This window comes from Acinetobacter sp. WCHAc060042 (assembly GCF_003231195.1).
GTDB lineage: Bacteria > Pseudomonadota > Gammaproteobacteria > Pseudomonadales > Moraxellaceae > Acinetobacter.
Window position 1 is genome coordinate 1 of sequence record NZ_QKVN01000005.1, and the last position, 115343, is coordinate 115343.

A 115343-nucleotide genomic window follows, 5' to 3' on the forward strand; every position below is an offset into this window, starting at 1 on the left:
GTAGCGGGTTTTTATGTTGAACGATTTAGATTAAATGTCTAAATAATCCAAAATACCTTCAGCTGCTTGACGGCCTTCCCAAATCGCTGTGACAACAAGGTCTGAACCGCGAACCATATCACCACCTGCAAAGATTTTCGGGTTTGAGGTTTGGAATTTATAGGTTTGCTGTTCAGCCGCAACTACACGACCCGAACCATCAAGGTTAATATTCACATTTGTAAACCAATCCGCAGGGCTGGTACGGAAACCAAATGCCAATAAAACTGCATCTGCAGGTAAAATTTCTTCTGAACCTGGAATTGGTTCTGGGCTGCGACGACCACGGCTATCAGGCTCGCCAAGTTGAGTCGTAACCACCTTAACACCTGTAACTTTACCGTTTTCGCCTACAACCTCAATCGGCTGGCGGTTAAACAAGAAGTTTACACCTTCTTCTTTAGCATTTTGCACTTCACGACGTGAACCTGGCATGTTTTCTTCATCACGACGGTATGCACAGCTCACCACTTCTGCACCCTGACGGATCGAAGTACGGTTACAGTCCATTGCAGTGTCACCACCACCAAGAACAATCACCTTTTTACCTTCAACACTGATGTACTCGCTTGGGTCTTTTTCCCAACCTTGAGTACGGTTGACATTGGCAATCAAGAAATCGAGTGCATCATAAACACCTTCAAGGTCCTCACCTGCGAAGCCACCTTTCATGTAGGTATAAGTACCCATACCCATGAACACCGCATCATATTCTGCAAGCAGTTGATCAATAGTGACATCTGTACCAATTTCAGTATTTAAGCGGAATTCCACGCCCATGCCTGTGAAAATTTCACGGCGACGCTTCATTACATCTTTTTCCATTTTAAATTCTGGAATACCAAAGGTTAATAGACCACCAATTTCAGGACGTTTGTCGAATACAACAGGTTTCACCCCGTTACGCACCAAAATATCAGCACAGCCTAGACCTGCGGGGCCCGCGCCAATGATCGCGACTTTTTTATCAGTCCACTTTACATTTGACATATCTGGACGCCAGCCGAGTGCAAAAGCGGTGTCATTGATGTATTTTTCAGCATTACCAATCGTTACTGCACCAAAACCATCATTTAAGGTACAAGCCCCTTCACATAAACGGTCTTGCGGGCATACGCGACCACACACTTCTGGTAACGTGTTGGTTTGGTGACACAATTCTGCAGCTTGGAAAATACGACCTTCAGCAATTAACTTTAACCAGTTTGGAATGTAGTTATGTACTGGGCATTTCCATTCACAATATGGGTTACCACACCCTAAACAACGGTGGGTTTGGTTTGCTGCCACTTCCGCTGTAAAAGGTTTATAAATTTCCACAAACTCTGCTTTGCGGACCTGAATCTCTTTTTTCTCTGGATCTTGGCGTGCTACATCCAGAAATTGAAAGTCATTGTTTAGGCGCTCTGCCATGTCTCTCTCCGTGGGTAGGTGCAGCCCGTTTATCTATCGTCTGCACCTGCCTATGTATCAGCAGTAGTGGAATTATTGTGGATCAGCTTGAGTCGTTTTCAACAACGTCTGTAAGTTGGCAGCTTTTGGTTTCACCAACCAGAATTTACGACTGTAGAAATCAAACTCGTTACGGATCTTGTACGCCCAAGCACTACCAGTCTCAGCAATGTGTTCATCTAAGATACGGCTTAAGAACTCTTTATGTTCTTCCATCGACTCAGTCGAAATACGATTCAGCTCAATCAGCTCGTGGTTGTAATGATCAACGAAGTCATTATCAAGGTCAAGAACGTAAGCAAAACCGCCTGTCATCCCTGCACCGAAGTTGTGACCCACTTTACCGAGTACAGTCACGATACCGCCCGTCATATATTCACAACAGTGATCGCCCGCACCTTCAATTACGGCAAAAGCACCCGAGTTACGTACCGCAAAACGCTCACCTGCTGTACCTGCTGCGAATAATTTACCGCCCGTTGCACCGTATAAACAAGTGTTACCAATAATCGCAGTTTCTTGGGTTTGGAAAGGCGAACCTTTTGGCGGGAAGATCGACACACGACCACCTGCCATACCTTTACCTACGTAGTCGTTCGCATCACCCTCTAAACGAATGTGCAAACCACCTGCGTTCCAAACACCGAGGGATTGACCCGCAGTACCCACCAAGTTCATCTTCACTGGGTGTGCTTCCATGCTGAGGTTGCCATAACGACGCGCAATCTCACCTGAAATACGTGCACCAATTGAACGGTCACAGTTACCAATAGTGAAGTGATATTCACCTGTAATCCCAGCTTCAATGGCTGGTAGCATTTCAGCAACCATTTTCTCAGCAAGCAAGCCTTTATCGAACGGTGCGTTACCTTCAACTTCACAGTACTGTGCCTTACCTTGCGCAGAAGGATGTGACTCCAGTAATGCGCTCAAATCAAGGTGCGCATGTTTTTCAGTTTCACCTGGAAGCATTTCAAGTAAATCTGTACGACCAATCAAGTCTTTAAGGCTTGAAACACCCAACGCTGCCAACCACTCACGTGTTTCTTCAGCAATAAACGTGAAGAAATTAATGAGCATTTGTGGCTCACCAATATAATGTTCTTGGCGTAAATGATCTTGTTGAGTTGCAACACCCGTTGCACAGTTATTCAGGTGACAAATACGCAGGTATTTACAACCTAAAGCAATCATTGGCGTTGAACCAAAACCAAAGCTTTCTGCACCTAAAATAGCTGCTTTCACCACATCCAGACCTGTTTTCAAACCACCATCAGTTTGAACACGGACTTTACCACGTAGGTCATTGACACGAAGTGCTTGATGCGCTTCAGAAAGACCCAACTCCCAAGGAGAACCCGCATGGTGAATTGAAGACAATGGCGATGCTGCTGTACCACCGTCATAACCTGAAATAGTAATGAAGTCGGCATAAGCTTTTGCCACACCTGCCGCAATAGTACCCACACCCGGCTCAGATACTAATTTCACTGAGACCATCGCTTGAGGATTGACTTGTTTTAAGTCAAAGATCAATTGCGACAAATCTTCAATTGAATAAATATCATGGTGCGGCGGAGGAGAAATTAAGGTCACACCCGGTACCGAATAACGTAAACGTGCAATTAAGCCATTCACTTTACCCCCTGGCAATTGACCACCTTCACCCGGTTTCGCCCCTTGCGCTACTTTAATCTGCAAGACTTCAGCAGAGGTTAAATACGCAGGCGTTACACCAAAACGACCTGAAGCAATCTGTTTGATTTTCGAGTTACGAATGGTGCCATAACGCGCTGGATCTTCACCGCCCTCACCAGAGTTTGAACGACCACCAATGGTATTCATCGCTATCGCTATCGCTTCGTGTGCTTCTGGAGACAATGCCCCCAAAGACATACCAGCAGAGTCAAAGCGCGGTAAAATCGCTTCTACAGACTCGACTTGATCTAGAGCAATCGAGTTGTCTGTTTTTAACTTTAACAAATCGCGAATTGTCGCCACTGGGCGATTATTCACCAATTCAGCATATTCTTTAAAATCTGCATATTGACCAGAACGCACTGATTTATGCAGAGCATTGATCACATCTGGGTTGAATGCATGGTATTCCTTGTCAAAGACAAATTTCAGCAAACCACCTTGATCAATTGGTTTACGTGTTTTCCATGCAGTTTCAGCCAATTTCTTCTGATCATTTTCCAGATCAACAAAGGTTGCACCTTTGATACGGCTCGGTACACCAGTGAAGCATTTTGAAACCACTTCTTCAGACAGACCCACCGCTTCAAATAGTTGACCACCACGGTAAGAGGCAACCGTAGAAATCCCCATTTTTGAAAGCACTTTTAACAAGCCCTTTTCAATGCCTTTACGGAAATTCACTTGTGCTTGGATTGGGTCACCCAATAGCTCACCTTTTGCAACCAAGTCATTGATCACATCATAAGCAAGGTAAGGATAAATTGCTGTCGCACCAAAGCCTAGAATAACCGCAAATTGATGCGGATCACGTGCCAATGCTGTTTCAACAATAATATTGGCATCCGTACGCAAACCGACATTAATTAAGTAGTGATGCACAGCACCTGTTGCCATTAACGCATTTGCAGGTAAGAAACCTTGGCGGATTTTCTTGTCAGACAACACCAATAAGGTTTTACCGTCACGAATTGCCTGTGCTGCTTCTTCACAGATACGCGCAATCGCTGCTTCTAGACCTTCAGATTCAGCATAATTTAAATCAATATCTGCAATTTCATAGCCTGTACGACCTAACGTACGGATTTGATGCATTTTCGAATTTGACAACACTGGACTTGAAATAATCAAACGATCTGCATGCTCAGGACCTTGTTCAAAGACGTTCTGTTCACGCCCCAAACAAGTTTCCAATGACATCACAATTGATTCACGCAATGGGTCGATTGGTGGGTTGGTGACCTGAGCAAACTGTTGACGGAAGTAGTCCGACACATGACGTACTTGGCGAGACAAAACTGCCATTGGCGTATCATCACCCATTGAACCCACTGCTTCCTGACCGCTTTCAGCGATTGGACGAAGCAATTGGTCACGCTCTTCAAAGGTCACCATAAACATTTTTTGTGATGCTTTCAGGTCATCACCTTTTAAGCCTTGATCACATAAATATTCTTCTAGCTCTGGACTACCTTGTACACGAACTGAGTTTTCACGTAACCATTCACGATATGGACGCATTTTTTTCAAATGCGTGCTGACATCTTTAGTATCGAGCATTTTACCTGTGAAGGTATCAATCACTAAGATTTGACCTGGACCAACACGACCTTTAGAAATCACATCTTCAGGCTCGTAACCCCATACACCAATTTCAGATGCCAGTGTGATGTAACCATTTTTGGTAATCACCCAACGTGCTGGACGTAAACCATTACGGTCCAACATACAAATTGCATGACGACCATCTTGAATCACGAGACCAGCAGGACCATCCCACGCTTCCATGTGCTTCGAGTTAAACTCATAGAATGCACGTAAATCGGCATCTAAAGTTTCAACGTTCTGCCATGCTGGCGGAACCAACATACGCAATGCACGGAACAAGTCCATACCGCCACCCACAAGAATTTCAAGCATGTTATCTAAGCTTGAAGAATCTGAACCAGTACGGTTCACAATTGGGTTGAGTTCAGTTAAACCTGGCAATAATGGGTTTTCAAACTTCGGCGTACGCGCCATCGCCCAGTTACGGTTCGCAGTAATGGTATTAATTTCACCATTATGCGCCAGATAACGGAATGGCTGAGCCAGAGGCCAACGCGGTAAAGTATTGGTCGAGAAACGTTGGTGGAACACCACAATATGCGACTCAAGACGTGGATCTGCCAAATCTGTATAGAAGTCAGCAATCGCTTCAGGCATCATCAAGCCTTTATAGCTAATCACTGTTGAACATAATGTAGTCACATAAAATGATGGGTCATTGCTGAGCTGCTGTTCTGCACGGCGACGAGCCAAGAAGAGTTTACGGTTAAACTCAACTTCAGAGACACCCATTGGGCAGTTCACAATAATTTGTTCAAATGCAGGAAGTGACTGCATCGCAATCGAACCCAAAGCATCGTTATTGGTCGGGACTACACGCCACGCCAAGACTCGACAGCCTTCAGATTCAATTTCTTTATTTAGAATTTGTTTCGCATGTGCTGCAATTGCTGGATCGAGGCTTAAAAACACCGTACCGACAGCAAAAACTTCACTGAGTGTAATATCACTGAGTTTTTTCGCTTCTTCGCGGAAAAACTGTTTTGGCATTGCTAAGAGTAAACCGCAACCATCCCCTGTCTTACCATCTGCAGCAATACCACCACGGTGGGTCATACAGCTCAGACTATGCATAGCAGTCTTCACAAGGTCATGGCTTGCATCACCCTGCATATGGGCAATTAAACCAAAACCACAGTTATCTTTAAACTCATCCGGTTGGTATAAACCTTGAGCGGGAGCTACAGTATTAGGCGATGGCATGTGCATAGCGTACCCTTCTTTCTACAGGCCCTGTCGGGCGTCTAACAATCTAATTACTTCTTGCCGATTCGTTCAATTGACTCATATTCAGATTCTGATTGAAGTACAGCATTTTTTCCTCATACCCAAGATAGACTGATTTTCATCTTTATGCATGTCTTAATTGAAAAAATGTATGCAACAGTCACGCACTTTTTTAAGGCGCTTGATCGCTACTATTTCGCTCATAAATCGAATCTTTTTTGCGCCAAAACAGTGACATCAACTCAATTCATGCACCATTAAAGCAAATTTTATGCCAATAATTTAATACAAGCATTAAACACCTTAGTTTTCTTAGGTTTATGTTTTTTACTGTAAATTAAGCTCAAGATTTGGCTAATTAATCGCACCAAATTAATGCAATATAAGAGTTGCGAAACTTTTTTGCTCCATAATGACCCAATTTTAATTAAATGGATCGGTCACTTCTGGCTCAATTGTTTTATTTTGCGACGCACCATCCACCGCACTTTGCGACTTCTGCACATCAACCACATTGCCTTCTGCATCTCGACGAGTAACCGTCGTTGTGGTGGTAGACTGGTTATTTTGCGTAGCAACACGTGCTGCCTGTTGACGTGCTGCTATGGTTGCTTCATCAATTACAGGTACAGCGGCTGGTTTCAATTGTACTGCATAGAGTTTATTACTCAATCCAAGCTCATCAGCCCCCATGTCATTGACATACTCTGCATAGCTTTCAATTTTTTCGACTTTGGGTTGTACCGATTTTGGTAAAATTAGCTTTAATTCGCTCAGCGCATTTTTCGCTTCGCTCACATTTTTATAAACCCCATAGAGCAGAACATATTGTTCGATCTGGTTTTCACCCGTCAACCTTAAGTAACTAAAAGCTTGACGATCAGATTGCCTTTGCAAAAAACGCTTAATAATCGCTTCTTCTGATACTCGAAACAGTTCAATTGTGCTGTTCTTTTTATTTTCCTGAATGAATTTGCTGCCACGAAATTCAGCCTCATGTTGTGCAACTACGGCTACACGGGTAGTCATATCCAAAGGCTTTACTTCATCAATGAATGAGCCTAAATGTGCGGTTGTCGCGACTTTCTCTGGTTGAATTTGCAGCTCAACTTCTGATTCTGCTTTCTTCTCCACCTCAACCACAGTTTTTTGATCTGTGATTGCCCAAAAAACCAAAGCGCCAAACAAGCACGCTCCTCCGAATGCAAGCCAAATATAATTTTGCTTTGTCTGCCACTTGGTTCGAAGGGTTGTTGCCATAGTAAGGTTATGCCTGTTCTTGGTTGGCTAAAATCGCCTGTTCCATCAATTCTACATCAAACGCTCTCGTAATGATGGCCTGTCCAACAGCTTGCATCAAGACTAAGCGAAGTTGCCCATTAAGTACTTTTTTGTCATGTGCCATATATGCCAAGAAGTCATCAAGGGGAATCTGCGGACATACTATCGGTAAATTTGCACGTTGAATGATATTTTTTGTACGTAGTACATCTTCGGCACTGATCCAACCCATACGCTGAGAGAGATCCGCCGCCATCACCATACCTGTCGCAACCGCCTCACCATGTAACCATTCACCATAGCCCAGATAAGATTCAATCGCATGACCAAAGGTGTGCCCTAGGTTCAATAAAGCTCTTTCGCCTTGCTCTTTTTCATCATTTGCAACGATACAGGCTTTATGCGCACAAGAACGATACACAGCTTCTGCCAGTGCAGCTTCTTCGCCCTGCACCAACGCATCCATATGCTGTTCTAGCCAGATGAGAAAATCAGCATCCCCTAAAAGCGCATACTTAATGACTTCAGCCAAACCCGCAGATAACTCACGTGGTGGTAATGTTTTAAGCTGAGACATATCTGCCAAAACCACTTGGGGCTGTTGGAAAGCCCCAATCATGTTTTTACCGAGTGGATGATTAATCCCTGTTTTTCCACCTACACTGGAATCGACTTGCGAAAGAAGTGTGGTTGGCACCTGAATAAAGTAAACTCCGCGCTGAAAACATGCCGACGCAAAACCAGCCATATCCCCGATCACACCGCCACCCAAAGCCAAAACCGTACAATCGCGATTAAAGCCTGACTCTAGTAATGCATCAAAAATCAGGTTCAAGTGCTCAATGTTCTTATATTTTTCACCATCAGGCAAAATACAGGTTGCTACTGTTTTTCCCAACGCTTCAATCGCTGTAACATAACGGTCTAAATATAACGGCGCAACAGTCTCATTACTCACAATCATCACTTGTCGACCGTGAATATAAGGCTCAAGCAAGGCTTTCGGATCTAGATCACTACCAATAAAAATCGGATAACGGCGTTCGCCAAGTTCAACATATAAGGTTTGCATGGATCAAATCACTTCAAAACTGAATCAAAATTACTTTACAAGAATCAAGCTTAAAATACGCTGCGCAAGATCACGTGCAGCCCCTTGATTAGTCTCTATAATATAGTGTGCAACTTCACGGTATAAAGGATCACGAACGTTCAACAAGTCACGTAACTTTTGTTCTGGATTCTCCACTTGAAGCAGTGGGCGATTTTTATCACGATAGGTTCGCTGCAGTTGAATTTCTACAGGAGTATAAAGATAAACAACAATACCACGTTGTTTTAAAAATGCGCGATTGGAAGCCTGAGTTACTGCCCCCCCCCCTGTGGCCAAGACCAAATTAGGTCGAGACGTTAACTCATCTATAACAACTGTTTCACGACTACGAAAACCCAGTTCACCTTCTTTTTCAAAGATCCATGGAATCGTTGCCCCTGTTTTGCGTTCAATCTCATGATCACTATCAAGAAACTCTCGCCCTAACAGTTCAGCTAAATGTCGTCCTACAGTTGTTTTTCCTGCCCCCATAGGCCCTACCAAATAAATATTTGGTAGGGTTTCAAACTCTTTGCTTGGCAAGGAGTCACCTTTTAGATTTGTTCAAATTGAAAATATATTAATGATTTCTTGAAACAGTGTCATTAACAATTCGTGGTGTCACAAAAATCAATAGCTCAGTTTGTATTGTGGTTTTAGTACTACTCTTGAATAAATTACCCACTACTGGCAAATCCCCAAAGAATGGCACTTTTTGATAGTCACTACGCTTTGTGTCATCAAAAATACCACCAAGCACCACAGTTTCGCCATCATCCACAAGTACGTTAGTTTGCAATTCACTGGTGTCAATTGCAAGACCATCGTTGGTAATATCACCAACCGAGTCTTTTTCCACCATAAGCGCCATTTGTACTCTACCATCAGGGGTAATACTTGGCGTAACTTCTAATTTTAAATTAGCCGCACGAAATTCTGTTTTTAAACCCTCTGTCGCACTCCACGTTTGATATGGAATTTCCGTACCTCTTAAAATATAGGCTTTTTGTTTATCCCCTGTCAGTACTTTCGGCGCAGACAAAACCTCACCATGACCATCCGCCTGTAGTGCCGTTAATTCGAGATTCAACATATAATCAGAAATTTTTAATAGGCCAAAGCTAAAAGTTCCAGCTGTTGAAGTCGTTAAATCCACACCCAAATCAAAACTTGGCTGATAGTCCCCGCCCCAAGTTGTAGTACCAAGCTTATCTGCACTCCACTTAATCCCCAACTGACGAGAAAAATCTGTAGTCGCAGTCACAATACGGGCTTCCACCATCACCTGCTTTACCGCCACATCAAGCAAATCAATCATACGGCGAATTTTATCAATATTCTGTTGCGTATCATTGATAATTAAAGTGTTGGTACGAGAATCAGAAACAGCACTACCACGAGCACTTAGCAGACTTTCCAACGCCAAAGAATCTGTGCCCGCCGTACGGTTTGCTACGCTTCCTTTGCCATCACGAGAATCTTCTAACAGTTTCAACACATCTGCTGCTTTTGCATAGCTTAGTTGAATATAATCTGTTTGAATCGGTGCAAGTTTAAGGTTCTGTGCAATGGCTTTCGCTTCATCTTCCTCAGATTTAATCAATTCGGCTACAGGCGCAATCCAAATTACATTACCATTACGTCGCTTATCCAAATTCTTGGTTTTCATAATGATATCAAGTGCCTGATCCCAAGGTACATCCTTCAGGCGTAGGGTAATATTGCCTTGTACCGTATCCGAAGCCACCATATTAATACTTGTAAAATCAGCCAATAGCTGTAGCACACGTCGCACTTCAATATCTTGAAAATCTAAAGAAATCTTTTTGCCAGTATATGCCCCAGGTGCTTTAGGCTTCAGAGGGTTCTTATCTTCAGGGCGCTTCAAACTAATCGTAAGCTTATCTTCCGCTTGATAAGCCATATATTCAAAACTGCCATTAGATTGAATCGTAATCAATCCATTTGAACCATCATTTTGAGCATCAATCGTTGATACAGGCGTTGCAAAATCGTTCACATTCAAACGACGTGATAAATGCGCAGGAATTTTATTCCCCAAAACACGCACCACAATTTTACTGCCTTGTTGCTTCACATCGACAGGAGTGTTATTACCTTTTAAATCAATAACAACTTGACCTTCACCGTCTGAACCGCGTTGGAAGCCAATATTTGAAATCCCTTGTTCATAACGTGGTGCTGCTATAGGCGTTGCGGTAGTCGGATTTGCCGAATTAATCTTTAAAATAAAAGTATTACCTTCAACTCGTGTCGTAAATGCACCCGCATCTGCCAAATTCACTGTTAAACGCGAACGCTGCGCATCTGAAGTTACATCTACTGAACTTGCCTCAGTCGTTGCAACTGCAATGCTACCTTGCTTCAAATTTTGTTGTGCTTTATCAAAGTCTAATACCAGTCGAGATGGCTGTTCTAGTTGATATGCTTGTGGTTGGGGTGGCAACCCGTTAAACATGACACGAATTTCTGTTCCTTGTCCTGGAATTTGCATCGGGACAATATTGGTAATACTCACTTGCGCATTTGCAACTTGCATGACCGCTATTGCAAATGCACCCATTGAAAACTGACGGAACATATGGTTCATCGTATTGCCATCCCCAAATATAGAATCTCTAACACTATTTTTCATTTTTATTCCTTTTCCTTTTTTAAGGCGCTGGCCCAATTAACACTAGGCTTCTTGGGCGCTCGACATAGCCCTCACGCCCATCTGGAATAATTTCAACCAAATCAATCTGCGTTGCGGTGATATTGATCACGCGACCATGATTCATCCCCAAGTAACTTCCCCGTTGCACGCGCTCAATTTCCCCATCTGGTGTTTGAATCAGCGCCAAAATTTGTCCATTTTGACCACGCATACTGCCCTTCATATTGAGCGTTTCAATCGCATAACTTTCTAAAGGCTGCGGTTGGCGAGACAAATTCGGATAAACACGTTTCCCAGCCATAATTCGCAATTCAGCTGCCAAAGAACTTGGCATAAAGGGGCTCTTTAATTGGTGCGCAGCATAACTGAATGTTGGCACTGGGGGAAAGCTTGGTGCAGGATCAATTGCTAAAGGAGGTTGATTGCGAATTTCTGCCATTTGCATATTGACTGCATCAATGCGTGAATCACAGCCCACAACGAATAACCCAATACAGAGACTTAGGAAGAGTTTTTGATATTTCATTTTTTAGCCTCCCCTGCATCGGCTTTCGTCGTATTTTCTGCGTCTGTAGTCGCTGTCGCTCCTACATAACGATAGGTTTTAGCTTTCACACTATATGAAATTTGTGGAATATCCGTTTTTTTATCATTAGCACTTGATGCCGAGATATCAAAATCATGCAAAGTTACAATACGAGGCAAAGCCGCAATCCCACTGACAAATGAACCAAAGGAATGATAATCACCCGTCGCTTCAATTGAGATTGGTTGTTCAATAAAGAATTCTTGGCGTATTTCTGGCTCTAAACGAATATTTTTAAATTTAAGACCTGAATTCACGCCGCTGACGTTAATGTCTTCAACCAAGCCTGGAATTTCGGTTTCTTTCGGCAGTTGTAATAATTGCTGTTCAAAATTCGCTTGCATTTCCTGAAGCTGCGCTTGGTATTGTTGCAAATTACGCAGTTTTGAGTCCTTTTCGCGAAACTCATTCAGTAAATTTTGCTCTTGCGCCCGGGCATTAGATATTGCATCTAGTTTAGGCTTGATCACAACAAAATAACCTAAAGCACAAATCAGTAAAATGATAAAGAGCCAGCAGGTCAACTTAACCGAAAAGGGCCAACTACCGTAATTGTTTGGATCTAAGGTATTAAACTGTTGAAAAAACTTATCAACAGTCATCTTTTTCTTTGGTGCAGCATGATTTTCTAGTGTTAATTCGTCAAATTCATCGCGACTCATTGTGCTGCCCCCGCTGTTGAATTATTCACTGCATTTGCTTGTTCTGGCGCAGCTGCATCAGATGCAACTGGCTGAGCAATTTCATCCAAATCAGCCGTAACCACAAATGTGCCATATCCCTCTTCCACTCGTGGCACAATTGAACTTGGTGCCTTATCTTTATTTTCTTCTACAGCCAAGAACGAATTCATAAATGCATTTCGATACCAAGCAGACGCCTCTAAGTTACGTAAGAACTCAGCCACCGTATTTGGGCTCTCGGCCTTGCCTTCAATAGTAAACTTATCCCCAGAACGCACAAATTTAGTAATATACATATTACTTGGGGTGACACGTACCATTTCATCGACTAAGCGAACTGCTACAGGGCGTTGCCCTTGTAAACCTTGAATCAACTTCATTCGCTCTACAATTGCATTACGCTGTTCTTGTAGACCTTCCAATGACTTTAATTGCACATCTAAGTTTTGATTAGTACTCATCACCAACTGATTGGCTTGCTCTTGGTCTTCAAGTTTTTGACCATAATAAAACCAAGCTAAGGCAACAGCTAAAACCCCAACAAATGCGGCCCCAATACAGTAAGCAATAAATTCTTTTTTTCGTTTCTCTCTTAACGCATCACGCCAAGGGAGTAAATTTATTTTTGCCATTAATCAAAACTCCTCAATGCCAATCCACATGCCACCATGAGTGATGAAGCATCATTCTCAATTTTTTTAATGTCGATTTGTGGAGAAAAGCCCATCTGTAAAAATGGGTTGGCAATGGTGACCCTATAACCTAATTTTTGTTGTAATAATTTCGCCAGTCCTGGGATATTGGCATTCCCCCCTGCCAATAAAATATGGTCGATCTCATTGAATTGAGAAGATGAAAAGAAGAACTGTAAAGAACGTGCAGCTTGCTGTACCACAGCCTCAAGAAAAGGCTCAAGTACTTCAATGTCATAATCATCAGGTAATGTACGACTTTTTTTGGCGCGCCCAGCTTCTTCAAAAGACAAACCATAACGGTTTTGAATTTCTTGGGTCAATTGTTTCCCCCCGAAGACCTGCTCACGCGTATAAATCACTTTATTGTTTTGCATGACAGAGAGTGTGGTCATGGTGTGACCAATATCTAAAATACCAACTGTATTCACACCCATCGGTAGAGTGTCAGAAAAGACCTTAAATGCATTTTCTATGGCAAAACTTTCAACATCAGCAATCTTCGGTGTCAAACCCGCAAGCTCTAATGCTTCAGCACGTGCTTCAACATTCTCAATGCGTGTTGCAACAAGGAGTACATTGACACGATTGGGATTGGCCAAACGGTCTGGAAGAACTTCAAAGTCCAAACTCGCTTCATCTAATGGGAATGGAATATATTGCTCAGCATCATCACGAATCTGAATTTCACGTTCGTCATCGTTCATATCGGCATCCATTTCAATGATTTTAGTAATCACCATGGAGGTCGGAACAGCCAACGCGACATCAGTGGATTGGACATTGGCCAAATTTACCGCACGCTCAAGGGCATCACCAACTGCTTCTGGATTCAATATATTTTTTTCGACCACACTTCCTTCTGGTAAAGGGACAAGCGCATAGCTCTCCACCCAATACCGATTGTTTTTAACAGAAAGTTCCAAAACCTTAACAGAAGTCGAACTAATATCTACTCCTATTAACCCCTTACTTGGCTTACGATATAACCTGAGCACAATATCATTCCTATTATTTTTTTATCCCCAAAAAAAGTAACCCACTAATTAGTCTACGTCTATATTTTTATACGGATACAATAACTCATCTAACATTCCGTATGTGTACAGGATATACTGACCGCTAATTAGTTTGCCATTAGCTCTTATTAAAACTTACTTGTTATGAAAAAGCTATCTTGTTCGGGCCGTGTTCATCCATTTTTTTTGATCATTATTATAATGTTGGTCTCAATTCCAATGGGTTTTTATGGCATATATCTCTATATTGCCCCATCTTTGCCGCAAATGACAACTCTAAAAAAGGCACCATTACTAAAACCTTTACAGGTTTATAGTGCGGATAACCAACTCATTTCGGAATATGGTGGCAAGCTATCTGTACCCGTTGATTACGATCAGATCCCACAAAGTTTTATTCATGCCTTTTTAGCGGCGGAAGATTCTTCCTTTTTTGAACATAGTGGCATTAGCTTTAAAGGTTTAGGCCGTGCTGTGAGTGAGAGCATTACAGGCTCAAATGTACAAACGGGTGGTTCGACCATCACCATGCAAGTAGCGAAAAACTATTATCTCAGTCCCGAGCGCACATTAAAACGTAAATTGACTGAGGTTTTTCTGGCACGAAAAATTGAACAGAATTTGACGAAAGAGGAAATCTTAACCCTCTATGTCAACAAAATTTTCTTGGGTAAAAATGCCTACGGTATCGCTGCTGCAGCTAAAATTTACTACAACAAAAACTTAGATGAGCTTAGCATCGCACAAATGGCGATGATTGCAGGTCTGCCTAAAGCACCCTCGAAATACAATCCAGTGGTCAACCCAGAACGCGCTTTAGAACGTCGTAACTGGATTTTGGGTCGCATGCTCCAACTCGGCTACATCAATCAAAGCCAATATGAAAAAGGCATTGCAGAACCGATTAACCTCGATATGCCTGATCGCGGGGTAAGTAACCGATTTCCCTACATCGGTGAAATGGTCCGTAGCGAACTGATTGAAAAGTTTGGCGAGCATGCCATTGACTCTGGTTATAAGGTTTACACCACCATCAACAGTGAACGCCAAGCCTATGCGGAACAAGCGGTGCAAGATGGTTTAGAAGCCTATGACCGTCGTCATGGCTGGCGTGGTGCAGAAGCTCATGACAAACCCTTAAGTAACTTTAGTGCGTTTGCCAACACCTTCCCTGCCGAAGTCACCCGTGTCAATCAAAATAGTTTTGATGCCTTAATGCAAGATGGCTCAACAGTAACCGTGCCATGGTCTGGTATGTCTTGGACACGCCCTTATCGCAATGCCAATGCGGTAGGTGGTGCGCCATCAAGAGCATCCCAAATTGTTCAAGTGAAAGACATTGTACGCCTGCGCCCCAATGACAACAAAACCTCATGGGCTTTGGTGCAACTACCTAAAGTTCAGGGCCAGCTGATTGCACTGAACCCAAACAATGGGGCTGTAGAAGCACTGGTTGGTGGTTATAACTTTTATCAATCTAAATTTAACCGAACCACACAAGGTTGGCGCCAACCCGGTTCGATTATTAAACCCTTTGTCTATGCTCTCGCCTTGGAGCGCGGTATGACACCCTATAGCATGGTCAATGACAGTCCGATCACGATTGGGAAATGGTCCCCGCGTAATGCCGATGGTCGTTATTTGGGGATGATTCCCCTACGTCGTGCGCTGTATTTATCACGGAATACCGTGTCTGTTCGACTCCTACAAACCGTGGGCATTGAACGTACACGTCAATTGTTTATGGACTTCGGCTTAACCGATGAACAGATTCCGCGTAACTACACCATTGCACTCGGAACACCTCAGGTTTTACCGATTCAAATGGCTACAGGTTACTCAACCTTTGCCAATGGTGGTTATCGCATTCAACCACACTTCATCAATCGTATTGAAGATGCTTATGGCAAAATCATTTATCAGAACAACCCTGAATATGCATGTATCAGTTGTATTTCTCAACAAGAATCAAACCCTCAATCTGCTGAGACCATCACACCTGATGATGAAGTGATTGAAGTCACCAACCAAGATCTAAACTCTGCTGAAAAATCAGCGAATCCAGTGGAGATCAATAGTGACTATCGCCAAGCACAACGTATTTTAAAATCCAGCTCTGCTTATGATATGGCCAATATTTTAAAAGACGTGATTCAACATGGTACAGGTCGTGCTGCTCTACGCATTGGGCGGGATGACCTAGGGGGGAAAACAGGAACCACCAATGATGCGAAAGATGCTTGGTTTGCAGGCTTTAATAGTAAATTGGTAACTGTGGCATGGGTCGGTTTCGATCAACCGACGACTTTAGGACGCCGTGAATACGGTGGTGTAGCTGCCTTGCCAATTTGGACAGATTTTATGGCTAAAGCCTTACAAGGTACACCTTCTTCTTGGGTTCAACTGGACGCCAAAGCCAAAGCACCAGTTCAGCGCCATCAAAAAGGAGCTGTTCAAAGTAATTTAGGCCCGACCCCGCCTTTAGCACAGCCCTTGTATCGACCTGCACCAGTGGTGGTGCCGCGTTCTCCTGAACGAGACTTTGATGATTTACCGGGTGAAGAGGAAACACTGGTTCCACAGAACAGTGCTCCGCCAACCATGCAAACGCCACCCAAAGAACAACCCAAACCGAAAGCCGATGCACTCGATCATTTGATTGATCAAGTCCAATAATAAAAATGCCCGCAGATTAGATTGCGGGCTTTTTTATACTCATGCTTTTTTCTGAAACAGTAAAATTTGATACTGGGCGTGTAACTCAAAAGCTGTTTGCGCCTCCAAAGCTTCACGGCGCTCTGATTTTGCCTTATAGGCATAAGGCGTCATCGCAATCAGGTTTTTTAAGTCCTGCTGATTAAGCTTAAATTCAGCATCAACCACATCATCACTCACCAAGTCAAACACATCACTCAACTGTTCTACAAATTTGCTTGGTTCATGCGGCTTGACCTCTTCAAACAAGGCCTCACGCATTGCATATAAATGCTGAGGCGCAGGCGTCACCACCAATAGATATCCTTGCGGCTTGAGCACCCTTAAAATTTCCTGTTTTGGAATCGGACTAAATAAACTGCTGCATAAATCAATTGACTGATCCAGTACAGGTAAGGTCGCCCCAGTACCCACCACCCACGTGATATTTTTATTGATTTTCGCAGCCACTTGCACTGCATTTTTTGCAATATCGACACCAACACATTGCAGCACTTCTGCCTGCATCGCGTCTGTGTAATAACCTTCACCACAACCAATATCCAGTAAGTTTTCAATCCGAAGCTCGCGTACTTTGTTCACCACGGCTTGCTGTAAAGGCGCATAATACCCTGCACTTAAAAATGCACGGCGTGCTTGTACAGACGCTGGTGTATCCCCCGGGTTCTTACTGTGCTTGTGTTGTACGACATGCAGATTGACGTAGCCTTGTTTTGCCACATCATAACTATGTGAATTCGCACAGCGCCATGTTCTTTCGTTTAAAGTTAAAGCCTCACGACACACAGGACACATGAGCAGATTCATTATTTTCTCCAAGACATTACCTCAGGCATAAAAAAAGCCGGCAAATGCCGACTGTTTTCATCCTTTTGCTTAGCGCAATTTTAAGGTCATTAGCCCTAAAACTACCAGCATAATTGTGATAATCCAGAAGCGAATCACCACTTGAGTTTCACGCCAGCCTTTTTTCTCATAATGATGGTGTAAAGGTGCCATCAGAAATACCCGCTTATTGCGCATTCTGAGTGAACCAATTTGTAAGAAGACTGAAATGGCTTCCACCAAGAACACACCAGCCATAATGGCAAAGACAATTTCCTGACGAACCATTACAGCGATTGTACCGAGCATTGCACCCAATGATAATGCCCCCACATCACCCATGAAGACCTGTGCAGGATGTGCATTAAACCAAAGGAAAGCTAAACCTGCACCAATCATCGCAGCACAAATCACTACCAACTCTGAAGCAAAGCGCACATAAGGAATATGTAAATAATTGGCAAACCGCACATCGCCAGCCAAATAAGCAAATACCCCCAGACCCGCAGCAACCAACACCACGGGCATAATTGCTAAACCGTCCAAACCATCAGTGAGGTTTACAGCATTAGAAGCACCATTAATCACCAAATAGGTGAAAATGATGAAACCAATCCCCAGTGGAATCACCGACAAAGGAATACTTAAATCTTTAAAAAACGGGATCAGCAAATCCAGCATATTTGCAGTATGCACAGGATTGGTCTGTTGCTGTGCAATCACATACAGTGCAATACCTGCCCCTAATGACGCAACTGATGTCCAAAAGAATTTTTTACGTGCAGGTAAACCCGCATTGTCTTTATAGCGAATCTTGATCCAGTCATCGGCCCAACCCACGGCACCAAAAATCACCATCACTGCCAAGACGATCCACACATACGGATTGGATAAATCTGCCCATAACAGTGTTGAAATACCAATCGACATTAAAATCAACACACCACCCATAGTTGGTGTGCCCATTTTTTTGGCATGATTTTCAGGAGCATATGAACTCACGGCTTGACCATATTTGAGTGCTTGCAACTTGCGAATCATCACAGGACCGAGCACTAGACCAATGGTCAGTGCGGTTAAAACACTGAGCAAAGAACGCAATGTCAAATAACGAACCACCTGAAACGAGCTATGGTAGCCCGCCAGTTGTTCAAATAACCATAACAACATTTAGAGTTTCTCCATCAAATCAGCCATCAACGTTTCCATATGGGTATAACGAGAACCTTTAAAGAGGAAACTCATTGACTGGGGTTGATGTGTTTCAATTAAACTATGTAAAAAAGGCAATGCCTGCTCTTGAGTTAAAAAAGCCTGCATTTTTTTACCATATTGAGTGCTGCGTGCACCTTCTTGTGCAGCAGGTGCAAACTCACCTACAGCAACGACGAAATTCAGCCCTTTCACCGAAACCAAATCACGTCCCAACATATAGTGTTGCTGTGCCGCAGCACTGCCTAGCTCACCGATATCACCCGTCACCATCACACGAATACCATCTTGCTGTGCAAGTACTTCGGCAGCAGCACGCATAGAGGTTGGATTGGCATTATAGGTATCATCAATAAACAGATGCGCACCCTGTTGAATAAAGTTTAAACGCCCCTTCGCCCCGACCGCTTGCTCTAAACCCAGTACAATATCATCTAAAGCAATACCAATTGCCAAGGCAAAAGCGGCCGCAGCAGTTGCATTTTGAACATTATGTTCCCCAGCAAACGGCAAATCCACCTGACGCACCCCTTGAGGTGTGTTTAGGCTAAAGGTTGCCGATTGTGCATGTAATTCAATCTCAGTGGCAAAAATGTCACCACCTTGACCAAAACTGAGCACCTGTTCAGTTTGTACAGCCTGGCGAATGCTATCGGCAAAGTCATCGGCCGCAGGAACAATCGCTGTACCATTTGCAGTAATATGCGCATAAATCTCAGACTTGGCACGGCAGATACCATCGCGTCCACCGAATTCACCCAAGTGTGCTGTACCAATATTGATAATGCCTGCAACCAAAGGTTGGACCAAGTTCGAAGTATAATCAATTTCACCTTGATGACTTGCCCCTAGCTCCATCACCGCATATTGATGTTCAGGGCGAAGCTCAAGCAACATGACTGGTACACCCAAGTCATTATTCAGATTGCCTCGTGTCACCAAGGTGGGTGCTATACGTGACAAAATACTGCCTAGCATTTCTTTGGTGGTGGTCTTACCACTACTGCCCGTCAGCGCAATCACTTTTAACTGTGGATACTGTGCACGGCGGTAAGCTCCTAGCTGCCCCAGTGCCAAACGCGTATCAGATACCACCAACTGGCAAATCTCTGCATCAATAGGCTGGCTCACAATGGCAACTTGGCAACCTTGTTTAGTAACTTGTGCAATAAAAGTATGCGCATCAAAACGCTCACCTTTGAGTGCCAAAAATGCATCACCCACTTCTGCATGACGTGAATCCGTCAAAATACGCTTAATCTCCGTATTGGGTGCTTTGTCGTTCAACCAATAACCTTGGGTTGCTTCGACCAATTGTGCTGCTGTCCATGGCATTAAAGGCACTGTGCTTGTTGTAGAGGTATGCATACGACTTCCTTAGTGTGCAGGGTAAGCAGAATCTGTAGTGTGGGTTTGGGTATCAATGGCTGACTGGACTTCAACGACATCATCAAACCAATGCCGAACACCCTCTATTTCTTGATAATTTTCATGACCCTTGCCTGCAATAACCACAATATCACCCGCTTTGGCATGCTGAACGGCAAATTTAATTGCCTCACGACGATCACGGATTTCATGCACCACGCGATCTGCAAAATCAATGCCTGCTTTCATATCTGAAAAAATTTGCTCAGGATCTTCGGTACGTGGATTATCTGAAGTTAACATCACCACATCTGCCCCATTTAATGCAGCTTGGGTCATGAGTGGGCGTTTACCGCGATCACGGTCTCCACCACAGCCAAATACTGCCCAAAGCTGGTGTTCTACATGACGCTTCAACGTGCTTAAAACTTGCACCAGAGCATCAGGCGTATGTGCATAATCAACCACAAACAAACGCGCATCATCTCGAATTACTTGCATACGGCCTGGTGCACCTTTGAGCTGTGCTGTTGTTTCAACAACAGTGGGCAGATCGAACCCTGCTTGTTCCACCACAATTAAACTTGCGACCAAATTTTCAATATTAAAATGACCTAATAATGGATTCTGTACCTGATATTCGGCCTGTGCCGTACACAGGCTAAAGTTCGCACCCGTCAGGCTATATTGAATATTCTTCACCTGATAATCGGCAGGCTGGGTAGTTGAGTAAGTCAATATTTTTGGTTGAGCTGGATTATTTTGTGCGGCTTGCATCATGACCCCAGCGTGCTCATCATCCAGATTGATCACAGCGACCTTCAATGATGGAAATTGAAACAAGCGAGATTTGGCTTCGGCATAAGCCTCAAGTGTGCCGTGATAGTCCAAATGGTCACGACTTAAATTGCTATAGGCTGCAATTTCAATTTCACAACCCGCTAAACGGCCTTGCTCTAAACCATGTGAAGAAGCCTCAATAGAAGCAAATTCCGCATCTTGAGTCGCATAGCTATATAGCGCATTTTGTAAATGCACAGCATCTAATGTGGTATGTGAAGAGGCTTCTAGATTCGGCAAAATACCATTGCCTGTGGTTCCCATCACCGCACATGATTTGCCTTGGAGCATCAACAGTTCTGCAACCAAACGAGAAATCGTGGTTTTACCATTGGTTCCCGTGACCGCTAAAATCCGCGCAGGCGTAAAAGAATGACACGTCAACAAATATCGTTTCTGCCACTCTCCCATGAGGTGACGCACATTCGGCACTACAATGCTGTTTTCAAGCCCGAGTTCAATTTCACTCACCACCGCCAAGGCACCTTTGTCTAAGGCCGTTTGTGCAAATTGAGCTGTCTTTTCAGGTTGTGAGAACGAGGTCAGAGCAATAAAGATTTGTCCTGCCTGTACTTTACGACTATCAAGAACAAAACCCTGAAATGGCTGTGTCATCCATTCAGCAGTTGAGTTAACGGTGTAGAGTTGTTGAAATGTAATAGACATTCATCACCTATCTCTTGATTTCGGGAGAATCTAAGGGTTTATCCAAAGGAACGTTCATTAAACGCAAGGATTCTTGCATAACACGGGCAAACACAGGTGCCGATACAGTACCACCATAGTAAGTGCCTTGTGGGTTTTCAACCACGACCACCATCGCCAAACGTGGATCACTCACAGGTGCAACGCCAGCAAAAAGCGCACGATATTCGTTGGTTGAGTAACCTTTACGGTCAGCACGTAATTTATGTGCTGTACCTGTTTTACCACCTACACGGTAGCCCGGAATGGTCGCACGAGTCGCTGTACCACCTGGCAAGGTTGCAGTTTCCATCATCAGCAAGACTTGATCCGCAATTTTTGGATCAATCATTTGCTCACCTTGAGGTGGTGCATCCAACTTATACAAACTCAAAGGCATTTTTACCCCTTTGTTTGCCAACATGGCATAAGCATCTACCATTTGCAGCACAGTGGCATTCAAGCCATAGCCATAAGCCATTGTTGCAACTTCGGAAACATTCCATTTACTTGGTGGTAAGATTAGACCACCACTTTCACCCGGAAATTTCACTGCCGAACGTTGACCAAAGCCCAAACGCTTATAAAACGTTGGCAAAGTTGAATAAGGGAGTGAAAGCGCAATTTTTGCCACACCGACGTTCGAGGACTTTTGAATAATGCCACCCAAAGTCAATGGGCCATAGTTATGCGTATCACGAATGGTATGGTTGCCGACCCGCATCGAACCTGGAGTAGTATTCACCACGGTATTAGGTTGATATTTTCCACTTTCCAAAGCCATAGAAATGGTTAAAGGTTTCATGGTTGAACCTGGTTCAAAAGAGTCAACCGCTCCACGGTTACGCATGGCATCTTTATTCGATAAACTATTTTTATCATTCGGGTTATACGATGGCCATGACGTCATCGCTAAAATTTCACCCGTTTTTACATCCACCGCGATGGCTGTTGCAGAACGGGCATTGTTCGCTACACCCGCAGCAGTCAACTCACGGTACATGATGTACTGCAAACGCGAATCTATACTGAGGGTAATATTTTCCCCTGGCTCAACTTCTTTGATTACTTCTGGATCTTTAAAGCGATTGCCCTTTTTGTCACGAACGACTTGCTGTTCACCATCAATACCTGAAAGACGTTGATTGAGCTGCATTTCCAGACCTTCAATGCCTGAACCTTCACTGTTGGTCAAACCAATAATCTGTGCATTCGGCTGGGGCTGAGGATAATAGCGCTTGTAGTTCTTTTCGGTATACACCCCTTGGAACTCACGCTTCATAATCAGCTCGGCCTGCTGTGGCGGGACTTCTTTTTGCAAAACCAAATACCGTGAACGAGGGCGCTCGTTCAACTTTTGCTTTAATTCGGCCCGATCCATGCCAACAGCATCAGCCAACTCATCTAAATTTAAATTTTTATCAGGCAATTGTCGTTTCAATTTACGATTGTGCGGGTCTTTGGCTAATTCAGCGGTGATCTCATCAAATAACTTTTTATTATCAAAATAATCACGAGGATCAATCACCACTTTCATAATTGGTGTACTGATCGCTAAAGGTACACCATGACGGTCATAAATTACGCCACGCATGGCCTTAATTTTTTCAGTTCTTAAAATATTGGCATTGGCTTTGTTTTGTAAAAATTCAGTATTAATCACCTGAACATAAAAAGCACGTCCGACCAAAGCAAAGAAGCAGGCTAAAACCACTGCCCACATCAGATAAAAACGCCACATCTCAACCTGTAACGCTGATTTTTCAGTCACGGCTTGCTGTTTTTTACGGGTGGGTTTACGCTTTTCTACCATGTTGCAGCGGCCTTATTTTTTATTTTCTGAAGTCGTGGGTAAAGAAATTACTACGGTTTGTGCCGCAGGAGGTGAATACATTCGAAGTTGTGTCACTGCGCGCGTTCCAATTTGTGCAGTTGCACCAAAGGTTTGCTGTTCAATCAACAAACGCCCCCATTCTGCATTCAGGTCATCGCGCTCTCGCATAAAAGAGCTCATTTCACGATAGTCATGTCGATATTCAAAAACTTGTAAGACCACCATCATGGCACTGATAAACACCAGCACCAATAAAATGGCATAAGCAATGAACTTCTTAAACTTTAACTTTGTTGGAGTTTTTTCAACGACTTCAGTTTTCATTATTCGCCTTTTGCTACTAAGCGTTCTGCAACTCTAAGCCATGCACTACGTGAACGTGGGTTGGCTTTCACTTCGGCATCACTTGCTTTCACACGTGATACTTTCTTTAAACGACGCGTATCTGCGCGTTGTTGTGGCATGCCCCAGCCCAAATCTTCTTCAAGTGTCGACTCTTTTTGAATAAATTGTTTAATTAAGCGATCTTCTAGTGAATGGAAGCTAATGACCGCCAAACGACCATTCGGCTTTAAAACATCTACCGCCTGCGGTAGAAAAACTTCAATATCTTCTAATTCTTTATTAATGGCAATACGAATGGCCTGAAAAGTTCGGGTTGCAGCATGTTTATTTTTTTCCCATTTCGGGTGCGCCACTTTCACAATCTCGGCCAGTTGAGCTGTGGTTTCAATCAGCCCTGCAGCCTTGATAGCTTTCGCAATACGTCGGCTATAACGCTCTTCGCCATATTGGAAAATAACATTGGCTAAGGCTTCTTCTTCAATATTCACTAACCACTGCGCTGCCGTTGGACCTTGCGAGTTGTCCATACGCATATCAAGCGGACCATCTTTCATAAAACTAAAGCCACGCTCCGCCTGATCGAGCTGCGGTGAAGACACACCCAAATCTGCCATGACTCCATCAACCAAGCCAATCCCACGGGCTTCCAGCTCATATTTCAGGTCAGCAAAGCTGGCATGAATAATTTTAAAACGTGGATCTTCTTGTTCTAAAATAGCCGCTGTTTCCAGTGCTTGTGGGTCTTTATCAAAGCCATAGACACGGGCATTTTCATCCAGTTTAGATAACAATAAACGGGTATGTCCGCCACGACCAAACGTACCATCAATGAAAATTCCTGTATTGCGATCTGCTACCAAAGCATCAACAGTTTCGTGAAGTAATACAGAAATATGCGACATAAAGACTCAATACGATCGGAAGGAAAAATGTAACTGCACATTATTACCTTGTTTTAACAAAGCTCCAAACGACTTTTTGTACGGAAATATTACTTTTCATAGACAAAACCGTTTTAAAACAGCCACCGTCATAAAAAAAACCTCCCGTAGGAGACTTTTTAAACATCATCGGCAAAGCGAGCCTAACTCATTTACGGTTATTTGAGATCTGATCGTAAATTGCCCCATTCACAAAGTGAGTCTGTTGCGCTTTCGCCCAGCCCCCAAAAACCTCATCAATGGTGAAAGTTTGTAAGGGTGGGAATTGCGCTTTATATTTTTCTAAAATCGCAGCATTACGCGGACGGTAAAAATATTTCGCAGCCATTTCCTGACCGATCGGTGAATATAAATAGTTAATATAACCTTTGGCTAACCACTTATTGCCATTTTTCTCAACGGTCTTATCTACGATTGCGACAGAAGGCTCAGTTAAAATCGAGATCGAAGGATAAATAATCTCGAATTGGTCTTTACCTAATGTTTTTTGTGTCACTAAGGCTTCATTTTCCCACGTCAATAACACATCACCTATGCGACGTTCCGCAAATGTCGTCATTGAAGCACGTGCTGCAGAATCCATGACTTTTACATTACGGTACATTTTACTGACAAACTCTTTCGCTTTGGTGTCATTACCACCAGGTTGTTTCAATGCATAACCCCAAGCGGACAAATACACCCACCGTGGCAATCCGCCTGTTTTTGGATTTGGCGTAATAATTTGTACACCAGGCTTGGTTAAATCCGACCAGTCTTTAATTTTTTTCGGGTTACCTTTACGCACCATAAATACAATGGTCGATGTATAAGGTGCCGAGTTATTTGGAAACTCTTTTTGCCAGCCTGGTTGAATTTGACCAGACTTCACGATTTCATCAATATCATTGGCCAAAGCCAAAGTCACTACATCGCCTTTTAAACCATCCACCACCGAACGTGCTTGCTTACCTGAACCACCATGTGACTGTTTAAACTCGACCGTTTGTCCTGTACGACTTTGCCAGTAAGCAGCAAAAGACTGATTAAATTCATCATAAAACTCACGTGTTGCATCATAAGATACATTGAGCATAGTACGATCCGCAGCTTGTGCTGAAGTAACACTCAATGTCAGGCCTGATGCAAATAAAGCAGCAGTCAGAATAAATTTTAAATGGGTTTTCATAGCAGCATTAAATTAAATATCTAAAATTATGCTAAATATATGAAACAAAATCACAAACCACAATTCGTGTTTCATGATTAAATTGTTGCGACCTTTAATTTAAACAGGATTAATCCACTGTTTTTATTAAAAATAATAATCCGCTCTTTATTTCTTCCAATTAAATAGATTTTTATGCTTTAAATATGCAGAAAGTGAATATATAACTATTCACTTTCACTGATCAAACATTCATTTATTAAGCTAAGCTACTTATTTTTCAGTATAAATTTGATCAAAAATCGCACCATTCACAAAATGAGTCTTTTGCGCTTTAGCCCATCCACCAAAGACATCATTAATATTAAATGTTTTTTGTTTTGGAAATTGTGCAATATATTTATTCGCGACCTGTTTATTCCGCGGGCGGAAGAAATGCTTTGCAGCCAACTCTTGCCCTTTAGGCGAATACAAATAATTTAAATAGCCTTTAGCCAAATTCCGATTGCCATTTTTGTCGACGGTTTTGTCCACAATCGCAACTGATGGCTCAGCAAGAATCGAAATAGACGGATAAACAATATCGTATTTGTCTTTACCCAAACCTTGCGTTGCCAGTAAAGCCTCATTTTCCCAAGACAAAAGCACATCGCCAATCCCCCGCTCAGCGAATGTGGTTAATGAACCGCGTGCGCCTGAATCCAGTACTTTGACATTTTGATACAGTTTTTTGACCAACTCTTTGGCTTTGGCATCATTTCCACCAGGCTGTTTCAATGCATAACCCCAAGCTGATAAATAAATCCAGCGTGGAGCCCCTCCTGTTTTGGGATTAGGGGTAATAATTTCAACATCTGGCTTGGTTAAATCATTCCAATCTTTAATGTGCTTTGGATTACCTTTACGTACCAAAAACACAATGGTTGAAGTATAAGGAGCAGAGTTATTTGGAAATTCTTTTTGCCAGTTTTTATCAATTTGTCCCGTATTGACGATTTCATCAATATCATTGGCCAATGCTAAAGTCACTACATCAGCTTGTAGCCCGGTTGCAACCGCCCGTGCTTGCTTGCCAGAACCACCATGCGACTGCTTAAAGTTTACCTCCTGACCTGTTCGGGTTTTCCAATATTGCCCAAAAGCTTGGTTATATTCTTGATAAAACTCACGAGTCGGATCATAAGACACATTTAAGAAATCTTTTGCTGCATACGTCGTTGCAGCCCAGCCCCCCAGTAACACAAAAACAGATGTCGCTAATATTTTTTTCATTGCTTTATACTCTTAGTGAATTTTCCCACTATATAAACAACAAAAAATCAGCACAATCATCTAGTTATAATTAATTATGACTTCAAAATCGAATAAAAAGATATCTTTTGAATGACTAAGCTCTATACTTTTTCTCATAATCATCGCGGACAAACACTGATTTACGCACTTAAAATTTTGAAATCTTCATGTTATCTCCACACTTGTTTGGTACAAAAAGCCAAACGATTTGTATTTTCTATTTAGAAATGTCAATTTAACCAAACTTTCTTTATATTTTTGTAAATTTTGTGACACAGTTACACTTTTTTATTGGTAAAACTGGTTAAATTGAAACTAGATTGAAAAAGACTTTTAATAAAAATCTGTTCTAATACCATGTTGAGAGGGGGAATAAGGACATGAAAGCAACATTTTTACACAGCGTTACTTTAAGTATCGGCCTGGCATGTATGAGCCAAATAGGACACAGTGCCGCAATTCAAAACAACGATAAAATTGCAATGCCTGCTGAAAAAACATCGTTGATTGAGAAAGCGCTCAGCCAACAAAAAAGTGGTGAAAAAAACACATTGACGGATACTGATTTAAAAATCATGACCTCAATTAAAGTTGCACCGACACAAAATTTCTTTGCTACACAAAACCAACGCTTCAGTCGTTTTGTGCAATCGCTCTTCCTCTAAATAAAAAAGCATCACATCAGCGCCTCTCTCAAGCGATGATCTTGCCGATTAAAAGTCTGATCACGGAATGTTGAATTAAGCATTAAGTGGTCGGGCTTTTTCGTTATAATAGACCTCAATTTACATTCTGAATCATTATTGGCCATGACTGTTCGTACTCGTATTGCTCCCTCTCCAACAGGCTTCCCACATGTGGGCACAGCGTATATCGCATTATTTAACTTATGCTATGCCAAGCAACACGGTGGTGAATTTATTCTACGTATCGAAGATACCGACCAACTGCGTTCAACACCTGAATCTGAAAAAATGATTTTAGACTCTCTTCGTTGGTTAGGCCTAAATTGGTCAGAAGGTCCAGACATCGGTGGTCCACATGCACCATATCGCCAGTCTGAGCGAATGCATATCTATAAACAGTATGCGATTGATTTAGTTGAGAAAGGTCATGCATTTTACTGCTTTGCAACAAGCGAAGAACTTGATCAAATGCGTGCTGAACAGCAAGCCCGTGGTGAAACACCAAAGTATGATGGTCGTGGTTTAAAACTATCTGCCGAAGAAGTTCAAAGCAGACTTGCTGCAGGTGAGCCACATGTGATTCGAATGAAAGTACCTGAAGAAGGGATTTGTACAGTCAATGACTTGCTACGTGGTGAAGTAGAAATTCCTTGGGCACAAGTGGACATGCAAGTTTTATTGAAAACAGATGGCTTGCCAACCTATCACCTTGCCAATGTGGTCGATGACCATCTCATGCAAATTACTCACGTGTTCCGCGGTGAAGAATGGTTGCCTTCTGCACCGAAACACCAGCTCCTTTACCAATATTTTGGCTGGGAAATGCCTGTACTGGGTCATATGCCTTTGCTACGTAACCCAGACAAGTCAAAATTGTCAAAACGTAAAAATCCAACATCAATCACGTACTATAAAAACATTGGTGTCTTGCCAGAAGCCCTATTGAACTATTTAGGTCGTATGGGCTGGTCAATGCCAGATGAACGTGAAAAGTTCAATCTGGCTGAGATGATTGAGCATTTTGATATTCACCGTGTTTCTTTAGGTGGCCCAATTTTTGATGTAGAAAAACTCAATTGGCTCAATGGTCAATGGATCAAAGGCTTAAGCCCAGCTGAACTATTAGATACACTACTGGCATGGAAATCTGACCGCAAGATGCTCGAAGACATCGCAGCAGCGATTCAACCGCGGATCAACTTACTTTCAGAAGCCGTAAACTGGTCTGCGCACTACTTTAATCAGTTCCCCGCACTGAGCAAAGAACAGTTTGAAAGCAAAAAGTTGACCGAAGAGCAAGTTCGTCAGAGCCTTCAATTTGCGATTTGGCGCTTAGAAAGCATGTTTACGTGGAACAATGATACAGTAAGCCAAACATTGATGGACTTAGCCACCCAGATGGAGATTAAGCTGCGTGACTTTATGCCAGCGTTCTTTATTGCGATTGCAGGTTCAACTGCTTCAACCCCTGTGATGCAAACCATGGTTACCATCGGCCCTGACTTAACCTTCGCGCGCTTACGTCATGCACTTGAAATTGTAGGCGGTCCAAGCAAAAAAGAAGCAAAAGTATGGGAAAAACTAAATGAAAGCTTAAAATTGCCGAAAAATGATGCAGTTGATAACGCTTAATTGATTTTTTAGTTGACGCATGAACGTTATATCCCTAATATAGCGCTCACACAGAGAGACGGTGTTAACCACTCAACGTGATGCCTCAATAAGTCCCTATCGTCTAGAGGCCTAGGACATCGCCCTTTCACGGCGGTAACCGGGGTTCGAATCCCCGTAGGGACGCCATATTTAAGATGGCAACATCTGATAAAAAACCCAAGCATAATGACTTGGGTTTTTTATTGCCTGAAATTTCTTAGCCATCCATTCCAACGCTTTTTTTGGCTTTCTGCACTAATCCGATTAGAATACAACATAGATTAGAATTTCGGAGTCGTCATGCAATACCGCTGTCCTCAATGCCAAAGTCCAAAAATTATGCCTGTTGCTCAAGCAGGCGCTCCAGTAGCACGTCCAGTTGTACCTAAAAGTTTAGTTTTTCTAATCCCTGCTATCTTTGTGTTATTACTTCTGGTGTTAATTAGCATTGCAATGTGGATCTTTGGGGATGGTGCAGGCTCAACACTTCAAATTGCAACGGTTGTCGTGTTTATCGTATGTGTAGTTGCGGGTTTCTTGTTTTACCGAGATCTTCCAGATTTTAAAATTTCGATGCAAGGCTTTATGCAATCCCAAAAAAAATGGAAATGCCGCGAATGCGACCATGAGTGGGAAATTTAAATCCCCTCTTAATATCAGCAGATCAAGGAGAGGCCAAGCTCTCCTTTTTCTTCAGGCAAATTATAAATAATAATAATTATCAAATGGTATTTTTTCTCGATATAATCAATCCACTTTTTGATTATATTCGGAACTTTATTGCCATGAGAAATATGCTCTTTTGTACGCTTGCTCTAAGCACTGCGACTCAAGCCCATGAACCCTATGTCGCACCCTTAGCCTATCTCACAGAGAATACCCAAGTTCCTGTTCTCAGTGCTTATGCGGAACAAGCTTTTCATCCTGAATACGCTTTAAAAGATACATCCTTCACTGTTTTTCAGCCCAACCAAACTCAAAGTACCGTTCAACCCGTAAAAAATTTAGACTCAGCAGCAACGTTTGATCTCAAACTTCCTGAAAAAGGTACCTATACCATTTTCGCAAAGACTTCGTATCCAATTGATTACGTACAACACAATCATCAGTGGAAAATTTTTGCCGATGTAGCAGCAGACAAAGTTCCTGCTCTGAGTGAGCGTGACTATGTCATTCCAAGTGACTTTAAAGGTAAAGTGCCAAGCAAGGTCTCTACGGTTCGTGAATGGAGCATTCAAAGCTATGTCAGCAAGGACAGCACCTCACCTGTCGCTGTAACACCAGCCCCAATTCAAGTCAGCTTTAAAATCCATCCCAACCAAATCAATGTACAGCAACCTGTACAACTGCAAATTACGCAAGCAGGCAAAGCTCTTGCGCATGCAGAGCTTATGGTTCGCGCTCAAGGTGAGCTTGAACAGCAAGCAAAAAGCACACCTGTTGATGCACAAGGCAATGCCACGCTCACTTTTGAACAGGCTGGACAATACTTGATTGAAGTGAGCGAAAAGGTCGATGCCAAAGCAAAACCTAAAAATCAGTATTACAGCATTATCAGCTTACAAGTGAATGCCTCTAAAACACCTTAGAAAACAATTAACAAACATAAAAAAACCAGCCCGAAGGCTGGTTTTTTTATTGGCTAACGACAGTATTAACCGCCAATTTTCTTGTATTTAGTACGTTTTTGTACAGCATCTTCACCTAAACGAGCCAAGCGGTATGCTTCATACTCGGCATAGTTGCCTTCATAAAACTCAGGCTGTTCGTTCTCAAACGACAAGATATGTGTTGCAATACGGTCAAGGAACCAACGGTCATGCGATACCACCATTACCGTGCCTGGGAATACAAGAATTGCATCCTCAAGTGCACGTAAAGTTTCGATATCCAAATCGTTCGATGGCTCATCCAGTAAGATGACATTAGCGCCCATTTGCAGGATTTTCGCCAGTTGTAAACGGTTACGCTCACCACCTGACAATTCACCTACACGTTTTTGCTGATCTTGGCCTTTAAAGTTAAAACGGCCAATATAAGCACGTGATGCAATTTCGTATTCGCCAATTCTTAGGATATCCAAACCGCCAGAAACTTCTTCCCAAACGGTTTTGTTGTTATCCAAAGTATCACGGATCTGACCCACATAAGCGACTTTAACCGACTCACCTAGTGTCACCGTACCTGTATCAGGCTGTTGTTCACCCGTCATCATACGGAATAGTGTGGTTTTACCTGCACCGTTTGGTCCCACAATACCCACAATTGCTGTAGGTGGTACGGTAAAGCTTAAGTTTTCGTAGAGTACGCGACCATCAAATGATTTACTGATGCCTTCTACTTCAACCACTTTATTGCCTAGACGCGGACCAGGTGGAATATAGATTTCAGACGTTTCATTACGCTGTTGGAACTCACGTGAGTTAAGTTCTTCAAAACGCTCCATACGTGCTTTGTTTTTCTTTTGTTGACCTTTAGCATTTGAACGAACCCATTCCAGTTCTTTTTTCAATGCTTTAGCAAAAGATTCTTCTTGCTTCTGTTCTTGCTCTAAACGTGCATTCTTTTGCTCTAACCAAGCAGAATAGTTGCCTTGATATGGAATGCCCATACCGCGGTCAAGCTCAAGAATCCATTCAGCGACGTTATCCAAGAAATAACGGTCGTGCGTAATCGCCACAATCGTGCCCGCGAAGTCTTTCAAGAAACGCTCTAACCAAGATACAGACTCTGCATCCAAGTGGTTCGTCGGTTCGTCTAGAAGCAACATGTCTGGCTTAGATAAAAGCAAACGACATAATGCAACACGACGACGCTCACCACCTGATAGTAAAGTTACGTCTGCATCCCAAGCTGGAAGGTTCAATGCTGCAGCAGCTTGATCCATTTGGTTACTCAGGTTATGTGCATCCCATGAGTGAATAATCGCTTCTAATTTTTCTTGCTCTTTTGCCAATTTGTCAAAGTCTGCGTCTTCAGCCGCATATTCAGCAAATACTTCATCCAAGCGTGCCAAAGCATCTAATGGTTCACGTAAACCATCTTCAACGTTACCGCGAACATCTTTATTTGGATCGAGTGGTGGTTCTTGCTCTAAATAGCCGATTTTGATACCCGGTTGCGCACGAGCTTCACCAGAGAAATCTTTGTCTACGCCAGCCATAATACGAAGCAAGGTCGATTTACCTGCACCGTTTAAACCAAGCACACCAATTTTTGCACCCGGGAAAAATGACAAAGAGATGTCTTTCAAGATTTCGCGCTTAGGCGGAACCATCTTAGACACTCGGTTCATCGTATAAATATATTGGGCCACGCAGGACTCCTCAATAGAAAACCAAAAAATCGCAAAACAGCGAAAAATATTTTGGGGCATTATACGATGAATGCGCTGAAAAAATAAGGCATTAAACCGATCTTCAATGCAATGTTACAACTTTCAGTTCGAGTGTTTTTTAAACGCTTGTTTTCAGCAGTTTTTATATGCTTACCAAGTTAAAACCTACACTTCATTATGAAAATTTTAGATAAACATTCATATTTTTTTGCAATTTCACTTATATTCATTAATGGTAGACTGTGTAATATTTAACTCACGCAGATGAAGTCACATGACCTATAAAGACGAAACTTTGGCTATCCATGCTGGTTATAACCCTGAGGCCACCACTAAAGCTGTGGCTGTGCCGATTTACCAAACGACCTCGTATGCCTTTGATAATACGCAACACGGCGCTGACCTATTTGACCTGAAAGTCCAAGGCAATATTTATACCCGTATTATGAATCCAACCACTGCGGTGCTCGAACAGCGTTTAGCTGCACTCGAGGGAGGTATTGGGGCTTTGGCTTTGGCTTCGGGCATGGCTGCCATTACTTATGCTATTCAAACCATTGCTGAAGCAGGTGACAACATTGCTTCAGTGTCGACCTTGTACGGTGGCACTTATAACCTGTTTGCCCATACTCTGCCGAAACAAGGCATTGAGGTACGCTTCTTTGATTATCAAGATCCAGAAGCCCTACGTGGTTTAATTGATGAAAAAACCAAGTTGGTTTTTGTTGAATCCATTGGCAATCCACTGGGCAATATTATCGACCTAGAAGCAATTGCCAAAATCGCCCACGAATATGGAGTACCTGTAGTGGTCGATAATACGGTTGCAACCCCTGCTTTGCTTAAACCGTTTGAATATGGTGCTGACATCGTGATTCACTCGCTCACTAAATATATTGGTGGACATGGCAATTCGATTGGCGGTGCGATTGTTGATAGTGGCAAGTTTCCTTGGGGCAAATATCCTGAGCGCTTTAAAGTGCTGAATACACCCGACCCAAGTTATCACGGCGTGAACTATGTTGAAGCTTTGGGCGAAGCAGCCTATATTGCTCGCGCTCGTGTCGTTCCATTGCGCAATACTGGCGCTGCGATTAGCCCACTCAGTGTGTTCCTGATTCTGCAAGGCTTAGAAACACTCAACTTGCGTATGGAACGTCACATCTTCAATGCGCAGAAAGTCGCAGAATATTTACAAGCCCATCCCAAAGTAAAATGGGTTAACTATGCTGGATTGAAAAATCACCCTCAGCATGGCTTGGCACAAAAATATGTCAAAGGGCAGCCTTCCGCAATTTTATCTTTTGGGGTACAAGATGGCCTTGAAGGTGGGACACGTTTTATTGATGCCCTACAACTGTTTACACGCTTAGTTAATATTGGGGATGCCAAAAGTTTAGCATGCCACCCTGCAACGACCACACATCGTCAGTTGAATGAAGCGGAACTGCTATCAGCAGGCGTGAGTACCGATATGGTGCGCCTATCCATAGGGATTGAACATATTGATGATTTAATTGCGGATTTGGAGCAAGCCTTAGCTCAAGTCTGAAATACATCCTACAAAATAAAAGCTTCAATCACATGATTGAGGTTTTTTATACAGCTGTCTTTTATATTTATAGCCCTTTAATTTCATTTTGATTCGTGATAAAAGTTAATTATTAGAATAAGCAAAATAGAGTTTTTACTCTAAAATTATTTATTAATTCAATAACTTATGCCGTGATATTTTGAAGCAGTTTAGGTATCATATTGTTAAGGAAAGCAGCTGCATTGGTCCAAAAATCCAGCATAAATAATCGAATACAAAAACAGCCATAACCCTCAAATATTCTATTTAGATCAGGAAAGATAAAGTGAATTCAAGAATTGATAGACTTTTTAAAGAACGTGTAAACGGAAAAACCGTCTTAATTACAGGTGCTTCAAGTGGTATTGGTTTAACAGTTGCACATAAACTGGCTGATGCAGGCGCACATGTACTATTAGTTTCACGCACCAAAGAAACCTTAGAAGAAGTCAAAGCAGATATCGAAGCCAAAGGTGGTTCAGCTACGGTTTTCCCTTGTGACTTAAATGATTTAGATTCCATTGATGAAGTTTCTAAACAAATTTTAGCTTCAGTAGATCATATTGATATTTTGATTAACAACGCAGGACGCTCAATTCGCCGCGCGGTACATGAGTCAACAGAGCGCTTTCATGATTTTGAACGCACCATGCAGCTCAACTACTTTGGTGCTGTGCGTTTAGTGATGAACATCTTGCCACAAATGATGATTCGTCGTGATGGTCATATTATTAACATTAGCTCAATTGGTGTATTGGCAAATGCTACCCGTTTCTCAGCGTATGTAGCATCTAAAGCTGCTTTGGATGCGTTCAGCCGTTGTCTCTCAGCCGAAGTACATTCACATAAAATTGCGATTACGTCAGTGTATATGCCTTTAGTCCGCACACCGATGATTGCACCAACAAAAATTTATAAGTACGTACCCACGCTTTCACCTGAACAAGCAGCAGATTTAGTCGCGTACGCGATTGTGAAGCGTCCGAAGAAAGTCGCAACCAACCTCGGTCGTTTGGCATCTATCACTTATTCAATTGCACCAGACATCAACAACAAACTCATGTCGATTGGCTATAACTTATTCCCAAGCTCTAGCGCATCGGTAGGTGAGCCACAAAAACTCAACTGGGTACAAAAAGCGTATGCACGCTTATTCCCAGGTGAACACTGGTAAGTTTCCTGATCATGACCCAGCTTTTCATTGAAAGGCTGGGTTTGCACATTTTGCAAGTTTTAACAGATCGTTAAGAAATAAAATAAAATATAAAAATAAGAAGAAAAGGAGATAAAAATGCAGGCACTTTATATTTTCAAACTCTTTTGTTTCATTTTTGCCTCACTTATGGCTTTTAATCTATATATAGAACTTCGCCTTCCTGATCATTCAATTTGGCAAGTTATGGTTTATGGCGGGCTAATGATGATTTTGATCGAATTTGCTTTCAGTAGCCGACTCGCTGCCCAATGCTCAAGCTCTCATTTAAACAATAAAAATCACACAGACTCTACACCAGCAAAAACTCCCCCACCGTCTCGTTTATATAGCAATATTTTATTAAAAATAGGGCTGATATCGACGCTTTCAGGGCTACTTGCTCAAAGTGTAATAAACTAGAGACCCACTATTTTTTATAGACAAAAATAAAGATGACGATGCAATCTCACATTTTGTGTTATAAACAGCCGTCATTTTTTGTTTTGTGAGTCTATGCGCACTTTTTCTTTCGTCCTGCAATACGTATGTATCGCCTTTGCGATTTACCTCAGCTACCGCGTAGGCAGCAGCCTGTATTTACAAGATTATGTGATGATGGATGTCGTGGCCAATGTCGGCACAATTCTGATCTGTATCGACCTTGCTGTTTTCCTTTGGCATAGTCGTAGCACGCAAGCTATGAGCCTGAAAGATTATGCGACGAGACTAGAACAACCTGCACCGACTTTTGTCAAAGTATGTCGAAAGCTAGGGCATTTTGGCATTATGCTAATCATCACCAGTTGGATCGTGCCAATCATCAACGGATAAAAGAAACCATAAAAAAACCTCCCACTTGGGAGGTTTTTTTATTTAAACATTAAAGATTATTTAGAACCTTTAATCCCCGCTTGAAGCAACAATGCACCTAAACCACCAATTTTATTTTCTTGAGGTTTAGTCGCTTGTGGCTTCTTGTTTGTTTGAGTGCGCTCGCCTTGCGGACGTGCTTGTTGTGGACGTTTACCTTGTGGTTTACGTTCACTACGCTCTGCATTTTCACGGCGTGGTTGACGTGGAGCTTTAGGCGCATCAGCACCTTCAGGGCGCATCGACAAATTCACACGATTACGCTCCGCATCTACACTGAGTACACGCACTTGCACAATTTGACCTGGTTTCGCCACTTTATGCGGATCTGCAACAAATTCATTCGCCAATTCTGAAATATGGACCAAACCGTCTTGGTGTACACCCACATCCACAAAAGCACCGAAGTTCGTCACATTGGTCACAACACCTTCAAGCTGCATGCCTTCTGCTAGCTGCGCTACTTCCGTAATGTCTTCACGGAATTTTGCGGTACGGAACTCTGGACGCGGATCACGACCTGGTTTTTCCAGTTCAGACAGTACATCTTGAATGGTTGGTAGACCAAATTTCTCATCTGTAAATTCTTCTGCATTCACTTGGCGAATAATTTCAGAGTTACCAATGATGTCTTTCACTGTTGTCGCTTTCGCTTCAACAATTTTAGCAACCAATGCATAAGACTCTGGGTGAACTGCAGAAGCATCCAATGGCTCTGAACCATCTTGAATACGTAAGAAACCTGCCGCTTGTTCAAAAGTACGCTCGCCTAAACGTGGCACTTTCTTCAAATCTTGGCGGTTGTCAAAACGACCATTTTCTTTGCGGAAATCGACAATTTGCTGTGCAATCGACTTATTCAAACCTGCGATATAACCCAAAATAGCAGATGATGCAGTATTAACATCCACCCCCACCGAGTTCACACAGTCTTCAACCACCGCTTCAAGCGTTTTTGCCAAACCAGTTTGGTTCACATCATGTTGGTACTGACCTACACCAATCGACTTTGGATCAATTTTTACTAGCTCAGCCAATGGGTCTTGTAAACGACGTGCAATCGACACAGCACCACGAATCGACACATCTAGCTCTGGTAGCTCCGCAGATGCCAATTCAGATGCTGAATAAACTGATGCACCCGCTTCTGATACTGAAACACGGGTCAGTTTTAAATCACTGTTTGCAGCCATCATTTCAGCCACAACGCTTTCTGTTTCACGGCTTGCTGTACCATTGCCAATGGCAATCAGGTCAACATTGAACTCGCGACATAAACGCGCCAGTTCTGCAATTGAACCCGCTTTATCTTCTTTAGGTGCAAATGGATAAACCGTGCTATGTGCAAGTACATCACCTGATGCATTCACCACAGCCAATTTCACCCCTGTACGGATGCCAGGGTCTACACCTAAGGTTGTACGTGCACCCGCTGGTGCAGACAACAATAAATGACGTAAATTTTCAGCGAAAACATCCATTGCTTCAGATTCAGCTGCGAGACGTTTTTCGGTGAGCAACGAGTGTTCGATGCTTGGACGAACCTTGCCTAACCAGAACAATTTTGCCGTTTGCTTTAAGTAATCTTGACGCGCTTGTGGCTGTGCAGTTTCAAGGCTGTATTCTGTTTCAATACGCGCCAATGCTGCATCATCTTCGCCATCAACTTTTAAACCTAAAACGTTTTCTTGACGACCACGTAACATCGCCAATAAACGGTGTGATGGGACTTTGTTTAAATTTTCAGAAAAATCGAAGTAATCGCGGAATTTTTTGCCAACTTCTTTCTTCTCATCACTTGCCACTAAACTTTTTAAAGTGGCTGTTTTTGCAAACATTGCTTTAAGTTCAGTTGTCAGTGCAATATTCTGCGCCCAGTCATCAATTAAAATATGTTGAATCGCATCCAACTGACTTTCTAGATCTGGATAATCTTCATGGCTAAAGCCTGCCAATGCTTCAGCAGGATCAACCGCTTCTGCAAAGATTTTTTCTGCAATCGGGCCCAAGCCTGCTTCTTTAGCTTTAAATGATTTACTGGTCCGTTTTGGACGGTACGGTGCGTAAATTTCTTCTAAGGCATTTTTAGTTTCAGCAGCATTTACACGTGCCAACAAATCATCAGACAATTTATCTTGTTCTTTTAATGATTCGATTACCTTTTCGCGACGTTCAAATAAATCACGCAAATAAGCCAAACGTGTATCGAGCTGACGTAACTGCGCATCGTCCAAGCCTTGCGTGACTTCTTTACGGTAACGCGCAATAAATGGAACGCTAGCACCTTCATCAATCAACTTGATGGCAGCCTCGATTTGATTTGGACGTACGGCAATTTCTTTTGCCAACTGCTGAACTAAGTCAGTCATCGTATGTGATCCCACAAGGATATGTACTAAAAGCCATGATTATAAAGACCAAGACTATAAAATCCACAACTGTTTTATGAATTTCACCGCTTAAATGTGACATATTTCGGGCAAATTTCATAAATCCATATTATTTTCAGTGTTAAATCTTATTTTTAGTCATTCTTTGCCATGTTTTTCTATGGGCTAAGATGTATACATTTGGTATCTATGTCTTGATTTTACCTGCAATATTTGTTGCTTTAGAGCATAGTAAAGACATACAAATGAGTCGTATACTCAAGACTACCCCGACTTTTGTTTACGATGACAATAAAGAATAAAGGAGCACTTCAATGAGTTTAGTTGTACCTGCTGAAAAAACAGATGCCGTACATAACGACGCCGATCGCGTTGAACGCATTTTAGTGGTAGATGACGATGTACGTTTACGTACGCTACTCCAACGCTTTTTAGAAGATAAAGGCTTTGTGGTAAAAACAGCGCATGACGCAACCCAAATGGATCGTCTCTTACAGCGCGAACTGTTTTCACTGATTGTGCTCGACTTCATGCTCCCTGTAGAAGATGGCTTAAGTATCTGCCGTCGTCTACGCCAATCCAATATTGACACACCTATCATCATGCTGACCGCACGTGGCAGTGATTCAGACCGTATTGCAGGCCTAGAAGCAGGTGCAGATGACTATTTACCGAAACCATTTAATCCAAATGAGTTGTTAGCACGTATTCGCGCCGTATTACGCCGCCAAGTCCGTGAAGTTCCAGGTGCACCAAGCCAACAAATGGAAGTGGTCAGCTTTGGTCCATGGTCACTTGATTTATCAACACGTACCCTAACGCGTGAAGGTCAAGTCGTGACTTTAACTACAGGTGAGTTTGCGGTACTGAAAGCCTTGGTACAACACCCACGTGAGCCTTTGACTCGCGACAAATTGATGAACCTTGCGCGTGGCCGTGAATGGGGTGCAATGGAACGTTCGATTGATGTCCAAGTATCTCGCCTACGTCGTCTAGTAGAAGAAAACCCTGCTCGTGCGCGTTATATCCAAACCGTTTGGGGTGTGGGTTATGTCTTTGTTCCAGATGGCGCGGAATAATTCAAAACTGAAAAATACGGCTTTGGTCTTTTAAAGCTGAGTAGCAATAATAGGCACGACGGAGTCCTAAAATTAAGCTCAACTTTATCGATTAACCTGCGGTTCGCCTTACTTTTGTTTCGACAAAAGTAAGCAAAACCATTGCCATCTGCAAAACTCGGCATATTTCTGCATTTCAACATCATACTCGCAGAAACTTTATAACATTCAGAGCTCCTGCCTCGAACAATTGCAGATGACTTTTCGCGTATCGCATACCTGTCACCATTGAACTATGTTACTTACATAGAAACAGGAAATCACGTGAAACTCGAACCCATCGACCCTCAAAAATTTACAGATTACGAAGCTTACTCAGAGAGAAAGCGCACGCGTTGGGAACGGTTTCTCGACAAAATTAAGCCACGCTCTGCTGCCATGCGCACCACTGTGCTGGTGTTGTTTGTGGTGTTCTTTAGTTTATTTATGTCCTTGTGGTTCTTTTGGCGAACCTTATATCTACCTGAAATTCAACAACACGCCCGCTATCTTGCGGTTGAATTAGAAATACTCAACAACCCTGATTTGCGTATTTATCATAAAGATGCGGAAGTTGATGTCGATGACTGGCTAAGAAGTCGGGTGGGCATTGAATACGTTACCAACCCCAAAGAATATCCAAATGTCAAAGACAAGGTCATTGCTGAATTCTTTACCAACCAAATTGAAGCCAAGCTCGCCAAAGAGCTGAATGTAGAACATGCTACAGTTTATTTTCAATTTAAACCGAGTCCACGTATTTGGATTCAAACCCCAGAAATGAATGGTAACTGGGTACGTGAACCACTCAAAACCTATGCCAACTATAGTCCAGAGCTGATTTTTGGCTGGTTACTTGGTGTTCCCCTGATTGCAGCGGCCATTATTTTAACCCTTGTTCGCCAACTTAACCGCCCGCTACGTCGACTGCAAAATGCTGCCAATAATTACAGTAAGACAGGAAAAGCCCCTTATCTCGAGACCAACCATGGGCCACAAGAAATCCGTGAGGTCAATCAGGCTTTTAACCACATGATCTATACCTTAGATCAAACTGAACGTGACCGTCGAATTATGTTGGCAGGGATTTCCCACGACTTACGTACACCATTGACCCGTATCCGACTCAGTGCAGAAATGATGCCTGATGATGATTTTTTAAAAGAAGGTCTGATTTATGATGTCGAGGACATGGATGCGATCTTAAATCAGTTCATTTCCTATATGCGCGACGGTTCAGATGAGGAAATCCAAGACACCGATTTAAATATGTTGTTACAAGAATTGGTGGTGCAGTTCAAACCTCTAGATATTCGTTTTGACGCAACAGAACTTCCCATTATTCAAGCACGCAGTTTATCTCTCAAACGCCTAATCGGTAATCTCATCAATAATTCAAAACGTTATGGTGCTGAACCTATTGAACTCTCCGCAACACTTGAAAATGAACACATTTTAATTAGCGTAGCGGATCATGGCGAAGGGATCCCAGAAGACCAAATTGAAGAGCTCATGCAACCTTTTGTCCGTGGTAATGAAGCCCGAACCGTACAAGGTAGTGGCTTAGGTCTCGCGATTGTGAAGCGAATTGTGGATATTCATCAAGGCGAATTGATTATTCATAATCGTGCACAAGGTGGACTCGAAGCAATTATTTCTCTCCCCTTAAATACTCAGCAAGATGTTGAAATTTCAAACAACAATCCGCTCGAAAAACTCAAGCAAACACTAGTAGAGCATTTTTAATATTGAACAATAGTTGAGCAAATGATTTTGTTCAACTATTCAACAATTTAATTTTACCAAATATATTTCAAATACTTACAAATCATCAGAAAAGCTTATACCCACATTTTTTCAAAAAATTAGACCTTAGCCTAACAGGTATGCACAATGTCGTTCTTGATCGGTACAATCGGTGCCAGATCCAGAATATTAACGAGAGTAAACCATGTCTTTAGATCGTATCCGTTTAGCTTCACTTCACGATAAAGTCATCAGTGCAGAAGAAGCGTCTGCTTTTATTGAAGATGGCATGACTGTAGGGATGAGTGGCTTCACTCGTGCAGGCGAAGCGAAAGCTGTACCTTTGGCATTGGTTAAACGTGCGCACACAAATCCTTTAAAAATCACACTAATTACAGGCGCTTCTTTAGGCAATGACCTAGACAAGCAATTGACTGAAGCAGGTGTATTGGCACGTCGTTTACCGTTCCAAGTAGACAACACTTTACGTAAAGCAATCAACAAAGGCGAAGTGATGTTCATTGACCAACACTTGTCTGAAACTGTTGAACAAATGCGTAACCTTCAGTTGAAAAAACCTGATATTGCTGTGATTGAAGCAGTCGCAATTACTGAAGATGGAGGCATCATTCCTACAACGTCTGTCGGCAACTCTGCAAGCTTCGCCATTTTTGCTGAAAAAGTCATTGTTGAAATCAACACCAACTTAAGCCCTGCTTTTGAAGGCTTACACGATATTTATATTCCAACTTACCGTCCAACACGCCAACCGATTCCACTAACTCAAGTCGATGAGCGTATTGGTACACATGCAATCAATATCGACCCTGCAAAAATTGTCGGTATCGTCATCAACAACGACTTACACGACTCTCCATCTACCGTAACGGCACCAGATGATGAAACTCAAGGTATTGCAGATCACCTCATTGCTTTCTTTGAAAAAGAAGTAGCTGAAAATCGCTTACCTAAAAACTTAGGCCCATTACAAGCAGGGATTGGCTCAATTGCCAATGCTGTACTTACAGGCCTTAAAGATTCAAACTTCGAAGACTTGGTCATGTACTCAGAAGTACTCCAAGACTGTACCTTTGAATTGATTGATGCGGGTAAAATGAAATTTGCATCAGGTTCTTCAATTACCCTTTCTGCTAAATATGGCGAGAAAGTATTTAATAACCTTGAAGCATACAAAGATAAGTTAGTACTGCGCCCACAAGAGATTTCAAACCACCCTGAATTGGTTCGTCGTCTTGGCATTATCGGCATCAATACTGCACTTGAGTTCGACATTTACGGTAACGTAAACTCAACTCACGTTTGCGGTACGAAAATGATGAATGGTATTGGTGGTTCAGGTGACTTCGCCCGTAATGCACACTTGGCAATTTTCGTGACCAAATCAATTGCAAAAGGCGGTGATATTTCATCAATCGTTCCATTCGCCTCTCACGTAGACCATGCTGAACATGACGTTGACATCCTAGTCACTGAACAAGGTTTGGCTGACCTTCGTGGTTTAGCACCACGTGAGCGTGCACGTGCGATTATCGACAACTGTGCTCACCCACTTTACCGTGATGCATTAAATGACTACTTCACACGTTCATGTGAGAAAGGCGGTCATACCCCTCATATCCTTCGTGAAGCATTGTCTTGGCATTCTAACTTTGAAGAAACAGGTCACATGCTTCCTGTACAAGCAGAAGCAAAATCGGCTTAATTCAAAGCTTTAAAAAACGCCCAGTTGGGCGTTTTTTTATATCTGATGAAAAGTGTAATAAAACACTTATCAAAATAAAAAAACTCAATTAATCTAAAGGCATCCAAAAAATAAAAATGCCAAGCTCATGTTCATTATTCGCCCCTATTTCGAAACCGATTTAGAAGACGTCATTGCCCTCTGGGAGGTGTGTGACCTCACTCGCCCGTGGAACAACCCTGAAATTGATATTTTTAGAAAGACTGCACAAAAAGATGGTCTGTTTTTATTGGCTGTCAAAGATGAGCAACTGATCGCAACCTTGATGGGGGGTTATGACGGTCACCGTGGTTGGATTAATTATTTGGCGGTACATCCACACTTCCAACGTAATGGGGTCGCAACCGCACTCATACAGCAGCTAGAGAAGCGCCTGATTGCTTTGGGCTGCCCCAAACTACAGTTGCTTGTACGTAAAGAAAATATCGACGTGCAGAGCTTCTATGAACAACTGGGCTATGAAGAAATTGATGTGGTCTGTTTTGGGAAACGCTTGATTACCGATTAAGCATAGACATTTAATGCACCAATACCGCTAGACGTCCCAATCTTACAAAAATTGGAAATGTAAGTTCAAAGATTTGGCTCACATGATCATCAAGCGCAAAAAATACTTTTAACTCGTATAAAGGGTCATCGGCATTTTTCACTCGATAATGCTTCAACGCAGACCAAGTATTGAAGTAATCCAACAATTGGTCAGCAGACCACTGAAACGACATCGACAATTCAGGCGTCGTTATTTCTTCAAAAGGAAAAGGAATGGTTTGATAGGCCTCGTCGACATATCGTCGTTCGGCATCCCAATAGCCCTTCAAAGTCTTAAAATAAAGTCGCTCAATACAGCCCTGTAGCTCAGGATGTTGCAGTTGAATAAGGCCATAGCCGATGACAGCGAGAACTCCATCTGATTTTAATGTGCGATTCACCTCTGCATAAAACCGATCAAAGTTAAACCAATGAATCGCTTGTGCCACTGTAATTAAATCAAAACTCTGCTCAGCAAAGCTGGTGTGCTCTGCGGACTGAACTTGATAACTGACATTTTCAAAATATGGCGCATGCTGTAACTGCTGGGTACTGATATCTGTCGCCACCACGGCATCAAAATAAGGTGCCAACAGTTGAGTCAGCTGTCCCGACCCCGCACCACAATCCCATGCAAATTGCGGAGTAACTACATACTTGAGTATTTCTTGAATCAAACTCGCTGGATAACTCGGACGTGCCAATTGATAAAGCGAACTTCCTGATGAAAATAAATCTTTCATAAGCCACCCTCAATCTTATTTTTGATTCGAAATTAACACACCCTCCAGCACGAAAAGCATAATTTTGTCCAACATCCAATCAGATGGAATTTTTATTCAAACAAAAAAAAGCCCCAAACAATGTTTGAGGCTTTTTTGAATATGGTGGCGAGACCCAGGATCGAACTGGGGACACACGGATTTTCAATCCGTTGCTCTACCTACTGAGCTATCACGCCGATGCCGTGTATTAAGCCGTATCTCGGATGAATAGTCAATAAAAATCATCACTTTTTTATTTGATCGAATAAATTTCAGGCAAAAAAAATCCCTGATGGGATCAGGGATTGAAATCTTTAAATTAGATTTAAAATATGGTGGCGAGACCCAGGATCGAACTGGGGACACACGGATTTTCAATCCGTTGCTCTACCTACTGAGCTATCACGCCGATGTCGCGTATTAAACAGTTTAAGCCGTGTAGCGTCAAGTGTGTTTTCACAAAAATCTTTTGAATGCTTACTTTTACAGCAATATTCAACACCCTTTGCACATTTTTTGATTCACCCTGTGTACTTAAACTAAGGCTCAATCACTTTCCATGAAGAAAAGCAGCTTAAAATGACCTCAAAAAACTTAAATTTTGCCAATGTGCTCTAAGCAACGATGAATCGCGCCACAGCCTGGCTCAAACACTTTCACACCTTTACTTTCTTCCATGCGACACGTTTCTTCAACCAGTCGCTCCGCAACCCCTCGCCCACGATTTGCTGGATGTACCACGATATATTCAAGCGTTTTATTTTCACCCTGCCCGCTACACCAAAGTGCGCCAATGACTTTAGTATTAAATTCTGCGGTATAAAGTAAGGTATACTGAGCCAGATTCTGCTCAAGTTGTTCTACGGCATCATGCCCATCGCCAAATTCAGGACTGGTGTCGTACAGTCGCTCTAGCTGGCTGCGCAACTCTTCTTTTTCTAGTGAAGTATAAGCGTGTACGGTAATAGGCATTGATAAACCCTCCTGAGCAATCTAATATGCGGTGACTTCGTTACGGCGAAACATTTTACATCAATTATTTGACGTCTTTGAGGAACGTGTCTATGACAGAACGTATCAGTGAAGTGGTAAGAAATACCAACGAAACCAAAATTCGAGTTCGTGTAAACCTCGATGGTACGGGTCAAGGCACGCTCAACACAGGTATTCCCTTTTTAGATCATATGATTGATCAAATCAAGCGACATGGCTTATTTGATATTGATATTGAATGTGATGGCGACTTGGAAATTGATGATCACCACACGGTTGAAGACTGTGGTATCACGCTTGGACAGGCTTTTGCCAAAGCTTTAGGTGACAAAAAAGGGTTACGCCGTTATGGTCATTTTTATGCACCGTTGGATGAATCCTTGAGCCGTGCTGTGGTGGACTTATCGGGCCGTCCGGGTTTGTTTATGGATATTCCATTTACCCGCGCCATGATTGGTCGTTTTGATGTGGATTTATTCTCTGAGTTTTTCCAAGGCTTTGTGAACCATGCTTTAATGACAGTGCACATTGATAATCTCAAAGGGAAAAATAGCCACCACCAAATTGAAAGTGTGTTCAAGGCTTTTGCCCGTGCGCTTCGTATGGCATGTGAAATTGACCCACGTGCAACCAACACCATTGCTTCAACCAAAGGTAGCTTGTAATGACCCGTATTGCCCTTCTTGACTATGGTATGGGTAACCTACACTCAGCAGCAAAAGCGCTTGAACATGTCGGTGCAACAGTCGATGTGACCAATGATCCTAAACTGATTGCTCAGGCCGATAAAATTGTCTTCCCTGGCGTAGGCGCCATGCGTGACTGTATGCAAGGCATGCATGAAGCAGGGATTGATGAAGTCGTTCGTCATGCGGCATTTAATAAGCCAGTCTTGGCGATCTGTGTCGGCATGCAAGCGCTGATGCAACGCTCTGAAGAAAACGGCGGTGTCGATGCTCTCGGTATTTTTGAAGGAACGGTAAGACGTTTTCCAGATGTAGATGGCTTAAAAGTGCCACACATGGGCTGGAACCAAGTTCATCAAGCTGACCCAAGCCACCCAATGTGGAAAGACATTGAACAAGATGCACGTTTTTACTTTGTTCACAGCTTCTATGTTGAACCGAAGAATAGCAACATTGTGGCTGCAACTTGTGACTATGGTTTAGAGTTCTGTACCGCGATTCATCAAGAAAATTTATTTGCAACACAGTTCCACCCTGAAAAAAGCCATACCGCAGGTTTGCAACTGCTAAAAAACTTTGTGGAATGGAAAATTTAATTTATCTCTACATCTGTTGTAGTAAAAAGCTCAACTTCGGTTGGGCTTTTTTATTCACGATTCACTCAACTTCGGTAATACCCCAAAAATGCTGTGCATAAGCTTTCATCTTTTTTTTGCTATCCCCTTAGCCTGTAAATTTTTGATTTAAAACACACTAACATATTCAGCATTGTCGTAATGACTTTCCATTGTCACCAAATTTGATTATGATTTGCCTGCTTTTTAGACATTTTTATTTATAAAAAATTTAATTTACAACGATAAGGTAAGTCACTATGACTCAATATGTACAAGAATCTGCGCTGAACGCCGCAGGTCGCTTCGGACGTTTTTCATATCTCGCATGGAACTGCCTCCTTGCCATCGTCGCTGTGATTATCATTGGTATTTTTGCCGTGATTTTTCCAACGACTTTCATCAACATGGAAACAGGCAACTTTGGTGGTGGCATGATTTTTCTTGCTGTGATTTATATAGCAATTTTCTATTTCACCTTCGTATTTACCATTCGTCGCCTACATGACCGCAACCATACGGGCTGGTTATCGCTGTTAATGCTGGTACCTCTTGCTAACGTGATCTTAATGCTTTACCTGATTTTTGCACCAGGTGATGATCGTAGCAATAGCTATGGTTCGCCACGCCCAACCGCAGGTTGGGAAACAATTCTAGCGTGGATTTATATCCTGCTATTTGTCGTTGGTATTTTAGCAGCAATTGCTTTGCCTTCTTATCAAAGCTATATACTGCGTGCCAATCAATCACAGATCGAAATGCAACAGCAATAAAAATGCATTCTGTTATCTTGGATTGTACTTAAAACCTGCTTCTTGCAGGTTTTATTTTGCCTTTAAAATCAAAAACCACTAGTCTGAGATAAAAGCATGCCTCAGATATAACATGAATAATTCCCTACCCAGTCTCCCTATCCCCAACAAAGAACACATTCGAATTTTGCCTCGTTTTCAAAATTTGCCAATGCAAGCGATTCATGTCATTCAGAACGTAGAACAGTGTGAAGCCATTCGCACTGAACTGGAACAGATTGCCATCTTCGGTTTTGATAGCGAGTCCAAACCGACCTTTCAAGTGGGAGAAGTCTCCACTGGGCCACATCTCATTCAACTGGCCAGCGTCGAGCGTGCTTATTTGTTTCAAATGAGCCCTCCCATTTGGAGCTTCCTTGCGCCATTTTTGGCGAATCCAGACCAGCTCAAAGTGGGTTTTGGTTTAAAAAATGATGCTCATCTGTTCCGCAAAAAAGGTTTTGAGCTCAAGGGCGTGGTTGAGCTGTCAAAATGCTTTGTAAGCTTTGGTTTGTCCAACCCTGTCGGCATTAAAAATGTCATCGCCCTGCTGTTTCAACTCAACTTCCCGAAAAGCAAAAAAGTCAGCACGTCAAATTGGGCAAGGAAAGTCCTTACGCCTGAACAAATTAACTATGCTGCCGCCGATGCCTACGCCGCCCTGTTGGTTTTTGAAGAATTGCGGCATTTGGAACAACTACCGAAAGAGATTTTGCAAAAACTGGAAAATATCATAAAACCTCCTCGTCATGAAAAGCTGTAACAGGTGCTTAGAAAATTGCCAATACTTTGCTAAGATGACTGACATTGATTTTATTTAAGATTTGGCTAGGAGCGAAAGCATGCTGATCATCCCTGCAATTGACCTGAAAGATGGCAAATGTGTTCGTTTAAAACAAGGTCGTATGGAAGACGATACGGTTTTCTCTGATGATCCTGTTGCAACTGCACAGCACTGGGTAAATGAAGGCGCGCGTCGCTTACATTTGGTCGATTTAAATGGTGCTTTCGCGGGTACGCCAATTCATAAACCTGTGGTTGAAGCGATTGCTCGCGCACAACCTGAACTGCCCATTCAAATCGGCGGCGGTATTCGCTCACTAGAAACCATCGAACACTACCTAGAAGCGGGTGTATCTTTTGTCATTATTGGCACCAAAGCAGTTCAAGAACCTGAGTTTGTTGAAGAAGCTTGTAAGAAATTTGCAGGTCATATCATTGTCGGGATTGATGCCATGAATGGCATGGTGGCCACCGATGGTTGGGCCAATGTGACCGATGTGAAGGCAACTGATTTGGCCAAACGTTTTGCCGATGCAGGCGTATCAAGCATTGTCTATACCGACATTGCACGTGACGGCATGATGCAAGGGGTCAATGTTGAACAAACTGTTCAACTGGCACAATACTCTGGCCTACCTGTGATTGCATCAGGTGGTGTGACCAACCTTGATGACGTACGTAACCTCAAAGGTCAACCTGGTATTTTAGGTGCAATTACTGGTCGTGCGATTTACGAAGGCAGTTTAAACCTACGTGAAGCACAATTGCTATTAGATGAACAATCGCTCTAACTGTAGAATTTAAAAAAGAGGTCTATTGACCTCTTTTTTATGCATTAAATATCAGTTTGAAGATCTGCTTCTTAATAAATTGCATTACGAATAAACTTTAACGATACATTGCCACGGTTGATATATTGGTATTCAATGGCACTCGAAAAAACGATCGACTCTCCTACACCCAAGACTTTCATGTCGCCTGCCAAATCCAAAGTTAGTTCACCCTCCATCACATAGAGCATCTCACGCCAGCCTTCTGGGTCAGGTTCAGCACTATAGTGTTCATTCGGTGCCAGTACCCATGTCCATAGCTCTACTTTTTGTGTCGCTGCCGCTGAAGCCATTAATTTTGCTTCACTGTGTGCTTGTGTGCCCTGCCAAGCCAAAACGTTCACCACCGCTTGCCCTTGCTGTTCAGGCGCAGCAATAATTTGTACAAAATCGACCTCAAGCACATCGGCTATCAAGCTGAGCTTTGCCAGACTAATATTGTCCTGCCCAGATTCAACCCCAGCTACCATACGACGGCTTAACCCAGCTAAATCAGCGAGTTGCTGCTGACTCAGGCCTTTTAAACTTCGATAATGACGCACATTTTGACTGACGTGTTGTAGCACCGCAGGAGAGTTCATACAGATAAATCAAAAAAAATATTGAGCAATATATTGCACACAAAAACAAAGCATGACAAGCTATGTGCAATATATTGCACACCAGTCTTTTTATGTTGAATACTCAGCTCGGTTCTAAAGCGCCTGTGATTGCGCTGATTCTCATTACTTTTATTTGGGGCGGCACCTTCTTGGCCGTGAAATATGCCTTAAATTTTAGCTCCCCCATGTTCTTTGTCGGTTGTCGTTTCGCCTGTGCCGCGACCATTATTGGCTTATTTTCCTATCAACATTTAAAACACATCACCCGGCAGGACCTGTGGGCAGGTGCACTCATTGGCTGTATGGTCACGATTGGCTATGGCACACAAACGGTCGGACTACAAACAGTCAGTAGCAGTGAATCTGCCTTTTTAACGGCACTGTATGTCCCCCTAGTCCCCCTACTATTGTGGTTGATCTTTCGTAAAGTGCCCCATTTTATGATTTGGATTGGTGCACTCTGTGCGTTTATAGGCTTAGTCCTGCTCACAGGCAATAGTCTGAACTCAATCTCATTGAATTTTGGCCAGACCTTAACCCTGCTCGGTGCAATTGCTATAGCAATGGAAATTATTCTGATTGGTTATTTTGCCCCAAAAGTTGATATTGGTCGGGTGACGGTCATTCAACTGGCGGTTGCCTCTGTGCTCGCTTTTGCATCCATGCCACTGGCTGGTGAGCAACAACTACCTGCTTTTTCATGGCCATTATTAGGCATTGCATTTGGATTGGGGCTTGCCAGTGCTGTGATTCAATATGTCATGAATTGGGCACAGCGCTCAGTCAACCCATCACAAGCAGCGATTATTTACGCAGGAGAGCCCGTGTGGGCAGCGCTTTTTGGGCGCCTTGCAGGAGAACGTTTAGCACCACTGGCTTTGTTGGGCGGTCTCTTGGTGGTGTTTGGCATTATGATGAGTGAATGGAAACCCAAACTGTTGAAATCAAAAAAAGAAGCTGAACAGCGCTAATTTAACGTTCAAATGCGGTGTCTGCTGAGTCTAAACATAAATTGTATAGATTCAGCAGCACAAGTTCATGTTTAGAACGATACCATCTTACCCGGATTAATCATTGCTCCTAAACCATACATACTTTTGGCAATTGGAATCACTAACGGTGCCAATGCCCGACCAAAAGGAATGTTCTGATGTTGAATTCGGGTCAACATATTAAAATCATCACATTGACCACAGAAATCATCGGCAATGGCTTTACCAATACGCACCGTTTGCGCAACACCATGCCCACTCCAGCCCTGTACAGCATAAATGGGATATTGATGACCAAATTTCCGACTGTCTGCCGCACCATTAACGGTTAAATCTGTCGTTCCACTCCACACAAAGTCAAGTGCCACCTGCTCTAGCTGAGGAAATACATGCTGAATACGTCCCAGCAAATAGTCATGGGTTTGTTCAGGACTCCAACACGAGCCAGTGCCTTCGCCCCCAAATAACAATCGGTTTTTTGAAACGCCACGGTAGTAGTCAATTTGAAATTGCGTATCGTATACAGGCAGATCCGTCGGCAATAGCTCTTTCAAATCTAATGCTAAAGGTGCTGTGGTACAGACGTAAGTATAAAAAGGAATCGTAGTTTGATTACGTTCTTCTAATAGTTTAAATGAAGCATGGTGTACAGCCATCACCACGCTTTTACGTGCTTTAATCACCCCTTGCGCTGTGGTCACATAAATACCATCGGCACGTTCCTGAATCGACTGCACTTCTGTTTGCTCATAGATGCTACCGCCCTTTTGGCAAAAGCCATACGCCAAACCACGTGTCAATGCTAAAGGATGAATATGTCCACCTAGATGATCCAATAAGCCGCCAAAATAGTTATCCGATTGCACATGCTCTCGTAATTCCTCTTGGGTCAGCATTGAGGTATTTTTTTCATCTAAGTACTGACGTGCTTGCATGCCTTCACGCAAGGCATCTAAATGCCCTGGGTGTACTGCGGCCGTTAGATGTCCACGTTTACGTTGTAAATCTAAATCATATTTTTCAGTAATGTCATCAATCAAAGTCATGGCTTCAGTTGAGGTAAAGTGCCATAACTTTTTTGCCTCTTCAAAGCTGAAGTGCTCGATCATGGTTTCGGCTTCCCAACGTGCCAATCCCGGTGTGAGTTGCCCACCATTGCGCCCTGAGGCAGCACTGCCCACTCGGTTCTTTTCAACCAAGACCGTATCTACACCCTGCTCCGACAAATGCAGTGCTGCCGAGGTTCCCAGTAAGCCACCACCTATCACTACGACATCACATTCGATATCTGCATTTAAAGCATCAAACTCATGCCATACATGCATTGAACTTTCATAGTAATTGGCAGGATGATCAAACGCACCATGTTGCGGGTTTAACCAATTCCACTCTTTGCCGCTTTGTACAGCAAAACTGGCTTTGTATTCAACGTCATCTACAAATGTCGGTTTATTCATATTCATTTCATTTACACTCAATATTACTTTCATTTTCATGCAGGGTTTAGTATGCATTTCCAATTACAATGTTTTGCTTTTTCAATTTCTTATAAATAAATAGCCCAATACCAATTGCTAGCCAAGAGCACCCAAAAATCAGGGCATTTCGTTCTAAGTTAACCCACAGGCAAAGCATCACCAATACGGATAACAGAGGCAGGATCAAATTGAGACATTTGTTTTTGACGCCTTGAGTTTGTTTTTCCAACAGATAAAACTTCACAAAAACCGAGAAGTTCACCGCCGTAAAGGCAATCAATGCACCAAAGCTAATCATACTGACCACAGTCGCAAGATCTAAGAAAATGGCAGACAATGAGATCAAGCCAATGCTCAATACCGCGTACAAGGGGGTACCCAGTCTTGCATGTAATTGCCCAAAGGTTGCTTTGGGGAAAATGCCATCTTTCGCCATAATATGAATTAGGCGTGAAGCACTCGCATGAGTCGCCAGACCTGAAGCAAAGGTATTCATGATTTGAGCACACAGAAATACAGCTTGGAACAATGCCCCTCCGACATAGAGAACAATCTCAGGTAAAGCTTCATCAGGTTTGTTAAAACGCACATTCGTTGGGAAGTACAACTGAATAAACCATGATGCTGTGATAAAGATGGCCCCCCCGCCAATGTGGTAAGTAAAACCGCACGCGGAATGTTCTTTTGCGGATCTTTGGTCTCATGCGACATGGTTGTAACTGCATCAAAACCCAAAAATGAAAAACATAAAATGGAGGCGCCCGCAATCAAAGGTAAAACAGAGCTGTCCCCATTAAACAATGGTGCTAAAGTCAGCACATGATCATAGCCTTGCGCTGACCCCACCCCTTGAATAACCAAATAAATAAACAGAACCATCAACAGTAAGGGCAAAAGCACAAACACCAAACTCAAGTTCGCTAAAATATTGATTCGGAAGCAGTTGATTAGGGTGACTAAACCTGTAAATAAAACCACCCAGACCCAATAGGGCACGCTCGGAATGACCGCTTCCAAATAAATACCCGCCAGTAAAGCATTAACTAAAGGCAGTAAAATATAATCGAGCAGTGAACACCAACCAACAAAAAAGCCCGCTTTAGCTCCACAGGACTGTGCGGTGTAGTTATAAGCAGAACCTGAGTCACCGCTGACCCGACTAAAACGTGCATAACTAAATGCCGTTAATAGCATCGCAAACAACGCCAGAATATACGCCAATGGCACACGACCATCGGTGATCCCAGACACGATACCAAAAGTATCGAACACCACCATTGGGGTCATGTAGGCCACACCAATAATGACCACTTGCCATAGTGACATTTTCTTTAAAGAAAAATCTGCATTTTTCACCGAAATCACCATCTTTCATTTTTCAATCTAGTGATTTTGGTTTTTGCAACAACTATGCCATATAATAGCATCTTCTGTATTTTAAGAATATTGAATAAAATGCCTAAATACGATTTAGAAACTCGAAAAGCAGCAATTCAACGCTATAAACTCACTGATTATAAGGTTGCTGTTTGCAAAGAATTCAACATCTCACGTGTGACCCTCGATGCATGGATTAAGCTAGAGGAAGAAACTGGAGATTTATCTCCAAAAGCGGCTAGTAATCGTGGAGCACCTAGCCACATTAAAGACTGGAATGAATTCCAAGTATTTGTTAAAAATATAAAATTTCAAAATATTAGCGATTTAGTTCCACTTTTTGAACAGCACTTTGGCTATTCGGTTTCTTATGCCGTACTGGTTCGTGCCATTCATGTTTTAGGCTTGCGTCGTCGTCGTGGAAGATTCTATGCCTAGCCAGAATCATGCTATTTTTTATAATCAATATCGAACATATTTTTATATAAATAACTGTACATTAATGTATAGTTATTTTATTAAAAAAGTAAATTTAAATTATTAAATATGTAAAATATATTAAATAAAAATGTAAATTATAAATATTAAAAATGTAAGATCTATTGAACAAAAATGTAAAACATAAAATTTAATTTGGTACAGTGCTTTTTTAAAGCCTGCGCAAAAATAGTGAAACTGCTGCATTATATGGTTTCATCTCAGTGCATAAATCCCATCTCAAAAGATACAGACCTAAAAAAAGGGCAAACTGCCCTTTTAAAGTCATCTGGTCTTATTGATACATCGGCTCATTATCATTTAAACGAATGATGCCTTTAATCGCACGATATACAATCCACACCCATGACAGTACAATCACGGCGACGCAGAAGGTTGAAGCGCCTAGTGCTACACCTGCAAATGCCGTGGCATTTTCACCTGTAAAGAATAAGAAAAGAAACGGCACAAAGGCAATCACGTTCCAAATTAAATACCACCAAAACGTGCGAATCTGCCATGTAAAATGGCTCTCAAAAATAGAACCACGGACTGCATCGCGCTTGATGTAATTAATGACTAAAGCGATCACTGCTAAAATTCCTGCGGAAAAAATCGCAACAATATACAAAATATAAAGAATAAAGGTCAGGCTACGATTCGGATCTTGATCGACTGAATAATTCATATTGTCCCTCATAAAGTGGGCTTTTGACTTTAAATAGGCAAACTATTGAAAGGAGAAATAAGCCATAAAATTAAAAGAATATTGAAAAAGATTGTACAAAAGTAAATCTTTCTAAAGGGTTGTTTTTGTGTTTTATGACGTAGCTTTTGCTGTGCCAGCCATGCGGCAGGCCATCCGCCTAAAAATGAAAGCAGATGCAACGTATTTTCAGGTACGCGGTGCTGCCCATTTTGCGCCGCTTCTTTGTCTTGTGCATAGAACCAATAACTGGCTGCATTCATTAAACTAATAAAGAGCAACACCAACCCACTTAAACGCCCCAGCAGCATCAACAACGCTAAAACAACAATGTACGCCACCGAAGCGATTTGCATTGGACGCAAATTTTGGCCTTGTACGGTCTTTTTCAGGGGCTTCTTTTGAGTCCGATTATTTTGGGTTTGTGATGCTTTTAAATAGCTGACTTGCTGTGCACGATAACGCCCTTGCGCATCTAAAATTGCATTATATTCCAATGCACATCCTACTATGGGGCGAGGACCTTGCCGCGCAAAGTCCTTGATATGTAAAAACACGCGATCTTTGCTGTCATCGTTAGGCTGAATAAAGCCGTAGCCCTTATCATCAAACCATTCAATGAGTCGTCCTTGGTCACGCATTTTTCTTTCCTATTTAAGTAGTTACAAACTTTAAGCGGTCAATCACCATATTACGCATTTCGACAGGATTTTTCTGCAAAATATCCTCCCCAGTACGGCCTTGTTCTGCATTTTTTTGTGCCACTTGTAAACGCATCATCCAAAAACGTGCAGCAGCCATTGCGAGATACAACTCTAGGCAAGATTTTTCATCAGCAGTCAAAGGACGAATGCTTTCATAGGCGTTTAAAAATGCGATGGCCTTGGCTTCATTTAAATGTACACTTGGGTATTCGGTGCAGAAGTCATTCAGCGTAATCGCAATATCGAACAAGAACTCATCTTTATTCAGTTCATAAAAGTCTAAAATGCCCTTGAGCTGATTGCCCTCAAACAAAGTGTTGTCTCGAAATAAGTCCGAATGAATAAAACCTTTTGGACGATTCGGATAAACTGCCGACAATGCATCGTATAGACCCAATAATTTGCTCAATAATGCTTGATCCGCTTCAGTTAAAGTCGGTTTCATGTCTAATGCCACCGCCAGCCAGTAATCATGGTCACGGTATTCTGCACGTTCCAGTGGAAAATCTTGCAATGCGACATGCATTTTCGCTTGTGCAACGGCAATTGCCTCAGTTTGCTCAAGGGTCGCAGGCATGGGATGTTTGCCCATCATCCGTGGGGCAATTTGTGCGGGCTTCTCTTTTAAGCTATGAATGGCTTTGCCTGAATGACTTAATGGCACGGGTACCGTTAAACCTGCTTGACCCAAATGCTCAAGTACAGGAACCAACTCGCCTGCGCCTTGTTCATCCATCTCTTCAAATACAGTTAACACGTACTGCACAGCATTTTCACACACAATAAAATAGTTCGTATTTTGAATACCGCCTTGAATCGGGATCAGATCCATCACCTCTAGTCCATAAGGTGCTGCAAACGCCTGAACTTCCTGTAAAGTCAAAGTGGTATAAACCGACATATAAAACCTGCGAAAAAACTTACATAAGTTTGATAGAATACCTGCTCCGACTATTAAGGTGTAGCATCTAAGTCGCGAAGTTTCATAATCGGCTGTTATTTTTGGAAAAAATTATGCTAGCTAAACGTATTATTCCTTGCCTCGACGTAGACAACGGTCGTGTAGTGAAAGGTGTTCAATTCCTTGATATTCGTGATGCAGGTGACCCAGTAGAAGTAGCACGCCGATATAACGAGCAAGGTGCTGATGAAATTACCTTCTTAGATATTACAGCAACCTCAAATGGCCGCGACACAACCTACCGTACCGTTGAACGTATGGCTGAAACAGTTTTTGTTCCCTTAACCGTCGGTGGTGGGGTACGTAAAGTTGAAGACATTCGTCTCTTACTCAATGCTGGTGCAGACAAAGTGAGCATTAACTCAGCAGCGGTATTTAATCCTGAATTTGTCCAAGAAGCATCGCAACGCTTTGGCGCACAGTGTATTGTGGTTGCTATAGATGCGAAAAAAACGGGTGAAAATAAATGGGAAATTTTCACTCATGGTGGCCGTAAACCAACAGGCATTGATGCCATTGAGTGGTCAGTGAAAATGGCTAACTTTGGCGCAGGTGAACTATTGATTACCTCGATGGATGCCGATGGCACCAAAGCAGGATATGACCTCGGGCTGATGCGCCAAATCAATGACCGTGTCACTATTCCAACCATTGCTTCGGGTGGTGTTGGCAACTTACAGCACTTGGCAGATGGTATTTTAAAAGGTGGAGCCGACGCCGTACTGGCTGCTTCAATTTTCCACTTTGGGCAACACACCATTCCTGAAGCGAAGAAATACCTTGCGGAACAAGGCATTGAAATGCGTTTATAATTGACAGCATCATTCTGAAATGATTAAAAGAGTATCGAAAGATGCTCTTTTTTTTATGACTTCAGTTTTTTATAACTATTTAGAACAACAATTAGAGATCAAACAGTGCAAGACTTACAGGTTATTTTTCTTATCTTTGGCATCGCTTTCTTATTTCTATTACTGTACCTATTAAGAAAATACACAGATCATCCTTTTACCATGTTCGCCATTATTCCCTTCTTAGGCTTGTGCATGTTTAGTTATGTAATGTTCTCAGAATACCAACTCACACAGTATTATAAAAAAGCCTTTGCCGCCCCTGAGCAAATTCGTTATTGCGGAACTTTTCATCAATGGGTAGAAATCAGACAGCAAAACCGACACAACGTCAGCATTGAAAAAGCCTTTTATTTTCAAAATGATCGACAAGGGTTCATATTTACCAACAGTCTACAAGCCAGACAACGCTTTCCAGAGCTGAACACATTAAAAGTGAATGACCCCATTTGCTTCCAGTTTTCTCCACAGTATAAGGACGAAATGGATCGCTATATTTTAACGGGCTTTAAAAAACAGATGAATTAAAAAGCTCAATTCCACTGTACTCATTCACAGCTAGTGCCATTGCCTCAATTATGCAGCAGATGTTAAAGCTTAGAATGCTCTCTGGATCTTGTTCGAACCTACACTCTCAATTTTTGAGATAAAAAAAGGGAGTCTTGCGACTCCCTATAAACCTAGAATAACGACTATATTGCTCTGTTAAACTGGAAAATGAAAAATGACGTACTAAGCTCATGAAGTGAAATCACCTCATCAACAACTTTACTATAAGATGTTCAAATGATGAAATATTGACAATACATACCAATTTTATTGACAAATCACGACAACTCTCACATTAACCCTATTATCCAGCGATAGTTTCTGTCATCTGCCTAGGCTTACTCTCAACAGCTTCTGGTGCCTTAACCCATTTTGCAGGAAAGACCTGATTTACCCATTGAGTTAAACGCTCAGACACGCTTTGAGGCAAGGTAATGCCCAATGGATTTTGTTCTTGCAAGTCCAATGATGAAATCACGCGAGTCCCTAAAATATAGTCAAACCACGGCTTAGTCACACACCAGTTGGCATCCTGATTAGAGTTCATGTGGTGGTCATAGTGCCACGGAATTTTACGCATTGCCCAGTCAGGTTCTAAGTGCGCACGGCGGTGAATATAATAATAGTTTCCAGCAGAATACAGCACAGATAAAGTCATCCCTTTGGACACTGGATAAAATAATGTTCCAAATACACCCGCGACTACAGCCAGTGAAATGATCTCATTTTTAGTACGCCAGTTACTCCAGCCTTCAACATACCCGTGGTCGTGAAACGCCGTTTTACGTACTTCTCGGTGATGCTCCCAATGTGACTTCATGCTGTCAGGCACAGGGCTGTAGCGTGGCTTACCCGCACGGTGTGTACCATGCAAAATATATTTATGTGCCACCCACTCAAAGGCATTGGCCACCACCAATCCCGCGACAAAACCCTTCCACATGTCAAATCCCTCCTGTTTTCAGATTGAATATAATGTGGAAACTATGCTAAATATTGACCCTAGCATTCCAATTCATTGACAAATCACGACAAGAACAATAGAGCGAATAAATGCAACATTTCAAAGACTACACAGGTTCAGTCTACGGCGGGCTAGGTCATTTACTCTATGCCTATTGCCAAGCGGTGGGCTATCCAATTTCTGAAAAACTTGAGAAAGTTCAGAATCTAGAACGTTTTGATTATGCTCTGTGGTTAGCGTTGTTGAATGATCTCGACAGCCATCTACAAACGCCGGCTCTCGGACTCGACATTGCTCAATATGTACAACCTAAGCATTTAGGTATCTTGGCCTATATTGCGCTATCCTGTGAGACGCTTGGTGAAGCACTGACCCGTTACCATGACTTTCATCGGCTGATTTATGATGGTAGCTCATTATATGTTGCCGTTGAAGGTGAAAACCTATGTTTTGGTTGGGTGGAAATGCCGATTGAACTCACCACACAACTGAGTAATGAAGTGGCAATGGCACTGATGATTCAATTTATGAAACACTTTGTCGCCCATGAAGATATTCAGCTTTATGAAGTGCACTTCACGCATCCTACCCCTAAAAATACCCTACAGTATGAACAGTATTTTAATTGTCGCGTTCGCTTTTCCCAAAGTCGACCGATGATGATGATTCCACTGCGTGAATTATCTATGCCTTTTCAACAAGGCGATCAAACATTACAAAAACTACTGTTACAGCAAGCCGAAGCCCTACTTGAAAAATTGCCCAATTCCACTCACATTGACCAACGGCTACAACATGCTATTTTGACAGGACTCCAAAAAAACCAATATCAAATTGAGCATATTGCGAAGCAATTGAGCTTTTCAGTACGACAACTACAGCGCCACTTACAACAACAAGGCACGACTTATCAACACAGAATGCAAGAAGTAAGACGTGTCTTGGCAGAACAATATTTAAAAGATCCACACTTGAGCTTACAGGAAATTGCCCTCTTGCTCAGTTATTCTGAACAAAGTGCTTTTCAGCGTGCCTTTAAACAATGGACTGAGCTCACCCCGCAACAATGGCGACTACAACACGTTGACTAACAATCCTCAAATTTTCTAAGGTCATCAAGATGTCACGCTTTTTTTGTTAAAATTGATTGAAAAACGATCGCTTTCTCGTTAAATATACGTTGTAAACAAATAAAACATCAATAACTACAAAAGGCACATTATGAATAAATATCTTGCTGAGTTCATCGGAACATTTTGGTTGGTCTTCGGAGGTTGTGGCAGTGCTATTTTTGCTGCAGCTTTCCCTGAATTGGGCATCGGCTTTCTAGGCGTTGCTCTTGCCTTTGGTTTAACCGTTTTAACGGGTGCTTTTGCACTCGGACACATCTCAGGTGGACACTTTAACCCTGCCGTCAGTATCGGTTTATGGGTCGGTGGTCGCTTTGAGAGCAAAGATCTGATTCCCTATATTATTTCTCAAGTTATTGGTGCAATTTTAGCAGCTTGGGTTTTGTATTTGATTGTACAAGGGCAAGCTGGATTTGTTGGCACAGGAGGATTTGCAAGCAATGGTTATGCCGAGCTCTCTCCTGGTCAGTATTCTTTAATCTCAGCTTTAATTATTGAAATTGTCCTAACAGCAATGTTTTTAATTATCATTATGGGTGCGACCGATAAACTTGCACCTTCTGGTTTTGCCCCAATCGCGATTGGTCTGGCTCTGACACTTATTCACTTGATTAGTATTCCTGTCACCAACACTTCGGTCAATCCAGCCCGTAGTACAGGTGTTGCCCTCTTTGCCGAAACCGCTGCTTTAAGCCAACTTTGGTTATTTTGGGTGGCACCTATTATTGGCGCAATTATCGGTGCCATCATTTATAAAATTTTGGAAAGAAAGGCTTAGACGCTGTTCCCATTCCCTACCAGCATAACGCCCACGAATGTGGGCTTTTTAAATGTTCCACATGGAACATGCTTAGAACTTATAAAAAAGGGTTATCAATTTCCCCTGTCTCTGAACGCTGAATTTTTTCAGGAAGTTGAACCTCGCTTTCTAGCTGTTGCACGATGGCATTGATATAGCTCTGTAGTGCCTTGGCTGCTGCTAAACCCACTTGGTCTTTGGTGAGTTGTAAGTTGCCATAAATACTGACACAGTCCACGTCATTATCAAGAGTCAAGTCATGAATGGCATGTGACTCCGCTCCCTGTATAAAAGGTTTAAACATATTATTTTTACTCTTATTTATGCTTCGGTCATCGAATAAAACAGCCGAACCCATACACATCCAGCTGCTTAGAACTTTAACGTAACAGCTGCAAAATATATTGCAACAATACGTCAATCAATTGCTTCACAATAGCATCCTGTGTAGCCGAATCAATGCCTGTACTGTTGGTCTGATCTGTGCTTTTTGCACTCGACTGACTCGACCCCGACTTAAAGTCTTTTTGTAACGCTTTGAGCTGCTCTGATGAAACATCTTCCGCACACTGGCTTTCTGCATCCCAATGCGAATATTGAATAGCCTGTTGAGCTTTGACAGCATTGGCTGTCAGCGGGAGTTTGTAGGTATTGCGCTTTTGTTCTTCTGTCAGTTGCGGAAACAGATTCATTCCCAACTGCTCTTCCAAATAGCAAACACTGACAACTTTTACCTGCTGTGAATTATCATTCGGTGCATAATACGCCCCAATCGCCCCTGTTTTTGGCATATACACAGCCTTATAAACCGCACTCGGAACAATCACTCCCTGTCCAATGGTTTTAAGCTTCTTGCCCTGAAATACAGGTCCTGTCACTACAAAAACATCAAGCTTTTGTTTGGTCACAATTGCGCGCGTCGCCTCTTCAAGTTCACGCCAGACCTGCTGATTATTTTTAGGGGCTTGCGGTACCATATTGGCCAAAGAAAAACTGTCGAATTGTGCATCTTTATTCGGCATATCGGCATTAGGCGCCATGTGTCCACGGTCATAGCCTGAGCCTCGATAGTCGGATAATGTCGCGCGATGGGTTACCGCAACATTTGATTCCTCATGGAAATTATCCTCGCGCGGGATTTTCTGACTCAGACGTTGTGGCGTCAACGCTTCTGCTACCCACAGTGGTGTTTTTGAAACACCCGAATACATGACATTAAAACCATTAAAGCACAGTGCATAACTGTGTTTGCTCAAACTATCTTTCAACAAATAGGGCGGAGTTTCTCGGTAAAACTGCTCTAAACAGGCTGCATTGGAACTTGGACTTAAAGAGACGTATTGCTGAATTTTTTCCTGACCAAAGGCAATTGCAAAACTTCCTGTTGCCACTAATCCCAAGATAAATTTCAGCCCATTTTGATTAAACATTTTAGATACAGACTGACCTGAACCGCTTTTCTTCTTCGCCATCACAACTACATAAACATCTATTTTTCACGAGCTTAACAATCAGCGTATACGAAGTATATCGCTCTAAAGCTATTCGCATAACAATTAAACAAAACTGCAAATTTAGATGATTTTGCATGTAACAAAATGTCTTTTTTGTAGAGTTTTTCTACGGCAACGTGATGCGATTGCGTATCTTTCATTGCTGTCACTTCAAATTATATGCCAAGGTAAAAAGGAATCGAACAAATAATACATGCCTTTTACGGAGTTCTTATGCATTCTAAAATTTTAATGTCAATTGGTTTAATCGGTACAGTGGTCAGTGCTTCTGCTTTTGCTGAACCACCTATTCAACCCGGCGATACTTTGGAAAGTCTATCTCAAGCCAAAATAACCACAACAGTGAACGGTCAACCAGGCTCAATTCAAGAACTCGTAAATTCAGGGCAAATTAAATTACTTAAACCGAATGTTGCAAATGTTCCCGCTCCTGTGAATCAAGCTACTCAGGGTACGCCAAATGACCAAGCTATGATGCCAACTACAACTCAGACTGAGGCGCCCGTACAACAAGTGATGCCTGATGCATCAGCTCCACAAGAAATCGCCGCCACGCCTACTGAACAACACCCTCTAGCACCGAATGCCGAACTCTCAGCACAACAAGCTGAAGCAGCACTTAATGATGCTGTCGCACCAACGGCAAATGTAGATATGAACACTGCACCAGCGGCTACACCTCAGCTCGATTCTTCGGCTGAAGCACCTGTAAATGCAGTTGAATCTGACTCATTGCCGTCACCTGATGCACCCGCTCAAGCTTTGCCAGATGCTTCAATGGAACAACCCATGCAAGCGATGCCTGAAGCACCAGTCAATGATCCAATGAACTAAGATCACAATTCATTTATCCTCCAAAAAAAACCAGCGTAAACGCTGGTTTTTTTAAAGTTTAAATCTCGATTTGACTACCTAACTCAACCACACGGTTCGGCGGGATTTGGTAGAAGTCACTCACCGGACTGGTATTTCTTTGCATCGAAATAAATAATTTCTCACGCCACGGCATCATGCCCTCACCCACCGTACTGATGATCCGCTCACGTGAAACGAAGAAACTGATTTGCATCAGGTTATATTCAAGCTCAATCGCTTGATAAACGGCTTCAAGTGCATAAGGAATGTTCATTTCGTCTTTAAAACCATAATACAATTCAACGCGATAGAAATGTGGATTCATGGTTTCAACATGGAAACGATTTTGTTCCTCTACATACGGCACATCCTGAATTTTGACTGTCAAAATGATGTTCTTTTGATGTAACACTTTATTGTGCTTCATATTGTGTAGCATCGCATGCGGTACAACAGTCGGTGTTCCAGTTAGGAAAACAGCCTCACCTTCAACCCAGTTGGCCTGTTCACCAATACTTTGTACAAATAAATCCAGCGGTAGAGTATCTTGCTGAAGTTTAGCAAAAGTTAATTCTCGACCTTGCTTCCACGTCATTAATAATAAGAAAGCAATACCACCAATCAGCAAAGGGACCCAACCACCTGAAAGCACTTTAAGTGAGGTTGCACTGACCAAGACCAAATCTAAAGTTAAGAATGGAATAATCAGCAGTACCAATTTTGGCATGCTCCATTTCCATGTATAACGAATAAATACAGCAATCAGCAAAGTGTCACACAACATAGTCATCGTCACGGCTAAACCATAGGCATGAGAAAGCTGCGAGCTGGTTTGGAAAATCAGAATCAGAATAATAATTGACGCTAACAAGACCCAATTCAGCAAAGGAACATAAATCTGCCCCTGCTCTAAATCTGACGTATGTTTAATATTCAAACGTGGCAAATAACCCAATTGAATCGCTTGACGAGCCAAAGAGAATACCCCTGAAATCACCGCCTGAGAAGCAATGACCGCAGCCATAGTAGCCAAGAAGATCATAGGGTACAAAGCCCACTCTGGCACTAAAAGATAGAACGGGTTTTCAATGGCTGCTGGATCGCGAAGTAATAAAGCCCCTTGCCCTGCATAATTGAGCAATAAACAAGGTAAAACCACAATAAACCATGCCAAGCGAATCGGTACTGGTCCAAAATGTCCCATATCTGCATACAGTGCTTCACCACCCGTTACTGTCAGTACCACGGCTCCCATAATAAAAAACGTCATTAAAGGATGGGTCACAATAAATTGAATGGCCCAATGCGGACTGAGCATGCCTAAAACCAAAGGCGTTTGAATAATGCTCGAAATTCCAAGTATGCCGAGGGAAAAAAACCATAATAAAGTGATAGGCCCAAAGAATTTACCGACAAAAGCGGTTCCATATTTTTGCATCACAAACAAAGCTGTGACCACACTAATTGCAATCGGCACAATATAAGGGTCTAGAGCATCTGTTGCGATGGATAAGCCTTCTACAGCAGATAAGACTGAAATAGCTGGGGTGATAATACCATCCCCAAAGAATAGTGAAGCCCCAATAAAACCAATCGAAATTAAAAGCAATTTTCTACGATCACTAAAATTCGTATTGCGTAAATTGAGTGCAAGCAATGCCATGATGCCACCCTCACCATTGTTGTCTGCACGCATCACAATCGCAGCATATTTAATGGTAATGACCATCGTCATAGTCCAAAAAATAATCGACAGAATACCCAAAACATTCTCTGGGTTAATTCCTAGACCATGTGCAGCATGAAATGATTCTTTCAATGCATAGAGTGGGCTGGTTCCAATATCCCCAAACACAACCCCTAAAGCTGCCAAGGTAATCGCAGGCAGTGCGGCTTTTTTTGCAGTACTTTGCATAATCTTGTCTTCAATTATCGACACTATTTTTGCGAATCATATCATTGAGCTAAAACTTTTGCTCGAATTCAATTGTTTCACCTTGTCGATAGCCATGTTTTTCGATATTATCCTCCGCCATGGTGAAGTGTCCGAGTGGCTGAAGGAGCACGCCTGGAAAGTGTGTAAACGTTTATAGCGTTTCGAGGGTTCGAATCCCTCTTTCACCGCCAAATTCAACTCTTATGAAGTCCCATAAGGTCTAAAAAAGCTTAAATCTAAAAGGTTTAAGCTTTTTTTACGTCTTATACAATCTACTTGATCTATTGCAAGCTTGATGCAGTTGGGGGTATAACTAGGGGTATAATATTTTACCCCTAAAATTATACCCCCAATTCTGTGGAATTATTGCCATGCTTACAGATGCTCAAGTCAGAAAAATAAAACCTTCAGAAAAGAAAACCAAATACTCTGATGAAAAAGGGATGTATCTAGAGGTCACTCCTTCTGGAGGAATGCATTGGCGAATGAAGTTCCGTTTGAATGGAAAAGAGAATATCTTCAGTATTGGTACATACCCTGAAACTACGCTTGCACAAGCTCGTCGTGCTAGAGATGAAGCACGATTAAAGCTTAAAGATGGGATTAATCCCAATAAAGAGAAAAAGCAAAAGAAACAACAAGCCGATGAAAGCACTCTTTTCAAAGCGCTTGCTATGGAGTGGATGGAGGATCGTAAGGCTGTCATTAAAGAAGGTACATATTTACGTGACCTATCTGTATTTGAAAAAGACCTTTTCCCTGCTTTAGGTAATATACCTATTGATCAGATTAAAGGAAAAGATGTCCTTGCTTGTGCTAAGCAAATTGAAGCACGTGGTGCTCAGGAGATGGCTAAACGCTCTATTCCTTTAGCTGGGCGTATTTTTCGTTATGCAATCCGTAAAGGACTTATTGAGAACGACCCTACACCCCACCTTCAAGAAGCTCTCAAGCCACGTAAGGTAAAACATATGGCTCGCCTAGATATTTCTGAGTTTCCGCCTTTCTTAGAACGGATGGATCGTTATCATGGCAATATCTTGGTTAAGACAGCTTTACAGTTTATGACTCTAACATTTGTAAGAACTGCCGAGCTCATTAACATGGAATGGAATGAGATTGATTTTGATAATCGTTTATGGAGAATTCCAGCTTATAAGATGAAAATGGCTTTACCACATATTGTTCCTTTATCTAGGCAGGCTATTGAATTACTCAAAGGGTTACAGCCCATTACTGGTAATAAGCAATTTGTTTTTTATAACCACAGTACCGCTAAGCCTTTGAGCAACAATGCTCTGTTAAGTGCGATTCGCACCATGGGATATACGGGAAAAATGACGGGGCATGGCTTCCGTGGACTTGCATCTACTACACTACATGAGCAAGGCTATATGCATGATGCAATTGAAATACAGTTAGCACATACTGTCGGAAATGCCGTCTCTCAAGCCTACAACCATGCACAACATTTAGAATATAGAACTAAGATGATGCAGGAATGGTCAGACTTTATTGATAGTTTGAGAAACAAAATAGTGCCTTTTCCGAAGCAAAAGATAGGGTAAATAGTCTATGCAATAGGCTAAATTTTTGGGCTATTTTGCAACGATGATATTTTTTCTCTTCAAAACTTCTAAAAGTTTCTATAGTAGGCTTTTTATTCCAGTAGCCACCGAAGTGGCTACTGGAATAAAGTTAAATATCATTTTAATAAATAATTAAACAATATATTGAATATGTAGAATGATCTAAGATTACCTTGACTTACAGTTTCCTTATAATACAGCTGTAACAACTTGATCTATGTTTGTACGTTGCTCATTTTCATCAGCAAATTTATATTGGTCTATTCTTTGCCCATTAATTGTCCAAGCCAAAAGAGCTAAATTCAATAAAACTTGCTGACGCTGTAGAATCTGCTCCTTTTTCCATTCAGTAAAAGCATACTTATAATCATGGATAAATTGATTGGTTGAGGTATTTTTACCAATACTAAACTCATTATCTAGCATTTTACTCAGTACTAATGCTGAATTTTTATACTCAGATTGCTTTTGTTTAAACCAATCTGCACTTAGGTTATTAAAATTATTAACCGCCTGATTAATCTGACTTTCTAATAATGTCACATTACCTAACATATAAACTTGGCCACTATATTCTAAATAGTCAGCCCCATACTCTTCAGGAATTACATCAGCCTTAGGTGTCTGAGGTAAAATATGTTCAACTTGCAGACTTTGGATAAATCCATGGTCCTTGAGTGGCATATTACAAAGCTCAGCCGCTTTATTTTCCAATGTACCTAGAATATAACGCAGACGATAAAGCGGATTAAAAGCATCATGACGTTTCGTTAAGAAGGTTTGTTTAAATTCTGCCGCCTTTTTAGTTATATATTTTGCAATAGTTTTTTCAACAGCAACTTTTACCTGTTCAATGGTTTTTAAGCCACGGAAATATTGCACCCATATACTAAAATTGTTCTCGTTATATTTTGCCTGTATACCTAATGTATTACTCACAAAAAACAAAGTTTCTAATTGTTTTGCAAGATAATTGATCACTTCATCTTCACAATTAACATCTAAGGCCAACAACAGTAATAAGTGCTGTCTGGACATATATTTATTAATGTAGCCTATATTAACTACAGCAGGGTAAGCTTGATGATGATCAGCTAAACTTGTCGCATTAACTAATTTTGAATAGCGTTCTGAAGCACTCAATAATGCATTTACAAATTCGATTGGTTTATTTTTATAGTTGATTAATGGCTCACCCTCAGAAATGATCCATTTATAAATATCTTCCTCACGTAGAATTCCATTATTACAGTAACGTGCCATTAAGAAATATCGTAGGAAGCGTAATGGGTTCTCCCCTTCCTTACATGCATGGATATTTCCAACAACCATTTTCCATTTAGATTTGATATCCGGAAAATCTTTTTCATTAGCTTCACTAAAAATAAGATTTTTAACCAAATCCATAGCATCCAGGCTTGCCCCACGCTGATTACTGGTTTCAAATATTTTCAATGCGCCATGAAGGTCCGCAGAAACAATAAAAACTAGGACAATTTTATTAAAAAAGAAAGTAATAAAATCAACTAGATGCTCTTGTCCTTCATTCTTTAAACTTGCAATATATTCATACATCGCATCATAGGCAGCCTGCATTTTTTGAATAGATGGCGTAACTTTACCTTTGTATTCTTTTTTATGAATAAGATAGCCTAAATAATTTTGGCTTTCTTCGTATTGCAACTCTACACGGTTTTGATGGGTTGCCGTTTTCATATTGAAAGTCGATAACCATGATTTAATCGCGTTATAAAAGTTTTCAGCAGATTCAGTACGGGTAATACTTTCTAAAAAATCTTTTAATGCACAGAGAGTTAGTACAATTGTAGTAAGACGTTGCTGACCATCTATGACATCATAATTATCCTGTTTTTTAACAATAATTACAGACCCTAGATAGTAGCTCGAATCATTATTTGAAGTTTCAAAAGCATTATCTATATCTGTGATGAATTGTTTTACTTGATCATTAGCTTTCCATACATATTCCCTTTGATAATCAGGAACAATAAAGAATTGATTAATATCTGAAATACTTTTTACTTGGGCATCAATTTGCATTCTCTTTCCCCCTCTCTCTAAAATTACCCACCACTCAACATATCAAAGATCACTCTCGCAAATATGCTGGCTTTCGCCGGATCAGACAGCAACTGCATCATCTGTTCCTGATGTGCCGCACTACTGCCAAGAATGGCATCATCCATGGCTTTCGGGAAATCCCCCAGCATGGCCTGTTCGCGGGTATTGTTAGCGATCTGCTTCATGACAATTTCATTCTCAGCCAGTTTGTCACGTACCGTATAGGCATAGTTGAGCATATCTTTATCAGTCAGGTTATCGGTGATAAAGACATCATTCAGACGCTCTATAATCTGTGACAGGAATTCTTCTTTCTTATCACGTGGCTTGGCTGCACCGAGGTCATTGCCCGGTTCCAGCTTAAAATCTTCGGCATCTTCTTTCAGCTTGATGTCCTGCTGACGGATCTTGGACAAGCGGTAATGGCTCATGCTGACATTACTTAAGTCCACCTCATCATCTTTCGTTACGGTTTCACGCAGCAATGGACGCAGGTTACGCGCATACAGACTGAGCTTCTCCAGTTCTTTGTCATCGTAGTCCACGATCTGCGACATAAACTCGTAAAAACGAGTAAAGCTTCCCAAGTCTTTTTTAAAGATTTCCAGCTTGTCTTTTTCAAGCTTAGCCTCTTTAAAGGCATTGTCGGCATTGGCAATCAGCACCGCATCATTGGTTTTCTTGCAGCGTTCCAGCATGTCACGGGTGGTGTTATAGGCTTCGATGGCCTGACTATAACGTTTCTGCCAGCGTTCAACCGCGGGTTTGCAGATATTACTGATCGCAGCATTGGATTTGTTCTTGGTAAAAAAGGCTTCTACAAACTGTTCAACTTCCGTCCACAGAAAAATCTTGGTAGCTTTCAGCTTTTCCAACAAGTCAAAGATCTGATCCGGATTCGATACATCAGCCAGTTCTGCCGTTTGATAGTAAGGCTGGAAGGCCCCAAGAATGTCTTCAGGATCGTTAAAGAAATCCAAGACAAAGGTGCCAGATTCCGCTTTGCCCGGATAGGTACGGTTCAAGCGTGACAAGGTTTGTACGCACTCAACACCACCCAGCTTTTTGTCTACGTACATGGCACACAGTTTCGGTTGGTCAAACCCAGTCTGGAACTTGTTAGCCACCAGCATCACCTGATAGTCATCGCTATCAAAGGCCTTGCGCATTTCCCGTCCTTTCAGCCCCGGGTTCATGTTGCGTTCGTTAAAGGTCTGCCCGACTAAACCACTGCTGTCGGTATCCTTGTCATTAAACTCAACCTCACCCGAAAAAGCGACCATAGCCTGAATAGACTTGTAACCCTGATCCGTCACGTATTTGTCAAAGGCCAACTTATAACGCACCGCTTCTTTACGTGAACTGGTCACCACCATGGCTTTAGCCTGCCCACCCAATAAGCCCATCACGTTATTTTTGAAATGCTCGACAATAACTTTCACTTTCTGAGAAATGTTGTGGTCATGCAGGCGCACCCACTGATTCAGTCTGATCTTAGCTTTTTTGGCATCGACCTGTTTGTCGGCTTCTTCAATTTTCTGTTTGAGCTTATACACCACTTTATAGTTGGTGTAGTTTTTTAGCACATCCAGAATAAAGCCCTCTTCAATGGCTTGGCGCATGGAGTAAACATGGAAGGCTTCCGGCTTGTTTTGCTTGGATGCTGGTAGCTCAGGATTGGGTACACGGCCAAACAGTTGCAGGGTTTTGTCTTTCGGTGTCGCGGTAAAGGCATAGTAGCTGAGGTTATTACTGCCCTTACGTGCAGCCACCACCGCATCCAGAATATCTTCCGAAGACAGTTCAGCATCCTCTTCGCGCTCTTCCAGCATCAACACTTCTTTCAGTTGTCGTGCCGTAGAGCCGCTTTGTGAAGAATGCGCTTCATCGGCAATCACCGCATAACGTCGCTGTTTCAGATTGGTACTGTTTTCAATCGCACGCAGCACAAAGGGGAAAGTCTGGATGGTCACAATGATAATCGGCTGTGAGGTTTCGAGTGCCTTGGCCAGTTTTTCCGATTTGGAGCCATCGCCTTCTTTATTGTTGATGCGTCCGACCACGCCATCGGCATGTTCAAACTGGTAGATGGTGTCCTGTAGCTGGGCATCCAGAATGGTACGGTCAGTGACCACAATCACTGAATCAAATAGTTTCTGATTATTGTGATCGTACAAGGTAGACAGCTGATGCGCTGTCCAGGCAATCGAGTTGGACTTACCTGAACCTGCACTGTGCTGAATCAGATATTTCTGTCCAGTGCCCTCCTCTAATGCGGCATTGATCAGTTTGGTGACCACATTCCACTGGTGGTAACGTGGGAAGATCAGCAGTTCTTTTTTGTACTTGCGGCCTTCCCAGTCTTCTTTTTCTTCAATTTGCAGATGGACAAAACGTCCAATGATATTCAGCAAATTGTCCGGTGTGAGGACTTCATTCCACAGATAGGCCGTAGCGTACTGATTCTGGTCTTCTGGCACATCATTGCCTGCGCCACCGTCATGCGTGCCTTTATTGAATGGCAGGAAGAAGGTATCTTCTCCGGCCAATTGGGTCGCCATATAGACTTCGTATTGACTCACGGCAAAGTGTACCAATGCGCCACGCTTAAACATCAGTAAGGGTTCAGGCTTGTTGGTTTCTGGATCTTTGGGCAAGCGGGTGCGTTTGTACTGCAACATGGCATTCTGTACCGCCTGTTTAAACTCGGACTTGAGTTCCAGAGTAGCAACAGGAAAGCCGTTAATAAACAATACCAAGTCAATACGCCATTTTTTGGCCTGTTTGCCCATGTCCTGTAACTCGGCAGCCGTAGCATACGGGCTATAGACCAACTCTGGCACAATGCGGCAGATGTTCTTTTTGTAATTGGCTAAGGTATCGGGATTTAGCGCATGTTCTGGTTTAAACTGACAGAGGAAAAAACGTGCGCTGCGGGTTTTCACTCCGTGACGCAGTACACCCAAAGTGCCATAGCTACGGGATTGTTCATCAGTGGCATTGATGTCGGCTTTCTTCAGCTGGGCAACCACGGCTTCTAGAAAATGCCGTTCGGTATCATTTGGAAAGATGCGCTGGAATTTCTGCCAGTCCTGGCTTTGTGTCTGCTGCACAAAGTCTAGTACGTCCTGCTCATACAAGGCGGTTTCACGGTTGTAGCCTTGTGGCGTACCGAGTTGCCAGCCCTGAGCCAGCATCTGCTGAATGATGTCGTTCTGGAAAATACTTTCACGGGTGGCGTCTAGACTCATGCACTTAACTCCGTGTCTGCCTCAGCAAGCGTTGGAGCTTGCCAGTTGTGAACGTCAATTTTACCAGTGACAGCGGCTGAGATTAAGGCAGTTCGGCGTTCTTTTAATAAATTAATTGTTTTGTTGGCATTAATAATTAACTGTTCGAAGTTTCCATCTTTTTTAGTGAGAAACTCCGCAATATTTTTTTGTTCTTCATAACTTGGAAGTACGACTGGTAATTTCTTTAACAATTCCTGACTTAAAGAAGCTCTTGTTACCAAATTCATTTCTTTCACAAAAAATGCTCTGAGCAATTGATTTCGGAATAAAAACTGTGAGTACTCTGGATAAAAGATATTTTCATTTGGCCTGAATCTAATAAGAAAACCAGCAAAAGTTGCATGCTTGACATCACGCAGGCACGTCGAAGAAAAACCAATTTCCTCAATAGTTTCTGATGTTCTAGTAAATAAAACATCTCCACGAATAACTGAATATATCTTTTTGTCGTTTTCTGTAGACTGTACTAAGCCTTCAAAGTTTTTAGGTAATGCAGTGTTTCGATACACATCACCATAACTAATAAACGGTGAACCCGATCCAAAATACTCTGCACCAATATTAATTCCATTTTGACAGCTACCTAAATACCGTAATTGCCTTACATCCCAATGCTCCGGCACGTTCCCTAACCATTCCACACCCGAATCTTTCATCAGGACATTCGGATCGAGTCCTTTGGTTACGGCATGACTAATCACCGCTTGGCGTTTTTCTTTCAGCAGTTCAATCAGTTGTTGTTGTTTTTCAATTAAGTGATCGATTTTGGTGGTTTCATGGTCGAGGAAATCTAAAATATTTTTTTGTTCATCTAACGTAGGTAAAGGAACATATTTATTTTTTATATCTTCCCAATTAATAGCTGCTCGATGCTCTAGTATTCCATTTCCAAAAGTTGCTAAATATTTTTGGAATGGGGTATTTTCAAAAATTCTTAAAGCAAACCTTTCTAAAAAAACATCTTTTTTGGCTTGTAAAACAATATATACAGGACTACAAATACCGTCGTAAGGTGACATTCCATAAGAGCCAATAGCATAATTCATACTATTGATTACTAATTGACCTTTCCTAACAATTTTACATTTAGATAAATCATCCGGCTTCTTATTTCCAACATCACCTTTATCTTCATATTTGATCACTCCAATATTCGCCATTAATGACAAATAATTGTCCAATGCATTATTAGAATTTTTTTCAACAATATGATCTACGACTGCTCTACATGGTACTAATGCCCAATGCTGTGGCACATTACCCAACCACTCTACCCCTGAATCCTTATATTCAGCATAGGTCTGATACTTTGCCATTATGAATGCACCTCTTGTAGCAGCTGCATAATCTCGGCACTCACCGCATCCAGATCCGCATCAATCTCAGCTAAATCACGTGGTGGCTGGTACACGTAGAAATGACGGTTAAATGGAATTTCATAACCGACAATACCAATCTCGCCATCTTTTTCATCACGCTTGTCGGCATTGATCCAGGCATCCGGCACGTGTGGCTGTACTTCACGTTTGAAGTAATCTTCAATCAGCTCTGTAGTGCTGACTTTTGGATTCAGTGCAATGTTCTCCGCATCACGCAAGTCACCATCCTGCACAAACTCCACCACTTTGCCTTGGTAGCTAAACTGGCCATACAGTGGGTTTTCCGCCTGTTTCAGCACCTTGTTAATCACCGGTTCTGCTTCAGGATTCTTCCAGGTAATGGCATCTAACAACTGTTTCTTCTCTTTAGCATCCAACTTGATGTCGGTTTGCTTGAGGGCTTTTTTCAGCACTTCATCAAACTGGTTAAAATCATCAAACTGCTCAGTGCCAATCACGTCCTGTAAGGCTTGGGCTTTTTCCATCAAGGCTTTCTGGAATAGCCAAATTTTGCTGTCCAGTACCTCTTTAATGTCTTTTTCTTTTAGCTCAGGGAACTCGGCTTTAATCAAGGCACGGACTTCAAGCGCCACATCCTGCAACTGACCATAAGTTTCTGCTGTCCACGCTGTACCAAAGGCTGTGCCCAATTGCGCATCGATACTTTGCATCACGGCATTAAACGGTTTTGGCGCAAAACGTAATGCAGCAATCGCAATATCCGTGATCTGTGCCGATAAACGTAATGGACGTTCAATGGTCACGCGACGGTAACCAAATTCGTGACTGTCAAAGATTTTGCTGGCAAATGGTTTTTGCTGTTCGGTTTCGCCATCGTTTGCCAAAGTATCTACCGCGACAAAGTCACCGTAATTTTGGGTAATGGTGGCAATTTCAGCTTCAGTCAGATAGTTACGTTTTGAACCTAGCGACTTACGCATTTTGGTACTGAGGTTTGAGGCATTAATCAGCTGTACCTTGCCTTTACGTTCAGCGGCTTTTTTATTGCTGAGTACCCAGATATAGGTGGCAATCCCGGTGTTGTAGAACATGTCGTTCGGTAAGGCAATAATGGCTTCCAGCAAATCGGCTTCTAAAATATAGCGACGGATCTCACTTTCGCCACTGCCTGCACTGCCAGTAAACAATGGTGAACCATTCAGGATAATCCCGATGCGGCTGCCGCTCTCGCTACTACTGGCATCACGCATCTTGCTGATCAGGTGCATCAGGAATAATAGTGAACCATCCGATACCCGTGGCAAGCCAGCACCGAAACGTCCATCAAAGCCCTTGTGTTCATGCTCGTCCTTGATGTCCTGTTCGATCTTTTTCCAGTCCACGCCAAAGGGTGGATTCGACAGCATGTAGTCAAACTGATCCACAGCAAGCTGGTCATTCGACAGGGTGTTACCCAGTTTAATCCGGCTCACGTCCTGGCCTTTGATCAGCATGTCGGCTTTACAGATGGCGTAGGATTCTGGATTGAGTTCCTGACCAAAGGCACGCATCACCGCATTCGGGTTCAGCTCATGCAGATATTCCATCCCTGAAGACAGGAAGCCGCCTGTTCCCGCAGTCGGGTCATAAATGGTACGGATAATGCCGTCTTTGGTCAGCACATCATCATCTTCCATAAACACCAGTGCCGTGGTCAGACGCACGATGTCACGCGGGGTAAAGTGTTCCCCTGCGGTTTCATTAGAACCTTCGGCAAAACGACGGATCAGTTCTTCAAACACCAAACCCATGTCATGGTTGGATACGCTCTTTGGACTCAGATCCGTGGTGGCAAACTTTTGCACGACTTTATACAAAAGGTTGGCATCATCGAGGAGGCCCGCAAATTCGATGAAGTTAAAGTATTCAAAAATCTCACGGGCATCTTTAGAGAAACTTTGCACATAGGTGCTTAAGTTGGCCTTGATATCACTCTGCCCCATTTTGCTGAGATCCATTGGGGAGGTGTTAAAGAAGGCTAGACCGTTGGTGGCACGCAGCAATAACTTTTCTTGTGCTTCTTCTGGCAGATTCAGCTTGGAGACTTTTTCATGTTCTGCCAGTACCGCAGCCTTGCTTTCTTCCAGTACACATTCCAGACGACGCAACAAGGTGAATGGCAGAATGATGCGGCCATATTGCGATTGTTTGAAGTCACCACGCAGCAGGTCGGCAACCGACCAGATGAAAGAAGCGATTTGTGAAAAGTTATTGTTGGTCATAGTGTTCTGAAAAATCCTGGTTCTTATTTGACGCAGTAGCATCAACTGAAAACTTGCTTACCTTTATCTTACTGAAATTTTGTTGAACTTTTGGAAAAAAATAGTGATTAATCACTGAATTGATTTCACTCAGCGACAGAAAATGTCGTTTAAAGCATCTTTTGATTGTAGTAGTGAATGGCTTGATTCATTTTATTCTTTAGATTTTTAACATTTCCATAGTTTACTGAAAACCAAAAAATAAGGGAGCCGAAGCTCCCCACTTTTATTCACGATTTTCCAGCTTATCTTCAATCCATTGATTTATTTCCCAAGCTGACCAGCCAATACGAGATTCACTTAGTCGCACAGGCTTTGGAAAAGTAGGATCGTAGTATTTTGATTTCTCATTGATCATTTCATAGATTTTAGCTCGACTAATACTTGTAAATTGAACCACCTCTTTAATATTAACGATTTGATTCATCGGGAAAGTTTGACCTACAAATGCATTCATGATGTTTACTCCTATCTCATGATTTCGAGCAACTCGCTCATGAGATACGGCAATCTCGTAAGGTTTTACCTTGTCTGATTTAATTCAAAGCCGTCACAGACCCTTTCAATCCCTGCTGAATATTAAATTCAGGCTGCGTTTCCTCAATCTGCTGGCCTTCAACAGGCTGATAAAACTCTTCAATTACATCCAAACCTTCCTCCATGTCTACGTCCATCCTTCCATTCCCAAAACCCTTCCTTGCGGTAAAGTCTAAAGCTTCCTGATAAAACCCAGCCTGCTTGCTCTGTTCATCAATTTGCTTCGCCTGAATAATCGCTTCATTCAAGCTAATCCCTTCCCTTAACGTTAGATCCACGTAATACACCGGCTGACGATAACTCTGTGTCGTACTCTTGCCCCGCAATATCAATTGCAAGGGTAGACATGACAACAAGCCTCCTGAAGCTGCATGGTAATAACTTAAGCGTGCTGCCAAAGTCCGAATACTATTAAAGCCTGTAGTTCTAAAGATGAAGGTACCAAACTCATCCGATTCATCTAAGTTCACATGCAAACGCCCGTAGGGCTTGCAGTTCCCTCCTTGAGCCAATGGACATAAATCGGGGGATGGACAGGGATGTTGCTCCACGCCTTGGTTGGTTAAACGTTGGCAGGTTTCTCCATTACCGACACAGACAGGTCTTCCAGTCTGTCGGTCAAACAGGCTGTATTCTGCACGCAGGTTTAAATCTGGATCATTAAAGATCATTCTGACAGGGATTGAACGTAGCTTTTGATTCGGAGCATTCGCTCGCAGCTGATCATCCAGTGGATGTTTGATCCAGCCTTCTTTGCTTTGAATCTGGGAAGTAATGGTGAACTGGTCATCCTTTTCCGGTAGGCGTTTACCATTCTTCTCGATCATCCGACCGATACTGATCCGTCCGAGTATTGGAGGAGTAATTGCTAAACCTTTAATCATGTTGATATTCCTTAATGTATTACCTTACAAATTTGGGTCTATGTATGTAGGTCAGAACAAGGACCAAATAAGTTACCCAAAGAATGTAGAGCCAGATAAAGTGCTACAGAGATCGCGACCGATTTGCTCTCTACCGAAGGGTAGAGAGCGGGGAGCGATTTTTGTGAATTTTTGATTTGGTGCTGTGTAAATAGGACTTAGTCGGTATAGATGTTGAATCGACGACTACCCTGCTTTTCAAGTGGATAAAGCTCGATGAGTTCAGGCTGGTGCTGAAGCAATGCCTTGGTGTTGAGGCTGATAGAATCCTTAGCTTTCTTCCAGACTACTGAGCCATGTGCAAAGACAGCCCTTTCTTTGTCTTGCATCATCATCTGAATTTCATGTTTAAGTTGGTCAAAGCGTTCCTGCTGATGCTGAATCTCTTCTTTCATTTTGATGAGCTGGTCGAACATCAAATTGGCATTTTCATTTTGCGAAAGATCCTCTACCGTTAAAGGTACATGCGCTGGATAGAGTTGTTGAATCGCTTTAGCTGCGGATTCACTTGCATCCACGGATGGTGGTGTATCCTTTTCCACGCATTCCCAGAAATATCGTTCTGCTTGCACAATATGTTCAATCACGGATTCTGATCGTGTCACTTTGAAGATCTTGGTTTCATGCCCACAGATCAAGACACAAACATGCGCTGCCTGTTTACCTGTTACCGCAAGTTGGTGTTGCACCTGACACAGCACGTATAAAGGCACACCATCTCGCCACAATTTTGCTCCATGCTCACCTGCGGTTTTGCATTCCAGGATCTGAACGTCCTCACTACCGACCACGCTGTAATCCAGATTGGCTAACATAAAGTGTTTATCGGGATCAGGATGCTGAAGTACCGCATTGATCCGTCGCACCTTATTATGGGTGTGCATGCTATAGAACTCTGCCACCAAAGGTTCCAGCTGCTTACCCCAATACAACGGCGCTACACCTGAACTTTCATCTTCTATGGATTGAGCCTGTCGTCCGGTTTTGATTAGCCAGAGTTCCAGCATCGACATATAGGGATTAAGACCACAGGCAGTCGCGGCATCACTGCTACCAATACCTTGTTTACGCACTTCGAGCCAGTCCTGATATTCCATCCCTTTGGTATTAACCAATCGCTTGGCTGCTGTTGAGCGTTTGGTCGTGATAGTTGGATTGACTACAATTTTTGATCCTAGAGTCGTAGGCTGATGGGAAATATGTACAATTTGATTCATGGAATTATCCTTATAAATTCTGATCTATGTAAAAGAAATGCATAAAAAAGCCATACCCGACACAAGGTCGGGTATGGCGATATGCATGCTTATTAATTGAAAGGGGTTACATGAGTGCTCTGATGAGCATTTGTTTGGGGTGACTTGATTTCGACATAAGTAAGTCAGTTCATTTCAGGCGATCAAAGCAAGCGCTTGCTCCAATCCTCTTTGTTTCACACCCGCACCTGCACCGAACCAAGCTGAGTCAAGACGGTGATCTGTACTCATGGCACGTCGTTCATGATCCACAAATTCCGTGATCGAACACAGTAAGCCATAAGCCGTGTCTTTGGCTGATAACAGGTCAGCACCGCGACCTTGACCATTAAACATCTCCAAAGCTTTATTCATGGCACGACCATTCGGTTCAGGCTTTTTCTCCTGAGCTTGCTGCGCGACATTGCGATAGAACTGAATGATGTTTTCTTCAGGATCAGAAATTGACATGGTGCTGTTATTGAACACGGCATCAAAGTAGGCCTTGGCTTCCTGCTGACTCACCTTACGCTGTGTGAGCTGTTTCATCTCATACATGTGCTCATCCCAAGCACGAACTGAAACACCCAATTGCTGTTTCACTTTCTCTGCATCGAACTTGGTGCTATGTGGCACTTTTACTACACCTGCACTACTGCTCTGCCCACGTAAGGCAATCGCCAAAGTGTTGTTACAGACCACCCGGATACTGGTGAACTGTGCTGTCGTTGCCAAGGTGCCATCACACGCAGTAGCCAGCAGGATATAACCATTACTGACATCCTTAGACTTTAACGCGGTACTTTGACCTGTACGCGCTAATGCCCAGAACTTCTTCCCACCTTTCAGCACCCCTGCGGTTTCTAGCTCAAAGCCTGATTGTTCAGTCAGATCCCGATAAAACTCCAGAATCTCTTTAGGCTGAACTTCCTGATAACGCTGACTGACCACAGATAAAGGTGCATGGGTATCTGAACGATACAAGACACGCTGCTCTTCAAATGGCATGATGATGCTTTGGCCACGTTCATTCTGTGCCATATAGCTGACATTCGAGGATTCAATCCGCCAATCCATTCCAGCTTGCTGTGCCCAGACTTCCAGTGGTTGATTCGGACTCAGCTGATTACCGAGACCATGCCAAGGGGTTTCGCCAACATAGGCGATTTGTTCGATTTGATGTGCCATCGTTCTTATCTCCTATGCTAATTCAACGAAAATTCTGCTGACAGTGATTGCAGTGATAATAGGTCAGCGTGATCGGCTTTTTAGGCTCATCAAACACACTACTGAATAGGCCACCAATGACTGCACCTGCAAGCCCGCCAAGCAGTGGTGATACAGGCAAAGGTAAACCCTTTGAAAGGGTTGCACCGATAGTTGCGAACGATGCAGATGCGGCTAGACCTGTAGAATCAGATCCACTCACCTGCTGATTAACCACTTGAATAACCTGATCCGAAAAACAATAAGGACAATTTAAACTCATAATATATACCTCTAGAAATGACAAAGGCTCACCGATTGGCAAGCCTTGCAAAGTATTTAAAACCTCGTTTTCATCTAGATAATGTATATCTAAAATACTTTTCAATTCGCTGAAATTATATTGCTTTAACAAATTTGAATTAATATTATATAAGAAATTTTTATCTTAAAAATCAATATACTTAACCAATAAAAACTGAGAGCACCATGAAGTTAAACTTAACATTATTATTAATAAGTAGTCTTCTACTCACTACAGCATGTAGTAAAAGCAATAAGGGGATTGAGTCCGAAAAACCCAATGTAGAAGATGTTGCTGCGACAGATCAGGATAGCCGCCTCAACGATATGAAAGCTGATATTGAATCTAAGGGGCCCATTGCACTACAAGATTGGATTAATCAACAAGTTCAAGAAATGTATGGAACACCAAATCCCTATACTATTGAAATTAAGAATTTAAAACATGTTGATTCTATTAAAGACAACAATACTGAAATTTTTAATTGGGATGTAACTCTTTCAAACTTAAGTACAGGTCATAGCTTTAATTGTGAAAGTGAAGAAGTTACTTTGTCTCCTGATGCTATAGAACCAGGTGTCACACTCTCAAATAGCTGTATAGGCGAATTAACTACTAATCTTGAACAATTACCTCAATTTCAAACACAGCAAATTCCGACCGAATCACCTATCAAAATCAACTTCCTCCCGAATGAAAGCTGGGATCACATGTCTAATTTAAAAGTCCAAGCTACTGTTGATGCTGTGACAATTACAGGTGTGAAAGTAAACAGAGGTAATTGTAGAGTTAATAAAATAGAGCCAAATCAGGTCTTAAATTTACCACTTAGTTTTTCTGGTGCAAGAACCTTTACACTGTATTGCAACCCTAGAGATATTTTAGAAGTTGAAATTAATACAGATCAAGGTGTATGGACTTTCAAACCTTAACCTGCTTTAAAAGGCCCAAACAATATGATTTGAGCCTTTTCTTTTAAACTTCCCTTTATTGAAATGTACGCATCTTTGAACTGATCTTCACACGTAAGTGCTGAGCTTCTTTATTTGGGCGCGTTAAATAATCTACGGTATCCAACATATTTGACACTTCAGTTTCGTTATCACGATGTATGCGTCCAATACCTAACGTCCCCCTTTCTTCATAGCTCTGCAATGTCTCAGGATCATGACCATTATGGAAGCACCCCTTCTCACCAGTGATACTTTTCCAAACCTCACCAACATCCTTAGCTATTCCCCAACCACTTTGTCTCTTGTGACCATTAAAGAACAAAGCAACATGAATGTGATAACCCTTATCAGCACCTTGCTCTATAGCCAATGAATAAATGATTAAGTCATGAAATGGCTTTTTACGTGTACTAATCGCTTTTCTAAATTGAGCAACATCATCGTACACAGATTGTATATTCACCAAGTGATGATACATTTTGATATATCCAAGATTTACACGTATCACTTCCGTTTTGGAATACTTTTGTACAGCGTTAAGTGCTCTTTTCCTAAATGAAATCCTGTTACGAGTCTCATTCTCTTTGTGCCGTTTAAGTGCTTCTAAATGTTTGGATGTATATGACTTAAAATATTCCTGATAACATAAAAATGATTTGCGCTGAATATTTTTAAGTACTCTATCCACATTCATTTTAGATCGTACAAAACGACTCAATAGATCACACCATGCATTGATATAACCAAAGTACTCATAATCACGGTTATAAATTTGGTTAAAATCAATTAACAGTTCTGCCATCTCCTCATAGAAATCTTGTGGTTCATTCTCTGCTCTAATCCACAATTGAGTTGTTACTTCTAATTGCATTGTCAGTTTAGATTCATTAATTGATTTACTCATGTTTAATACTCAATCTGGAAATAGCTCCATATGAGAGGGTTAAACTGTATGAATATAATTCTTAGATAGAATCTACTTAGGTATTCAACCCTATGAGTACTCTAGTGTTTAGCTTATATATCTAGTTAGGTTATATGGGTATATTAAATATATTTAATAATATTAATAACCTGCAAACCGTTAGCTATAGTTTGCAAGTTCTCATTGTGATACTCACCTAATTGAGTAGGCTTCAATGATCAAATTTACTAAATCTATTAATTATTAATCCACTACTGATATCTTTGGATAAAAAAAGTTATGCGGTGAGTATTTAGGAAGACAAACGCAGAAATTTACCTGAATAGTATTTCGCAGAGATATTCCTAGTTCGTATACAGGTTTTCTCATCAGACTGTGAAACGATGACTTTTTTGCCTAAAAGCAGGCGTGATATCAGGAATTTATCAGATTAAATTACTATAGAGGTAGTATTAACCGTGCTAATCTTTCTGCTCTTCTCTCATAAAAATCAGCCTGCTTATCCGCCCCCTCTTGAGATGAATTTTCATTGATTGCATTTACGCTTTTTTCATTTTCAGGCGCACTCACTTCATCTTGTGGAGTATTCTTTTCATCCGTTTTTTTAGGTATAGCTTCTTTAATTCTACCCCTCAAAAATAGCTCTGGTCTTTTTTGATTGCGATGGCTTGTACTTTTATATTTATTGAAATATTCATACGCAGTATAGAAATACACAAGATCATTTATCAGCTGTGGAATAAGCTTGTCTCTTTTATTTACAACAAAATACTGAGATCCGCCTTCCTTAAACCACAAACTAGGAATTACTCTCAAGTCCGGGAGTTCTGGGGTATCTTTTTGCTTAGCAGTATACCTCTTAGTAAATTTCCCCCAATAATCCTTAAATTTTAAATTTACCTCATCAGGAACAACGTCCGAACGAAGGTAACAAATAGCTGTACAGTCAATAGAATAGCTGCCATGTTTAAAGACAAAATATCCGATATAAGCGTCTAAATATGCCCCTATACTCTTGGGTGCACGTTTCGCTTTCTTAAAAAATTGAGTAACAATTGTCTTCAAGGTATTGATATCTAATCGACTCTGGCTATTATCAATTTTAAAGCGTAATAAAATCGTGTTCTCTTTGAAACTTGTCTCTAAATAACACTGCGCTGATCTCGTGTTTTTTTGCACTAGCATTTCCATATAAGCTAATCTGCTTCGGGGAATTGAGATATGGCGCTGTTTGATTACCTTTAGCTCTGGCGCTATTAGATTTGTTACTTCCGCCAGATTTATATCATGTAAGTCATACGTTAATGATGAATTATTTAAACTTACCGGAAGCGAAAAAGTATTGTAGAGAGTCCAATTAGATGCCCATTCAGAAAAATTAATATCAATTCCGTTATCTAATAAGGCTAAATACATCCTAGCTGCACAGGGCCATTTAGAGGGATTTTGGTTGATCGATAGAGAAGTTGATAAACTGTCAATATATGTATGCTCCAAATAAGCCAGGAACAAATTAACCCTTTGCAATAGTTTTATTTTCTGTGCATCTAACTCATCAAAATATTTCAGCATCTCGTAAAATTTGTGGATAGACTTCGCATATTCTGGAGCACGTTTAACTAAACTGGCATCATCCCAGATTGAATTAAAATCATATAGTTTTTTCTCTAGATCATCTTTTTCTTGTCTTTTTGACTTTCTCTTATCATTTCGATCTTTTAAACGACCATCAGCTTTTCTTGTAATTAGACGTATAGGCGTATCAACTAATTGACTCTCGGCAGTGTGATTATCAGGACTAATAATCTTTCCCATTCCATAAAACAATCCCACAAACCACTTCAACATGAGAGCTAATTTTTTTCGATTAGGGAGTTTGAATTCTTTTATTTCTTTTACACCTAAGTGATCGAGAATTTGATCAATAGCAATAATTTCCGACCGAACAAAAGCAGCAATCTTACTACCATAAAAAAATTTATCTAACTCACGATGTAATGACTCCTTGATTTGGTTGGTGTCTATTTGATGTGTTGAACTGTCTAGAATAAATCCAAACATTAATCGAACTTCACCATTCAGCTCTATCTCACCTTTTTTAAGGATAGATAACCAAGGTAAATGGGTTCCTAGCTCAAGATCATTTAACTCATCTACTAACAAGTGTGTTTTTCTTTCGACCGAAGTTGTAGCTAATCTATGATCTACTTGACTAGTTTGAGTTAGATTTTTAATCTCCTTATCAGAGAAATCTTGTACATGAAATTTTACCAACACAAGCGCTTGTCTAATTTTCTTAGCGCCATGTAGTACATCCAAAATTTCACGCGCAATTTCATCGCCTTTATCTTGATCGAAATTAAATTTGTAGTTTTTTTGCTCTCTTAAATACTGCTTATATTGATCAATCGCTTCAAAGGCATCCTCATGCGGAAAGTCTTCAATCTTCCACTTTTCAGATTGAATTTCACTTCTGAAGATACACAATCTTTCTTTATCTAAAAAATTAATGAAGGCATGAATTTTTTCTGGCAACTTGTAATATCGAGTTGCTAGCTTCATAAGTTCAACGTCTACTACTAAACCATTATAAAACTCAACTATCTGCTTTTTTTTCGTCTCGGTTTCTGAAAAGCAAGCATCCTCCCAATCTACTTTGTCATAACCAATGAATTCTTCAACTAACTCCAAACGCTCATACAGTCTTTCTAAAGTTTCGATAGATTCCCGAAATATGCCTTTATGAATTTTCCTATTTTGAGTAATTGAACGCCGATAGCTATCCGTATAGTAACGTTTCAAAAATCCAAAAATTTCTTTATCGCTCAGTTTTTCTAATTGCCCAATTTCAGGAAGCTCCTTAAAAAATTGAAAATTTGATTCATTCATGACTAAAATATTCTAGTATTTTTAGATAATAGTTAAAAATTAACACTTATAACCCTTATTTTTCAAGCTTCCCTTCCCCCATCTAATTAAAATAAAAACTGTTATACCCTATTTACATACTTTTAAACCCTAGATTATAAAATTTTACCCCCCTATTTAAGAACTATTAGGACATTTTACGTACTCAGGTTTCAGCTATAACGATGAAAAAAAACCACGCTTTTTAGCGTGGTTTTTGTGATTTTTCTAGTCATTTAATTCAGCCAATCTTTCACTCCCCTCATACCACTCCATCAATCTCCCCCGCTCATCCCAATATTGCGCTCGGTTATATGCCGAGCGAATTCTATTTTGAGGCACATGAGCAAGCTGCCTTTCAATGGCATCGGGATTAAATAAATTTGATTCGTTTACGACTGTACTGAATAGAGATCTAAAACCATGTGTGATCATCCGACCGACATAGCCCGAACGTTTGATCACAGCCAAAATAGACTCGCTACGCATCGGTTCTCTATTGTTTAAACGATGTGGAAATAGCAGTTCCTGATTATGAGTAAGTCTCAAAGCCTTTAACTCAGTAATCATCATGTCCGTCAACGGTACACGATACGGAAGACGGTTCTTCATCCATTCTTCAGCGAATATCCCACTTACGTCCTTCCAGATCATTTTTTCCCAGTGTGTTTGTAGTAACTCACTAAACACCTATCAGTATAACGACACAGTACATCTGAGAATCATTTAGTGGACTACTATTAACATGTCATTTTGAAAAATGTATGTGAAAATAACCTTATAATTGTTCTATGGTTCCATGGACTTAAAAGAACACCACCACCTCGATCTAACTGGGGGTAAAATTGGGGGTAAAATAAAAATATAATTTTTTATTTCAATTAATTATCATATGCTTAATATAAAAAGATGACTCCCTCTTTCGCCAAATTCAATTCTTATGTAGTCCCATAAGATCTTAAAAGGCTTAAACTGCAATAGTTTAAGCCTTTTTTATGTCTAATCATATCTAACAACATCTATTGAAATCCTGTAGCTATTGAGGAATATGAATAAGAAAACCCAATTTAAACTAAAATACAAAATATCTTTTTATGACAAGAAATAGCGAATAAGACAATAACTCAATGAAGTATAAGAACAACTATTTTCAAATACAGACTGTTAGAATAAAAACAGCTTTAAGTCGTATATCACCCATCGCTAAAAATAGCTGATCAATTGAACAAAAACACCCTAAAGCAATGAATTGATGATGATTATCTCATCACATCCAAAGTACAAATAAATCAAATCATGCATTAGAGTCAAAACTGACTTATACGCAATAGTCATCTCGCTGATGTTCAATCAGCGACAGAGCTGCATTCCATGCTTTCAGCATCACCATTTCAATCATTTCACTTTCAAACTGTTGGGCCGTGTGCTGACACACGGTTTCAGAAGGAAGATGCAGTTCCACACCACCCACCATCGCCTTAATCTGAGCTTGGCAAGCACGTTCAAGAAAGTAAATTTCATGGAAAGCACGTTGAACCGAATCACCAGTCGATAACAAACCATGATTTCTTAAAATCATGACTCGATTTTGCCCTAAGTCTTTAACCAGACGTTCACGTTCTTCGGTTAATAACGCCACACCTTCATATTCGTGATAGCTTACTTTTTTATAAAACTTTAACGCATGCTGTGATAGAGGCAATAAGCCCTGCTTTTGTGCAGACACAGCTATACCATCTGCAGTGTGAGTATGAATCACACAGTGCACATCTTGTCGCGCATCATGAATAGCAGAGTGAATTACAAAGCCTGCTGTATTGACTAATTTTCCCTGATCATAATCAGCAACAGTATGGCCTGCATAATCAATTTTCACCAAATGTGAAGCTGTCATTTTCTCAAAAGGAATACCATATTGATTAATCAGAAAATGTCCGTCTGCATCGGGTACGCGTAAACTAATATGAGTATCAATTAAATCGGTCATACGAAAATGTGCAATTAAGCGGTACAGCGCTGCAAGCTGACAACGCGCATCCCACTCTTTTTCAGATACAACATCTTTTATACTTTTTATCGCATTTAAATTTGTCATTTTTATATCTCTATGTTGATCTATCCATGATGTTGGTATGACGCTCTCAAAGAAAAGTTTAGCCGTGCCAAACTGTTAATCCCTCCAGACCATCAACGCCAAACAAAAGCATTGTTTCTAATACACACTTATAAGTCTTGAATGATTCTGCTATTTCAAGGGGTGATAAAATGCTTGCTCAAGTTTGTTTTTCCCTCATTTGAAATTGCATCACTCACAAGAATGGTCTTTGCTTTTAGCATAGACGGGGCAAAATCGACCATGCTACGCAGGGTTCGCGTATAATGCGCCTGATCGGAAAAACCCGCTCCCAATGCAATCTCAATTAAGCTCTTTCCTGCCGCCCAAAACTTTATGGCATAGCGAATACGTAGCCATAGAATGTAGCGTCGCATCGAAATTCCCAACTGCTGGCTAAATAAATGCATCAACCTCGATTCAGATAACCCTACATGAGCAGCGACTTCAGCCACTGTGGGGTGCTGCTGTGGAACACATTGTTGAATATAGCGGCAGCTCTGTAACACTCGAACATCCCAAGGCAAACTCAGTAACGTGTTTGGATTTAAGCAAGACAATATATCCAAAACCAACTGTTTGGCCTGATCGAAACTGAACTGACCTGCGATGAGTTGCTGAAACTGAGGATGGAAAGACGCAAGACTTGATGCAGGCAAAGAGCGAAAAGATTCCCCATTTAACAAGGGATGTAAGTAACGATACAACGCATGATCTGGGTCAATCAGAAGAGCAAGATAAGGCTGGTTTTCTGAGTCGGTGCTGTGATTTACATTCGGCGCCATAACGACAATATCGTGATAACTTCTAACGTGTTGACCCAAAGTAATCGCAAACGGTGTGCCTAGACCAATTTGCAATAACGCAGGAAAATGGGCATGGGCATTATTTAAGTGTTCGCGGGTCACATACAAAATACACCCGTCCCAAGCATAAACTTGACTTTGGTTTTGCGACACTACACTCGACTCCTTCCTTAGAAATAGCATATTCATTCAAGACCATGCGCACTAAGCTATTTAAAAATACATCTTGTAAATACTAAAGGAAGAGCAAATGTTACATAATACCCAAACCCAAGTTAAAAATAATACACAAGATCTCGTGAACAGCGCCGAGCTTTCTGCAACTCGGGTTCAGAGCCCTACTGTACAAATGATTGGAAGTGATGGGAGTTATAAAACCCTCAAAGAATTCTATCCTTTCTACCTTTCACAGCATGCAGATTCCACTTGCCGACGTTTACACTTTGTTGGAACAACGTGCGTGATTGGAGTTGTTGCCATCGCAACGATGACTAAAAATCCAAAAGTCCTGTGGGCTCTGCCTGTTGTCGGCTATGGTTTTGCGTGGATCGGCCATTTCTTTTTTGAACATAATAAACCAGCCACGTTTAAACAGCCATTCTTTAGCTTAGTCTGTGACTTTAAAATGTATAAAGACATATTACTCAAACGCGTAGATTGGTAAGTCAAATCGCAACGGTCCCCTATCTTAATCAGGCCGTTGCATCAATGCTACAACAGCCAAACTTGTTGGGTAAGTTGTTTAATTTCGCCCATGTCATGGCTAACATAGAGCATTGGAATTGCAGTTTCCTGCTGAGCTTTCTGAAAAAAAGGAATAATTTCTTGTTTATGGGCTGCATCCAGTGCAGATAAAGGCTCATCTAATAACAATAAATTAGGTGAATATAATAGTGCTCGACCTAAGGCTACCCGTTGCTTTTCCCCTCCCGATAACTTGGTTGGCATACGACTCAGCAAATGATTGAGTTTAAGTAATTCAACAATATAATCTGGGTCAAAGCGTCGACTGTCAGGCTGTATACGTTTATAACCAAACAATAAATTCTGCATGACGTTCATATGCGGAAATAATTGCGCATCCTGAAACACCAAACCGACACGGCGTTGCTGTGGCTTCAAGTTGATCTTACATTCTGCATCAAACCATGTCTGATTTTTGATTTTAATCCAACCACTTACTGGTGTATTTAAACCTGCAATTGCATGCAAAATACTGGTTTTGCCTGAACCTGAAGCTCCAAATAAACCCACTACATTCTGTTCGGACTTAAAGCTTTGCTCGAGTTCAAATTTGCCTAAATTGAGCCGAATATGACAATCAATCATGGCCTTAATGCCCTCGCTTATTTTTCTGATAACGATGAAACCATTGGGCAAACCACAAAGCAAGAAAAGCCACAGTTAATGACAATATAATCAGCCGCCACACCGCAGGTTCGGTATCAGGTTGTTGCATTAAACTATACATGGCTAAAGGTAAAGTTCGCGTTTCTCCAGCAATATTGCCCACAAAGGTAATGGTTGCACCAAACTCACCCAGACTGCGACAAAAACACAAAATAGCCCCCACCAATATCCCACTACTGGCCAGAGGCAACGTAACATAAAAGAATGTGCCGAAGGATGAAGCGCCTAACGTTTTGGCCGCCATTTCCAAACGTTGATCCACCAGTTCAATGGCCAAACGAATCGACTGAACCAAGAGTGGAAAGCCCATCACGGCTGAAGCCAAAACTGCGCCTTTCCAGTTAAATGCAAAATTCAATCCAAGCGGTTCCAGATACCTCCCCAAAATACCATTACTTCCAAAGACTTGTAGAAGTAAATAGCCTGGAACAACAGGTGGTAAAACCAGTGGCAAAAAAATCAAGGTTTCAAATAAAGATTTACCAAAAAATTCTTTACGTGCCAACACCCAACCCACCGCTAATGCAGGGATCAGGCTAAAGGCCAGACAGGTGGCAGCAACCTGACAGGAAAGTTTGAGTACTTCAATTTCTTCAGTGGATAAGGCAAGCATCATCACTTCGCTGGCGATAAAACAGTAAAGCCATACTTTTTAAACACTACATTTGCCTGCTTCGTTTGTAAGAATTGATAAAAAGCTACAGCGTTTGGGTTGTTTTTGACTAAGCCTAAAGGATAGATAATTGGAGTATGGGTATTGATCGGAAATACGCCAACGACCGTCACATCTTTACTGATCGCGGCATCTGTCGCATAAACAATCCCAAGCTGACATTCACCCCGTGCCACAAAGTTAAGTGCGGCTCTGACATCTTCAGTTTCAACCAAACGAGGTTCCAGTTTCGACCACCAGCCCAGCGATGTCAGTGCTTGTTTGCCATATTTTCCCACAGGGACGCTTTTGGTATCGCCTGTACAGAGTTTGCCTTGAAATGCGGTAGATGGATCAAAACTTTTATCCATTTTAATTTTTACAGGTTTCGATTTAGGTGAAATCAAAACCAGTCGATTACCCAGTAAATTCACTCGTTTATTTGGCTCAATGAGCTTTTTATTTTGTAAATAATTCATCCATTGTTCATCAGCAGAAACAAATACATCTGCTGGTGCACCCGCCTCAATTTGTTTTGCTAAAGTCGACGATCCTGCATAAGAAGTTTTGACTTGGATGTTCTTCTGTTTTTCAAATAATGCATCTAAATCTGTCATTGCATTGGTTAAGCTGGCTGCAGCATAAACAGTAATGGCTTGCTCTGCGTGTGCTTGCACACCAACAATAAGCCCACAACATAATAGCATTTGAATACTTTTCTTCTTAAAGTTTAGCAGCACCATCTTCCCCTTTTACATTACAAAATGACCGATATGTTTTTAAAAATATATGGATATATATGCAACGTCAATTCCAGACAACGATTATTTATCATTCAAACGAGATGGTTAGGGTTCTAATCACGTGATAAGTATTACGCTTATAAGCGGATAGATCAGACAAAGGGTCTTGTATTCAATCTGACCTTCATAATCTTTAGACGGCTGCATGTTAAAAGCATTCAGCTGTCTAAAGATTATTGTTGGATGTTATCCACTATTGTTTAAGAAATTGGGCAATCGCTTGAAAGTCATACTCAATGACATGACGTGCGTTTTGTTCCATCTGTCTGTATTGGCTTAAAATAGCTTCACCAAAATTGGTAACATGAGCTCCACCACCATGTGTTCCTCCTTTTTGAGTTTCCACTAAGACTTGTTGAAAACTATGATTCATGGTTTCAACCAACTGCCATGCACGGCGATAGCTCATATTCATACTTTTTGCGGCTTGTGAAATTGAACCTGTACGTTGAATTGCTTCTAAAAGTTGAGCCTTGCCTGGGCCTATGGCAATTTCTTCATCCCATAAAATTCTAAGCTGTAATTTTAATTTGGCATCATGCATCACTGTCACTCAAATAAAAATAAGTCATTGAAACAAATAGCTATGATTTAAAAAATAAATCTAACTTAAAGACAAACCATTTTGTTTTCTATAAAAGTTAACTTTACAACATAAAGTTAAGGTCTGTTCGAAATAAATCTTGATATAAGGCTAACTTACGTCATCTTGCCCTGGGTTTGAAATAAATTTCAATCACGTTTCAATTCGACCTGTGTGATTTTTAGCACACGAGGCTTTCGGGATAAGTTAGAGATCATCCAAGCGCAAAAATACTGAGCAACCACCAACTCGACAAATACCAATAAGCCTTTAATATTATTTAAAAAAATATATACAATATGACTCAACCTCAAACAGTGTAGCGAATGCCTCCGCATAGCCTCTGTAAGGTATTTTCTCTCAGATTCAGCTTAAGTATATAAAACAAAACCATCCCCACGACAAAAACTTGCCAACTGCAACCCAGATCTTTTAGCCATTTCTATGGCCATTGAGGTCGGTGCTGAAATACACGCCAATAAACCAATATTGAGTTGAGCACATTTACGAATGAGTTCATAACTTGCCCGACTGGTCATGACCACAAAACCCTGACGCACGTCATGATGATTTTGCGCCATATATCCCAGTAACTTATCTAAAGCATTGTGCCGTCCGACATCCTCAAATAGCGCCACAATTTCCCCCGCCTCAACCCATGCCGCCGCATGTGCCCCACCCGTCATTTGGGTAATTTTTTGGCGAATATTCAGTTGTGAAATTGCATAAGGAATTTGCGTCAGCCATACATCTGAAACGACAGTGGTAATTTTTGGCAGATTCAAATGTAGCTGTTGCAAACTTTCAATACCGCAGAGTCCACAGCCTGTTCGCCCCACCATCATGCGTCGATGTTGTTTCAGCATCATAAAGGCGCGAGTAGAAATATCCATCTCGACCTGAATCCCAAACTGGGTATCTTGAACATCCAGTGTATATAATTCTTTTAAACTACTCAAAATACCTTCTGACAAACTAAATCCTTTCGCAAACACTTCAACATCTGCTGGTGTTGCCATCATCACCGCATGAGAAATACCGTTATAAACCAATGCAATAGGATACTCTTGCACCACAAAATCCGACTGTTCTACTGCTTTATTTTCATTTAAACGCTGGATCTCAACGGTTTCATACCCTTGTGAATTCAACATTTTTGTCTCAATATCCATGCTGTTTTTTATCTTCCATATTGCAAAGCACTTCATTTAAAAGATTGAAATGACAGCATATAAAATAAGTGCCATTCCATTGGCTATGGTCTAACCCACTCGATTCATAATTTCATTAGCGTGCTCAGGATCAACCTCTTGTGCCAAATTAAAATGCTCAGGTGCATGGCCAGCATGTAAAATCACAGGCACACTTTTCGAGGCAGGAATCTTGGCATACTTATCATGGCTACTGAGTGCCACCAGTGGGTTTGTTTCTGGGTAATAGGCCGCCAAACTGCCTCGTGGAATGTTATATGGCACGATGCGAAAGCTCTGTACCACACGTTTAATCCCATCGGAGTAGATACTTTCAATATCCACCCATTGGTCGGCCATAAAACCTGCTTCTGCAATATCATCAGTATTCATAAACAATACACGACGCTGACCAAATACCCCACGATAACGGTCATCGAGTCCATACAAGGTGGTGTTGTATTGGTCATGAGAACGCGTGGTCATCAAGGTATAGACTTTAGCTCCTGTATATTGTTCAGCGTATTTATTCTCTTTATCGGCATACACTTCAGCCAGTGGCGTAATTAAAAACTGTGCCTTACCAACAGGCGTATTCCACACATGCTGATTGGCAGGATGCTCTAAGTGAAAACCACCCGGCTGATAGACCCGAGCATTAAAATCGTGGAATTCATCAAAGACATCTTCAATCGAATCTCGAATACGGTCATAACTTTCTACATACCATTGCCACTTGATATCACTCTCTGGCAAGACGGCTGCTGCCATACGCGCCACAATGTCAGGCTCTGAAAGAAGATTCTCGGACGCAGGTTCATTACGCCCTGCAGATAGATGCACATTACTCATTGAATCTTCCACACTCACGGCCTGCGCGCCATGCAGTTGCATATCAATTTCGGTACGACCCAGACAAGGTAGAAGTAATGCCTCTTTACCACAGACCAAATGACTACGATTGAGCTTGGTAGCAATCTGTACCGTTAAATTACAACGGCGCAAACCTGCTTCGGTATAGGGTGTATCTGGTGTTGCAACAGCAAAATTTCCCCCTAAACCAATAAAAACTTTGACCGCCCCTTCATACATGGCCTTAATCGTATCCACCACACCAAAACCATGATGACGTGGGGATTTAATCCCAAAAACACGATCAATATTGTCGAGTAATTTTGTGCTGGGTAATTCATTAATCCCCATAGTTCGGTCACCTTGCACATTACTGTGACCACGAATCGGTGCTAGACCTGCGCCAGATCGACCAATATGCCCTCTTGCTAACATTAGGTTTGCAAGCATGTGAACATTGGCCGTTCCATGTCGATGCTGGGTAATCCCCATACCCCAACAGAAAATGGCCGTTTTCGCATCCAAATACATTTTAGCTAAAGATTCTAAATGTTCAGGACTAAGTCCCGTGTGTGCATGAATATCGGCCCATGGCGTTCGATCTACTTCTGCCATCATGGCATCAAAACCGACCGTATTCATTTCGATAAAAGATCGGTCAAAAACACTCTTCTTGCCAACTGCCAGTGCTTGAATGTCCCACTCACGTAAATGTTTCAACATCCCGAACATGAGCGCATAATCACCTCCCACTTTAGGTTGGAAATAATAACGACTAATGGGTGTACTGCCATTGGTCATCATTTCAACAGGCGCTTGAGGGTCTTGGAAACGTTCTAAACCGCGTTCTTTTAAGGGGTTAATGGCCACAATATTGCCACCACGTCGCGACACTTCACGTAAAGTCCCGAGCATACGCGGATGGTTGGTGCCCGGATTATGTCCAAAGCTAAAAATCGCATCGGCGATATCAAAGTCTTCCAATGTGACAGTGCCCTTACCGAGTCCGATCGAGTGCAATAAGCCAACACTGGTGGTTTCATGGCACATGTTCGAACAGTCGGGGAAATTATTGGTTCCATAAGCACGAACAAAGAGCTGATACAGGAACGCGGCTTCATTACTGGCACGACCCGAAGTATAAAACGCTGCTTGATCTGGGTTGTCTAAAGCATGTAGATGTTTTGCAATCAGGGCAAAAGCTTCATCCCAAGAAATTGGAATATATTTGTCAGAAACAGGGTCATAACGCATTGGGTCAGTTAGACGACCTGAATCTTCAAGGAAAAAATCACTTTGTTCTGAAAGCCAACTGACCGTATGCGTGGCAAAAAAATCAGGCGTAACACGCTTGGATGTGGCTTCAAAAGCAACCGCCTTCGCCCCATTTTCACAAAAGTTAAAGGCATGTGCATCTTTCTTTTCAGGCCACGCACAGCCGGGACAGTCAAAGCCTGTCGGTTGGTTAATATTGAGAAGTGTAATGGCGCCTTTTTTGAAGACCTCTTGTCGTTTTAAATTTCTGGCTACACTTAATAGCGCTCCCCAGCCACCCGCAGGATTGTTATACGGCTCTATTCGTGCATAATTCGTCTGCTCATCGTCATGCTTTTTGTTTTGAACATTTTCCATCTGACCGTCCTCTATCCATTTTCTAAACTATAAAAATGACTTGCTCATATCATTTGCGAATTGCTTGGACGTGTTATCTATTGATGCCGTTTTCCTGCACTTTTAAAAACTCTTTGACTTGTGTGGCACAACCCTGAACAACACTTTTGATAAAAAATATCCCCCTTTTAGGATTAAATTTCAACACTCTATTTATTACAAACACCCTCTCTCACATGTAGCTCCATTTAAATCAAACCACTCAAGCTATTGAAAATAAGGATAAATTTAATTCACTCTATCGTTTGTTTGATATTTAAAATAAAACATTTCATACTCTTCTGATCACAACCCAAAGGTGTGTTTATACCCGTGGAGTAACTATGGATGGTTCGACTACAACAACAGTAACACCCGCTCTTGGCATGAGCAGACTGTCACAGTTGGTCGATCAGTTCGGCCGTCATAAACATAAACTCAGAATTTCACTGACCGATCGTTGTAATTTTCGTTGTAGTTATTGCATGCCAGACACCCCAGAGTGGTTGGCTAAAAAAGATATCTTGAATTTTGAAGAGCTTTTACAATTTTGTGCGGTTATGGTGCGTCTGGGTATTCGACACATTCGCCTTACAGGTGGCGAACCGTTAATGCGCCAAGGTATTGTCAATTTTGTTCATGATTTAAATCACCTCAAAGCCCATGGTCTACAACGTATTTCTATGACTACCAATGCTTTTTATCTTCAAAAATATGCTCAAGGGCTAAAACAAGCTGGTTTAGATGATCTCAACATCAGCCTCGACAGCATCCATCCAGATACGTTTAAAGACATGACCCAGCGCCCACTTGAGCCTGTGTTAAGGGGAATTTCTGCGGCGCAACAAGCAGGTATCCCAATCAAACTCAACTGTGTCTTGGTGGCAGGAAAGAATGATCATGAGATTGTCGAACTCACCCAATGGGCCTACCAACAAAAATTTGAATTACGTTTTATTGAATATATGCCTTTAGACCAACCCGATCACTGGCGTGCAGAAAAGGTGATTACTGAAGATGAAATTATTCAAAAACTTAGATCTCATTTTCAAGTTGAAATACAAGCCAGACAACATGACCCTGCAACGCTTTATTTACTCAATGGGCATTATAAACTAGGCATCATTTCCACCATCAGCAAACCTTTTTGTCAGAGTTGTGATCGTTTGAGATTGACTGCGACAGGTGAACTTTTTAGCTGTTTATTTGCCAATACAGGCACTCCGCTACGGCATTTACTTCAACAACCAGATCTTTCTTTATTGCAAACTCATATTTTGAATGCGGTATGGCATAAAAAAGCCGGCTTTATCGAACATCAACAGGCTCCAACACGCAAAATCAGTATGCATGCCATAGGTGGTTAAATAAGTTGATTAATTTTGAGTTCGACAGTCATTCGACTATATCCGCATTTATTTTTGTGTTATCTAAATACGTCATAAACGTTGTCTACTGATCAAACTGCTGAACTGCCTGTCGGTTCCTTAATGTTTCGGAATATTTTATGAAAAATGTTGGCATGAAGCCAGAAAGCTACCGAGTGGCAACAGCAAGTGCTGAGTTACTTGCTCCAGCACATTGTTTACAACTTCTTGCCGATGGCAATACTGAAAAAGGCGATGCGCTGAAAACTGCACGCATTGCTGGCATTTTAGCGGCAAAACGCACCGATGAACTGATTCCACTATGTCACCCCCTACCCATTTACCGTGCTGATGTCGACTTTGAGCTTTTGACCGATCGTGTCGTGATTCGAGCAACAGTTGAAACCATTGGACCCACAGGTGTAGAAATGGAAGCACTCACTGCTGCCAGTCTTGCTGGATTGACCATTTATGACATGCTTAAACCGCATTGTGAACCACATGAGTTGATTATCCAACAGTGCAAATTAGACCTGAAAAAAGGTGGAAAATCACACTTCAAACGCCATTTACGCCAGCCAGTCTCGGCAGCAGTTTTGGTACTATCAGATACAGTTGCAGCAGGCCGTAAACCTGATACAGCAGGTCGTTCAGTCGTAGATACATTAACCGAAGCAGGTTTCGATCCTATTCATTATCAAGTTTTACCTGACGAAGCAGCTCAGCTAAAAGATTTGGTCTTAGAGCTGACCCAATCCTATGCCTGCGTGATTACTGTAGGTGGAACTGGAATTGGCAAAAGAGATATTACGGTCGATACCTTACAACCTTTGCTAGAACGTGAGCTCAATGGACTCATGGAAGCTGCAAGGGCTTTTGGTCAAAAACGCACTCCTTATGCAGCAATGTCTCGAGGTGTTGCAGGTTTTATTGACCGCTCATTGGTCATCACATTGCCGGGAAGTCGTGGTGGTGCCAGTGAATCCATGGCTGCGATTCTACCTGCATTGGTTCATATTTTTGATGTTTGCCGTGATCTACCTCATCCGGGAGGTTATGAATGAGTTGTTCAGGTGTCGGTTTAATTACCCTTGATCAAGCCCTTGCGCATTATCGTTCAGTCAAAACACTACCTTGCGTGACTTTACCTTTAGCACAGGCGCATCGGCATGTTTTAGCCGCAGATGTAGAATCAACGGTTGCCCTGCCACTCTTTACCCAAAGCGCAGTCGATGGTTACGCTCTTCGCTCTGAGGACTTGCTTGTAGGGAGCACAAGTTTTGAGGTCATTGGAGAAATTCGGGCAGGTGTTGCAGAGCACATTGAAATACAATCAGGACAAACTGTTCGTATTTTTACTGGAGGCAAACTCCCCCATTCAGCAGATACCGTAGCACGACAAGAAATTATCACCCGTAGCCATAATCTCGCTGTTTTAAATCAAGCTTTAGAAAAAGGTGCAGATATTCGTTACCAAGGCGAAGAACTGAGTATTGGAACTCAGCTTGCACAAAAAGGGCAACGCTTAGGCAATGGCCTAATTGCTGCACTCAGTATGGCGGGTGTTCAGGATGTACAGGTTTACTGCCAACCCAAAATTGCCGTTCTGATTACAGGGGATGAAGTCAGTAGCCAATTGGATAATGAATCTAAAGTTTTTGATGCCAATGCCCCAATGATCTTGGCATGGCTTAACGAGCAAGGTTTAACAGATGTGCATTTAGAACATGTGATTGATGATGAGAGTCTACTCTCTCAATCGCTTTCCAATGCAATGAATGGTTATGATCTGGTTATTACCACAGGTGGCGTTTCTGTTGGGGATTATGACCTGATTCGTCCTGTTTCTATGGCCTTAGGGGCAAAAGAAATCTTTTGGCAGGTGGCACAAAAACCAGGAAAACCATTATATTTTGCTGAATATCAAGCAGATAACCATATCTCTTACTTAATTGGTTTACCAGGCAATCCTGCGGCGGTACTGACCTGCCTTGCCGTACATGTTTCTACAGTATTGGCGGCACTGCAAGGGATAAACTCCCCTGCTCCTGTATGGAAAAAAGCACGTTTCACTGATAGCGTTAAACAAGACAGTCGCGAGCAGTTGTTACGTATGGTGTTAAATGTGAACGAACATGGACAATTGACGGTTGCCAAACTCGGAAAGCAACAATCACACATGTTGAGCAATTTGAATCAGGCCAATGTGATTGTTCGAATTCCTGCCCAGACCAATGCTCCCGTTTCAATGGACTATGTTGATTTTATTTCGATATGAGGTCGATTGATGGTCTTTATCTCTAACCAACAATAACAATGCTGCCGATGCATAATGACAATCAAAGCTTTAACTTTGATTGCACATCATCGCAGCACAAAAGATTTCAAAATGAGAGAGACTCTCTCATTTTGAAAATCAGGTACATGCAATGCAACCTTACCCAGCGACAGCTTTGATCATCTTAGCTGGTGGACAAGCCACACGTATGAATGGCGTCAACAAGCTCCTGCAATGCTTTGATCACGACATTCAACTGTTAAAAATATATAAAGCTTTTCAGGACAAAGTTCAGGAAGTTTGGATCAATAGCCATTGTGACTATGCCAACTATCTGGCGTTAATTCCTGATATTCGCTATTTCAAAGATGATACAGATGGTTTCTTAGGCCCCTTAGTCGGCATGAAAAGTGCATGGTCATATGTTCAATCTGATTATATTTTATGTGTTCCATGCGACATTACCGAAATTCCACAAGACATCCTGCTTCAGCTGCATCAAGCACTCAAACACCATCCTTTATCTTCCGTTGCTTACGTCGCGTTCAATGGGCAAGCACTTTATCCTTTTTGTTTATTGAAACGCAGCAGTCTCGACACATTCAATCAGCATTTAGAGCGCCAACAGCTTAGCTTAAAACAATGTTTTGCAAATCTATGCCCTCAAAGAGTAAATATTCAAAATCAACATTCAACTTTTCATAGCTTAAATTCGTTTGAAGAAGTGCAGGCCTACCAGAAAGCTGGCATAAAATGACGCTGAGTGACTCAATTCAGGCGGTCATTCTGAAATAGCAAATTTGAAGCAAAAAGTCGAATATGAATCCATCTGAAGACAATGACCTTTGAGATTTTGAGGAGCGAATTGAATAGTGCTAAAGTGCATCCAGACCTATTGAAAACGACTGAATCACAAATTGTTTTGAACCCATTAAACGGAACTCATCATGCAGGACATTCATATTAAAATCGAAGCTTACGGTGCCATCGAAAAACACCTGCCTGCTGATCTAAACTTGAACTGTGCATCAAACAGTTTAGTTACGGATGTATTAAACCAAATTAAAACACACTATCCATCTGCGGCTGACATGGTAGAACGCTGTGCCTGTGCTATAGGTGAAGACATTATTCCTCGTCAAACAGTCTTGACTCAAGACTGTACTTTGGTTTTACTTTCGCCAGTCGCAGGAGGCTAATATGCTTGTGTTTCCACGTATTCAAGACACAGCTCTTGATTTAAATCATTTTGATACAATTCAGGCTTTTCCTGAATGTGGTGGAACTGGGATTTTTATCGGAACCGTCCGCAATCATCATGAAGGGCGAGCGGTTCAGGCTTTAAAATATACCGCCTATGCTCCTGTTGCAGAGAAGATGATTCGAGCCATTGAACAGGAAATACAAGAAAAATATGGTCTGCACTATGTTCGCGTTGTGCACCGTATTGGCAAGTTAGATATTGGAGATAAAGCAATTATTGCGATTGCTTATGCTCCCCATCGCAGAGAAGCATTTCAAGCCTGTGAAGAAGCCGTTGAACGTGTTAAACACGAAGTGCCCGTGTGGAAAGAAGAATTCTATACAGATGGAAGCAGCCAATATGTTGCAGGCTGCTGTATACGACAAGATTATGATGAGCATGAACATAAGCACGGACACCATCATCACCATCATTAATCCTGCATAGGATGAACGCGACACTGAGTATCACATCATAAAACACTGAGCACTACACAACATTCAAAAAATGGTGCTCAGCCCCTATCCATAGAGATTTAAAACCCTAATCCACATACAAAGAATAAACTGAATTCCAACTCATCCCTTTCAATCTATACATTCCTTTTGCATTTCTGCTCATTTCACTCCTCGTCTTTTAGCACAAGTGTGACGCTCTTCATTCAGGTTAAGGCTCTTTTTATGCAGATATAAGTTGCACATTCAACTTGGCATAAAGTCTGCTTTATGAAACACAAGCTTTAGCCATTAGGAGAAATTTCACCACAAAAATAAAGATTCATTAAAGAATAAATGCTTGAACCTAACTGAAAGTTGGGCTAAAACAAATAAGCAGGGAGGTTAAAAATAAATCATCACTTATCATCTAGATGCAATGTTCATCAAGCACAATGAATTTGCGGTATAAAACTAGCGAAACACGAAATTGACCAATAAAACTGCTATTCGGGAGTCGGAATGAATAACAGCACCAATTATGTCAAACAAATTAAAAACGCTAAACGAGGCGGTTATACCCCAACCCTTGCAAAGGATGTCAACAAACACAAAATTCAAAAAGCAATTCGTCTGATTGAACAATGGAGAACGCTGGCCAATGAACTCAAACCTCAAATGCAACTCGATATGGCTTTTACGTTGGAAGAATGTGCCCAAGACCTCGATCAAATTTTAAGGAGCAAATAAGTTCCATGTACTCACTTAACGCTTTTTAAAAAAACAGTTTCATTCTAGCTTACTGCTTTATTCTGAACGTTCACCCACCCGATGGTGGGTGAAGTTTGTACAAAAGATGATGTGTATTTCAATCGCTCACTTTTTGGCTTGCGTTTTCAACAAAATCCGCTATTATTCTTTCCACGTTGCCGGCATAGCTCAGTTGGTAGAGCAACTGACTTGTAATCAGTAGGTCCACAGTTCGAATCCGTGTGCCGGCACCATTTTATACTTAGCCTCGCTTTTTAGTGAGGCTTTGTTGTTTCTAGCCTTTAGGTTTTTATTTCGTTTTAAATATCTTTAATTGCTGTAATTTGAGCATAGCGCACGATGCCCTGTTCAAATAATTTTTGGCAAAGTTTAGCTGTCATTTGAATTTTCAAATCATCCAAGTTTTTAACTACATTTTGCACCAAGTGCTCATGATAATAATTTGAAAAACCTGAGAATACTGCACCAGATATATCCTCAATTTCAATCTGCTGATAACCCTGTGCTTGAATGCTGTGCATCAAGTCTGCTTCTAATTGAAGATGACCTAAATGAACGTCCGCAGCGTTTAACAGCATTTTCAGTTGAAGCCTCTCAAAACGATTTAAATTCAAAAATGCATCGCTTAGCATCAGATAATGAAATCCAATCCGACCGTTTGAATTTAAAATAGAATGGGTGGATCGCAGGAATAAATTTAAATCACAGTGATAAGCAGCATCCAGACACAGCACCACATCAAAAGGTCTAGAGAATGTCTTTGAATTTAAATTTAAAAAAGAATTTTGGATGATCTGTATATTTGAATTTAAAGTGTGTCGTATGCGCTGCACACATTCGACTTGTAATTCAACCGCGCAAAGTTGCTGAACATGGTAATGCTGTCGCCACAGCAGTAGGCTCGCCCCCTGCCCACAGCCCAAATCCAAAACCCGATCATTGGCATCTAGCTGTAACCGATCTGCAAGGCGCATGGCCAAAGCTTGGCCAGCCTCAGGGTAAGATGATTGACCATCCTCCCAATAGCCGAGATTGCTCCAAGCCAGTACAGCGTGATCTCCCAATTGTTTGGCATCAATTGCATACTTATGCTTTGGAAAATATTGCTGTAAAGTTTGGAGCCATTTCATGCTTTAGTAGCCGAGTTGTGGGGCAACCTCAACTTTAGGTTTTAATCCTACAAACGGCAATGGTGCACCAAAAATTTCTGCAATATGCATTGCAGAGGTCACTGCTGATTCTAAAATTGGTAAACCATCACACGACCATGAACCACAGAAAAAGACTTTTCGGTTTGCCATTTTATGACGCTGTTGTAATTCTTTATTCAGCGCGACGGTTTTTGAATCCACCACGGCGCGAGTTAAGGTTACGGTTGAAATCACTTTTTTCTGATCAATCTCCGTCACGGGCTGCCACGTTTGGAACACCGCATTTTTACCGACCAGACTTGGTTCTACTGAGTTAAGCCAGACTGTGAACTGTTGACGGGTAAACTTACGATCCATCATATAACTGAGCACTGACCAATCTTTACGCTTTGGCGGCATCACAGAAGAATCGGTATGAATGACCAGTTGACCTTGCTCAAAACGGAATTGTCTTAACAACGCAATATCATCGACAAATTGTGCAGAATCTAAAAATTCTTCAATTTTGGTCGTTGGGGTTGCAACCACCACACGATCAAATAATTGCTGTTCGCCCTTGTTATTTTCTACCAAAACCTTTTCAGCTTGTTCTGTAACTTTGGTAATGGCCGAGCCACTTTGAATATTGATATTTTCAATCAACTTATCCACCAAAGCTGGGGTTCCGCCTTGTAGACGTAGTAAAGCATCGCCATCGGTCAATTGACGTAAAAAGATCAACAATGGTTTGGCAGGCCATTCACCAATGGTTTTTGGATTGCAGGTACAAATGGTATAAAGCACTGGCATAACTGCACCATGCCAAAATACTTCTTCAATCTCATGCTGATTAATAAACTCAGCCAAAGTCATGTCTTGATCTTTAGATTTGAAGAACTTAGCAATCGCAGTTTTAAGTTGCAACATGCCTTTAACCAAACGCCATCCATACTGTTGGAGACCTTTGCGATTATTAATAATTGGAAAATTGCCGATGCGACTTCGCGTCGTGGTTAACCACGTTTCAGTACGATCTTCAAACAGCCAACTACATGCCATATAGGTACGCACAGGATAGGTTTTAATGCCCAAATAAGTCGCAAGACTCAAGGTATTTTTCCATAAGTGCGGGTTCATGACACGTAAGGGAGCATCAATCAAACCACCTTCAAACTCTGTACTGTGGCTATCCATACCACGCCCAGTCAGCGCTTCGAAAATAGTAATATTATGCCCTGCATCCTTCAGAATTCTTGCGGTAGCAAGACCAGCCATGCCGCTACCAATAACTGCAATATCCAAAATTATGATCCGTCAATCTGACTTATATTGACTGAAATTATGACCCAATGTCGAAAAAATAGGGCTATTAAAAAATACCAGAATCACATCTTTTCATGCACCTTGTCTAAAATACACAATCAGCTGAAATTACATTTCATTACACTAAAAAGAAGCATGTAAACAAATTTATGCTTTTCTGAATCTTGTTCCAAATTAAAATTTAAGTTGTTTAAAAACAATAGATATAAATTAACTATTTTTAAAATAGATGTTTTACAACATCCGCAAAAGACGCTAAGATACGCCCCACATAAAAATGATAACTACATCACATAATATTGCATAGGTAACTATGCAAAACGAGCTAAAACTAGAAAGATACAGCGCATAAAAAATCCCTACTCTTGACCGAGTAGGGATTTCTTCTTTTAGACAGTCAGTGCTTAGTCCACCACAGCAACTGGAATTTCACCAAACTTTCCACGATTAAAATCATCAAAAGCCTGTACTATTTCCTCTTTGCTATTCATCACAAACGGACCATAACCTTGGATAGGCTCGTTGAGTGGCTCACCCGTCAACACCAAAAATTTAGTGTCTGTGAGTGCTTGAAACTGGATTGCAGCTTCGCCATCTTGAGCGAACATCACAATTGAACTATCCACCACTTTTTGTGTGCCATTAATCAGCACTTCGCCACTGAGCACAACCACAATGGTGTTATGAGTCACAGGAACATGCACAAAAGTTTCGTAGTCTGCTTTGAGTTCTCCATCCCATACATTGACTGGGCTGAAAGTTTGCGCTGGACCATGATGACCGCCAAACTCACCTGCAATAACACGGATATGTCCTGCATTATCATCCATTTCAATCCGTGGAATTTCCGCAACAGTCAAAGCTTGGTAACGTGGCGTAGTCATTTTATCTTTGGCTGGCAAATTCACCCAAAGTTGCACCATTTCAAACAGACCACCATGTTCAGCAAAGGCAGGTGAATGAAACTCTTCATGCACCACACCTGCACCTGCGGTCATCCACTGTACATCACCTGTGTTAATCGTACCGCCACCACCACTCGAGTCTTTATGTGTGACTTCGCCACTATATGCAATAGTAACGGTTTCAAAACCACGGTGTGGATGTGAACCCACACCACGTTGAGTCGTAGTCGGATCAAATTTGTATGGTGCAGCATAGTCCAACAGTAAGAACGGACTAATGGCTTGGCCTAAACGGTCGTATGAAAACAGGTTTTTAACTGGAAAACCGTCACCGACCCAATGCATGTTTTGATTGCGATATACACCTATTACTTTTTTCATCTTGGAACTCCTATATGGATAGGATGAATATGCAATCTATACTACCCCTTTCCTCAGTTCACTTATAGCTCTGTGCCAATACACACAATCACACCAGTAGGACAATATCATTAGAACCATCCTGCTTTTATAAAAACCATTTGAAAAACAAAGCCATCTTTTATTGTGATGGCATATTTTTGCTCAAATTTTCCTATTTTTAAGATTAAGCATCTCGTTTGGCTTATTTTATTGTCCCATTTTCATCACTAGGATGGTGCTAAATCGAAAAGCGAAAATAAACAGATCTTTGGCTTTTCGGTTTTATAGATAATCACACAGAGGATAGAAAAATGACTCAGCCATATATTCGTTTAGACAAAGATAATGCAGCCGTGCTGTTAGTTGACCATCAAGCAGGTTTGCTGTCATTGGTCCGTGATATTGACCCTGATAAATTTAAAAACAATGTGCTTGCCCTTGCCGCAGCAGCAAAATATTTTAATCTTCCCACCATTTTAACCACCAGCTTTGAAGATGGTCCAAACGGCCCTTTAGTCCCAGAATTGGTCGATATGTTTCCAGATGCTCCTTATATTGCACGTCCAGGACAAATCAACGCATGGGACAATGAAGACTTTGTCAAAGCAGTCAAAGCAACAGGTAAAAAACAGTTAATCATTGCAGGTGTGGTGACAGAGGTTTGTGTGGCATTCCCTGCACTTTCAGCACTTGAAGAAGAATTTGAAGTATTTATCATCACTGATGCTTCAGGAACATTTAACCCCATCACGCGTGATGCCGCATGGGATCGTATGTCACAAGCTGGTGCTCAACTAATGTCTTGGTTTGGTGCAGCTTGTGAATTACACCGTGACTGGCGTAATGATATTGAAGGCTTAGGCGCTCTTTTTGCAGCACACATCCCAGACTATAAAAACCTGATTCAAAGTTATAGCAAAAATACAGCGAGCAAATAATCTGCTGAGCGAAGAAGCGATCTTTGGATTAATGCCAATCAGTTCAGAAATTGATTGGCATTTTATTTTTAAATTCATCATGTTATTTGATAGGTAGAACTTTTATCTGGCACAATTCAAGGCAAAACCATTTTAAACAAGTCAACGTCCTGCGATCTATTTCCGCATCAAAGGAATCTGGCAAGTTCTGCAGTGAAACACTGCTATGTTGCAAGATACTTTTTTACGGACTCAAAAATTAAGGGGCTCATGACAAGAAAACTGAACAGGCCAGCATTAGATCTTCAGATCACTTTTTCGTCGTGCTTACCCATCTGCAATGATACAGTGTAAGACATTCATAACAGACTGCGATATGTCGTAAATCTATACAGGCTTAAACACATCATGCATTCATTTGACGACTATTATTATTTCTATCTTGTGGTCAAACACGGGGGGTTTAGTGCTGCAAGTGAGGCCTCAAATATCACCAAATCGAAGCTCAGTCGCCGCATTTTAGACCTTGAAGCTAAATATAATGTGAATCTCATTCAACGCTCAACCCGTCACTTTAAAGTGACACCTTTGGGGCAGGAATTATTTGAAGAATGCCAACAAATTATTCAGCAAGTTGAAACTGCCAACAACGTTTTACTGAAACAGAAAAGCGAACCTCAGGGTTTAATCAAACTGAGTTGCCCTTCGGTCATGATGCGCTATCAAATTCGCAGTTTGCTCAATCAGTTTCTAAAACAATATCCCAAAGTTCAAGTTGAAATGGAGCTCACCAGTCGTCGTGTGGATGTCCTACATGATGATATTGATCTGGCGATTCGTACCAATTTCACAGCCAATGAAGACTCCAGCATTGTAGTACGTGATGTCGTAAGAACTACACATTGCCTAGTTGCCAGCCCTGAACTTCTACAAGGACGCAACATTCAATTTGCGACAGAATTGAATGATTTCCCAACCCTCGCGCTTGGGGTACAAAAGAACCAATATCAGTGGCTATTACATCATATTGAGACCCAAGAACAGATCGTCATTCCTTTGACGCCACGGATAAAAAGTAATGACGTAGCAGGCATTTATTATTCAGCCTTAGATGGTTTAGGCATTGCCAATCTGCCCTACTTAACCGTAGAAGATGACATTACAACTGGTCGCTTGGTTCATATTTTACCTGACTGGTGTTCCAATATTGGCACCGTGCAACTGGTCTATGCTTCACGCAAAGGACAGCGCTTGGTCATGGAAAAACTGATTGAACATTTGGTTCAAGGCATACGCGACTTTGCCACCAACAGTAAAGGCTATCACCTTTAAAAAAATAACCGTACTCAACATAAAAAAATCAGCCACTGGGCTGATTTTTTTATGCGCATCGTTCCAATAGATTGGAACGATGCGCGACCTTGTATCATTCGATTTACTTAAATTTTACCGACCAAATCAATTGAAGGAGCCAGCGTCGCTTCACCTTCTTTCCATTTTGCTGGACATACTTCACCTGGATGCGCATGTACATATTGTGCAGCTTTTACTTTGCGTAACAGTTCAGAAGCATCACGGCCAATACCGCCTGCATTAATTTCAATAATTTGGATTTTTCCTTCGGGATCAATCACAAATGTACCACGATCAGCCAAACCATCAGATTCAATCAGTACTTGAAAGTTTTTAGACAATGTCCAAGTCGGATCCCCAATCAATGGATATTGAATTTTACCAATCACATCTGAAGTGTCATGCCATGCTTTATGGGTAAAATGAGTATCTGTAGATACACCATAAATTTCCACACCCAATTTTTGGAATTCAGCATAATGATCAGCTAAATCGCCTAATTCGGTTGGACAAACAAAGGTAAAGTCAGCAGGATAGAAAAATACAACAGACCATTTGCCTTTAAGGTTTTGTTCAGACAACTCAATAAATTCACCATTTTGGTACGCTGTTGCATTAAACGCTTTAACTTCAGTATTGATTAAACTCATGTATTTTTCCTCAAAAATGAATGAATGTGCTTAAGTAATGAAGCTAGAATACGTGCAAATTAAAAATTGGTGAAACAGTAAGTTTTCATGAAATTTATCGGTTTTTTAGATTAGAAAGCCCTCGTTAAGTTTTACCCTTTTCACAGTTGTCACTATCAAGTTTTACATCTGAAATGCATTTAAAGACTGCCATGCTGCTTGAGCTAAAATGTTTGCATAATCTGTAGGTAAAGGGCTTACTCGACCAGATAACCAAGCACGGCAGTAGCTTTCTGTTGGTCCAATCATCAGAGAAAGGCGAAGTTCAACTGGCACAGCAGTCATGTACTCGGCATCAGGCTGAAGCGCCAGCCACTGACCTAATTGCAAATTACGCTGTAAGTTTTCCTGCTTTAACGTTTCGGCATGTATCCCTTGCTGCACACTGTAACTGGCTGCATATAAAAATCGTGCAAAATCAGGATACTGCTCTACCCAGTCCAGATAACTATGAATAACGGCATACAGTCCATGTTTAAGGTTTTGACTCTGTTGCAAAGCGTGCATACGTTGAGTCGCTTGATCCTTTAAAGCCGAAATATATAAAGCCGAAACGATGCCTTCTTTATGTTTAAAATGATGATAAATCGCCCCAACACTGGTCTCAGCAGCATCTCGAATCATCTCTATGGTCGTGCTTTCGATACCCTGCTGAATAAACTGTTGTAAAGCACAATTTAAAATCTGACGTTTAAGCTCCGCACGTCGACCAGGATAAATTCGTTCAAGTAAGGCTATGTTTTGCATCATCATTCCTTTTTTACTGTGCTCATCATAAATCAAGACTCGCTCTTTTGTGTAGCAGAGTCGTCAAATCAGCCAAATACAGAATAATATTCTGTATGAGAATATTATTCTTCAAATAATGCATGAAGGACATCACCATGAGTCAAGCCTTAAAAATATGGAAAACCCTAGAAGCCAAACCTGCTGGGAAATGGACATTTTCAAAACTGCTGTGTTTAAAGGCGCCTTATTTCAGCAGTATCTCCCCATTATTCGAACAACTGCGCCCAGACTACTGCGAAGTGAGCATAAAAAAACACCGTGCTGTGTTGAATCATATTGGTACTGTGCATGCCATTGCGATGTGTAATATGGCAGAACTCGCTGGAGGCACCATGACCGATGTGACTGTACCCAATACGCACCGCTGGATTCCAAAAGGCATGCAAGTCGAATATATACAGAAAGCATCGACTGATTTAGTCGCAGTGGCAACACCAGCACAGTCCAATTTTGTTTGGAATGAAGGCAGTGATTATGTGGTCAATGTTGAAGTTAAAAACACTGCTCAAGAACTGGTTTTTCGTGCCACAATTACAATGTGGGTTTCACTGAAAAAATAAAATTTGCGACCAAAACCCACTATTCGATGGTGGGTTTTCAATCCGTTCATCTTAAATGCGTACAAACTAACAATGATCTTTTTCAAATGAATTTGCATACACTCTGTTAAGATGAATGATGATCTATCCCCATTAATTTCATTTTAAAAAATAGAGAAAGTCATGGCCCAAATTAAAATCTATGCTTTAAATAAAACCATAAAAAAACATCGAGATCATCTAAGTATTGCCATTCACCAAGCGTTAACCAAAACACTGAAATATCCCATAGAAAAAAAGTTTCAACGTTTCATTTCATTAGAATCAGAACATTTTATTTACCCATCAGACCGTACAGAATCTTACATCATTATCGAAATCTCTATGTTTGAGGGCAGGACAAAAGAAGCAAAAAAAGCCCTTATTAACACACTATTTCAAAACATTAATGATTTATGTGGAATTGATTTCAATGATATTGAAATCACAATATTTGAAACCCCTAAAGAAAACTGGGGAATTAGAGGTAAAAATGCTGATGAATTACAATTAAATTATCAGATCAATATTTAGAAAATAAAATACAGTATAAAAAACCACTATTTAACTGTGAGTTTCCAATGAAGACACTTTAATGCAGGCACAGCCACAACAGAAAAGCCCTTGAAAATGCGACTGTATAAATTCATTGATACAATATCTACGATATTAAATGATCACTTTAACTTATTTAATTATCAGAATAAAAAACATCGCAGGGAATATGACACCTAATAAAAAAAATACAAATGGGGCAACATACCTATCCACCCATACGGGGCTATTTCCATGCCCATCTGTAAATAGACGCTTTTTCCCTATAGATAACGTAACTAAGAGAAAGGCCAAAAAATACAGTATATTTTGATTAAATAAAGCAAGATTTTCAGAATAATGGATGCCATGTGTTCTTTCTGAGAGCAAAAAGAATATAAAAACGGTATAGCCGATAAAGCCTGTTCCACAACACATCCATCCAGAGGCTTCGCTTTTTGATTGTTTTAATTTCAATTTTTAAGCCCTTTAAAATAAACAATGTGCCTTATCCAAAATATCTAAGTTTCTCTGCACATAAAAAAAGAACTTGATATCAATCAAGTTCTTTTTGATCACTTTGTACAAGGTTTATACCTGATACCAGTTAGAACGGAAGGTCATCATCCATATCCGCTGGTGCTGTTGCAGGCGCAGACTGAGGTGCTGCTTTTGGTGCAAAACCACTTGGGTTATTGTTCGCATAACCACCTTGTTGGTTGGTACCACCTTGATTGCCACCATAACCGCCTTGGTTGTTATTGTTATAACCTCCACCTTGGTTATTGTTGAAACGTGGTTGTGCATAACCATCATTTCCGCCTTGCATTTGCTCACCTTGCTGACGGTTGTTGTCTAGCATCTGCATTTGCTCACCACGGATTTCTGTGGTGTAACGCTCTTGACCATTTTGGTCTGTCCACTGACGCGTACGCAATGAACCTTCAATATACACTTTTGAGCCTTTGCGCAGGTATTGTTGCGCAATTTCACCTAGACGGTTGTGTAACACAATACGATGCCATTCAGTTTGCTCTTTACGCTCACCTGTACTTTTATCTGTCCAAGAGTCGCTGGTTGCAATTGAAAACTGAGTCAACGAACCACCATTTGGAAAAGTTTTCGTCTCTGGATCTCGGCCTAATGTGCCCACTAAAATAACTTTATTTACACCGCGCATCTGATGTTTACTTCCTATCTATTTCTATTATTTACTTTATAAGAGTTATGCTTAAATGGCTACCTCTTTCCCTAACAACTGCGTTAAATCTTGTCGCGTCGCATCATCTATTTGCTGCTTATCGACCTTGACATACGCCACTTGCTGATCAGACATCACCACGACCTCTTCAATACCACGAATCGCTAAAAGTTGGGAAGTCCATTCATCTGTTTGTTTATGTTCAGGTAAACGTAGCACCATCGAAGATAAATAGCGTGGCTGCGCCAAACCAAAACTAATCAATAACCAAATAATGGCAAGTCCAGTCAGAATACTCCAGCCCAAAGCAGTATTGTTTAATAACAATAATTGTCCACCTGTAACGCCACCAAAAAAAGCGCCTAAAAACTGGCTGCTGGCATTTACGCCCATCGCGGTGGCTTTAGACTGAATTGGTGCGGCTTTCGATAACCATGAGGGCAACAACGCCTCCATAACATTAAAAGCAATAAAGAATAAGCCCAAACCCGTGAGCAAAATATACTTTGACTCAAAACCAAAAATTAGAATGCCTAGGCCTAAAATAATACCGCCAATCGCAGTTAAAAAGATGCCGCGCATCTTGCGGTATTTTTCAGCCAATACAATACTTGGGAAAGCAAAAAACAGGCTAATTACCAACAATGGCAAGTACACCCAACCATGCGAATTGAGTGGAATTTTGGCAAAATCAATCAACTGTGATGGGACATAAATAAACATTGCTGTCAGCAATAAATGTAAGCTAAACACTGATACATGCAGGCGGTTCAGATCACCCATTTTTAAAACTTGTTTGAGCTGAGCCAAATAACCTTGATCAAAATTTCGATGGTGGCGGGTAACTTTTGGAACCAACAGCAACATTGAAATGGCGGCCAAGCCCATGATCGTCGTTACCCAAAACAAACCTGAAATCCCCACCAAACCGGTAAGCCACGGCCCCAAACTAAAGGCTACAGCAAAAGAAACCCCGATACTCATCCCCATGGTTGCCATGGCTTTCATGCGGTTTTCTTCACGGGTCACATCGGCGAGGAGCGCCATCACCACAGCAGAAACAGCACCACCACCAGCAATAGCACGACCAATAATCACCCCATAAATAGTGTCTGACATTGCCGCAATTGCACCGCCCAATGCAAACAGAAGCAGCCCAAAAACCACCAAAGGCTTCCGACTATAACGGTCAGCAATCAGACTAAATGGAATCTGTAGAATAGCTTGGGTTAAACCATAAATCCCCACAGCTAAACCGAGCAGTGCAGGTGTTGCATATTCATAAGTCTGCCCTGCTACAGAAAAGACAGGGATGATCATGAACAAACCCAACATGCGTAAGGCAAAAATACTGCTTAAGGCAAAAGTTGAACGACGTTCTAAAGCATTCATCATAAACGAAGACAGACTGTATTGAATTAATCTTGGATCAAGATTATAGGCTATTCAATCCGACTAGCGACATGAATTTTATATTTAATAAAAGCGTTCCTGATCTGAAAAACAAAAAGCGCAGCCTGAGCTGCGCTTTTCTTCGGTTCAAAACAAGCTGCTTTAAACGGCTTGATGTTTTTGATATTGGATAGACGCAATCACGGCCCAAACAATAAAGGCTACACCAATTAAACCTGTAACAATTTCAGGAACATGAAGACCTGTACCACTTGCCAGCATAATAAATGCCAAAGCACCAATTGCATAGTGCGCACCATGTTCAAGGAAGACATAAGCATCCAAGGTGCCTTTTTCGACCAAGTAAATGGTCATCGAACGCACAAAGATCGCACCAATGGCAAGGCCCAACATGATAATCACGACATCGGAAGTAATGGCAAAGGCACCAATCACACCATCGAAACTGAACGATGCGTCGAGAACTTCGAGGTATAAGAAACCACCGATACCCGCTTTAACGACACCTGTCGTTGCGCCATTGGCATCATGCACAATTGCATTACCATCTTCATCAATTTCAGGCTCGCCACCGAGTAAATGGCTCAGTACCTGTACACCAATATAAACCACGATGCCCCAGATTCCTGCCATAGTCACGACTAGACGTTTGGCTTCATCAACATTCGCCGCCATCACCAAGAGTGCAATCAAGGCCAAGAATACAGACATTGCAGGGACATTGGCCAAGTTTGCCAAACGACGCTCCAACCAACGGAACCAGTGCGTATCTTTACCTTCATCCAAAAAGAAGTTAAGAAACACTAACAATAAGAACGCGCCACCAAATGCAGCAATTTCAGGATGATGATCCATCAAACGTTGTGAATAAGTCTTCGGATCATTTAAAGCCAATTGAACGACTTCAACGAAGCCCATATCTGCAGTTACCGCCACAATTGCGACAGGGAAGATTAAGCGCATACCAAATACAGCGACTAAAATACCCACGGTAAGGAATAACATTTTCCAAAAATGATCCCAACCACGTAACACGGACGCATTGACCACAGCATTATCAAAAGATAAAGAGACTTCCATCACCGCTAAAATGGCAGTAATAGTCAGTGCAGTAAACATGGTCTTTAAGCCCGCTTCTGGTCCATGGGTAAAACCCCAGTACGCAGACAACGCAAGACACACGATCGTAAAAATGATAGAGAAACCAAAATGTTTCATCATGACAGATCGACCTTTAAAAAATTTGGAAATTAACTAAAACTTAAAAATCAGGTTGAGTTTTATGGTCGCAATTATGACCGTTTTTGTAGATGAAACCAAAACATCTTCGTTAATTTTTACTTATTTCCTCACCACACAGTGTTGGATTGTTCTTCCGAGTCAACAGTTGTTATAGTCTTGCCCATATTTCGGCTTTTCTCAGGATAAATTAATGGCTTTTTCTCAAGATGTTTGGCAACGTAATGTCGACTTATATCAAAAAACATTGGCTTTGCCTTTTAACCAAGAATTGGCTTCAGGTAGCTTGAATAAAGAAGCGTTTTGTCATTATGTCATCCAAGATGCACATTACTTGGTGGCTTATGGTCGCGCGCTCGCCGTATGTGGCGCCAAAGCTTATGATGCTGATGACATTATTCAGTTTAGCCAAGGGGCCAAAGAAGCAATTGTAGTCGAACGCAGCTTGCACGATGGTTTTATGAAAAACTTTGGGATTTCAAAACAACAATTTGAAGAAACTCCTTTGACTTTAGCTTGTCATCATTACACTTCTTTTTTAACCGCAACAGCATGGTCTGAAAGCTATCCTGTGGTGTTAGCGGCACTCTTACCTTGTTTTTGGATTTATGCTGAAGTCGGTAAAGACATTGTGGGCAACTCTATCGCTAACAACCCATACCAAGCCTGGATTGATACTTATGCAGGAGAAGAATTCAATCAAGCTGTGCGCAATGTGATTGCAACCATTGATAAAGTAGCTGCACGTTGTGATGCTGACACCATTGAGAAAATGCATAAAGCCTACCGTAAAGGGGCTGAACTGGAATGGTTATTCTGGGACAGCGCTTATAAACAACAGCAATGGCTCGGTTTAGACCACGCTTAAAAGCTCAAATGATCCCAAAAGCCCTGAACCCTTCAGGGCTTTTTTATTGCCCAAACATCGTATTTTTTCAGATGACGCGATTGCTATTTTAAGGATTTAAAACTAAACTTCACCAATGATAATAATTATCATTTGCATAATTAACTCTCGAGGGCCATTCCCATGCATCCTGATACTCTAGGTACTGAAGCCATTCGTGCATTTTTTACCGTACAATGCTGCTGGCTAAATAACGAAGAAATTTATCTTGAAAAAGGCTGTTTACACTGCGGTTCTGCCGCGACCTATCTGATTTATTATACCAATCCACACATTCAAAAACTGATGTTAGCTTTTATTAAAAAATATCATTGTCTTTTAAGTCGGCAACAAGATTTACTCGACTTACCTGACTTTGAAGATGACTACGACACTTTCTTGCAAACCCTTGAGCATGAGGTTAATTTTTATGCGCGAATTCATCATGACATCGCGCGTCCTTTTGCTTTTGAAACAGTCGATTCAATCTTTGAACGTAGCTATGCCATCGCATGTTAGTCGCAGCATAAGAGCATAACTATTACGATCTCATTCAGGCGTATGACAAACGATACAAATGACAACAGCATTTTAGCTTTGCCATACACCTGACATTTTTAATGTTTCTTCTATTCCTATATTTATATCAAATTTTTCATCTCCAACTCTCAGTCTGTCACTCTACTTTGAGACTTGTCTCGACCATCAAATCTAGCTACAGTCTATCAGCAGCATTTTTTCTTCTAGCCGACATAATTTGTCGCTATAAAATCATCTGTAACACTT

General features: G+C 41.6%; 101 protein-coding genes, 5 tRNA genes and 2 pseudogenes. 44 read left to right on the plus strand and 64 right to left on the minus strand.

Annotated elements, in window-relative coordinates:
- Positions 1-30: 30 nt before the first annotated feature.
- The 10 genes from DPG01_RS03255 to DPG01_RS03300 form a co-directional block, all read right to left on the minus strand.
- Positions 31-1452, minus strand: a complete 1422-nt coding sequence (locus DPG01_RS03255) for an FAD-dependent oxidoreductase (protein ID WP_110974169.1) — start codon at positions 1450-1452, stop codon at positions 31-33.
- Between the two features lie 72 nt (positions 1453-1524).
- Entirely contained in the window at positions 1525-6000 is a 4476-nt protein-coding gene (gltB, locus tag DPG01_RS03260; protein ID WP_171327339.1) for a glutamate synthase large subunit, read from the minus strand.
- Between the two features lie 447 nt (positions 6001-6447).
- Positions 6448-7284 (minus strand): hypothetical protein, encoded by an 837-nt coding sequence (locus tag DPG01_RS03265; protein WP_110974171.1) that lies wholly within the window; start codon positions 7282-7284, stop codon positions 6448-6450.
- Between the two features lie 7 nt (positions 7285-7291).
- Entirely contained in the window at positions 7292-8377 is a 1086-nt protein-coding gene (aroB, locus tag DPG01_RS03270; RefSeq protein WP_110974172.1) for a 3-dehydroquinate synthase, read from the minus strand.
- A gap of 30 nt (positions 8378-8407) precedes the next feature.
- Entirely contained in the window at positions 8408-8941 is a 534-nt protein-coding gene (gene aroK / locus DPG01_RS18875) for a shikimate kinase AroK (protein ID WP_086209042.1), read from the minus strand.
- Between the two features lie 37 nt (positions 8942-8978).
- Positions 8979-11054 (minus strand): type IV pilus secretin PilQ, encoded by a 2076-nt coding sequence (gene pilQ, locus DPG01_RS03280; protein WP_110974173.1) that lies wholly within the window; start codon positions 11052-11054, stop codon positions 8979-8981.
- A gap of 19 nt (positions 11055-11073) precedes the next feature.
- Positions 11074-11601, minus strand: coding sequence for a pilus assembly protein PilP (locus tag DPG01_RS03285; protein WP_110974174.1), 528 nt, complete (start codon positions 11599-11601; stop codon positions 11074-11076).
- The gene (locus DPG01_RS03290; protein ID WP_110974175.1) at positions 11598-12323 is read right to left on the minus strand and encodes a type 4a pilus biogenesis protein PilO; all 726 of its coding nucleotides are present in this window, start codon (positions 12321-12323) and stop codon (positions 11598-11600) included. Before DPG01_RS03290 ends, DPG01_RS03285 begins: the two co-directional genes overlap by 4 nt.
- Positions 12320-12976: a PilN domain-containing protein gene (locus DPG01_RS03295; RefSeq protein WP_110974176.1), complete on the minus strand. Its 657-nt coding sequence runs from the start codon at positions 12974-12976 to the stop codon at positions 12320-12322. Before DPG01_RS03295 ends, DPG01_RS03290 begins: the two co-directional genes overlap by 4 nt.
- Positions 12976-14034, minus strand: a complete 1059-nt coding sequence (locus DPG01_RS03300) for a pilus assembly protein PilM (protein WP_110974177.1) — start codon at positions 14032-14034, stop codon at positions 12976-12978. The genes DPG01_RS03295 and DPG01_RS03300 overlap by 1 nt, the downstream gene beginning before the upstream one ends.
- A gap of 165 nt (positions 14035-14199) precedes the next feature.
- Here DPG01_RS03300 and ponA point away from each other — a divergent pair, with 165 nt between their 5' ends.
- The gene (gene ponA / locus DPG01_RS03305; protein WP_110974178.1) at positions 14200-16731 is read left to right on the plus strand and encodes a penicillin-binding protein PBP1a; all 2532 of its coding nucleotides are present in this window, start codon (positions 14200-14202) and stop codon (positions 16729-16731) included.
- A gap of 39 nt (positions 16732-16770) precedes the next feature.
- Here ponA and DPG01_RS03310 read toward each other — a convergent pair whose 3' ends face one another.
- The 9 genes from DPG01_RS03310 to DPG01_RS03350 all read right to left on the minus strand — a co-directional run bounded on the left by DPG01_RS03310 (position 16771) and on the right by DPG01_RS03350 (position 27238).
- A complete protein-coding gene (locus DPG01_RS03310; RefSeq protein WP_110974179.1) occupies positions 16771-17577 on the minus strand; it encodes a putative RNA methyltransferase in 807 nt (268 codons plus the stop codon).
- A 69-nt stretch (positions 17578-17646) separates the two neighbouring features.
- Positions 17647-18765, minus strand: coding sequence for a phospho-N-acetylmuramoyl-pentapeptide-transferase (gene mraY, locus DPG01_RS03315; RefSeq protein WP_058870423.1), 1119 nt, complete (start codon positions 18763-18765; stop codon positions 17647-17649).
- Positions 18766-20175 carry a UDP-N-acetylmuramoyl-tripeptide--D-alanyl-D-alanine ligase gene (locus DPG01_RS03320; protein ID WP_110974180.1) on the minus strand — a complete coding sequence of 470 codons (1410 nt, stop codon included), beginning with the start codon at positions 20173-20175 and terminating at the stop codon, positions 18766-18768. It abuts the gene before it with no gap.
- 9 nt (positions 20176-20184) lie between these two features.
- The gene (locus DPG01_RS03325; protein ID WP_110974181.1) at positions 20185-21681 is read right to left on the minus strand and encodes a UDP-N-acetylmuramoyl-L-alanyl-D-glutamate--2,6-diaminopimelate ligase; all 1497 of its coding nucleotides are present in this window, start codon (positions 21679-21681) and stop codon (positions 20185-20187) included.
- Positions 21682-21688: 7 nt separating this feature from the next.
- Entirely contained in the window at positions 21689-23512 is a 1824-nt protein-coding gene (gene ftsI / locus DPG01_RS03330; RefSeq protein ID WP_110974182.1) for a penicillin-binding protein PBP3, read from the minus strand.
- Between the two features lie 12 nt (positions 23513-23524).
- Entirely contained in the window at positions 23525-23857 is a 333-nt protein-coding gene (gene ftsL / locus DPG01_RS03335; protein WP_086209053.1) for a cell division protein FtsL, read from the minus strand.
- Positions 23857-24780, minus strand: coding sequence for a 16S rRNA (cytosine(1402)-N(4))-methyltransferase RsmH (rsmH, locus tag DPG01_RS03340; RefSeq protein ID WP_110974183.1), 924 nt, complete (start codon positions 24778-24780; stop codon positions 23857-23859). Before rsmH ends, ftsL begins: the two co-directional genes overlap by 1 nt.
- Positions 24781-24967: 187 nt before the next feature.
- On the minus strand, positions 24968-25987 hold the full coding sequence (locus DPG01_RS03345; protein ID WP_086209055.1) for a sulfate ABC transporter substrate-binding protein: 1020 nt from the start codon (positions 25985-25987) through the stop codon (positions 24968-24970).
- Positions 25988-26239: 252 nt separating this feature from the next.
- Positions 26240-27238 carry a sulfate ABC transporter substrate-binding protein gene (locus tag DPG01_RS03350; protein WP_086209056.1) on the minus strand — a complete coding sequence of 333 codons (999 nt, stop codon included), beginning with the start codon at positions 27236-27238 and terminating at the stop codon, positions 26240-26242.
- Between the two features lie 401 nt (positions 27239-27639).
- Here DPG01_RS03350 and DPG01_RS03355 point away from each other — a divergent pair, with 401 nt between their 5' ends.
- The 5 genes from DPG01_RS03355 to DPG01_RS03375 all read left to right on the plus strand — a co-directional run bounded on the left by DPG01_RS03355 (position 27640) and on the right by DPG01_RS03375 (position 31187).
- Positions 27640-27924, plus strand: a complete 285-nt coding sequence (locus DPG01_RS03355; protein ID WP_110974184.1) for a hypothetical protein — start codon at positions 27640-27642, stop codon at positions 27922-27924.
- 144 nt (positions 27925-28068) lie between these two features.
- Positions 28069-29577, plus strand: coding sequence for a glutamate--tRNA ligase (gene gltX / locus DPG01_RS03360; protein ID WP_110974185.1), 1509 nt, complete (start codon positions 28069-28071; stop codon positions 29575-29577).
- Positions 29578-29669: 92 nt separating this feature from the next.
- Positions 29670-29745, plus strand: a tRNA-Glu gene (locus DPG01_RS03365).
- Between the two features lie 153 nt (positions 29746-29898).
- Positions 29899-30240 (plus strand): hypothetical protein, encoded by a 342-nt coding sequence (locus DPG01_RS03370; RefSeq protein ID WP_110974186.1) that lies wholly within the window; start codon positions 29899-29901, stop codon positions 30238-30240.
- Positions 30241-30383: 143 nt separating this feature from the next.
- Complete coding sequence (locus DPG01_RS03375; RefSeq protein ID WP_110974236.1) at positions 30384-31187, plus strand: DUF4198 domain-containing protein; 804 nt, start codon at positions 30384-30386, stop codon at positions 31185-31187.
- Between the two features lie 65 nt (positions 31188-31252).
- Here DPG01_RS03375 and ettA read toward each other — a convergent pair whose 3' ends face one another.
- Complete coding sequence (gene ettA / locus DPG01_RS03380; protein ID WP_086209193.1) at positions 31253-32914, minus strand: energy-dependent translational throttle protein EttA; 1662 nt, start codon at positions 32912-32914, stop codon at positions 31253-31255.
- A gap of 295 nt (positions 32915-33209) precedes the next feature.
- Between ettA and DPG01_RS03385 the strand changes: the two genes are divergently transcribed.
- The 4 genes from DPG01_RS03385 to DPG01_RS03400 all read left to right on the plus strand — a co-directional run bounded on the left by DPG01_RS03385 (position 33210) and on the right by DPG01_RS03400 (position 36534).
- Positions 33210-34487: an O-acetylhomoserine aminocarboxypropyltransferase/cysteine synthase family protein gene (locus DPG01_RS03385; RefSeq protein WP_110974187.1), complete on the plus strand. Its 1278-nt coding sequence runs from the start codon at positions 33210-33212 to the stop codon at positions 34485-34487.
- Between the two features lie 307 nt (positions 34488-34794).
- The gene (locus DPG01_RS03390; protein WP_086209061.1) at positions 34795-35682 is read left to right on the plus strand and encodes an SDR family NAD(P)-dependent oxidoreductase; all 888 of its coding nucleotides are present in this window, start codon (positions 34795-34797) and stop codon (positions 35680-35682) included.
- Positions 35683-35799: 117 nt separating this feature from the next.
- Complete coding sequence (locus tag DPG01_RS03395) at positions 35800-36123, plus strand: hypothetical protein (protein WP_110974188.1); 324 nt, start codon at positions 35800-35802, stop codon at positions 36121-36123.
- Positions 36124-36216: 93 nt separating this feature from the next.
- The gene (locus DPG01_RS03400; RefSeq protein ID WP_086209063.1) at positions 36217-36534 is read left to right on the plus strand and encodes a hypothetical protein; all 318 of its coding nucleotides are present in this window, start codon (positions 36217-36219) and stop codon (positions 36532-36534) included.
- Positions 36535-36590: 56 nt separating this feature from the next.
- On the opposite strand, the gene DPG01_RS03405 is transcribed toward DPG01_RS03400, so the two are convergent.
- Complete coding sequence (locus tag DPG01_RS03405) at positions 36591-38942, minus strand: Tex family protein (protein ID WP_110974189.1); 2352 nt, start codon at positions 38940-38942, stop codon at positions 36591-36593.
- Positions 38943-39277: 335 nt separating this feature from the next.
- Between DPG01_RS03405 and ompR the strand changes: the two genes are divergently transcribed.
- From ompR to DPG01_RS03425, 4 genes are all read left to right on the plus strand, one after another.
- Positions 39278-40042 (plus strand): two-component system response regulator OmpR, encoded by a 765-nt coding sequence (gene ompR, locus DPG01_RS03410; protein WP_086209065.1) that lies wholly within the window; start codon positions 39278-39280, stop codon positions 40040-40042.
- A gap of 303 nt (positions 40043-40345) precedes the next feature.
- Positions 40346-41806, plus strand: a complete 1461-nt coding sequence (locus DPG01_RS03415) for an ATP-binding protein (protein WP_110974190.1) — start codon at positions 40346-40348, stop codon at positions 41804-41806.
- A 205-nt stretch (positions 41807-42011) separates the two neighbouring features.
- The gene (locus DPG01_RS03420; protein ID WP_086209067.1) at positions 42012-43529 is read left to right on the plus strand and encodes an acetyl-CoA hydrolase/transferase family protein; all 1518 of its coding nucleotides are present in this window, start codon (positions 42012-42014) and stop codon (positions 43527-43529) included.
- A 127-nt stretch (positions 43530-43656) separates the two neighbouring features.
- A complete protein-coding gene (locus DPG01_RS03425) occupies positions 43657-44076 on the plus strand; it encodes a GNAT family acetyltransferase (protein ID WP_086209068.1) in 420 nt (139 codons plus the stop codon).
- A 10-nt stretch (positions 44077-44086) separates the two neighbouring features.
- Here DPG01_RS03425 and DPG01_RS03430 read toward each other — a convergent pair whose 3' ends face one another.
- The 4 genes from DPG01_RS03430 to DPG01_RS03445 form a co-directional block, all read right to left on the minus strand.
- Positions 44087-44839, minus strand: a complete 753-nt coding sequence (locus DPG01_RS03430) for a class I SAM-dependent methyltransferase (RefSeq protein WP_110974191.1) — start codon at positions 44837-44839, stop codon at positions 44087-44089.
- Positions 44840-44981: 142 nt separating this feature from the next.
- Positions 44982-45057: transfer RNA gene (locus DPG01_RS03435), tRNA-Phe, on the minus strand.
- Positions 45058-45193: 136 nt separating this feature from the next.
- Positions 45194-45269: transfer RNA gene (locus DPG01_RS03440), tRNA-Phe, on the minus strand.
- 185 nt (positions 45270-45454) lie between these two features.
- Entirely contained in the window at positions 45455-45832 is a 378-nt protein-coding gene (locus tag DPG01_RS03445; protein ID WP_086209070.1) for a GNAT family N-acetyltransferase, read from the minus strand.
- A 92-nt stretch (positions 45833-45924) separates the two neighbouring features.
- Here DPG01_RS03445 and hisB point away from each other — a divergent pair, with 92 nt between their 5' ends.
- The 5 genes from hisB (at position 45925) to hisA (ending at position 49518) form a co-directional block, all read left to right on the plus strand.
- Complete coding sequence (gene hisB / locus DPG01_RS03450; protein WP_004691554.1) at positions 45925-46518, plus strand: imidazoleglycerol-phosphate dehydratase HisB; 594 nt, start codon at positions 45925-45927, stop codon at positions 46516-46518.
- Entirely contained in the window at positions 46518-47135 is a 618-nt protein-coding gene (gene hisH, locus DPG01_RS03455; protein WP_110974192.1) for an imidazole glycerol phosphate synthase subunit HisH, read from the plus strand. Before hisB ends, hisH begins: the two co-directional genes overlap by 1 nt.
- A gap of 278 nt (positions 47136-47413) precedes the next feature.
- Positions 47414-47926, plus strand: coding sequence for a DUF805 domain-containing protein (locus DPG01_RS03460; protein WP_086209073.1), 513 nt, complete (start codon positions 47414-47416; stop codon positions 47924-47926).
- A gap of 112 nt (positions 47927-48038) precedes the next feature.
- Positions 48039-48707, plus strand: coding sequence for a 3'-5' exonuclease (locus DPG01_RS03465; RefSeq protein WP_110974193.1), 669 nt, complete (start codon positions 48039-48041; stop codon positions 48705-48707).
- 79 nt (positions 48708-48786) lie between these two features.
- Positions 48787-49518, plus strand: coding sequence for a 1-(5-phosphoribosyl)-5-[(5-phosphoribosylamino)methylideneamino]imidazole-4-carboxamide isomerase (hisA, locus tag DPG01_RS03470; RefSeq protein ID WP_086209075.1), 732 nt, complete (start codon positions 48787-48789; stop codon positions 49516-49518).
- 71 nt (positions 49519-49589) lie between these two features.
- Here the strand turns inward: hisA and DPG01_RS03475 are convergent, their stop codons facing one another.
- Positions 49590-50138, minus strand: a complete 549-nt coding sequence (locus tag DPG01_RS03475) for a helix-turn-helix domain-containing protein (protein ID WP_110974194.1) — start codon at positions 50136-50138, stop codon at positions 49590-49592.
- Positions 50139-50230: 92 nt separating this feature from the next.
- On the opposite strand from DPG01_RS03475, the gene DPG01_RS03480 reads away from it, so the two are divergent.
- A complete protein-coding gene (locus DPG01_RS03480; RefSeq protein ID WP_086209077.1) occupies positions 50231-51130 on the plus strand; it encodes a DMT family transporter in 900 nt (299 codons plus the stop codon).
- A 71-nt stretch (positions 51131-51201) separates the two neighbouring features.
- Here the strand turns inward: DPG01_RS03480 and DPG01_RS03485 are convergent, their stop codons facing one another.
- Both DPG01_RS03485 and DPG01_RS03490 read right to left on the minus strand, forming a co-directional pair.
- Entirely contained in the window at positions 51202-52641 is a 1440-nt protein-coding gene (locus DPG01_RS03485; protein ID WP_404814595.1) for an NAD(P)/FAD-dependent oxidoreductase, read from the minus strand.
- 13 nt (positions 52642-52654) lie between these two features.
- Positions 52655-53997 (minus strand): annotated as a pseudogene (locus DPG01_RS03490) (APC family permease).
- A gap of 87 nt (positions 53998-54084) precedes the next feature.
- Here DPG01_RS03490 and DPG01_RS03495 point away from each other — a divergent pair.
- Positions 54085-54444 carry a helix-turn-helix domain-containing protein gene (locus DPG01_RS03495; protein ID WP_110974196.1) on the plus strand — a complete coding sequence of 120 codons (360 nt, stop codon included), beginning with the start codon at positions 54085-54087 and terminating at the stop codon, positions 54442-54444.
- A gap of 334 nt (positions 54445-54778) precedes the next feature.
- Here DPG01_RS03495 and DPG01_RS03500 read toward each other — a convergent pair whose 3' ends face one another.
- From DPG01_RS03500 to DPG01_RS03510, 3 genes are read right to left on the minus strand one after another with little or no spacing between them, the layout of a single operon-like run.
- On the minus strand, positions 54779-55171 hold the full coding sequence (locus DPG01_RS03500) for a DUF4870 family protein (protein ID WP_086209081.1): 393 nt from the start codon (positions 55169-55171) through the stop codon (positions 54779-54781).
- Between the two features lie 29 nt (positions 55172-55200).
- Positions 55201-55830, minus strand: coding sequence for a DUF1294 domain-containing protein (locus DPG01_RS03505; protein WP_110974197.1), 630 nt, complete (start codon positions 55828-55830; stop codon positions 55201-55203).
- A 13-nt stretch (positions 55831-55843) separates the two neighbouring features.
- The gene (locus DPG01_RS03510; protein ID WP_086209083.1) at positions 55844-56794 is read right to left on the minus strand and encodes a homoserine kinase; all 951 of its coding nucleotides are present in this window, start codon (positions 56792-56794) and stop codon (positions 55844-55846) included.
- A gap of 110 nt (positions 56795-56904) precedes the next feature.
- Between DPG01_RS03510 and hisF the strand changes: the two genes are divergently transcribed.
- Positions 56905-57666, plus strand: coding sequence for an imidazole glycerol phosphate synthase subunit HisF (gene hisF, locus DPG01_RS03515; protein ID WP_322873878.1), 762 nt, complete (start codon positions 56905-56907; stop codon positions 57664-57666).
- 234 nt (positions 57667-57900) lie between these two features.
- Positions 57901-58233 (plus strand): hypothetical protein, encoded by a 333-nt coding sequence (locus tag DPG01_RS03520; RefSeq protein ID WP_228146988.1) that lies wholly within the window; start codon positions 57901-57903, stop codon positions 58231-58233.
- Between the two features lie 325 nt (positions 58234-58558).
- On the opposite strand, the gene DPG01_RS03525 is transcribed toward DPG01_RS03520, so the two are convergent.
- Positions 58559-59197 carry a hypothetical protein gene (locus DPG01_RS03525; protein WP_110974199.1) on the minus strand — a complete coding sequence of 213 codons (639 nt, stop codon included), beginning with the start codon at positions 59195-59197 and terminating at the stop codon, positions 58559-58561.
- A 110-nt stretch (positions 59198-59307) separates the two neighbouring features.
- Between DPG01_RS03525 and DPG01_RS03530 the strand changes: the two genes are divergently transcribed.
- Both DPG01_RS03530 and aqpZ read left to right on the plus strand, forming a co-directional pair.
- A complete protein-coding gene (locus tag DPG01_RS03530) occupies positions 59308-60309 on the plus strand; it encodes an AraC family transcriptional regulator (protein WP_086209087.1) in 1002 nt (333 codons plus the stop codon).
- A 130-nt stretch (positions 60310-60439) separates the two neighbouring features.
- Positions 60440-61126: an aquaporin Z gene (gene aqpZ / locus DPG01_RS03535; protein ID WP_086209088.1), complete on the plus strand. Its 687-nt coding sequence runs from the start codon at positions 60440-60442 to the stop codon at positions 61124-61126.
- 79 nt (positions 61127-61205) lie between these two features.
- Here the strand turns inward: aqpZ and DPG01_RS03540 are convergent, their stop codons facing one another.
- Positions 61206-61451, minus strand: a complete 246-nt coding sequence (locus tag DPG01_RS03540; RefSeq protein ID WP_086209089.1) for a hypothetical protein — start codon at positions 61449-61451, stop codon at positions 61206-61208.
- A 76-nt stretch (positions 61452-61527) separates the two neighbouring features.
- On the minus strand, positions 61528-62619 hold the full coding sequence (locus DPG01_RS03545; RefSeq protein WP_110974200.1) for a DNA/RNA non-specific endonuclease: 1092 nt from the start codon (positions 62617-62619) through the stop codon (positions 61528-61530).
- A gap of 255 nt (positions 62620-62874) precedes the next feature.
- On the opposite strand from DPG01_RS03545, the gene DPG01_RS03550 reads away from it, so the two are divergent.
- On the plus strand, positions 62875-63495 hold the full coding sequence (locus DPG01_RS03550; protein ID WP_110974201.1) for a hypothetical protein: 621 nt from the start codon (positions 62875-62877) through the stop codon (positions 63493-63495).
- 58 nt (positions 63496-63553) lie between these two features.
- Here the strand turns inward: DPG01_RS03550 and DPG01_RS03555 are convergent, their stop codons facing one another.
- Positions 63554-65431, minus strand: coding sequence for a potassium transporter Kup (locus DPG01_RS03555; protein ID WP_110974202.1), 1878 nt, complete (start codon positions 65429-65431; stop codon positions 63554-63556).
- Positions 65432-65552: 121 nt separating this feature from the next.
- On the opposite strand from DPG01_RS03555, the gene DPG01_RS03560 reads away from it, so the two are divergent.
- Positions 65553-65643, plus strand: a tRNA-Ser gene (locus DPG01_RS03560).
- A 180-nt stretch (positions 65644-65823) separates the two neighbouring features.
- Positions 65824-67020, plus strand: a complete 1197-nt coding sequence (locus DPG01_RS03565; RefSeq protein ID WP_110974237.1) for a tyrosine-type recombinase/integrase — start codon at positions 65824-65826, stop codon at positions 67018-67020.
- A 210-nt stretch (positions 67021-67230) separates the two neighbouring features.
- Here the strand turns inward: DPG01_RS03565 and DPG01_RS03570 are convergent, their stop codons facing one another.
- The 9 genes from DPG01_RS03570 to DPG01_RS03610 form a co-directional block, all read right to left on the minus strand.
- Positions 67231-69102, minus strand: coding sequence for a DUF262 domain-containing protein (locus DPG01_RS03570; protein WP_110974203.1), 1872 nt, complete (start codon positions 69100-69102; stop codon positions 67231-67233).
- Positions 69103-69125: 23 nt separating this feature from the next.
- Positions 69126-72374, minus strand: a complete 3249-nt coding sequence (locus tag DPG01_RS03575) for a type I restriction endonuclease subunit R (RefSeq protein WP_110974204.1) — start codon at positions 72372-72374, stop codon at positions 69126-69128.
- Positions 72371-73732, minus strand: a complete 1362-nt coding sequence (locus DPG01_RS03580) for a restriction endonuclease subunit S (protein WP_110974205.1) — start codon at positions 73730-73732, stop codon at positions 72371-72373. Before DPG01_RS03580 ends, DPG01_RS03575 begins: the two co-directional genes overlap by 4 nt.
- Positions 73732-76017, minus strand: coding sequence for a type I restriction-modification system subunit M (locus DPG01_RS03585; protein ID WP_110974206.1), 2286 nt, complete (start codon positions 76015-76017; stop codon positions 73732-73734). Before DPG01_RS03585 ends, DPG01_RS03580 begins: the two co-directional genes overlap by 1 nt.
- A 265-nt stretch (positions 76018-76282) precedes the next feature.
- Positions 76283-76513 carry a helix-turn-helix transcriptional regulator gene (locus DPG01_RS03590; protein WP_004884796.1) on the minus strand — a complete coding sequence of 77 codons (231 nt, stop codon included), beginning with the start codon at positions 76511-76513 and terminating at the stop codon, positions 76283-76285.
- 79 nt (positions 76514-76592) lie between these two features.
- Positions 76593-77477 (minus strand): hydrolase or metal-binding protein, encoded by an 885-nt coding sequence (locus DPG01_RS03595; RefSeq protein WP_110974207.1) that lies wholly within the window; start codon positions 77475-77477, stop codon positions 76593-76595.
- 197 nt (positions 77478-77674) lie between these two features.
- Complete coding sequence (locus DPG01_RS03600) at positions 77675-78733, minus strand: YqaJ viral recombinase family protein (protein ID WP_110974208.1); 1059 nt, start codon at positions 78731-78733, stop codon at positions 77675-77677.
- Positions 78734-78907: 174 nt separating this feature from the next.
- Positions 78908-79939: a DUF932 domain-containing protein gene (locus DPG01_RS03605; protein WP_110974209.1), complete on the minus strand. Its 1032-nt coding sequence runs from the start codon at positions 79937-79939 to the stop codon at positions 78908-78910.
- Between the two features lie 22 nt (positions 79940-79961).
- Entirely contained in the window at positions 79962-80240 is a 279-nt protein-coding gene (locus DPG01_RS03610) for a hypothetical protein (RefSeq protein WP_110974238.1), read from the minus strand.
- A gap of 206 nt (positions 80241-80446) precedes the next feature.
- Between DPG01_RS03610 and DPG01_RS03615 the strand changes: the two genes are divergently transcribed.
- A complete protein-coding gene (locus DPG01_RS03615) occupies positions 80447-81193 on the plus strand; it encodes a hypothetical protein (protein WP_110974210.1) in 747 nt (248 codons plus the stop codon).
- Positions 81194-81248: 55 nt separating this feature from the next.
- On the opposite strand, the gene DPG01_RS03620 is transcribed toward DPG01_RS03615, so the two are convergent.
- The 5 genes and pseudogenes from DPG01_RS03620 to DPG01_RS03640 all read right to left on the minus strand — a co-directional run bounded on the left by DPG01_RS03620 (position 81249) and on the right by DPG01_RS03640 (position 88148).
- Positions 81249-82118, minus strand: coding sequence for a YagK/YfjJ domain-containing protein (locus DPG01_RS03620; RefSeq protein WP_110974211.1), 870 nt, complete (start codon positions 82116-82118; stop codon positions 81249-81251).
- A 459-nt stretch (positions 82119-82577) separates the two neighbouring features.
- Positions 82578-85028 carry a hypothetical protein gene (locus tag DPG01_RS03625; RefSeq protein WP_110974212.1) on the minus strand — a complete coding sequence of 817 codons (2451 nt, stop codon included), beginning with the start codon at positions 85026-85028 and terminating at the stop codon, positions 82578-82580.
- Between the two features lie 254 nt (positions 85029-85282).
- Positions 85283-85730, minus strand: a pseudogene (locus DPG01_RS03630) (tyrosine-type recombinase/integrase); the annotation flags it as partial.
- A 634-nt stretch (positions 85731-86364) separates the two neighbouring features.
- Positions 86365-87141: a class II aldolase/adducin family protein gene (locus DPG01_RS03635; protein WP_086209111.1), complete on the minus strand. Its 777-nt coding sequence runs from the start codon at positions 87139-87141 to the stop codon at positions 86365-86367.
- Positions 87142-87296: 155 nt separating this feature from the next.
- Entirely contained in the window at positions 87297-88148 is an 852-nt protein-coding gene (locus tag DPG01_RS03640; RefSeq protein WP_110974213.1) for a helix-turn-helix transcriptional regulator, read from the minus strand.
- 67 nt (positions 88149-88215) lie between these two features.
- Between DPG01_RS03640 and DPG01_RS03645 the strand changes: the two genes are divergently transcribed.
- A complete protein-coding gene (locus tag DPG01_RS03645; RefSeq protein ID WP_110974214.1) occupies positions 88216-88629 on the plus strand; it encodes a DUF962 domain-containing protein in 414 nt (137 codons plus the stop codon).
- Positions 88630-88676: 47 nt separating this feature from the next.
- On the opposite strand, the gene DPG01_RS03650 is transcribed toward DPG01_RS03645, so the two are convergent.
- The 6 genes from DPG01_RS03650 to DPG01_RS03675 form a co-directional block, all read right to left on the minus strand.
- A complete protein-coding gene (locus DPG01_RS03650; protein WP_110974215.1) occupies positions 88677-89294 on the minus strand; it encodes an ATP-binding cassette domain-containing protein in 618 nt (205 codons plus the stop codon).
- Positions 89295-89298: 4 nt separating this feature from the next.
- The gene (modB, locus tag DPG01_RS03655; RefSeq protein WP_110974216.1) at positions 89299-89991 is read right to left on the minus strand and encodes a molybdate ABC transporter permease subunit; all 693 of its coding nucleotides are present in this window, start codon (positions 89989-89991) and stop codon (positions 89299-89301) included.
- Positions 89991-90734 carry a molybdate ABC transporter substrate-binding protein gene (gene modA / locus DPG01_RS03660; RefSeq protein WP_414632453.1) on the minus strand — a complete coding sequence of 248 codons (744 nt, stop codon included), beginning with the start codon at positions 90732-90734 and terminating at the stop codon, positions 89991-89993. Before modA ends, modB begins: the two co-directional genes overlap by 1 nt.
- 289 nt (positions 90735-91023) lie before the next feature.
- On the minus strand, positions 91024-91374 hold the full coding sequence (locus tag DPG01_RS03665) for a winged helix-turn-helix domain-containing protein (protein WP_110974218.1): 351 nt from the start codon (positions 91372-91374) through the stop codon (positions 91024-91026).
- A 410-nt stretch (positions 91375-91784) separates the two neighbouring features.
- On the minus strand, positions 91785-92585 hold the full coding sequence (fdhD, locus tag DPG01_RS03670; protein WP_110974219.1) for a formate dehydrogenase accessory sulfurtransferase FdhD: 801 nt from the start codon (positions 92583-92585) through the stop codon (positions 91785-91787).
- A 90-nt stretch (positions 92586-92675) separates the two neighbouring features.
- Entirely contained in the window at positions 92676-95087 is a 2412-nt protein-coding gene (locus tag DPG01_RS03675; RefSeq protein ID WP_110974220.1) for an FdhF/YdeP family oxidoreductase, read from the minus strand.
- Positions 95088-95449: 362 nt separating this feature from the next.
- Here DPG01_RS03675 and moaA point away from each other — a divergent pair, with 362 nt between their 5' ends.
- The 8 genes from moaA (at position 95450) to DPG01_RS03715 (ending at position 101431) form a co-directional block, all read left to right on the plus strand.
- Positions 95450-96472 (plus strand): GTP 3',8-cyclase MoaA, encoded by a 1023-nt coding sequence (gene moaA / locus DPG01_RS03680; protein ID WP_110974221.1) that lies wholly within the window; start codon positions 95450-95452, stop codon positions 96470-96472.
- A 140-nt stretch (positions 96473-96612) separates the two neighbouring features.
- On the plus strand, positions 96613-97536 hold the full coding sequence (gene moaCB, locus DPG01_RS03685; RefSeq protein WP_110974222.1) for a bifunctional molybdenum cofactor biosynthesis protein MoaC/MoaB: 924 nt from the start codon (positions 96613-96615) through the stop codon (positions 97534-97536).
- Positions 97533-98750: a molybdopterin molybdotransferase MoeA gene (locus DPG01_RS03690; protein ID WP_110974223.1), complete on the plus strand. Its 1218-nt coding sequence runs from the start codon at positions 97533-97535 to the stop codon at positions 98748-98750. Before moaCB ends, DPG01_RS03690 begins: the two co-directional genes overlap by 4 nt.
- A 151-nt stretch (positions 98751-98901) precedes the next feature.
- A complete protein-coding gene (gene mobA, locus DPG01_RS03695) occupies positions 98902-99507 on the plus strand; it encodes a molybdenum cofactor guanylyltransferase (RefSeq protein ID WP_110974224.1) in 606 nt (201 codons plus the stop codon).
- A gap of 190 nt (positions 99508-99697) precedes the next feature.
- Positions 99698-99949, plus strand: coding sequence for a MoaD/ThiS family protein (locus DPG01_RS03700; protein ID WP_110974225.1), 252 nt, complete (start codon positions 99698-99700; stop codon positions 99947-99949).
- A 1-nt stretch (position 99950) separates the two neighbouring features.
- Positions 99951-100430: a molybdenum cofactor biosynthesis protein MoaE gene (locus DPG01_RS03705; protein WP_110974226.1), complete on the plus strand. Its 480-nt coding sequence runs from the start codon at positions 99951-99953 to the stop codon at positions 100428-100430.
- 519 nt (positions 100431-100949) lie between these two features.
- A complete protein-coding gene (locus tag DPG01_RS03710; protein ID WP_004691623.1) occupies positions 100950-101177 on the plus strand; it encodes a hypothetical protein in 228 nt (75 codons plus the stop codon).
- Between the two features lie 178 nt (positions 101178-101355).
- Positions 101356-101431, plus strand: a tRNA-Thr gene (locus DPG01_RS03715).
- Positions 101432-101497: 66 nt separating this feature from the next.
- Here the strand turns inward: DPG01_RS03715 and DPG01_RS03720 are convergent.
- From DPG01_RS03720 to DPG01_RS03730, 3 genes are all read right to left on the minus strand, one after another.
- Positions 101498-102328: an SAM-dependent methyltransferase gene (locus DPG01_RS03720; RefSeq protein ID WP_110974227.1), complete on the minus strand. Its 831-nt coding sequence runs from the start codon at positions 102326-102328 to the stop codon at positions 101498-101500.
- A 3-nt stretch (positions 102329-102331) separates the two neighbouring features.
- Positions 102332-103630: an FAD-dependent oxidoreductase gene (locus DPG01_RS03725; RefSeq protein WP_213065990.1), complete on the minus strand. Its 1299-nt coding sequence runs from the start codon at positions 103628-103630 to the stop codon at positions 102332-102334.
- A 425-nt stretch (positions 103631-104055) separates the two neighbouring features.
- The gene (locus DPG01_RS03730) at positions 104056-104937 is read right to left on the minus strand and encodes a pirin family protein (RefSeq protein ID WP_110974229.1); all 882 of its coding nucleotides are present in this window, start codon (positions 104935-104937) and stop codon (positions 104056-104058) included.
- Between the two features lie 332 nt (positions 104938-105269).
- On the opposite strand from DPG01_RS03730, the gene ycaC reads away from it, so the two are divergent.
- Both ycaC and DPG01_RS03740 read left to right on the plus strand, forming a co-directional pair.
- On the plus strand, positions 105270-105896 hold the full coding sequence (ycaC, locus tag DPG01_RS03735) for an isochorismate family cysteine hydrolase YcaC (RefSeq protein WP_086209128.1): 627 nt from the start codon (positions 105270-105272) through the stop codon (positions 105894-105896).
- A gap of 387 nt (positions 105897-106283) precedes the next feature.
- Positions 106284-107207 carry a LysR substrate-binding domain-containing protein gene (locus tag DPG01_RS03740; RefSeq protein WP_110974230.1) on the plus strand — a complete coding sequence of 308 codons (924 nt, stop codon included), beginning with the start codon at positions 106284-106286 and terminating at the stop codon, positions 107205-107207.
- Between the two features lie 107 nt (positions 107208-107314).
- Here the strand turns inward: DPG01_RS03740 and ahpC are convergent, their stop codons facing one another.
- Together ahpC and DPG01_RS03750 are read right to left on the minus strand one after the other, a co-directional pair.
- Positions 107315-107878, minus strand: coding sequence for an alkyl hydroperoxide reductase subunit C (gene ahpC / locus DPG01_RS03745; RefSeq protein WP_086209130.1), 564 nt, complete (start codon positions 107876-107878; stop codon positions 107315-107317).
- Between the two features lie 162 nt (positions 107879-108040).
- Complete coding sequence (locus DPG01_RS03750) at positions 108041-108664, minus strand: TetR/AcrR family transcriptional regulator (RefSeq protein WP_171327341.1); 624 nt, start codon at positions 108662-108664, stop codon at positions 108041-108043.
- Between the two features lie 137 nt (positions 108665-108801).
- On the opposite strand from DPG01_RS03750, the gene DPG01_RS03755 reads away from it, so the two are divergent.
- Positions 108802-109266 carry a hotdog fold domain-containing protein gene (locus DPG01_RS03755; RefSeq protein ID WP_086209131.1) on the plus strand — a complete coding sequence of 155 codons (465 nt, stop codon included), beginning with the start codon at positions 108802-108804 and terminating at the stop codon, positions 109264-109266.
- 162 nt (positions 109267-109428) lie between these two features.
- Positions 109429-109818, plus strand: coding sequence for a tautomerase family protein (locus DPG01_RS03760; protein WP_110974231.1), 390 nt, complete (start codon positions 109429-109431; stop codon positions 109816-109818).
- A gap of 153 nt (positions 109819-109971) precedes the next feature.
- Here the strand turns inward: DPG01_RS03760 and DPG01_RS03765 are convergent, their stop codons facing one another.
- The 4 genes from DPG01_RS03765 to DPG01_RS03780 all read right to left on the minus strand — a co-directional run bounded on the left by DPG01_RS03765 (position 109972) and on the right by DPG01_RS03780 (position 113653).
- Positions 109972-110295 (minus strand): hypothetical protein, encoded by a 324-nt coding sequence (locus DPG01_RS03765; RefSeq protein WP_162622320.1) that lies wholly within the window; start codon positions 110293-110295, stop codon positions 109972-109974.
- 130 nt (positions 110296-110425) lie between these two features.
- Complete coding sequence (ssb, locus tag DPG01_RS03770) at positions 110426-110998, minus strand: single-stranded DNA-binding protein (RefSeq protein ID WP_110974233.1); 573 nt, start codon at positions 110996-110998, stop codon at positions 110426-110428.
- 51 nt (positions 110999-111049) lie between these two features.
- Entirely contained in the window at positions 111050-112414 is a 1365-nt protein-coding gene (locus DPG01_RS03775) for an MFS transporter (RefSeq protein WP_086209135.1), read from the minus strand.
- Between the two features lie 159 nt (positions 112415-112573).
- Positions 112574-113653 carry a DUF475 domain-containing protein gene (locus DPG01_RS03780; protein WP_086209136.1) on the minus strand — a complete coding sequence of 360 codons (1080 nt, stop codon included), beginning with the start codon at positions 113651-113653 and terminating at the stop codon, positions 112574-112576.
- Between the two features lie 211 nt (positions 113654-113864).
- Between DPG01_RS03780 and tenA the strand changes: the two genes are divergently transcribed.
- Both tenA and DPG01_RS03790 read left to right on the plus strand, forming a co-directional pair.
- Positions 113865-114539 carry a thiaminase II gene (tenA, locus tag DPG01_RS03785; RefSeq protein ID WP_086209137.1) on the plus strand — a complete coding sequence of 225 codons (675 nt, stop codon included), beginning with the start codon at positions 113865-113867 and terminating at the stop codon, positions 114537-114539.
- Between the two features lie 162 nt (positions 114540-114701).
- Positions 114702-115076 (plus strand): hypothetical protein, encoded by a 375-nt coding sequence (locus tag DPG01_RS03790; protein ID WP_086209138.1) that lies wholly within the window; start codon positions 114702-114704, stop codon positions 115074-115076.
- The last annotated feature ends 267 nt before the right edge of the window (positions 115077-115343 follow it).

Coding starts and splice junctions, on each gene's coding strand:
- moaA (WP_110974221.1), top strand. CDS start 95,450: ATGGATGGTTCGACTACAACAACAGTAACACCCGCTCTTGGCATGAGC.
- DPG01_RS03575 (WP_110974204.1), bottom strand. CDS start 72,374: ATGAGTCTAGACGCCACCCGTGAAAGTATTTTCCAGAACGACATCATT.
- DPG01_RS03290 (WP_110974175.1), bottom strand. CDS start 12,323: ATGAGTCGCGATGAATTTGACGAATTAACACTAGAAAATCATGCTGCA.
- DPG01_RS03740 (WP_110974230.1), top strand. CDS start 106,284: ATGCATTCATTTGACGACTATTATTATTTCTATCTTGTGGTCAAACAC.
- DPG01_RS03650 (WP_110974215.1), bottom strand. CDS start 89,294: ATGATTGATTGTCATATTCGGCTCAATTTAGGCAAATTTGAACTCGAG.
- moaCB (WP_110974222.1), top strand. CDS start 96,613: ATGAAAAATGTTGGCATGAAGCCAGAAAGCTACCGAGTGGCAACAGCA.
- DPG01_RS03665 (WP_110974218.1), bottom strand. CDS start 91,374: ATGCATGATGCCAAATTAAAATTACAGCTTAGAATTTTATGGGATGAA.
- DPG01_RS03375 (WP_110974236.1), top strand. CDS start 30,384: ATGAGAAATATGCTCTTTTGTACGCTTGCTCTAAGCACTGCGACTCAA.
- hisA (WP_086209075.1), top strand. CDS start 48,787: ATGCTGATCATCCCTGCAATTGACCTGAAAGATGGCAAATGTGTTCGT.
- DPG01_RS03755 (WP_086209131.1), top strand. CDS start 108,802: ATGAGTCAAGCCTTAAAAATATGGAAAACCCTAGAAGCCAAACCTGCT.
- DPG01_RS03445 (WP_086209070.1), bottom strand. CDS start 45,832: ATGCCTATTACCGTACACGCTTATACTTCACTAGAAAAAGAAGAGTTG.
- modA (WP_414632453.1), bottom strand. CDS start 90,734: ATGCTATTATGTTGTGGGCTTATTGTTGGTGTGCAAGCACACGCAGAG.
- pilQ (WP_110974173.1), bottom strand. CDS start 11,054: ATGAAAAATAGTGTTAGAGATTCTATATTTGGGGATGGCAATACGATG.
- DPG01_RS03775 (WP_086209135.1), bottom strand. CDS start 112,414: ATGATGAATGCTTTAGAACGTCGTTCAACTTTTGCCTTAAGCAGTATT.
- DPG01_RS03760 (WP_110974231.1), top strand. CDS start 109,429: ATGGCCCAAATTAAAATCTATGCTTTAAATAAAACCATAAAAAAACAT.
- DPG01_RS03570 (WP_110974203.1), bottom strand. CDS start 69,102: ATGCAAATTGATGCCCAAGTAAAAAGTATTTCAGATATTAATCAATTC.
- rsmH (WP_110974183.1), bottom strand. CDS start 24,780: ATGTCGCATATTTCTGTATTACTTCACGAAACTGTTGATGCTTTGGTA.
- ycaC (WP_086209128.1), top strand. CDS start 105,270: ATGACTCAGCCATATATTCGTTTAGACAAAGATAATGCAGCCGTGCTG.
- DPG01_RS03310 (WP_110974179.1), bottom strand. CDS start 17,577: ATGAATCTGCTCATGTGTCCTGTGTGTCGTGAGGCTTTAACTTTAAAC.
- DPG01_RS03595 (WP_110974207.1), bottom strand. CDS start 77,477: ATGATTAAAGGTTTAGCAATTACTCCTCCAATACTCGGACGGATCAGT.
- DPG01_RS03520 (WP_228146988.1), top strand. CDS start 57,901: ATGTTTAGTTATGTAATGTTCTCAGAATACCAACTCACACAGTATTAT.
- DPG01_RS03620 (WP_110974211.1), bottom strand. CDS start 82,118: ATGAGTAAATCAATTAATGAATCTAAACTGACAATGCAATTAGAAGTA.
- DPG01_RS03750 (WP_171327341.1), bottom strand. CDS start 108,664: ATGCAAAACATAGCCTTACTTGAACGAATTTATCCTGGTCGACGTGCG.
- DPG01_RS03720 (WP_110974227.1), bottom strand. CDS start 102,328: ATGAAATGGCTCCAAACTTTACAGCAATATTTTCCAAAGCATAAGTAT.
- DPG01_RS03565 (WP_110974237.1), top strand. CDS start 65,824: ATGCTTACAGATGCTCAAGTCAGAAAAATAAAACCTTCAGAAAAGAAA.
- DPG01_RS03550 (WP_110974201.1), top strand. CDS start 62,875: ATGCATTCTAAAATTTTAATGTCAATTGGTTTAATCGGTACAGTGGTC.
- ssb (WP_110974233.1), bottom strand. CDS start 110,998: ATGCGCGGTGTAAATAAAGTTATTTTAGTGGGCACATTAGGCCGAGAT.
- DPG01_RS03370 (WP_110974186.1), top strand. CDS start 29,899: ATGCAATACCGCTGTCCTCAATGCCAAAGTCCAAAAATTATGCCTGTT.
- DPG01_RS03505 (WP_110974197.1), bottom strand. CDS start 55,830: ATGCGTGACCAAGGACGACTCATTGAATGGTTTGATGATAAGGGCTAC.
- DPG01_RS03605 (WP_110974209.1), bottom strand. CDS start 79,939: ATGGCACATCAAATCGAACAAATCGCCTATGTTGGCGAAACCCCTTGG.
- DPG01_RS03465 (WP_110974193.1), top strand. CDS start 48,039: ATGAATAATTCCCTACCCAGTCTCCCTATCCCCAACAAAGAACACATT.
- modB (WP_110974216.1), bottom strand. CDS start 89,991: ATGATGCTTGCCTTATCCACTGAAGAAATTGAAGTACTCAAACTTTCC.
- DPG01_RS03530 (WP_086209087.1), top strand. CDS start 59,308: ATGCAACATTTCAAAGACTACACAGGTTCAGTCTACGGCGGGCTAGGT.
- hisH (WP_110974192.1), top strand. CDS start 46,518: ATGACCCGTATTGCCCTTCTTGACTATGGTATGGGTAACCTACACTCA.
- DPG01_RS03590 (WP_004884796.1), bottom strand. CDS start 76,513: ATGAATGCATTTGTAGGTCAAACTTTCCCGATGAATCAAATCGTTAAT.
- mraY (WP_058870423.1), bottom strand. CDS start 18,765: ATGTTGTTATGGTTATTTGAACAACTGGCGGGCTACCATAGCTCGTTT.
- hisB (WP_004691554.1), top strand. CDS start 45,925: ATGACAGAACGTATCAGTGAAGTGGTAAGAAATACCAACGAAACCAAA.
- DPG01_RS03690 (WP_110974223.1), top strand. CDS start 97,533: ATGAGTTGTTCAGGTGTCGGTTTAATTACCCTTGATCAAGCCCTTGCG.
- ahpC (WP_086209130.1), bottom strand. CDS start 107,878: ATGAGTTTAATCAATACTGAAGTTAAAGCGTTTAATGCAACAGCGTAC.
- DPG01_RS03640 (WP_110974213.1), bottom strand. CDS start 88,148: ATGCTATTTCTAAGGAAGGAGTCGAGTGTAGTGTCGCAAAACCAAAGT.
- DPG01_RS03700 (WP_110974225.1), top strand. CDS start 99,698: ATGCAGGACATTCATATTAAAATCGAAGCTTACGGTGCCATCGAAAAA.
- DPG01_RS03255 (WP_110974169.1), bottom strand. CDS start 1,452: ATGGCAGAGCGCCTAAACAATGACTTTCAATTTCTGGATGTAGCACGC.
- ponA (WP_110974178.1), top strand. CDS start 14,200: ATGAAAAAGCTATCTTGTTCGGGCCGTGTTCATCCATTTTTTTTGATC.
- DPG01_RS03610 (WP_110974238.1), bottom strand. CDS start 80,240: ATGAGTTTAAATTGTCCTTATTGTTTTTCGGATCAGGTTATTCAAGTG.
- DPG01_RS03460 (WP_086209073.1), top strand. CDS start 47,414: ATGACTCAATATGTACAAGAATCTGCGCTGAACGCCGCAGGTCGCTTC.
- DPG01_RS03345 (WP_086209055.1), bottom strand. CDS start 25,987: ATGAAAACCCATTTAAAATTTATTCTGACTGCTGCTTTATTTGCATCA.
- ftsL (WP_086209053.1), bottom strand. CDS start 23,857: ATGAAAACTGAAGTCGTTGAAAAAACTCCAACAAAGTTAAAGTTTAAG.
- DPG01_RS03265 (WP_110974171.1), bottom strand. CDS start 7,284: ATGGCAACAACCCTTCGAACCAAGTGGCAGACAAAGCAAAATTATATT.
- DPG01_RS03430 (WP_110974191.1), bottom strand. CDS start 44,839: ATGAAAGATTTATTTTCATCAGGAAGTTCGCTTTATCAATTGGCACGT.
- DPG01_RS03325 (WP_110974181.1), bottom strand. CDS start 21,681: ATGTCTATTACATTTCAACAACTCTACACCGTTAACTCAACTGCTGAA.
- tenA (WP_086209137.1), top strand. CDS start 113,865: ATGGCTTTTTCTCAAGATGTTTGGCAACGTAATGTCGACTTATATCAA.
- aqpZ (WP_086209088.1), top strand. CDS start 60,440: ATGAATAAATATCTTGCTGAGTTCATCGGAACATTTTGGTTGGTCTTC.
- DPG01_RS03420 (WP_086209067.1), top strand. CDS start 42,012: ATGTCTTTAGATCGTATCCGTTTAGCTTCACTTCACGATAAAGTCATC.
- DPG01_RS03730 (WP_110974229.1), bottom strand. CDS start 104,937: ATGAAAAAAGTAATAGGTGTATATCGCAATCAAAACATGCATTGGGTC.
- DPG01_RS03635 (WP_086209111.1), bottom strand. CDS start 87,141: ATGACAAATTTAAATGCGATAAAAAGTATAAAAGATGTTGTATCTGAA.
- gltX (WP_110974185.1), top strand. CDS start 28,069: ATGACTGTTCGTACTCGTATTGCTCCCTCTCCAACAGGCTTCCCACAT.
- DPG01_RS03625 (WP_110974212.1), bottom strand. CDS start 85,028: ATGAATGAATCAAATTTTCAATTTTTTAAGGAGCTTCCTGAAATTGGG.
- DPG01_RS03355 (WP_110974184.1), top strand. CDS start 27,640: ATGAAAGCAACATTTTTACACAGCGTTACTTTAAGTATCGGCCTGGCA.
- DPG01_RS03540 (WP_086209089.1), bottom strand. CDS start 61,451: ATGTTTAAACCTTTTATACAGGGAGCGGAGTCACATGCCATTCATGAC.
- DPG01_RS03780 (WP_086209136.1), bottom strand. CDS start 113,653: ATGATGAAACATTTTGGTTTCTCTATCATTTTTACGATCGTGTGTCTT.
- DPG01_RS03645 (WP_110974214.1), top strand. CDS start 88,216: ATGTTACATAATACCCAAACCCAAGTTAAAAATAATACACAAGATCTC.
- DPG01_RS03495 (WP_110974196.1), top strand. CDS start 54,085: ATGCCTAAATACGATTTAGAAACTCGAAAAGCAGCAATTCAACGCTAT.
- DPG01_RS03545 (WP_110974200.1), bottom strand. CDS start 62,619: ATGGCGAAGAAGAAAAGCGGTTCAGGTCAGTCTGTATCTAAAATGTTT.
- gltB (WP_171327339.1), bottom strand. CDS start 6,000: ATGCCATCGCCTAATACTGTAGCTCCCGCTCAAGGTTTATACCAACCG.
- DPG01_RS03295 (WP_110974176.1), bottom strand. CDS start 12,976: ATGGCAAAAATAAATTTACTCCCTTGGCGTGATGCGTTAAGAGAGAAA.
- DPG01_RS03285 (WP_110974174.1), bottom strand. CDS start 11,601: ATGAAATATCAAAAACTCTTCCTAAGTCTCTGTATTGGGTTATTCGTT.
- fdhD (WP_110974219.1), bottom strand. CDS start 92,585: ATGGATATTGAGACAAAAATGTTGAATTCACAAGGGTATGAAACCGTT.
- DPG01_RS03425 (WP_086209068.1), top strand. CDS start 43,657: ATGTTCATTATTCGCCCCTATTTCGAAACCGATTTAGAAGACGTCATT.
- ompR (WP_086209065.1), top strand. CDS start 39,278: ATGAGTTTAGTTGTACCTGCTGAAAAAACAGATGCCGTACATAACGAC.
- DPG01_RS03600 (WP_110974208.1), bottom strand. CDS start 78,733: ATGAATCAAATTGTACATATTTCCCATCAGCCTACGACTCTAGGATCA.
- DPG01_RS03525 (WP_110974199.1), bottom strand. CDS start 59,197: ATGTGGAAGGGTTTTGTCGCGGGATTGGTGGTGGCCAATGCCTTTGAG.
- DPG01_RS03485 (WP_404814595.1), bottom strand. CDS start 52,641: ATGAAAGTAATATTGAGTGTAAATGAAATGAATATGAATAAACCGACA.
- ftsI (WP_110974182.1), bottom strand. CDS start 23,512: ATGGTAGAAAAGCGTAAACCCACCCGTAAAAAACAGCAAGCCGTGACT.
- DPG01_RS03480 (WP_086209077.1), top strand. CDS start 50,231: ATGTTGAATACTCAGCTCGGTTCTAAAGCGCCTGTGATTGCGCTGATT.
- DPG01_RS03395 (WP_110974188.1), top strand. CDS start 35,800: ATGCAGGCACTTTATATTTTCAAACTCTTTTGTTTCATTTTTGCCTCA.
- DPG01_RS03710 (WP_004691623.1), top strand. CDS start 100,950: ATGAATAACAGCACCAATTATGTCAAACAAATTAAAAACGCTAAACGA.
- DPG01_RS03580 (WP_110974205.1), bottom strand. CDS start 73,732: ATGGCAAAGTATCAGACCTATGCTGAATATAAGGATTCAGGGGTAGAG.
- DPG01_RS03320 (WP_110974180.1), bottom strand. CDS start 20,175: ATGCATACCTCTACAACAAGCACAGTGCCTTTAATGCCATGGACAGCA.
- DPG01_RS03350 (WP_086209056.1), bottom strand. CDS start 27,238: ATGAAAAAAATATTAGCGACATCTGTTTTTGTGTTACTGGGGGGCTGG.
- mobA (WP_110974224.1), top strand. CDS start 98,902: ATGCAACCTTACCCAGCGACAGCTTTGATCATCTTAGCTGGTGGACAA.
- DPG01_RS03790 (WP_086209138.1), top strand. CDS start 114,702: ATGCATCCTGATACTCTAGGTACTGAAGCCATTCGTGCATTTTTTACC.
- DPG01_RS03705 (WP_110974226.1), top strand. CDS start 99,951: ATGCTTGTGTTTCCACGTATTCAAGACACAGCTCTTGATTTAAATCAT.
- aroB (WP_110974172.1), bottom strand. CDS start 8,377: ATGCAAACCTTATATGTTGAACTTGGCGAACGCCGTTATCCGATTTTT.
- DPG01_RS03500 (WP_086209081.1), bottom strand. CDS start 55,171: ATGAATTATTCAGTCGATCAAGATCCGAATCGTAGCCTGACCTTTATT.
- DPG01_RS03585 (WP_110974206.1), bottom strand. CDS start 76,017: ATGACCAACAATAACTTTTCACAAATCGCTTCTTTCATCTGGTCGGTT.
- DPG01_RS03405 (WP_110974189.1), bottom strand. CDS start 38,942: ATGACTGACTTAGTTCAGCAGTTGGCAAAAGAAATTGCCGTACGTCCA.
- DPG01_RS03510 (WP_086209083.1), bottom strand. CDS start 56,794: ATGTCGGTTTATACCACTTTGACTTTACAGGAAGTTCAGGCGTTTGCA.
- DPG01_RS03675 (WP_110974220.1), bottom strand. CDS start 95,087: ATGGAAAATGTTCAAAACAAAAAGCATGACGATGAGCAGACGAATTAT.
- DPG01_RS03400 (WP_086209063.1), top strand. CDS start 36,217: ATGCGCACTTTTTCTTTCGTCCTGCAATACGTATGTATCGCCTTTGCG.
- DPG01_RS03385 (WP_110974187.1), top strand. CDS start 33,210: ATGACCTATAAAGACGAAACTTTGGCTATCCATGCTGGTTATAACCCT.
- DPG01_RS03615 (WP_110974210.1), top strand. CDS start 80,447: ATGAAGTTAAACTTAACATTATTATTAATAAGTAGTCTTCTACTCACT.
- DPG01_RS03475 (WP_110974194.1), bottom strand. CDS start 50,138: ATGAACTCTCCTGCGGTGCTACAACACGTCAGTCAAAATGTGCGTCAT.
- DPG01_RS03555 (WP_110974202.1), bottom strand. CDS start 65,431: ATGCAAAGTACTGCAAAAAAAGCCGCACTGCCTGCGATTACCTTGGCA.